The organism is Streptosporangium sp. NPDC000509 (assembly GCF_042898365.1).
Taxonomy (GTDB): domain Bacteria; phylum Actinomycetota; class Actinomycetes; order Streptosporangiales; family Streptosporangiaceae; genus Streptosporangium.
In genome coordinates, this window is sequence record NZ_JBIAYX010000002.1 from 393,761 (window position 1) to 501,437 (window position 107,677).

94 protein-coding genes and 1 tRNA gene (1 of these 95 only partly in view) are annotated in these 107,677 nt (G+C 70.0%); 46 read left to right on the forward strand and 49 right to left on the reverse strand.

Going from position 1 to position 107,677, the window contains the following annotated elements; genetic code table 11:
* Nucleotides 1-952 carry the 3' portion of an ArsA family ATPase gene (locus tag ACFY3D_RS05355; protein WP_389975194.1) on the forward strand. Its footprint begins 176 nt before the window's first position, so the window shows 952 of its 1,128 coding nt (coding positions 177-1,128); the start codon falls outside the window, past its left edge; the stop codon is at nucleotides 950-952.
* A gap of 199 nt (nucleotides 953-1,151) precedes the next feature.
* Here the strand turns inward: ACFY3D_RS05355 and ACFY3D_RS05360 are convergent, their stop codons facing one another.
* Nucleotides 1,152-1,448: a WhiB family transcriptional regulator gene (locus tag ACFY3D_RS05360; protein WP_012887233.1), complete on the reverse strand. Its 297-nt coding sequence runs from the start codon at nucleotides 1,446-1,448 to the stop codon at nucleotides 1,152-1,154.
* 266 nt (nucleotides 1,449-1,714) lie between these two features.
* Here ACFY3D_RS05360 and ACFY3D_RS05365 point away from each other — a divergent pair, with 266 nt between their 5' ends.
* Nucleotides 1,715-4,000 carry a transglycosylase domain-containing protein gene (locus tag ACFY3D_RS05365; RefSeq protein ID WP_389975197.1) on the forward strand — a complete coding sequence of 762 codons (2,286 nt, stop codon included), beginning with the start codon at nucleotides 1,715-1,717 and terminating at the stop codon, nucleotides 3,998-4,000.
* Between the two features lie 227 nt (nucleotides 4,001-4,227).
* On the opposite strand, the gene ACFY3D_RS05370 is transcribed toward ACFY3D_RS05365, so the two are convergent.
* Nucleotides 4,228-4,686: a GatB/YqeY domain-containing protein gene (locus ACFY3D_RS05370; protein WP_350942474.1), complete on the reverse strand. Its 459-nt coding sequence runs from the start codon at nucleotides 4,684-4,686 to the stop codon at nucleotides 4,228-4,230.
* Nucleotides 4,687-4,766: 80 nt separating this feature from the next.
* Here ACFY3D_RS05370 and ACFY3D_RS05375 point away from each other — a divergent pair, with 80 nt between their 5' ends.
* Nucleotides 4,767-5,690 carry a metallophosphoesterase gene (locus ACFY3D_RS05375; protein ID WP_350942472.1) on the forward strand — a complete coding sequence of 308 codons (924 nt, stop codon included), beginning with the start codon at nucleotides 4,767-4,769 and terminating at the stop codon, nucleotides 5,688-5,690.
* Nucleotides 5,691-5,725: 35 nt separating this feature from the next.
* Nucleotides 5,726-5,799 (forward strand) — tRNA-Pro (locus ACFY3D_RS05380).
* 315 nt (nucleotides 5,800-6,114) lie between these two features.
* On the opposite strand, the gene ACFY3D_RS05385 is transcribed toward ACFY3D_RS05380, so the two are convergent.
* Both ACFY3D_RS05385 and ACFY3D_RS05390 read right to left on the reverse strand, forming a co-directional pair.
* Nucleotides 6,115-6,621, reverse strand: coding sequence for a type II toxin-antitoxin system RatA family toxin (locus ACFY3D_RS05385; protein WP_389975200.1), 507 nt, complete (start codon nucleotides 6,619-6,621; stop codon nucleotides 6,115-6,117).
* A gap of 15 nt (nucleotides 6,622-6,636) precedes the next feature.
* Entirely contained in the window at nucleotides 6,637-8,208 is a 1,572-nt protein-coding gene (locus tag ACFY3D_RS05390) for an aldehyde dehydrogenase (protein ID WP_362903785.1), read from the reverse strand.
* A gap of 396 nt (nucleotides 8,209-8,604) precedes the next feature.
* On the opposite strand from ACFY3D_RS05390, the gene modA reads away from it, so the two are divergent.
* From modA to ACFY3D_RS05410, 4 genes are all read left to right on the forward strand, one after another.
* On the forward strand, nucleotides 8,605-9,396 hold the full coding sequence (gene modA / locus ACFY3D_RS05395; RefSeq protein ID WP_389975203.1) for a molybdate ABC transporter substrate-binding protein: 792 nt from the start codon (nucleotides 8,605-8,607) through the stop codon (nucleotides 9,394-9,396).
* 274 nt (nucleotides 9,397-9,670) lie between these two features.
* Nucleotides 9,671-10,141 (forward strand): hypothetical protein, encoded by a 471-nt coding sequence (locus tag ACFY3D_RS05400; RefSeq protein WP_389975206.1) that lies wholly within the window; start codon nucleotides 9,671-9,673, stop codon nucleotides 10,139-10,141.
* Nucleotides 10,142-10,277: 136 nt separating this feature from the next.
* A complete protein-coding gene (locus tag ACFY3D_RS05405) occupies nucleotides 10,278-11,585 on the forward strand; it encodes a PLP-dependent cysteine synthase family protein (protein ID WP_389975209.1) in 1,308 nt (435 codons plus the stop codon).
* On the forward strand, nucleotides 11,582-12,859 hold the full coding sequence (locus ACFY3D_RS05410) for an MFS transporter (protein WP_389975212.1): 1,278 nt from the start codon (nucleotides 11,582-11,584) through the stop codon (nucleotides 12,857-12,859). Before ACFY3D_RS05405 ends, ACFY3D_RS05410 begins: the two co-directional genes overlap by 4 nt.
* Nucleotides 12,860-13,156: 297 nt before the next feature.
* Here ACFY3D_RS05410 and ACFY3D_RS05415 read toward each other — a convergent pair whose 3' ends face one another.
* From ACFY3D_RS05415 to ACFY3D_RS05430, 4 genes are all read right to left on the reverse strand, one after another.
* Complete coding sequence (locus ACFY3D_RS05415) at nucleotides 13,157-13,438, reverse strand: metal-sensitive transcriptional regulator (protein WP_350942464.1); 282 nt, start codon at nucleotides 13,436-13,438, stop codon at nucleotides 13,157-13,159.
* 79 nt (nucleotides 13,439-13,517) lie between these two features.
* Nucleotides 13,518-14,186 (reverse strand): isochorismatase family protein, encoded by a 669-nt coding sequence (locus ACFY3D_RS05420; RefSeq protein ID WP_389975215.1) that lies wholly within the window; start codon nucleotides 14,184-14,186, stop codon nucleotides 13,518-13,520.
* Nucleotides 14,187-14,386: 200 nt separating this feature from the next.
* Nucleotides 14,387-15,568 carry an isochorismate synthase DhbC gene (gene dhbC, locus ACFY3D_RS05425; protein WP_389975218.1) on the reverse strand — a complete coding sequence of 394 codons (1,182 nt, stop codon included), beginning with the start codon at nucleotides 15,566-15,568 and terminating at the stop codon, nucleotides 14,387-14,389.
* Between the two features lie 51 nt (nucleotides 15,569-15,619).
* Nucleotides 15,620-16,384, reverse strand: coding sequence for a 2,3-dihydro-2,3-dihydroxybenzoate dehydrogenase (locus tag ACFY3D_RS05430; protein ID WP_389975221.1), 765 nt, complete (start codon nucleotides 16,382-16,384; stop codon nucleotides 15,620-15,622).
* A 418-nt stretch (nucleotides 16,385-16,802) separates the two neighbouring features.
* Here ACFY3D_RS05430 and ACFY3D_RS05435 point away from each other — a divergent pair, with 418 nt between their 5' ends.
* Entirely contained in the window at nucleotides 16,803-17,669 is an 867-nt protein-coding gene (locus ACFY3D_RS05435) for a hypothetical protein (RefSeq protein ID WP_389975224.1), read from the forward strand.
* Nucleotides 17,670-19,235: 1,566 nt separating this feature from the next.
* Nucleotides 19,236-19,577, forward strand: coding sequence for a hypothetical protein (locus ACFY3D_RS05440; protein ID WP_362903805.1), 342 nt, complete (start codon nucleotides 19,236-19,238; stop codon nucleotides 19,575-19,577).
* Nucleotides 19,578-19,754: 177 nt separating this feature from the next.
* On the opposite strand, the gene ACFY3D_RS05445 is transcribed toward ACFY3D_RS05440, so the two are convergent.
* Complete coding sequence (locus ACFY3D_RS05445; RefSeq protein ID WP_350942455.1) at nucleotides 19,755-20,159, reverse strand: hypothetical protein; 405 nt, start codon at nucleotides 20,157-20,159, stop codon at nucleotides 19,755-19,757.
* A gap of 319 nt (nucleotides 20,160-20,478) precedes the next feature.
* Between ACFY3D_RS05445 and ACFY3D_RS05450 the strand changes: the two genes are divergently transcribed.
* On the forward strand, nucleotides 20,479-21,363 hold the full coding sequence (locus tag ACFY3D_RS05450) for a DUF4429 domain-containing protein (protein WP_362903809.1): 885 nt from the start codon (nucleotides 20,479-20,481) through the stop codon (nucleotides 21,361-21,363).
* A gap of 22 nt (nucleotides 21,364-21,385) precedes the next feature.
* Here ACFY3D_RS05450 and ACFY3D_RS05455 read toward each other — a convergent pair whose 3' ends face one another.
* Nucleotides 21,386-22,111, reverse strand: a complete 726-nt coding sequence (locus tag ACFY3D_RS05455; RefSeq protein WP_389975228.1) for an HNH endonuclease family protein — start codon at nucleotides 22,109-22,111, stop codon at nucleotides 21,386-21,388.
* Nucleotides 22,112-22,220: 109 nt separating this feature from the next.
* Nucleotides 22,221-22,889, reverse strand: a complete 669-nt coding sequence (locus ACFY3D_RS05460; protein WP_350942450.1) for a response regulator — start codon at nucleotides 22,887-22,889, stop codon at nucleotides 22,221-22,223.
* A gap of 345 nt (nucleotides 22,890-23,234) precedes the next feature.
* On the opposite strand from ACFY3D_RS05460, the gene ACFY3D_RS05465 reads away from it, so the two are divergent.
* The gene (locus ACFY3D_RS05465) at nucleotides 23,235-23,747 is read left to right on the forward strand and encodes a hypothetical protein (RefSeq protein ID WP_389975232.1); all 513 of its coding nucleotides are present in this window, start codon (nucleotides 23,235-23,237) and stop codon (nucleotides 23,745-23,747) included.
* A gap of 171 nt (nucleotides 23,748-23,918) precedes the next feature.
* On the forward strand, nucleotides 23,919-25,142 hold the full coding sequence (locus ACFY3D_RS05470) for a nitrate/nitrite transporter (protein ID WP_389975235.1): 1,224 nt from the start codon (nucleotides 23,919-23,921) through the stop codon (nucleotides 25,140-25,142).
* A 100-nt stretch (nucleotides 25,143-25,242) separates the two neighbouring features.
* On the opposite strand, the gene ACFY3D_RS05475 is transcribed toward ACFY3D_RS05470, so the two are convergent.
* Nucleotides 25,243-25,989 carry an MBL fold metallo-hydrolase gene (locus ACFY3D_RS05475; protein ID WP_389975239.1) on the reverse strand — a complete coding sequence of 249 codons (747 nt, stop codon included), beginning with the start codon at nucleotides 25,987-25,989 and terminating at the stop codon, nucleotides 25,243-25,245.
* Nucleotides 25,990-26,167: 178 nt separating this feature from the next.
* Between ACFY3D_RS05475 and rho the strand changes: the two genes are divergently transcribed.
* The 3 genes from rho (at nucleotide 26,168) to ACFY3D_RS05490 (ending at nucleotide 30,228) form a co-directional block, all read left to right on the forward strand.
* The gene (gene rho, locus ACFY3D_RS05480) at nucleotides 26,168-27,391 is read left to right on the forward strand and encodes a transcription termination factor Rho (protein ID WP_389975242.1); all 1,224 of its coding nucleotides are present in this window, start codon (nucleotides 26,168-26,170) and stop codon (nucleotides 27,389-27,391) included.
* A gap of 63 nt (nucleotides 27,392-27,454) precedes the next feature.
* Nucleotides 27,455-28,285 (forward strand): putative RNA methyltransferase, encoded by an 831-nt coding sequence (locus ACFY3D_RS05485; protein ID WP_362903823.1) that lies wholly within the window; start codon nucleotides 27,455-27,457, stop codon nucleotides 28,283-28,285.
* 176 nt (nucleotides 28,286-28,461) lie between these two features.
* The gene (locus tag ACFY3D_RS05490; RefSeq protein WP_362903825.1) at nucleotides 28,462-30,228 is read left to right on the forward strand and encodes a prolyl oligopeptidase family serine peptidase; all 1,767 of its coding nucleotides are present in this window, start codon (nucleotides 28,462-28,464) and stop codon (nucleotides 30,226-30,228) included.
* A gap of 218 nt (nucleotides 30,229-30,446) precedes the next feature.
* Here the strand turns inward: ACFY3D_RS05490 and ACFY3D_RS05495 are convergent, their stop codons facing one another.
* On the reverse strand, nucleotides 30,447-31,985 hold the full coding sequence (locus tag ACFY3D_RS05495; protein WP_389975245.1) for a PP2C family protein-serine/threonine phosphatase: 1,539 nt from the start codon (nucleotides 31,983-31,985) through the stop codon (nucleotides 30,447-30,449).
* 120 nt (nucleotides 31,986-32,105) lie between these two features.
* On the opposite strand from ACFY3D_RS05495, the gene ACFY3D_RS05500 reads away from it, so the two are divergent.
* Both ACFY3D_RS05500 and ACFY3D_RS05505 read left to right on the forward strand, forming a co-directional pair.
* On the forward strand, nucleotides 32,106-36,278 hold the full coding sequence (locus ACFY3D_RS05500; RefSeq protein ID WP_389975248.1) for a HAMP domain-containing protein: 4,173 nt from the start codon (nucleotides 32,106-32,108) through the stop codon (nucleotides 36,276-36,278).
* 3 nt (nucleotides 36,279-36,281) lie between these two features.
* On the forward strand, nucleotides 36,282-36,914 hold the full coding sequence (locus ACFY3D_RS05505; RefSeq protein WP_389975251.1) for a two-component system response regulator: 633 nt from the start codon (nucleotides 36,282-36,284) through the stop codon (nucleotides 36,912-36,914).
* A gap of 257 nt (nucleotides 36,915-37,171) precedes the next feature.
* Here ACFY3D_RS05505 and ACFY3D_RS05510 read toward each other — a convergent pair whose 3' ends face one another.
* Together ACFY3D_RS05510 and ACFY3D_RS05515 are read right to left on the reverse strand one after the other, a co-directional pair.
* Nucleotides 37,172-38,422 (reverse strand): NYN domain-containing protein, encoded by a 1,251-nt coding sequence (locus ACFY3D_RS05510; protein ID WP_389975254.1) that lies wholly within the window; start codon nucleotides 38,420-38,422, stop codon nucleotides 37,172-37,174.
* 474 nt (nucleotides 38,423-38,896) lie between these two features.
* Nucleotides 38,897-41,764 (reverse strand): zf-HC2 domain-containing protein, encoded by a 2,868-nt coding sequence (locus ACFY3D_RS05515; RefSeq protein WP_389975257.1) that lies wholly within the window; start codon nucleotides 41,762-41,764, stop codon nucleotides 38,897-38,899.
* 170 nt (nucleotides 41,765-41,934) lie between these two features.
* Here ACFY3D_RS05515 and pyrE point away from each other — a divergent pair, with 170 nt between their 5' ends.
* A complete protein-coding gene (gene pyrE, locus ACFY3D_RS05520) occupies nucleotides 41,935-42,471 on the forward strand; it encodes an orotate phosphoribosyltransferase (protein WP_389975260.1) in 537 nt (178 codons plus the stop codon).
* Nucleotides 42,472-42,627: 156 nt separating this feature from the next.
* Here the strand turns inward: pyrE and ACFY3D_RS05525 are convergent, their stop codons facing one another.
* A complete protein-coding gene (locus tag ACFY3D_RS05525; protein WP_389975262.1) occupies nucleotides 42,628-43,047 on the reverse strand; it encodes a hypothetical protein in 420 nt (139 codons plus the stop codon).
* Nucleotides 43,048-43,449: 402 nt separating this feature from the next.
* Between ACFY3D_RS05525 and fbaA the strand changes: the two genes are divergently transcribed.
* The 4 genes from fbaA (at nucleotide 43,450) to ACFY3D_RS05545 (ending at nucleotide 47,496) form a co-directional block, all read left to right on the forward strand.
* Nucleotides 43,450-44,472 carry a class II fructose-bisphosphate aldolase gene (fbaA, locus tag ACFY3D_RS05530; protein ID WP_350942425.1) on the forward strand — a complete coding sequence of 341 codons (1,023 nt, stop codon included), beginning with the start codon at nucleotides 43,450-43,452 and terminating at the stop codon, nucleotides 44,470-44,472.
* A 101-nt stretch (nucleotides 44,473-44,573) separates the two neighbouring features.
* Complete coding sequence (locus ACFY3D_RS05535; RefSeq protein ID WP_362903839.1) at nucleotides 44,574-44,993, forward strand: DUF3151 domain-containing protein; 420 nt, start codon at nucleotides 44,574-44,576, stop codon at nucleotides 44,991-44,993.
* Between the two features lie 207 nt (nucleotides 44,994-45,200).
* Complete coding sequence (locus tag ACFY3D_RS05540; RefSeq protein ID WP_389770937.1) at nucleotides 45,201-46,484, forward strand: adenylosuccinate synthase; 1,284 nt, start codon at nucleotides 45,201-45,203, stop codon at nucleotides 46,482-46,484.
* An 85-nt stretch (nucleotides 46,485-46,569) separates the two neighbouring features.
* Nucleotides 46,570-47,496, forward strand: a complete 927-nt coding sequence (locus ACFY3D_RS05545) for a glycerophosphodiester phosphodiesterase family protein (RefSeq protein WP_389975264.1) — start codon at nucleotides 46,570-46,572, stop codon at nucleotides 47,494-47,496.
* A 128-nt stretch (nucleotides 47,497-47,624) separates the two neighbouring features.
* Here ACFY3D_RS05545 and corA read toward each other — a convergent pair whose 3' ends face one another.
* Entirely contained in the window at nucleotides 47,625-48,791 is a 1,167-nt protein-coding gene (corA, locus tag ACFY3D_RS05550) for a magnesium/cobalt transporter CorA (protein ID WP_389975267.1), read from the reverse strand.
* A gap of 584 nt (nucleotides 48,792-49,375) precedes the next feature.
* On the opposite strand from corA, the gene purD reads away from it, so the two are divergent.
* The 5 genes from purD to ACFY3D_RS05575 all read left to right on the forward strand — a co-directional run bounded on the left by purD (nucleotide 49,376) and on the right by ACFY3D_RS05575 (nucleotide 56,301).
* Nucleotides 49,376-50,611, forward strand: a complete 1,236-nt coding sequence (gene purD / locus ACFY3D_RS05555; protein WP_362903846.1) for a phosphoribosylamine--glycine ligase — start codon at nucleotides 49,376-49,378, stop codon at nucleotides 50,609-50,611.
* A 280-nt stretch (nucleotides 50,612-50,891) separates the two neighbouring features.
* Nucleotides 50,892-51,926, forward strand: a complete 1,035-nt coding sequence (locus tag ACFY3D_RS05560) for a hypothetical protein (RefSeq protein WP_389975270.1) — start codon at nucleotides 50,892-50,894, stop codon at nucleotides 51,924-51,926.
* A gap of 177 nt (nucleotides 51,927-52,103) precedes the next feature.
* Nucleotides 52,104-53,372 carry a UDP-N-acetylglucosamine 1-carboxyvinyltransferase gene (gene murA / locus ACFY3D_RS05565; RefSeq protein WP_350942413.1) on the forward strand — a complete coding sequence of 423 codons (1,269 nt, stop codon included), beginning with the start codon at nucleotides 52,104-52,106 and terminating at the stop codon, nucleotides 53,370-53,372.
* A 225-nt stretch (nucleotides 53,373-53,597) separates the two neighbouring features.
* Nucleotides 53,598-54,887: a GTP cyclohydrolase IIa gene (locus ACFY3D_RS05570; RefSeq protein WP_362903849.1), complete on the forward strand. Its 1,290-nt coding sequence runs from the start codon at nucleotides 53,598-53,600 to the stop codon at nucleotides 54,885-54,887.
* A 463-nt stretch (nucleotides 54,888-55,350) separates the two neighbouring features.
* Nucleotides 55,351-56,301, forward strand: a complete 951-nt coding sequence (locus tag ACFY3D_RS05575) for an EamA family transporter (protein WP_389975273.1) — start codon at nucleotides 55,351-55,353, stop codon at nucleotides 56,299-56,301.
* Between the two features lie 165 nt (nucleotides 56,302-56,466).
* Here ACFY3D_RS05575 and hisC read toward each other — a convergent pair whose 3' ends face one another.
* A complete protein-coding gene (gene hisC, locus ACFY3D_RS05580) occupies nucleotides 56,467-57,528 on the reverse strand; it encodes a histidinol-phosphate transaminase (RefSeq protein WP_389975276.1) in 1,062 nt (353 codons plus the stop codon).
* A 59-nt stretch (nucleotides 57,529-57,587) separates the two neighbouring features.
* Between hisC and ACFY3D_RS05585 the strand changes: the two genes are divergently transcribed.
* A complete protein-coding gene (locus ACFY3D_RS05585; RefSeq protein WP_389975279.1) occupies nucleotides 57,588-58,214 on the forward strand; it encodes a Uma2 family endonuclease in 627 nt (208 codons plus the stop codon).
* 117 nt (nucleotides 58,215-58,331) lie between these two features.
* On the opposite strand, the gene ACFY3D_RS05590 is transcribed toward ACFY3D_RS05585, so the two are convergent.
* The 5 genes from ACFY3D_RS05590 to ACFY3D_RS05610 all read right to left on the reverse strand — a co-directional run bounded on the left by ACFY3D_RS05590 (nucleotide 58,332) and on the right by ACFY3D_RS05610 (nucleotide 65,443).
* Nucleotides 58,332-59,000 (reverse strand): NUDIX domain-containing protein, encoded by a 669-nt coding sequence (locus ACFY3D_RS05590; RefSeq protein WP_362903857.1) that lies wholly within the window; start codon nucleotides 58,998-59,000, stop codon nucleotides 58,332-58,334.
* A 19-nt stretch (nucleotides 59,001-59,019) separates the two neighbouring features.
* Nucleotides 59,020-60,855 (reverse strand): DUF4434 domain-containing protein, encoded by a 1,836-nt coding sequence (locus tag ACFY3D_RS05595; RefSeq protein WP_389975282.1) that lies wholly within the window; start codon nucleotides 60,853-60,855, stop codon nucleotides 59,020-59,022.
* Nucleotides 60,856-60,933: 78 nt separating this feature from the next.
* On the reverse strand, nucleotides 60,934-62,022 hold the full coding sequence (locus tag ACFY3D_RS05600) for a glycosyltransferase (RefSeq protein WP_389975285.1): 1,089 nt from the start codon (nucleotides 62,020-62,022) through the stop codon (nucleotides 60,934-60,936).
* Between the two features lie 19 nt (nucleotides 62,023-62,041).
* Nucleotides 62,042-63,307: a nucleotide sugar dehydrogenase gene (locus tag ACFY3D_RS05605; RefSeq protein WP_389975288.1), complete on the reverse strand. Its 1,266-nt coding sequence runs from the start codon at nucleotides 63,305-63,307 to the stop codon at nucleotides 62,042-62,044.
* A gap of 129 nt (nucleotides 63,308-63,436) precedes the next feature.
* Nucleotides 63,437-65,443 (reverse strand): glycosyltransferase, encoded by a 2,007-nt coding sequence (locus ACFY3D_RS05610; protein ID WP_389975290.1) that lies wholly within the window; start codon nucleotides 65,441-65,443, stop codon nucleotides 63,437-63,439.
* 206 nt (nucleotides 65,444-65,649) lie between these two features.
* Here ACFY3D_RS05610 and wecB point away from each other — a divergent pair, with 206 nt between their 5' ends.
* On the forward strand, nucleotides 65,650-66,819 hold the full coding sequence (wecB, locus tag ACFY3D_RS05615; protein WP_389975293.1) for a non-hydrolyzing UDP-N-acetylglucosamine 2-epimerase: 1,170 nt from the start codon (nucleotides 65,650-65,652) through the stop codon (nucleotides 66,817-66,819).
* Nucleotides 66,820-66,882: 63 nt separating this feature from the next.
* A complete protein-coding gene (locus ACFY3D_RS05620) occupies nucleotides 66,883-68,940 on the forward strand; it encodes a glycosyltransferase (RefSeq protein ID WP_389770961.1) in 2,058 nt (685 codons plus the stop codon).
* A 547-nt stretch (nucleotides 68,941-69,487) separates the two neighbouring features.
* Here ACFY3D_RS05620 and ACFY3D_RS05625 read toward each other — a convergent pair.
* The gene (locus ACFY3D_RS05625; protein WP_389975296.1) at nucleotides 69,488-70,243 is read right to left on the reverse strand and encodes a class I SAM-dependent methyltransferase; all 756 of its coding nucleotides are present in this window, start codon (nucleotides 70,241-70,243) and stop codon (nucleotides 69,488-69,490) included.
* 72 nt (nucleotides 70,244-70,315) lie between these two features.
* Here ACFY3D_RS05625 and ACFY3D_RS05630 point away from each other — a divergent pair, with 72 nt between their 5' ends.
* The 3 genes from ACFY3D_RS05630 (at nucleotide 70,316) to ACFY3D_RS05640 (ending at nucleotide 73,011) form a co-directional block, all read left to right on the forward strand.
* Nucleotides 70,316-70,885 (forward strand): CGNR zinc finger domain-containing protein, encoded by a 570-nt coding sequence (locus tag ACFY3D_RS05630; RefSeq protein WP_389975299.1) that lies wholly within the window; start codon nucleotides 70,316-70,318, stop codon nucleotides 70,883-70,885.
* Between the two features lie 365 nt (nucleotides 70,886-71,250).
* Nucleotides 71,251-72,498 (forward strand): DUF418 domain-containing protein, encoded by a 1,248-nt coding sequence (locus ACFY3D_RS05635; RefSeq protein ID WP_389975302.1) that lies wholly within the window; start codon nucleotides 71,251-71,253, stop codon nucleotides 72,496-72,498.
* A 48-nt stretch (nucleotides 72,499-72,546) separates the two neighbouring features.
* A complete protein-coding gene (locus tag ACFY3D_RS05640) occupies nucleotides 72,547-73,011 on the forward strand; it encodes a hypothetical protein (RefSeq protein WP_362903876.1) in 465 nt (154 codons plus the stop codon).
* A gap of 159 nt (nucleotides 73,012-73,170) precedes the next feature.
* Here ACFY3D_RS05640 and ACFY3D_RS05645 read toward each other — a convergent pair whose 3' ends face one another.
* The 5 genes from ACFY3D_RS05645 to ACFY3D_RS05665 all read right to left on the reverse strand — a co-directional run bounded on the left by ACFY3D_RS05645 (nucleotide 73,171) and on the right by ACFY3D_RS05665 (nucleotide 77,520).
* The gene (locus tag ACFY3D_RS05645) at nucleotides 73,171-73,761 is read right to left on the reverse strand and encodes a dihydrofolate reductase family protein (protein ID WP_389975305.1); all 591 of its coding nucleotides are present in this window, start codon (nucleotides 73,759-73,761) and stop codon (nucleotides 73,171-73,173) included.
* A gap of 25 nt (nucleotides 73,762-73,786) precedes the next feature.
* Nucleotides 73,787-74,374, reverse strand: coding sequence for an ArsR/SmtB family transcription factor (locus ACFY3D_RS05650; protein ID WP_389975308.1), 588 nt, complete (start codon nucleotides 74,372-74,374; stop codon nucleotides 73,787-73,789).
* Between the two features lie 545 nt (nucleotides 74,375-74,919).
* A complete protein-coding gene (locus ACFY3D_RS05655; protein WP_350942387.1) occupies nucleotides 74,920-75,192 on the reverse strand; it encodes a GlsB/YeaQ/YmgE family stress response membrane protein in 273 nt (90 codons plus the stop codon).
* A 381-nt stretch (nucleotides 75,193-75,573) separates the two neighbouring features.
* The gene (locus tag ACFY3D_RS05660; RefSeq protein WP_389975311.1) at nucleotides 75,574-77,271 is read right to left on the reverse strand and encodes an SPFH domain-containing protein; all 1,698 of its coding nucleotides are present in this window, start codon (nucleotides 77,269-77,271) and stop codon (nucleotides 75,574-75,576) included.
* 48 nt (nucleotides 77,272-77,319) lie between these two features.
* On the reverse strand, nucleotides 77,320-77,520 hold the full coding sequence (locus tag ACFY3D_RS05665) for a hypothetical protein (protein ID WP_362770070.1): 201 nt from the start codon (nucleotides 77,518-77,520) through the stop codon (nucleotides 77,320-77,322).
* Between the two features lie 475 nt (nucleotides 77,521-77,995).
* Here ACFY3D_RS05665 and ACFY3D_RS05670 point away from each other — a divergent pair, with 475 nt between their 5' ends.
* Nucleotides 77,996-80,020 carry an NAD(P)-binding protein gene (locus ACFY3D_RS05670; protein WP_389975315.1) on the forward strand — a complete coding sequence of 675 codons (2,025 nt, stop codon included), beginning with the start codon at nucleotides 77,996-77,998 and terminating at the stop codon, nucleotides 80,018-80,020.
* 145 nt (nucleotides 80,021-80,165) lie between these two features.
* Here ACFY3D_RS05670 and ACFY3D_RS05675 read toward each other — a convergent pair whose 3' ends face one another.
* Nucleotides 80,166-81,194 carry an acyltransferase family protein gene (locus ACFY3D_RS05675; RefSeq protein ID WP_389975318.1) on the reverse strand — a complete coding sequence of 343 codons (1,029 nt, stop codon included), beginning with the start codon at nucleotides 81,192-81,194 and terminating at the stop codon, nucleotides 80,166-80,168.
* Nucleotides 81,195-81,472: 278 nt separating this feature from the next.
* Complete coding sequence (locus ACFY3D_RS05680; RefSeq protein WP_389975321.1) at nucleotides 81,473-82,279, reverse strand: SDR family NAD(P)-dependent oxidoreductase; 807 nt, start codon at nucleotides 82,277-82,279, stop codon at nucleotides 81,473-81,475.
* A 120-nt stretch (nucleotides 82,280-82,399) separates the two neighbouring features.
* Between ACFY3D_RS05680 and ACFY3D_RS05685 the strand changes: the two genes are divergently transcribed.
* The 4 genes from ACFY3D_RS05685 (at nucleotide 82,400) to ACFY3D_RS05700 (ending at nucleotide 86,330) form a co-directional block, all read left to right on the forward strand.
* Entirely contained in the window at nucleotides 82,400-84,937 is a 2,538-nt protein-coding gene (locus ACFY3D_RS05685) for a nitrate- and nitrite sensing domain-containing protein (RefSeq protein WP_389975324.1), read from the forward strand.
* On the forward strand, nucleotides 84,934-85,341 hold the full coding sequence (locus tag ACFY3D_RS05690) for a roadblock/LC7 domain-containing protein (RefSeq protein WP_344914882.1): 408 nt from the start codon (nucleotides 84,934-84,936) through the stop codon (nucleotides 85,339-85,341). Before ACFY3D_RS05685 ends, ACFY3D_RS05690 begins: the two co-directional genes overlap by 4 nt.
* Nucleotides 85,342-85,426: 85 nt before the next feature.
* Nucleotides 85,427-85,774 carry a DUF742 domain-containing protein gene (locus ACFY3D_RS05695; RefSeq protein ID WP_350942372.1) on the forward strand — a complete coding sequence of 116 codons (348 nt, stop codon included), beginning with the start codon at nucleotides 85,427-85,429 and terminating at the stop codon, nucleotides 85,772-85,774.
* Nucleotides 85,755-86,330 (forward strand): ATP/GTP-binding protein, encoded by a 576-nt coding sequence (locus tag ACFY3D_RS05700; protein ID WP_350942370.1) that lies wholly within the window; start codon nucleotides 85,755-85,757, stop codon nucleotides 86,328-86,330. Before ACFY3D_RS05695 ends, ACFY3D_RS05700 begins: the two co-directional genes overlap by 20 nt.
* An 81-nt stretch (nucleotides 86,331-86,411) precedes the next feature.
* Here ACFY3D_RS05700 and ACFY3D_RS05705 read toward each other — a convergent pair whose 3' ends face one another.
* The 6 genes from ACFY3D_RS05705 to xylA all read right to left on the reverse strand — a co-directional run bounded on the left by ACFY3D_RS05705 (nucleotide 86,412) and on the right by xylA (nucleotide 93,414).
* Nucleotides 86,412-86,783 carry a DUF742 domain-containing protein gene (locus ACFY3D_RS05705; protein WP_362518451.1) on the reverse strand — a complete coding sequence of 124 codons (372 nt, stop codon included), beginning with the start codon at nucleotides 86,781-86,783 and terminating at the stop codon, nucleotides 86,412-86,414.
* A complete protein-coding gene (locus tag ACFY3D_RS05710; RefSeq protein ID WP_350942366.1) occupies nucleotides 86,780-87,169 on the reverse strand; it encodes a roadblock/LC7 domain-containing protein in 390 nt (129 codons plus the stop codon). Before ACFY3D_RS05710 ends, ACFY3D_RS05705 begins: the two co-directional genes overlap by 4 nt.
* Before the next feature lie 258 nt (nucleotides 87,170-87,427).
* On the reverse strand, nucleotides 87,428-89,662 hold the full coding sequence (locus ACFY3D_RS05715) for a nitrate- and nitrite sensing domain-containing protein (RefSeq protein WP_389975327.1): 2,235 nt from the start codon (nucleotides 89,660-89,662) through the stop codon (nucleotides 87,428-87,430).
* 139 nt (nucleotides 89,663-89,801) lie between these two features.
* Entirely contained in the window at nucleotides 89,802-90,452 is a 651-nt protein-coding gene (locus tag ACFY3D_RS05720; protein ID WP_389975330.1) for a DUF998 domain-containing protein, read from the reverse strand.
* Nucleotides 90,453-90,883: 431 nt separating this feature from the next.
* Complete coding sequence (gene xylB / locus ACFY3D_RS05725) at nucleotides 90,884-92,266, reverse strand: xylulokinase (RefSeq protein WP_389975333.1); 1,383 nt, start codon at nucleotides 92,264-92,266, stop codon at nucleotides 90,884-90,886.
* Nucleotides 92,263-93,414 (reverse strand): xylose isomerase, encoded by a 1,152-nt coding sequence (gene xylA, locus ACFY3D_RS05730; protein ID WP_350942357.1) that lies wholly within the window; start codon nucleotides 93,412-93,414, stop codon nucleotides 92,263-92,265. The genes xylB and xylA overlap by 4 nt, the downstream gene beginning before the upstream one ends.
* A gap of 78 nt (nucleotides 93,415-93,492) precedes the next feature.
* Here xylA and ACFY3D_RS05735 point away from each other — a divergent pair, with 78 nt between their 5' ends.
* Nucleotides 93,493-94,686 (forward strand): ROK family transcriptional regulator, encoded by a 1,194-nt coding sequence (locus tag ACFY3D_RS05735; protein ID WP_350942355.1) that lies wholly within the window; start codon nucleotides 93,493-93,495, stop codon nucleotides 94,684-94,686.
* A 49-nt stretch (nucleotides 94,687-94,735) separates the two neighbouring features.
* Nucleotides 94,736-94,957, forward strand: a complete 222-nt coding sequence (locus ACFY3D_RS05740) for a hypothetical protein (protein WP_389975337.1) — start codon at nucleotides 94,736-94,738, stop codon at nucleotides 94,955-94,957.
* Between the two features lie 148 nt (nucleotides 94,958-95,105).
* On the opposite strand, the gene ACFY3D_RS05745 is transcribed toward ACFY3D_RS05740, so the two are convergent.
* The 10 genes from ACFY3D_RS05745 to ACFY3D_RS05790 all read right to left on the reverse strand — a co-directional run bounded on the left by ACFY3D_RS05745 (nucleotide 95,106) and on the right by ACFY3D_RS05790 (nucleotide 99,617).
* Nucleotides 95,106-95,555, reverse strand: coding sequence for a hypothetical protein (locus tag ACFY3D_RS05745; RefSeq protein ID WP_389975340.1), 450 nt, complete (start codon nucleotides 95,553-95,555; stop codon nucleotides 95,106-95,108).
* Nucleotides 95,545-96,147, reverse strand: coding sequence for a MerR family transcriptional regulator (locus ACFY3D_RS05750; protein ID WP_389975343.1), 603 nt, complete (start codon nucleotides 96,145-96,147; stop codon nucleotides 95,545-95,547). Before ACFY3D_RS05750 ends, ACFY3D_RS05745 begins: the two co-directional genes overlap by 11 nt.
* 142 nt (nucleotides 96,148-96,289) lie before the next feature.
* On the reverse strand, nucleotides 96,290-96,712 hold the full coding sequence (locus ACFY3D_RS05755; RefSeq protein ID WP_389975346.1) for a type II toxin-antitoxin system VapC family toxin: 423 nt from the start codon (nucleotides 96,710-96,712) through the stop codon (nucleotides 96,290-96,292).
* Nucleotides 96,709-96,939, reverse strand: coding sequence for a hypothetical protein (locus tag ACFY3D_RS05760; protein ID WP_386202091.1), 231 nt, complete (start codon nucleotides 96,937-96,939; stop codon nucleotides 96,709-96,711). The genes ACFY3D_RS05755 and ACFY3D_RS05760 overlap by 4 nt, the downstream gene beginning before the upstream one ends.
* 181 nt (nucleotides 96,940-97,120) lie before the next feature.
* Nucleotides 97,121-97,255, reverse strand: coding sequence for a hypothetical protein (locus ACFY3D_RS05765; RefSeq protein WP_389975349.1), 135 nt, complete (start codon nucleotides 97,253-97,255; stop codon nucleotides 97,121-97,123).
* Between the two features lie 25 nt (nucleotides 97,256-97,280).
* Nucleotides 97,281-97,637 (reverse strand): hypothetical protein, encoded by a 357-nt coding sequence (locus ACFY3D_RS05770; RefSeq protein ID WP_389975352.1) that lies wholly within the window; start codon nucleotides 97,635-97,637, stop codon nucleotides 97,281-97,283.
* Nucleotides 97,634-98,101 (reverse strand): hypothetical protein, encoded by a 468-nt coding sequence (locus ACFY3D_RS05775; RefSeq protein WP_350942330.1) that lies wholly within the window; start codon nucleotides 98,099-98,101, stop codon nucleotides 97,634-97,636. Before ACFY3D_RS05775 ends, ACFY3D_RS05770 begins: the two co-directional genes overlap by 4 nt.
* 84 nt (nucleotides 98,102-98,185) lie before the next feature.
* On the reverse strand, nucleotides 98,186-98,749 hold the full coding sequence (locus ACFY3D_RS05780) for an ATP-binding protein (RefSeq protein ID WP_362903919.1): 564 nt from the start codon (nucleotides 98,747-98,749) through the stop codon (nucleotides 98,186-98,188).
* A complete protein-coding gene (locus tag ACFY3D_RS05785) occupies nucleotides 98,733-98,927 on the reverse strand; it encodes a DUF5999 family protein (RefSeq protein WP_350942327.1) in 195 nt (64 codons plus the stop codon). The genes ACFY3D_RS05780 and ACFY3D_RS05785 overlap by 17 nt, the downstream gene beginning before the upstream one ends.
* Nucleotides 98,928-99,164: 237 nt before the next feature.
* On the reverse strand, nucleotides 99,165-99,617 hold the full coding sequence (locus ACFY3D_RS05790) for a MarR family winged helix-turn-helix transcriptional regulator (RefSeq protein ID WP_389975355.1): 453 nt from the start codon (nucleotides 99,615-99,617) through the stop codon (nucleotides 99,165-99,167).
* 72 nt (nucleotides 99,618-99,689) lie between these two features.
* Here ACFY3D_RS05790 and ACFY3D_RS05795 point away from each other — a divergent pair, with 72 nt between their 5' ends.
* Nucleotides 99,690-100,199 carry a VOC family protein gene (locus ACFY3D_RS05795; protein ID WP_389975358.1) on the forward strand — a complete coding sequence of 170 codons (510 nt, stop codon included), beginning with the start codon at nucleotides 99,690-99,692 and terminating at the stop codon, nucleotides 100,197-100,199.
* A 159-nt stretch (nucleotides 100,200-100,358) separates the two neighbouring features.
* Here ACFY3D_RS05795 and ACFY3D_RS05800 read toward each other — a convergent pair whose 3' ends face one another.
* Nucleotides 100,359-101,321: an asparaginase gene (locus ACFY3D_RS05800; protein ID WP_389975640.1), complete on the reverse strand. Its 963-nt coding sequence runs from the start codon at nucleotides 101,319-101,321 to the stop codon at nucleotides 100,359-100,361.
* Between the two features lie 390 nt (nucleotides 101,322-101,711).
* Here ACFY3D_RS05800 and ACFY3D_RS05805 point away from each other — a divergent pair, with 390 nt between their 5' ends.
* The 4 genes from ACFY3D_RS05805 (at nucleotide 101,712) to ACFY3D_RS05820 (ending at nucleotide 107,026) form a co-directional block, all read left to right on the forward strand.
* Nucleotides 101,712-102,950 carry a histidine kinase gene (locus ACFY3D_RS05805; protein ID WP_389975361.1) on the forward strand — a complete coding sequence of 413 codons (1,239 nt, stop codon included), beginning with the start codon at nucleotides 101,712-101,714 and terminating at the stop codon, nucleotides 102,948-102,950.
* Nucleotides 102,941-103,582 carry a response regulator transcription factor gene (locus ACFY3D_RS05810; protein WP_362519929.1) on the forward strand — a complete coding sequence of 214 codons (642 nt, stop codon included), beginning with the start codon at nucleotides 102,941-102,943 and terminating at the stop codon, nucleotides 103,580-103,582. Before ACFY3D_RS05805 ends, ACFY3D_RS05810 begins: the two co-directional genes overlap by 10 nt.
* 4 nt (nucleotides 103,583-103,586) lie before the next feature.
* A complete protein-coding gene (locus ACFY3D_RS05815) occupies nucleotides 103,587-104,390 on the forward strand; it encodes a hypothetical protein (RefSeq protein WP_389975364.1) in 804 nt (267 codons plus the stop codon).
* Nucleotides 104,391-104,614: 224 nt separating this feature from the next.
* A complete protein-coding gene (locus tag ACFY3D_RS05820; RefSeq protein ID WP_389975367.1) occupies nucleotides 104,615-107,026 on the forward strand; it encodes a GH1 family beta-glucosidase in 2,412 nt (803 codons plus the stop codon).
* A 171-nt stretch (nucleotides 107,027-107,197) separates the two neighbouring features.
* Here ACFY3D_RS05820 and ACFY3D_RS05825 read toward each other — a convergent pair.
* Nucleotides 107,198-107,677, reverse strand: a 480-nt coding sequence (locus tag ACFY3D_RS05825; RefSeq protein ID WP_389975370.1) for a WD40 repeat domain-containing protein, incomplete at its 5' end; no start/stop codon positions are given.

Consider the following 107,677-nt stretch of genomic DNA (forward strand, 5'->3'; position numbering starts at 1 on the left):
ACTCGCGCAGTCGATGGGGCTCACCGAGCTCGACAACACCCCCAGGCCCGTCACGGACGTCGAGGGGGAGGGCCGTCTGCACGCCATGATGCTCGACATGAAGCGGACCTTCGACGAGATCATCGAGGCGCACGCCGATCCCGAGCGAGCCCGTCAGATCCTGACGAACCCCTTCTACCAGTCCCTGTCGTCCAGCTTCTCCGGCACGCAGGAGTACATGGCGATGGAGAAGCTGGGCCAGCTCAGGCGGTCGGACGACTGGGATCTGATCATCGTCGACACCCCGCCGTCCCGCTCCGCCCTCGACTTCCTCGACGCCCCCGAGCGGCTCGGCCGCTTCCTCGACGGCAAGCTCATCCGGCTGCTCATGCTTCCCGCCAAGGCCGGAGGGCGCAGCGCGTTCAAGCTGTTCAACGCCGGTTTCGGCATCGTCGCCGGGGCGTTGACCAAGTTGCTGGGCGCGCAGGTGCTCAAGGACCTGCAGACGTTCGTGTCCGCGCTGGACGCCGTCTTCGGCGGTTTCAGGGCTCGGGCGGAGCAGACCTACCGGCTTCTGCAGGCCCCGGGGACGGCGTTCGTCGTCGTCGCCTCGCCCGAGCGCGACGCGATACGCGAGGCGTCCTACTTCGTGGAGAGGCTCGCCGAGGAGCGCATGCCCCTCGCGGGTCTCGTGGTCAACCGGGTGCACCGCTCACCCGCCTCCATGCTGTCCGGGGCGCGGAGCACCGCCGCCGCCGAGGACCTGGAATCGCGCGGCGAGCACGAGCTCACCTCGGCCGTGCTGCGGTTGCACGCCGGACGAATGCAGCTGGCCGCCCGCGAGCAGCGCGAGGAGGAGCACTTCGTCTCCGCCCATCCCACGGTGCCCGTCGCGCGGGTCCCCGCGATGGCGCAGGACGTGCACGACCTGGAAGGACTGCGCGAGGTGGGTCGGCTTCTGGCCGCCCGCTAGGGGACGCCCGGACGCCGACCGATCGGCCGGTGCGGCCCGGCGCCTCCCGGCCGCCCGTCGGGAGGCGCCTCCCTCCGGTCTCCGGGAGCAGAGAACGAGTCAGGGAGCGCACCCGGCGGCGCACTCCCTGACCTTCATGCAATCGTTATACGCATGTACGGCCGACGCCCGGCGTCGGCCGTACGGGATCGGCGCGAACTCAGCCGGCGATCAGCTCGTTAGTCCGCTCGTACTCCTCTTTGGCCAACTCCAGCAGGTCCCGCCAGGAGTCGACATCCGGTCGCCGGCGCAACAGCGCTCGGCGTTCGCGCTCGGTCATCCCGCCCCACACCCCGAACTCGATGCGATTGTCCAACGCATCGGCGAGGCACTCGGTCCGGACCGGGCATCCTCGGCAGATCAGCTTCGCTCGGTTCTGGGCAGCGCCCTGAACGAACAATGCGTCAGGATCCGCACCCTTACAGGCCGCACGGGAGGTCCAATCCGTGATCCACATTCGACCCCACTCCCCTTTAGGTGGTCAGTCGTGACTTGGGCCGACGGGCGCGGGCGTCAGGCCTCGGTATTCAATTGCTGCAGAAAGAGAACGTACGCAACCAGACGTTCGGGCCGACAGACCCCGGCGGGACCAAATTCTCACATGGTCATCCACGGCCATCTGGCCGGGAATGACTAGTCACCTGCCCGAGATACAGGACAAAGCCAAACTAAGATGGCGTTCCGTTACCGTATGGGTCATCTGCCCGACGTACTCTGGGACTCGTGCAAGCTCAAGGCAAAGACCAGCGGTCTGTGATCGGCGCGATCGGTAACGTGGTGAAGCTGCTCGGCGCGGCGACTGTCACGGGCGTGCTGGTCGCCGCCGTGGCGCTTCCGACGGTGGGTGGCGCGGGGCTGACGGTGAACGCGGCGGCGGACGAGCTACGCCTTCTCCCCGAAGAGCTCCAGGAGCCCCCACTCGCGGAGAAGACCACCCTGCTCGACGCCAACGGCAAGCAGTTCGCCCAGTTCTACTTCGAGAACCGCGAGTCGGTGAAGCTGGACGCGGTCGCCGACGTCATGAAGACGGCGATCGTGGCGATCGAGGACTTCCGGTTCTACGAGCACGGGGCGATCGACCTGGAGGGCACCTTCCGCGCGGCCGTGAAGAACGTCTCCGGCGGCGGGGTCGTCCAGGGCGGCTCCTCCATCACGCAGCAGTACGTCAAGCTCGTGCTGGTCAACGCCGCGGAGAGCAAGGAGGAGCAGGAGGCCGCGATCGCTCCCACGCTCTCCAGGAAGCTCAACGAGCTGCGCTACGCGCTGGCCATCGAGGAGAAGTACACCAAGTCGGAGATCCTTGAGCGCTACCTGAACATCTCCTACTACGGCGCGGGCGCCTACGGCATCCAGGCCGCGTCCAAGCGCTTCTTCAACAAGCCCGCCTCGAAGCTCACCCTGTGGGAGGCGGCCACCCTCGCCGGAGCCGTGCAGAACCCGAGCGTGACCGATCCCAACGCGGGCAAGGCCTCCCGCGACCGGCTGCTGGTTCGGCGCAACACCGTGCTGAACCGGATGGCCGAGCTCGGCAAGATCACGCCGCAGGAGGCGGAGGAGGCCAAGAAGAAGAAGCTCGGCTACAAGAACATCGAGGCTCCCGGCGGCTGCGAGGAGAGCCCCTACCCGTACTTCTGCCTCTACGTGCGGCATGAGATCGCCACGAACGAGGACTTCGGCAAGACCCGCAAGCAGCGCGAGAGGCTGCTGCAGCGAGGCGGCCTCGTCATCAAGACGACGCTCGACCCGAAGGCGCAGAAGGCCTCGGAGAAGGCGATCAAGCAGTACGTCAAGACCAGCGACAAGCCGGTCGCCTCGCAGGCGATGATCGTCCCCGGCACCGGCGCCGTGAAGGCGATGGCCGCCAGCCGCAAGTTCGGCAGGAACAAGAAGAAGAACGAGATCAGCTACAACCTTGTCGGCGACAGGGCGCACGGCGGCGGAGCGGGCTTCCAGGCGGGCTCCACGTTCAAGCCCTTCACCCTGCTGACCGCCCTGGACCAGGGCATGAAGCTGAACGACGGCTTCGGCACCGGTTCCGGCTACAAGGCCCCCAGCAGGAGCGCGTTCCGCGACTGCAAGGGCAACGTGGTCGGCGACACGAACCACGAGGTCAAGAACTCCAGCGAGGGCGGCGGCGGCTTCAAGACCCTGACCACCGGCACCCTGGGCTCGGTGAACACCTTCTTCATGCGCCTGTCGCAGGAGGTCGGCCTCTGCGACACGGTCAAGATGGCCAAGAGCCTGGGCATCAAGCGTGCCGACGGCGAGCCGCTGAAGGAGTTCGAGACCTTCACCCTCGGCATCAACGAGATGGACCCGGTGACGGTCTCCGCCGCCTACGCGACGATCGCCGCCCGCGGCACCTACTGCACCCCGATGGTGATCACCGAGAGCACCGACCGCGACGGCAAGAAGACCTCCTACAAGCCCAAGTGCAAGCAGGTCCTCGACGAGGAGGTCGCCGACGCGGCCACCCACATCATGTCCGGGGTCTTCACCAAGGGCACGATGACCGAGGTCGGCGGCATCGGCCGGCCGGCGGCGGGCAAGACCGGCACCACCGACGCCTACACCGCCGCCTGGTTCGCCGGGTTCACCCCCGATCTCGCCTCCGCGGTCAGCCTCGGCGACCCGCGCGGCGCCTTCAAGCACGACCTGACCGGCGTGACCATCGGCGGGCGCTACTACAGCTACGTGTACGGCGCCTCGATCTCCGGGCGGATCTGGAAGAACTCCATGCTCGGCGCGCTCAAGGGGGTCGAGGCGACCCCCTTCACCCCGGTGAACATGTCGCGCTTCGGCGGCTGTTCCGCCGGCCGGTGCGAGCCCAAGCCTCCGCCGAAGCGCGACGGTGACGGCCCCGGAGACGGCCCCGGAGACCGCCGGGGTGACAACCGAGGCGACAACGGCGACGGCCCGTTCAGGCCGGGCGGCGACGGCCGGGAGGTCAACGGAGGTGACCCGTTCGGTCCGTTCGGCGGCGCCCCGGTCGCCCCGGTCGCCCCGTAGTAACGCCCTCGAAGCCCCGCCGTCCCGGCAGGCGGCCTCAAAACCGTCGGAGCCCTGCTCGCCGGATCTCCGAAAGGTCCGGCGAGCAGGGCTCTCGCCGCGTGGGCCCCGCACCGGGGCCCACACCCCTCGATCGGGGCGAATCGGTTGTCGCCGGTGCGGCCCCGCACCCGGATCAGCCGGGCAGCCGCGGTGGCAGGGCCGCTCAGCTCCGCCGGATCGTCAGGTCAGGACGCCGCCAGGCGGGCCCGTACGGCCTGCGCGACGCGACCGCCCTCGGCGCGTCCGGCGACCTTCGGGTTCACGATCTTCATGACCTGTCCCATGGCCTGCGGCCCGGTGGCGCCGCTCTCGGCGACGGCCTCGTCCACGAGCCCGGCGAGCTCCTCGTCGGACAACTGCGCGGGCAGGTACGCCTCAAGCACGGCCTGCTCGTCGACCTCGGCCTGGGCCTGCTCCACCCGGCCGGCACCGCTGAACGCCTCGGCCGCCTCGCGGCGCTTCTTCGCCTCCTTGGCCAGCACCTTGACGATCTCGTCGTCACTGAGCTCGCGTGCCGTCTTGCCCGAGACCTCCTCGACGTTCACGGCCGCGAGGGCCATGCGAATCGTGCGGGTGCGGATCTCGTCCCTGCTCTTCATGGAGGCCGTGAGATCGGCCTTCAGCTTGTCCTTCAATGCGCTCATGATGTCCATCTTGCCGCCTCACCAGCCCCGCCGTATCCCGAGTTTCCGTTCGAGGGCTCGATCTCGGGCATGATGAGAAGGTGAGGAAAGCAGCCGCGGTGCCCCTGTCCCTGTTCGGCGTCGGCCTGGCCGGCCTCGCGTACGCCTCGGTCGTCGAGCGCAACGCGTTCCGGCTGCGCCGCTTCGACGTGCCCGTTCTGGAGCCGGGACAGCGGCCGGTGCGCATCCTCCACCTGTCCGACCTGCACCTCACCCCCGGCAGGCGGAGGCTGATCGAGTGGGTGCGCTCGCTCGGCGCCCTCAACCCCGACCTGGTGGTCAACACCGGCGACTCCATCGCGCACCCCGACGCGGTCGCGCCTCTCATGCACGCCCTGGAGCCCCTGCTGTCACGCCCGGGCCTGTTCGTCTACGGCTCCAACGACATGTACGAGCCGCGGCCGAAGAACCCGGCGCGCTACCTCTGGCGCACCTCCAAGGCCGACTACGGGCAGAAGATCCCCAACCTCCCCTGGGAGGAGCTGGGCGCCGCGATGGCCGCCGAGGGCTGGCTGGACGTGAACAACACCACCGCCCGCCTCAAGGTCGGCGATCTCGACGTGGCGGTGGGCGGCATCCACGACTCCCACATCAACCTCGACCGCTACGACCTGATCGCCGGCCCTGCCCCGGCGGCGGCCGACCTGCGCCTGGGCGTGATGCACTCGCCGGAGCCCCGCAACATGACCCGTTTCGCCGCCGACGGCTACCAGCTGCTGCTCGCCGGGCACACCCACGGCGGTCAGCTCTGCGTCCCCTTCTACGGCGCGCTGGTCACCAACTGCGGCATCGACCGGGCCCGGGTCAAGGGCATGAGCCGCCACGACTCCGCCTACCTGCACGTCTCCGCCGGTCTCGGCACCAGCCCCTACGCCCCGGCGCGTTTCTCCTGCTATCCCGAGGCGAGCCTCCTCACCCTGGTGCCCCGTCGCCGTGGCGACGCAAGCACCCACGAAGTCCGCTAGACTTTCCCAAGCACGAGCGAGTCCGGACGTGCGACCGGGGTGTGGCGCAGCTTGGTAGCGCGCTTCGTTCGGGACGAAGAGGCCGCAGGTTCAAATCCTGTCACCCCGACGTTGAATGTCCCGAAGTGAGAGCCTGGTCACCAGAAATGGTGACCAGGCTTTTTGCTTGTGAACCCCGGTCGGATCGCGAAAGCGAGTGACCATCTGGCGAAATTTCCCCTATTCGCCTATTTCATCCAGCAATGATCGCTTTGTCGATCAGTTCCCGCTGATCTCCGGGCCCGACGGGTGCCCCCGCCTTCGTCGCCCCACCGATGACGGTGCTTCGGAACACCGGCGTGGCGACGAACGCGAAGGCCGTTCGAGGCTCCGGGGATTCGGGGCTCCATGGCTCCGGGGATTCGGGGATCCGGGACTCCGGAGGTCACCGGACCGCGTCGTCCGTGATCCCTTCCGGTACGAAGCCCTCCGGCAGGTCCCGCAGGTGGTGACCGCCGGCCGTGACACGCACCGGGCCTCCGACGGCGAACATGATCTGGTGGGCACTGCGGATCAGCACCCGCCCGACGGCCGAGTCGATCGCCCCCGCGAAGTGGGGAACGCTCGTGCTGTAGTTCACGTCGAACACGACCTCGCAGCCCTCGGGCAGGTCCGTGCTCGTCCACACCCCCCTGAGGTGCTGGAAATCCCCGCTGACCTGCTCGAACTCGATGCGGTACGGCTGCGAGCCGTCTCCGGACCCCTGGCTGCGCTGCACCCACCGCGCCGTACCGCCGCGGAAGGCCAGCACCCACTCGCGGAGCCCGTCGCCGGTGTCGGAGACGGAGACGATGTCACGGGCGTACGCGGGGAATGTCGCCTCGTCGCCGAGCCGTTCGATCACCTCGGCCGCCGTCGCCGGCACCGTGGCCTTCAGAATGCGAGATGTCATGACGCATGCTCCTTCTCAGTCCGCCGGGCGGATGACGCTGACGCCCTGCAGGCGGGTGGTGCGCAGCATGGGGTGGCTCGCCTCTCCGAAGGCACCGCCGGTGAGACCGGGCCCGCCCTGGTTGGGCAGGAAGGGCAGGAAGCCACTGTGCGAATCATTGATCTTCAGGTTGCCGCCGTTGACGACCCCCTCCAGGAACCGCTCGATCGTCGAGGTCCCGGTCGACCAGACGGAGTTACGCAGGCCGTACGCGTTGGTGTTCACGAAGGCCAGCACCTCCTCCAGGAGAGCCTCGTCATCCGTCCCGGCGTCGGGGACGATGATCGGCAGAAGCGGGAAGAAGGTCTCGTCGCGGACCACCGAGAGCGATCTGGCGTTGCCGAGCCCGTCGACACGGACGATGCTCGGCTCGACGAAGAACCCCGTCTCGGACGGTGATCCGTCCACTTCGAGGCGGCGACCACCGTGGACGAGCTTCGCACCTTTGGAAAGGGCCTCCCCCAGGCAGCCGAAGAACCAGTCGACCCCCAGAACCGGGGTGAGCACCACACCGGCCTCGTCCGGGTATCCCGGCTGGATCCTCCGGGTGGCCACGACCAGCCGCTCGATGATCTCGTCCGCGATCGCCGGATGGACGACCACCTGGTTGGGCACGTTGCAGATCTGTCCGGAGTTCATGAAGAACTGGGTGAGGGTCTCCACCGTGGCGTCCAGGTCGGCGTCGTGCCACACCACGCAGCAGTCGTTGCCCGCGAGCTCCAGGATCGGCTTCTTACCCGCGGCGATGCACTCGCCCTCGAACTCGAGCCCCTTCTTGCTGCCCCCGAAATAGAGGATGTCGTCGACGTGCTCGCTCGCCATCCAGGCGTCGAGCATCGGCGGCCCGCAGAGGGCGTTGATCGTTCCCGGCGGAGCTCCCGCCTCTTCGAGCACCGGCGCCACGATCTCCCGCATCGCGTACATGCAGCTGAGAGCGACCCCCCGCGGTGCGCGTACCACCACGGTGTTGCCCGCGATGAGAGAGGTGAGGCCGTTCAGCGCGTTGACCGCCGCGGCGTTCTGGGGTGGGTTGATGCAGACGACCCCGTCCGGAACGCGACGCAGGATCATCTCACGGTCGCCGTCCCAACGGCGGAACTCCATCTGCTCGGCGCACCATTCGAGGGTCTCCCGGCTCCAGCTGGTGTACGGGAGCCCGCCGATCATGCCTTGGGCCGCGGAGCGCGGCGTGCCCTCGGCGACGAGGATCTCGACGAGGGGGTCGAGGTGCTCAAGAATTCTTTTCGCGATGCGGCGTCCGATCTCGATTCGCTCGCCGAGCGGAACGCGTCTCCATTCCGGTGCGGCGGCGGCGGCCGATTCCAGGGCGAGGGTCGTCATGCTCTCGTCGGCGACGACGCACGCCCCCACGACACGTTCCCCCGCGGTGTGCGAATCGGTGACTCCCAGATCGAGATCACGCTTGAGCCCCAGGGTGGGGAAGGTGTCCTCGATAAGGGCCCGAGCGGCGAGCGTGTGAACAAGCTGGGCGTTCTCGCCGGTGACATCTCGGCCGCAGATGTAAGCGGGATATATCCCAAATTTCACATTTCCTCCTTCGCTCGATATGACCACGGCTGATATTCACGCTATGTGTGGCAATACCAGTGGAGCAATGGGAGTGTCATAAGGGCTTCTTATGAAGCCCAAGAGCCATTTCTTATCGAGTTCGGGCCGACCAGAGGCCGGACCGCTGTGCACCGAGCAGGGCGTCGCCCCCGAAGGGGACGCCGGCCCCCTCCACTCGCCACCCCGCCGATCCGTCCGCTCCCCGTCCGTCCAGGGCCGCTCCGACGACATGGACGCCCATCGCACATGCGATGGAGAAGGGGTCAATACCGCATGACTGCCAGGCGGTTTAGCCCTCAGGACAGGAATATGCGAAGGTAGGGTGATTGTTCACGATGTTTCGGCTCAGCACGGTGAGCCGGTAAGGAGCTCCCGTTGTTCAGGCGTCTTCCCCGGTGGGCCGTCGCGGTCCCCCTCGCCCTTACGCTGGCCGCCGCCCTGTCCGGCTGCGGCTCCGACGACCCGGCCCCCACCACGGCCTCCTCCGGCGACGGGACCACGACGTTGACGGTGCTCGCCGCCGCGTCGCTGACCGGCACGTTCACCGAGCTGGGCAAGACCTTCGAGGCCGCGAACCCGGGCACCACGGTGCGCTTCAGCTTCGGCTCCAGCGCCACCCTGGCCCAGCAGATCGTCGCGGGCGCCCCGGCCGACGTCTTCGCCGCCGCCAGCCCGGCCACGATGAAGACCGTCACCGACGCCTCCCTGGCCACGACCCCGACCACCTTCGCGCGCAACGTCCTCCAGATCGCCGTCCCGGCCGACAACCCGGCCAAGGTCGACGATCTGGCCGACCTGGCCGACCCGAAGGTCAAGGTCGCCCTCTGCGCCGAGCAGGTGCCCTGCGGCGCCGCCGCGGTCACGGCCCTGGACGCGGCCGGCCTCAAGGTCACCCCCGTCACCCTGGAGCAGGACGTCAAGGCCACCCTCACCAAGGTCGAGCTCGGTGAGGTCGACGCCGCCCTCGTCTACAGGACCGACGTCATCGCCTCCGGCGGCAAGGTCCAGGGCATCGACTTCCCCGAGGCCGAAAAAGCGATCAACGACTACCCGATCGCGGCCCTGTCCGGCGCATCCGCCCCCGAGGCGGCGAAGCGCTTCGTCGACCTCGTACTGTCACAGCAGGGCAAGGACGTACTGACCAAGGCCGGATTCCAAGCCCCCTGACCGCTGCCACGACACCCTCCGTGACGCGACGCCCCCGCACCCATCCGTACACGAAACCATGCGCGGGACGCGCGTCCAGCGCCTCGCCCGCACCGTCGAGGACCTTCACCTCGATCCCGGCCATCGCGAGGCCGGCGAAGCGGATCCACCGAGATACCTCACACCGGCATCACCGGCCCCTCTGCCCCCATAACTACCCATCTAGCACCCTTTAGCGACATAAAGTAACCCCCCGGAGTCATGCGACCGCAGACGGTAATGTACGTTTGTGGTCATGATCGTGTTGATGCGGCGAGTCGCGCAGCGCGGAGGCGTCACCCTCGCGCTGGGACTGGCCGTGCTCGGCGCCGTCATATTGATGCATCTGGCACTGTGCGTCGTGGCCCCCGTGCACCGCGGGCACTTCCACGCCCCCGGCCATCGGTCACCGACCGCCGCGACCACCGCGATCACGGCCACCGCCGCGGGACCTGTCACCGCGATCGGCGCGGAGGTGCCCGCGGACCACGTACCGTGCCCGGCGCCACCACCCGCCGAGGAGGATCACCACCTGTGCGGGGCGGCGGCCGGAGCGCAGATCACCGGTACGCGCGCCCCAGTGCCGACCGGCCCGGTCATCGGTGACCCGGTGGCCGTCGACGAGGCCCCGGCACCCCCGCCGTCGCCCGCGTGGCGCCGCGCGCGACCGGTCCGCCCGCCCCCGGGCGCGGTGTTACTCCTTCTCAAATCCGTTTCCCGTATATAGCCCGCCCCGCGGGCCCGCCGGTCAACGACTCCGCACTCCTCACGAGACTCCTCGCGAGTTCCTCATGAGCGGTGGAGCCGTCGCTCAAGCGCGCCCAGAAGCGAGTTGATCACATCGCATCCAGGGGAAACGAATCATGACATACACACTTAATTCACCACAGGTAGCGGCCGAACGGCCGCAGATCGACACCGCCTCACTCGGCCGGCTGATCACCGGAGCCACCTGCCACACTCCCGAGCACGTGGTCGGCAACACCCCCGTGCTCTGGGTTCCCGAGATCGCCTCGGGGCTGGGGCACGGATTCTGGGCGAAGTTGGAGGGCGGCAATCCCGGTGGGATCAAGGACCGCTCCGCGCTCTACATCGTCGAGCGGGCGCGCGAACGCGGCCTGCTGCGACCGGGAGCGCCCATCGTGGAGTCCACCAGCGGGACCTTCGGGCTGGGCCTGGCGCTGGCCGGCATCGTGCACGGCCACCCGGTGACACTGGTGACCGACCCGGGCATGGAACCGCTGATGCACCGGTTGCTGTCGGCCTACGGGGCCCACGTCGTCGTCGTCACCGAACCGCATCCGGTGGGCGGCTGGCAGCAGGCCCGTCGGCAGCGCGTGCGGGAACTGCTCGGCGAGCACCCGGACGCCTACTGCCCCGACCAGTACACCAACCCCGACAACGTCGCCGCCTACGCGGGACTCGCCGTCGAGCTGGCCGGTCAGCTCGGGCGGATCGACGTCCTGGTGTGCAGTGTGGGCACCGGTGGCCACAGTGCCGGCGTTCATCGCGCGCTCCGGCGCTTCTATCCCGACCTGCGGCTCGTCGGCGTCGACACGATCGGCTCGACCATCTTCGGCCAGCCCGCGCGCCCGCGGCTCATGCGCGGCCTGGGCAGCAGCATCCACCCGCGCAACGTGGCGTACGAGGCCTTCGGGGAGGTCCACTGGGTCGCGCCCGCGGAGGCGGTCTGGGCCTGCCGACGCCTGGCCTCGCTGCGGTACGCCACCGGCGGCTGGAGCGTCGGCGCGGTGGCCCTGGTGGCGTCCTGGCTCGCCCGCACGCTGCCCGGATACACCCGGATAGCGGCGATCTTCCCCGACGGTCCGCATCGCTACTTCGACACGGTCTTCAACGACGACTACTGCGCGGAACGCGGCCTGCTCGGCGCGCCCCCGATGACGGACCCCGACGAGATCGCCCATCCGGCCGAACGCGAGGTGACGCGCTGGACGCGATGTGCGACCGTACCCGACCCGGTCGGCTTCCCGAGAGACGGCGATGCCTTCCGGAAAGACGGCGACGCCTCCCTGGAAAAGGGGATCGCCTTCCCCGAAGACGGTGCCGGCTTCCCGGGGGACGACGTCGTGGAAACGTCGCCGGCCGCCGCGGGAGACGGCGCCCGCGCCGAAACCGCCGGGGAGACGACCGGGAAAGGTGGCCTCCGGTGAGAGGCACCGTCGCTCTGGCCCGCTCCTTCGACCGGCCGGTGAGACTGCTACTGATCAACCAGCTCACCATCAACACCGGCTTCTACATGCTGATGCCCTATCTGGCCGGTCACCTGTCGGGAACGCTGGCGCTGCCGGCCGCACTGGTCGGCCTGGTCCTGGGCATCCGCAACCTCAGCCAGCAGGGCATGTTCCTGGTGGGCGGCACACTCGCCGACAGGCTCGGCCACAAGCCCATGATCGTCGCGGGCTGCGGGCTGCGCACGGTCGCGTTCCTGCTGCTCGCCGTGGCCGACTCCCTGCCCGCGCTGGTGGTCGCCTCGGCCCTGACCGGGTTCGCCGGCGCGCTGTTCAACCCGGCCGTACGGGCCTACCTCGCCCGCGAGGCCGGAGCGCGCAAGGTCGAGGCGTTCGCCGTGTTCAACGCCTTCTCCCAGGTCGGCATCCTGATCGGACCGCTCGTCGGCCTGCTGCTCAACGCGGTGGCCTTCAGGCTCGTCTGCCTGGTCGCGGGCGTGATGTTCGCGGTCCTGACGGTCGCACAGACGCGAGCCCTGCCCGCGGGAGCCGCTCCGGAGGGCGAGGAGGGGCGAGGCGTGCTGCCGGCCTGGCGCGAGGTGGTCGGCGACCGGCCGTTCCTGCTGTTCTCCCTGGCCATGATCGGCTCCTACGTGCTGAACTTCCAGATCTACCTGGGACTGCCGCTGGAGATCCGCCGGGCCACGGGCGGTGAGCTGGGAATCACCCTCGTGTTCGCCGTCTCGGCGGTGATGACCCTGGCGGGCCAGGCCCGTCTCACCGCGTGGGCGACCCGGCGGTGGCGACCGCCGCAGGCCATCGCGTGGGGGCTGGTCCTGATGGGACTCGCCTTCGTCCCCCTCGCCCTGGCAGCACCCTGGGCGGGCACCGCCGTCGTGCCGCCCGGCGGAACCGCCCTGATGCTCGCGCTCGTCCCCGTCCTGGGGACCACGGTGCTGCTCAGCCTGGCCACCATGATCATCTATCCGTTCGAGATGGCGACCGTCGCCACCTTCGGAGGCCGGCACATGGTGGGGACGTACTACGGGCTCTACAGCACCCTGGCCGGCGTCGGTATCGCCGTGGGCAACCTGCTCACCGGGTCGGCTCTGGATCTGGGCACGCGGGTCGGCCTGCCGAGCCTGCCGTGGCTGGTCCTGGCACTGATCGGCCTCGGCTGCGCCACGGCCGTCGCCGTTCTGGATCGATCGGGGCGCCTGGCGACCCCGCCGAGGGCCGCTCCGGCGACGGCGTGAGGCGGCAAGGGCCGGTCCGGCCCTGACGATCTGCGGGGGCGGGGGCGGAGCATCTCACCGAGACTCCGTGCCTGCCCGTCCCCGCCGGTCGTCCGGGGTTGGCGTTCGGTCGCGGCGGACAGCGTCATGGCCAGGAGGGATTGTCCGGCACGCGCGCGTCCGGCCTGTTCGGCCTTCCACCCACCGGCGCCGCTCATCACCGCGCGCGCAGGAACGGCGCCGTCCGTCGCGACTCGCCCAGGAACGCCGCCGCCCATCAGGGCATGCTCAAGAACGGCGCCGCCCATCACGGCTCGCTCAGGAACGGACGAGGCGGGCGATCGCGTCGGACGCCTCCCTCACCTTCTCCTCGGCCTCGGCTCCGCCCTTGGCGGTGGCCTCGGCCACGCAGTGCGCCAGGTGCTCCTCCAGCAGGGACAGCGCGAAGGACTGCAACGCCCGGTTGGCCGCCGACACCTGGGTGAGGATGTCGATGCAGTACTTGTCCTCCTCGACCATCCGCTGCAGGCCTCGCACCTGCCCCTCGATCCGACGTAGCCGCCGCACATGGTCCTGCTTGTTGGCGGTGTATCCGTACATCTCGCCCCCTCCGCTCGGCTTCCCCTGCGAAAGGATACCCCCCGCTAGTATTCAAGGCAGCCTCGCCGACCGTGCCCGCCTACATGCCGCCGACCATCTCGGCGGGCGGCGGCACCGGCTCCCACCCGCCCACCAGCCCACGGGTGGCGATCGTGACCGCGCAGCGTTGCGCGGCGTACGTGAGGGCCATGGCGTGATGTTCCGGGGAGAAGTCGGCGACGGCATCGGCGACGAGGAACGGCTGAAGGTCCTGCATGAAGGCGTCGCAGGCGGTCATGAGGCAGCCGATGTGCGCGTAGACACCGCAGACGATGATCTGGTCGCGTCCCATCGCGTCCATCCGGGTACGCAGGTCGGTCCGGTGGAAGGCGCTGTAGCGCCACTTGGTGAGCAGAACGTCGGACTCCGCGGGAAGGAGGCTCGCGACGATCTCGCTCTCGCGAGGACCGGGGATGCCCGCCCCCCAGAAGTCCTGGAGCAGGCCGCGCTCGTGCCTGCTCTGGCCGCCGGGCTGCACCGAGTAGACGACGGGAACCCCCAGCTCCGCGCAGGCGTCGCGCAGGAGACCGATGTTGGCGATGAGCCCGGTCAGCGGGGAGGCGTCGGCGGTGAAGGGGGCGAGGAAGTAGTTCTGCATGTCGTGGACCAGCAGGATGGCGCGGCGCGGATCAGGGCGCCAGCTCACCCGGTTCTCGGGCAGGTCGTTCTCCCTCGGCAGCGGGTAGGAGGCGATCTGGGGGAGGGCCACGGGCACTGTCTCCTTTCCTCGGTTTTCGTGGGGTTTCCTGCGGCTTTTCGGCAGTTTTTTCTGCGGTTTCTCTGCGGTGCCGGAACCTTCTCGCGGTGGCGGACCGCCTCCCGCGACGGTGAACCTCCTCCGTGACGGCGAGTCGTCTCCCCGTGGCGGATCATCGCCCGTGACGGTGGATCGTTTCCCGTGCCGGCGGGTCAGCGGTGCTGGTCCAGGCCGACGGCGCGGAGCATGGTCTGGAACTTGGCGGTCGTCTCGGCGAGCTCGGTCTCCGGTACCGACCCCGCGACGATCCCCGCGCCCGCGAACAGCCTCAGGGTCTGGTCGGCGACCTCGGCGCAGCGGATGGTCACGACCCATTCGCCGTCGCCCGTCGCGTCACCCCACCCGACCAGGCCGGTGTACAGACCGCGGTCGAACGACTCGATCTCCTCGATGGCCTCACGCGCGGCGCTCGCGGGCGTGCCGCAGACGGCGGGGGTGGGGTGCAGCACGGTGGCCAGTTCCAGCGAGGTGACCGTCGGGTCGTCCAGCACGCCGGTGATCCGGGTCGACAGGTGCCACATGGAGGCGGTGGACAACGGCGAGGGCCCGGCGGGGACGGACAACTTCCTGCAGTACGGGCGCAGTGCCTCCACGATGCTCTCGATCACCAGGGCGTGCTCGCGAAGGTCCTTGTCCGAGGCGAGCAGAGCGCGGGCCCGTTCGCGGTCGACGACGGGGTCGGGGTGGCGGGGCGCGGAGCCCGCGAGCGGGTTCGTCGTGATCCGGCGGCCCGAGCGGGAGACGAGGAGTTCGGGACTGGCTCCCAGGAGGGTACGGGCCGTGTCGTCGCTCGACGGCAGGTCGACCGCGTAACCGTAGGCCTGTGGGTCGCGCCGGACGAGGTTGCGCAGGATGCGGCCGACGTCGACGGGTGCGCCCATGGTGATGTCCAGGGTCCGGGCCAGCACGATTTTCTGGAGCTCGCCGGCGGTCAGCTTGACCAGCGCCTTCTCCACACCGCGCATGTAGTCGTCGGGATCGGAGACCGGACCGACCCCGGTGAACGTCCCCGTGACCTGCTCGGGGGCGGCGGAGAGGCCGGTCGGCGGACTCGTCCAGCAGACGGTGGCGGGTACCAGCAGGCGCGCGGGACGGTCGTCGCGGAAGGGAACCGCGCCCACCACCACGGGATTGGGGTGACCGGAATCCCGAGCGTCGCGCAGGGCCGAGGCGACGCGACCCTGCAGGCTCGTCGTCCCGGAGTCGGGGACCTCCTGGACCACCCCTCTGGCGAGCAGGGTCCTGGTCGGCGAGGTGAAGAAGAAGGTACCGGGCTCGTAATCTCCCAGAAGGTCGGGCGTTCGAGACATGGTGCTGGTGTCGTTCGACGACATGGCTAAGAGGTCTCCTGTCGGGAGAAATCCAGGAACGGGGGGTGTGCCGTGCTACGACCGGAGCGTGGCGCCCCCGTCGACGTACAGGTCCTGCATGGTGATGTGCCTGGCACGGTCGGAGGCCAGGAAGAGGACGGCGTCCGCGATGTCGGCGGGATCGGCCAGCCTGCCGAGGGGGATGCCCACCCGGAAACTGGCCGGCGAGCCGTCGATGACCGTCCTGGCGTCGTGGCCGCCGGCCCACAGGGCGCGCTGCATGGGAGTGTCGGTGGAGCCGGGCGACACCACGTTGCAGCGGATGCCGTACTGCGCCAGCTCCAGGCCGAGGCACTTGGTGAACTGCGCGGCCGCGGCCTTGGAGGCGGCGTAGGCCGACATGTCGGTCCGGGGCACGCCCGCGGCGTTGGACCCCACGGTGACGATCGCCCCGGATCTGCGGGGGATCATCCGGCGGGCGACCGCACGGGACAGGTGGAAGACTCCGCCGGTGTTGACGGCGAACGTGCGAGCCCAGTCGTCGTCGCTGATGGCGACGGCGGGTCCCGAGCAGAGCACCCCTGCGACGTTGACGAGCAGCCCGATCGGGCCGAGATCGGCCTCGACCCGCGCGACCACGTCGTCGACGGCGGCGCTGTCGGTGACCTGGCAGGGGTAGGCGACCGCGACGCCGAGGTCGGCGGCGACCCGCGCGACCCGCTCGGCGTTCACGTCGAGCGCGGCGACACGTGTGCCCGTGGCCGTCAGGGCTCGCGCCACGGCCTCGCCGATGCCCTGTGCCGCACCGGTGACCACGGCCACCGCGCCTTCCATCACCATGCCTTCACCGTCTCTCGCCGTGTCTCGTCGTTCTCTCGCGCTCCCGTCGCCCTCGCCACGGTCCGCCTGTGTCGGTAGGCAGGCTAGCTCCATCACTTTAGGTCGCGCAGCAAAAACTTATAGTTACTTTTCACAGATCAGGAGGACATCGCGGAGGTTAGTGGGACCACTCCGGACTGCGGGACACTGCGAGCGAGGGAACCCCGGGCGGGCGATTCGTCCCCCGATGACGGTTTTCCGAGGAGAGCCGGTCTCCACTGCTCCCGCCCAGGTGAAGGGCGGATTCGACGCGTTTACAGATAGTCAACGTCGCGTCAATCGCCATGACCTAACATCATCCTTCGTGACAAGCCAGGATATTTCAGAGCGACAGGCATATATCCCCCCTGCGCCTCCCGCCGAAACCTCCGCAGAGCCCGTGGAACCCGCGGAGGAGGGCAGCGGCGTGCTGGCGATGATCGAGCGCATCGGCTCGATCATCGTCCCGATCGGCGTCGCGTTCTACGCCGTCCTCTACCTCGGCGTCGAGCAGATGTACGGCGTGTTCGGCATCAGCCCGCAGCAGGCGGGAATCGACCAGTCCGTGCTGCTCGGCCGGTTGATGGGGACGCTGATCCTGCTCCTGCTCGTCATCGCGCCGCTCCTCGGCCTCGTCGTCGGGGTGGGCTGGCTCGCTGACAAAGTGACCCGCGGCGCGGTCGGAAAGGCCGTGACGGCCGTACGGCGCCGCCCCTGGGTGGCCGCCCTGCTCGCCGCGCTGTGGTGCGGCGCGACCTACTGGGGTCTGCTGAGCCTCGTGGGCGACCTCGAAATCGCCGCCATGGTCGTCGTCGCGGTGGGGCTGGGCGTGCTGACGTTCCTGGTGCCGTTCCGGTTGCTGCGCCGCAAGCCCGTCGGCCGTGCCGGCATGAAGGTGCTCACCGGCGCTCTGACGGGTATCGGCCTGGGATTCCTGCTGATCCTGCAGATGGCCCTGGGCGCGGTGGAGATGCAGGAGACGGGACGGGCCAACGACCTCCTCCCCTACGTCGGCTTCCAGGACCAGTGGGCCGTCATCAAGGACGCCGACGGCGACAAGCCCCTCTACGACGGCCGGTGGATGATGCTGCTCGGCGAGAGCCAGGGCACCTACGTCTTCTACGACTGCGACAAGCTGGAGACCTTCCGGCGCCCGATCGACGGCACGCTCCTCGGCAACCTCCAGCTGCAGCCGGAGCGAGAGGCGGGCTACAAGTGCGGCACGCTCGCAGAGCAGGGAGAGGCACAGGCGAGCGAGGGACAGTAGACACGACCGGCGGACACGACCGAGAGGGCGTCCACCGGTTCACCCACGACACCTGCCGGCGGCGGGATCCGGCACTCCCGGTCCCGCCGCCGGGGACGGCACGACGCACGTCACTGATTTTGGCCCGAATAATCATCTCAAAAATCATTACGGGCAACAAAAATGCCTCGACTCGGATACGCGAATCGAGAGAGCACCCTCTGCCGCGACCGTACGGCGAGGAATCCAGCAACCTGGACATATCCCCGCCATTGACGAATCCGTTTAAACCTTCTTAACGAGGGTCGCGCTTTGCCATGTCGATCATCGGGTAACTCCTGCTTGCCGCCATCGTCGCGGTTCAAGCAATCCGATCTCCTGAAATCACAAAAGACATGGAATGCGATGACTTTTAGCGGTAGAAGACGGGCTCAAAACATTAATTCCAGCCAACACGCTCGAAACCGGTCCGTCGCGACAACAGCAATCGGCGCCATTCTGGCACTTTCCTGCCAGGCGCCGGCCGGCGCCGTGACCGACACCACGGGAGCCGTTCTCCTCAGCACGCGAGCCGCGGGTAGCGAGACCGTCCCGGTCGGGAGGACGATCGGCGCGCCCGGGGGCGCGAGCTTCTCCCTGATCGGAACCCTCGGGCGGGAAGACTGCAAGTGCCGTGGACAGCACTGCGTGTGTGACCGCGATCGTCCCGGCAAGAATCGGGGCAGCGGAAAGGGCAGGAGCGGCCGGGACCGCGGAAAGAAATCGTCGAGTCTCGAACTGCCGTCGGAATCGGCGACCCCGGCGAATCCCGCTAAAGAAAATCCCGCCAAAACGGATCTTCCAGATGTTCCACTCGATCCGCTCGGCCTACCCGGTCCGGCCAAACCGGCGGGGCCCGCGAAACCGGCAGGACCTGCGAAACCAGCGGGACCCGCGAAACCGACGGGATCCACGGACACGGCAGGCCTGGCGAATCCGGCAGGGCCCGCAATTCTGGTGGGCCCCGCAGGCCCGGCCGGCCCGGCCGGCCCCAAGGGAGTTCCCGGTCCCGCAGGACCGACAGGAGCGACGGGTCCGAAGGGCGACACCGGTGCCCCCGGCCTTCCTGGGGCACCGGGCCCGGCGGGCGCGATGGGACCCGCGGGCGCGACGGGTGCCACCGGTCCTGTGGGACCGATGGGACCCGCGGGACCGATCGGCCCCCAGGGTCCGGACGGGCTCACCGGCCCGATCGGCCCGGAAGGACCCAAGGGTCCGGCAGGTCCCCAGGGACTCGCGGGACCGGTAGGACCGATCGGCCCGGAAGGGCCGGTGGGGCCGATCGGCCCTGAAGGACCCGCGGGGCCAATCGGCCCGGAAGGACCGGTCGGCCTCGTCGGGCCGATGGGCCCGGAGGGTCCGGTCGGCGCCCCCGGGCCCGCGGGTGCGGACGGCGCTCCGGGACCCGTCGGTCCGGCCGGCGAACCCGGCGCCACCGGACCGGTGGGACCGACCGGCGCCACCGGAGCCGCGGGCGAGCCTGGAGCACCTGGCCCGGAAGGACCCGCGGGACCGATCGGCCCCGCGGCACCGACCTCCGCCGTCTCGGTGTCGTACCTGCTTTTCGAACCGATCACCGCGTCGGTCAGGAACGACGGGACGGCACAACTCCGCGATCCGCGCACGACTCCGCTCTGGCACGATCTTTCGAAGATCCCCGGTCATCCCACCGACGTGGTGGACGTCGCGACGACGATCCTCCATGACGGCGCCCTTCCGTACCTTCACCTCACGGTCCAGAGTTCGTCCGGTCAGGTCGCCCGGACGAAGTGTCTTCTCGGGCGGCCGGTTCCCCGGACGGGAGGCTTCTTCGCTCCGGGAACACCTCATGGACCTCCCGCCTACCCCGCGAACTGCGCCAAGTTCACCGACGAGACACCGCCGCTCTGAACCTCGCCGAGTTCCGAGCCTGACAAATGAAAAAATGTCGTCAAAAGAGAATGCCGTACCCGGCACCGGCCGGGCGCGGCATTCTCCATGTCGAATCCCTCGAACGATGTCGAATCCCTCGAACGCGCACGGCCTCCTGCGCCCCACGATCACCCGGCCCTCGGGCCGTGGGGCGCGTCAGTTGCGGGCGAGGACCAGACGCGAGGGGTCTTCTCCCGGCAGCGGGACGCGGAGGCGACGCCTGGCGGCGACCATCCGGCACCCGGCGACGCACGCGTTCGTGCCCAGCGCGACGATCGTGAACAGGCCGAGGCGGAGCAGGTCCTGCCTGCCGAAGCTGAGCTCCCCGGCACCGTTGACCAGGAATCCGGTGCCGAAGAACCACGCCATGACGGCCGTCGCCAGCGCGACCCCGGCCCGGACCCCGCGGGCGGCGTAGGCGCACACGGCGATCGCCATGATCAGTACGCGGCCGGCGGTCTCCGCCGGAGCGAGGAGCAGCGAGGCGGTCGCGGCCGTGGCGACGACGGTGACGAACCCCCCGGCGAGCGAGAACCCCACCGGTTCGATCCCGGACTTCACACCTACCCCCTTCGCATAACGGACATTTGTTGCTGAACAGGCATTTACCGAGGGGCGGACTCCGCCCCTCCATGAAATCCCGGGAAATGCCCGAACGCCAATGTCAGTATCTTTTCTTCACCCTTTCCCGACGTTCCTTTACGCCGTTCTCGGCCCCGGCGGGCGCCCGCCGGAAGCCTCTTCGCGGCGACAAGGCGCACCCGGGTGGAGAGTCCGAAGACGACCGGAGCTTTCGTGCCGGGACGACGGAGAACCGGTCCGGGATGACTCAACCCACTCGATCGCGAGCCCCCCGTGACCTTTGCCATACGATCGCCGTATGGCGGAGGTCATGGTGCGCGACGGAACCTGGACGTTCGACGGCGAGATCCTGCGGATCGTGCCCGGCCACGACCGGAGCGTGAAGAAACTGCGACAGCTGCTGGGAGAGGTGCGGGTGCCGCTGGAGGCGGTGGCCGGCATCGCGTACGAACCCGGCAAGAAGGGCGGCAGGCTGCGACTGCGCCTGCGGGAGGGCGCCGACCCGTTCAGTCAGGCGACGCGCGGGCGGATCGCCGACAACGCCGACCCCTACCAGCTGGTCGTTGACACCAACCGCACCGGCGCCGCCGAGTATTTCGTCACCGAGGTACGCAACGCACTGGTGATCGAGCAGGTGCCGGACGGTCCCTCGGAGCGCTACCTCATGCCCGGCCCCGAACTCCCCGTGGTGGTCCCGGCCGGCGACGGCACGGCCACGTTCGACGGCGAGTCGATCCGTCTCGAATGGAACTGGGCCGCGGAGGGGGTCAAGAAGTCGACGGGTTCCCAGCGGTTCGCGCTGAAGGACCTGAACGGCGTGGAGTGGTTCCCGGCCACGGGCATGGAGAACGGCTGCCTGCGTTTCCATGTGAAGGGCACGGCATCCCACAATTTCGCTCCCAAGCATGACCCGAACTGCCTGGTCCTGTGGGGATTCGACAAGGAGATCCGCACCACGGCCCTGCTCGTCGCCGCCGTTCTCGCCAGGCTGCCGCACCCCTCGGGCGCCCACCCGCCCCCCGCCGAACCCCTCTCGATCGAGGCCGCCACGGCACCCGCCGCCGACGACGACCCGGACTCGCTCCTGCGCCGCCTGCGCGAGCTCGGCGACCTGCACAGGGACGGCATCCTCACCGACGAGGAGTTCACCACCGCCAAGCAGGCCCTGATCCGCCGCTTCTGACGTCGGGGCGGTCGAGCGGAGGTCACCTGCACCGGGCGAGCATGACCTTCTTGTCCGCGCGGGTGACCGGCAGGTCGTATTTCACGGCGACCTGGGCGAAGCGGACGACGTAGGCGCAGCGGACCCCGCGTACGGGAGGGAGCCAGGACGCCGGTCCCGAGCCGCCCTTCGCCTCGTTGGCGGCGCCGTACACCGGGATGAGGTTGAGCGGGTCGTTGGCGATGCGCTTGCGCTTGGACATCGGCCAGCGGGAGGCTCCCATCCGCCACCCGTAGGAGAGCGGGACCACGTGGTCGACCTGGATCTCGTCGGAGCGCTTCTTGGTCCAGCGGACGATCCGGCCGGTGTAGGGGTCGCGCAGCTTCATGGAGACGACCACGCAGTCGGACCCTCGGCGGTAGCGCACGTCCTCGCCGTCGCGGGCCAGCAGGTCGTCGCGGGTACGGCAGCCGTTGCGCGCGTACGGCACCCCTTTGGCGGTGTCGGCCCAGTTCTCGCCGAACCTGGCCCTGCTGTAGCCGGCCTTGGAGCCCATCGGCCTGACCTTGAGTCTGCCGATCAGCCTGACGGCGGCTCCCCGATCCCCGGCCGATCTGAGGGGCGCCAGGCCGGGACGCACGCCGTCCGGATTGTCCAGTGGCGCGACCCGGGCGGGCGCGGCCCTCGCACGCGTGTCCTCGCCCTGCGTCGACAGTGAGAAGAGCACCGCGGCGCCGAGCATCACGGTGACCACCCCCCGCGTGCTCAACCATGCCTCCAGAAAGGGTCTACGGACTCACGCCTGACCGATTCCCGGTCATCTCATGGTTGACACGGGGGTGTCCGCTGGTTGAGACCGGATCCGGCGAAGGGGCAGGTCAGGGCTGGAATCGGTAACCCATGCCCGGTTCGGTGAGCAGGTGGACCGGGTGGGCGGGGTCGCGCTCCAGTTTCTTGCGCATCTGGGCCATGTACTGGCGAAGGTAGTGGGTCTCCTTGCCGTAGGCGGCGCCCCAGACGTCGTTCAGCAGACGGCGCTGGGTGATCAGCTTGCCGGGGTTACGGGCCAGGATCTCCAGCAGGCGCCACTCGGTGGGGGTCAGCCGTACGCCGCCGGAGACGGTCTTGCCCGCCAGGTCCACCTCGTGCTCGCCGATCACGAACCGGGCCGGTTCCTCCTCGGTGGCGGAGACCCGGCGCGCCACCGCGCGGATCCTGGCGAGCAGTTCGTCGACGCCGAACGGCTTGATGACGTAGTCGTCCGCGCCCGCGTCCAGGGCCTCCACCTTGTCGCGGCTCTCGGCCCTGCCGGACAGCACGATGATCGGGACATTCGTCCAGCCGCGCAGCCCGTGGATGACGTCCACCCCGTCCATGTCGGGCAGGCCGAGATCGAGCACGACCAGGTCGGGGTGCCAGTCGGCGGCCTGGCGCAGGGCGGCGGCGCCGTCGTCGGCCACGGCCACCTCGTACCGGCGCGCGGCCAGGTTGATGCGCAGCGCCCGCAGGAGCTGGGGCTCGTCGTCGACGACGAGGATGCGCGTCACGGGGTCCTCCTCGGTCGAGACCAGGCTACGGTGGCGGCTCCCTGGCCGATCAGGTGCCCCGGTGAACGGAACCGCTACGTGCCGCTGGGCAGGGGAGCGGTCGAGCACCGTGAAGTCCGGCCAGGAGCGGCCCGGTGGGTACGCGGTGAAAAGCCGCGTCCTGCGCCATTAATGGTGATATCGAGGCAAATGTCGATATCGGTGGCACCTTCAGGAAGCCTGTCCGTCATATTCTCCGACGCCCATCGGGATCCGATGAATAATCCCGCTCGTCGAGGGCAGCAAGGGCTACCACAACAGCCCAAGTCTGAGGTGAGGTCACACATGATAGCGCTGGGACTTCTCTTGATCGTAGTCGCGGGTGCGGCCGTGATCGCGGTCTCCTGGGACGAGACCACGACATCGACCGCCACCGCTTCGTTCACGGTCTTCGACCGCCTGTTCCAGCTGTCCCAGCTGGAGCTCTTCTTCGCGGGTGTCGCCACGGGAGCGGTTTTCCTGCTCGGCCTGGGGATGCTGTTCGCGGGTATGCGACGCTCGGCCGCGCACCGCCGCAGGCTCCGTGCCTCGCGGATCGAGGCGCGTGACCGGGTCACCCGCCTGGAGGAGGAGAAGCGGGAGCTGGAGCGCAAGCTCGAAGAGGCTCCCAGGACTCCGGCGACCGCTGGGACCCCCGGGACTCCCGCCGCCGCCTCCGCCGCTCCCGCGACCGCCACGACCCCCGTGGTCGACCGCGACCGCGACGGCGTCGACGACCGTGTCGAGGACACCGCACCCCACCCCCGGGTCGACGTGCCCCGTCAGGCCTCCACCGACCAGCTCGTGGCCGGTCGTCACGGGCGCTCGGACCACCGCTAAGCGCCACGCCTTCCCCAGCCGGTGCGACCCCCGGGTCACACCGGCTGAGGCATGCCCGGATCCCCTTCGCCGCCCTCCGGAGCGCGGGGTGACCGGTCGGGGGAAGGCGGATCCCGGCTCTTCACGACCCCGCCCGTATTGATAAAACCCCCAAAAAGTAATATTCGCCCCATGACACCACGGCCTAGGGCGATTTTCTTCTGGGCCACCGGTGTACTCGCCTACATCGTCGCCGTCTTCCACCGGCAGTCGCTGGGTGTGGCGGGCATCGAGGCGGCGGCGAGGCTCGACGTCGGCGCGGCGGGACTCTCGATCCTGGCCATGTGCCAGTTGCTGGTCTACGCGGGCATGCAGGTGCCCGTGGGAGTGCTCGTCGATCGGCTCGGTTCCAAGCGGATGCTGATCGTGGGGGCCCTGGTGATGGCCGGCGGCGAGCTCGTCTTCGCCCTCGCGGAAGGACTGCTACCGGGGATCGCCGGGCGGACGCTGATCGGGTGCGGGGACGCGATGACGTTCATCAGCGTGATCAGGCTGGTCCGTCTCTCCTTCCCCGCCCACCGCAACCCGCTGATGGTCCAGCTCACCGGCCTGCTCGGCCAGCTGGGCGCGATCGCCTCCGCGGTGCCCCTCATCCACTCCCTGCACACCTACGGCTGGACGCCGACCTTCCTGATCGCCGCCGTCGTGGGCGTGGTCTCGGCGTTCCTGCTGATCACGGTCCTGCGCGACACCCTCCCCCAGGTCGTGGGGGAGCCACCGAGCCTGAAGGCGGCATGGGCGGAACCGGGCACCCGGCTGGGCATGTGGACCCATGCGGCCACCCAGTGCTCGGCCGCGGCCTTCCTGCTGCTGTGGGGATATCCGTTCCTGGTCCAGGGGCAGGGGCTCACCCCCTCGACGGCGGGGGTGCTGCTCACCACGCTGACCCTGTGCGGCATGGTGTGCGGGCCACTGCTCGGCTATCTCGCCGGACGGTTCCCCTTCCACCGCTCCCGGATGGTGTTCGTCGTGATCGGCACCACCGCGGGGACGTGGACCGTCGTACTGCTCTGGCCGGGACGGGCACCACTCTGGCTGCTGGTCGTGCTCATGGCGGTGCTGGCGGCCAACGGGCCGGGGTCGATGATCGGCTTCGACTACGCCAGGACCTTCAACCCGGCCACCCGGATCGGCGCGGCCACCGGCATCGTGAACGGCGGCGGTTTCGTCGCGTCCATACTGGTGATCGCCCTGATCGGGGTCACCCTCGACCTCAGGGGCGACAACGGCCTGGACGCCTTCCGCTGGGCCCTCGCCACGCAGTACCCGATCTGGGCACTGGGCGCCTTCCAGGTCATCCGCTACCGGCGCAAGGCACGCCGCAACCTGCTCGCGGCTCCCCGGACGAACCCCTGACCACCTGCCCGGTACGGCGAAGATCGCTCCCCTCGTGCTCGTCCTCCCCCGGCGCCTCCGGTGCGGACCGGCCTTCCGAAGGGCCGGGGAAGGTCTGGGTTCAGGCGATCCTGGTGAAGGGCTCGGCGAAGTGGGCGGTGCCGATCATCCCGCCCGCCGCCCTGACCTTGTCGAGCAGCTCCACCCGCGTGAGGGTGGCGAGCTCGGGATCGGCGTCGTAGAGGTAGGGCACTCGCGGGTCCTCCAGTTGCACCGGATGCAGCACCACGTCGCCGGTCAGCACCAGATCGCCGAGCTGGACGACCTGGTGGCCCGGGGTGTGCCCCGGCGTGAGCAGCACCCGGATGCCGGGCAGCACCTCCGCCCCGCCGGCCACCGCCTGTACCCGATCGCCCAGCGGCCGCACGACGCGGTCGAGGACCTCCTCGCCCGCCGCGTCGATCTCGGCACGCTGCAGAAGGTGCCGGGCGTTGGCGAAGACCGACGCCCCCGCGACCACCGCGCCGCTGGCGTGGTCGCTGTGCAGGTGCGTGATGACCACGGCGTCCACCTCCTCGGGAGCCGTCCCCACCCGGGCCAGCCCCGCGCCCAGGGAGCCCGGCACCGGCGCCCAGCCCGCCGCGAGCGAGTCACGGGGGCCGATGCCGGTGTCGACCAGCACCGTACGGCCCGCCGCGTCGCGCAGCAGATAGCAGTGGAAGTGCAGGATCCACTCGTCCGACCCGCCGTGACAGCCGCCGGGGAACATCTGCGCCATCGGGCGCCGGATCGACTCGCCCATCGCCCCCACCGCGTCGCACAGCGGGAACACCTCGACCCCGGCAACCGTTATAGACCGATGTAGCATCCGCTCTCCTGTTCGGGATGAGGCAACGGTGCTACCGTGATACCGGGCGTGACGCACCGCTGGCTAGGCCGCGTGCGATGATCCGCCCCCGTTTCTCGCTTTTCTCTCTCACCGCCCCTGTCTCAGGCGTGCGGTCCCCGTCTCATGCATCTCCCGTATCTCCCGTGAAAGGTCACTCATGACCACGGAACCCGTCTTCAAAGAACCCCGCGTCGAGAAGATCACCACCAGGAAGGTCCCGCGTCCCCGTGCGGGCGGCTCGGGGAAAACCCCCCGCGGAAACGGCACGACCGCGGGCGGCCGGTCCCCCGGGCGCGACGCTCCCGTCGAGACCGTGACCGGCCTGCTCGACATCCGCGACCGTACCGGGTACATCCGGACCCGCGGCTACCTGCCGTCACCGCACGACGTCCGCGTTCCCCCCTCCCAGATCTCCGAGTACGGCCTGCGCCTCGGCGACCACGTCGTGGCCACCGCACGTGCCCCGTACGAGAGGCTGGAGGGGGTGGAGAGCGTGAACGGCGCCGCCGCCCGGCGGCACAGGCCCGACTTCGCGGACATGACCCCGATCCACCCGCGTGACCGGCTCCGCCTGGAGACCGGATCGCTGACCGGCAGGGTCGTCGACCTGTTCGCCCCGGTCGGCAAGGGCCAGCGAGGGCTGATCGTCGCCCCGCCCAAGGCGGGCAAGACGATGGTCCTGCGGGACCTGGCCGCCGCGATCACCGCCAACCACCCGGACTGCCACCTCATCGTCGTGCTCGTCGGCGAACGCCCCGAGGAGGTCACCGAGATGCGCGAGTCCATCCAGGGCGAGGTCGCCGCGTCCACGTTCGACCGTCCCGACCGCGACCACACCGCCGTCGCCGAACTCGCCGTCGAGCGCGCCAAGCGCCTCGCGGAGGACGGGCACGACGTCGTCCTCCTCCTCGACTCCCTCACCCGGCTCGCCCGCGCGTACAACAACCTCGCCCCGGGCGGCGGGCGCACCCTCGCCGGAGGCATCGACGCCACGGCCCTGCTCCCCCCTCGCCGCTTCTTCGGTGCCGCACGCAACCTGCGCGACGGCGGTTCGCTCACCATCCTCGCGACCGCGCTGGTCGAGACCGGCTCACGGATGGACGACAGCCTCTTCGAGGAGTTCAAGGGCACCGGCAACATGGAACTGCGCCTCAGCCGCGCCCTCGCCGACAAGCGTCTCTATCCCGCCGTCGACCTCGACGCCTCGGGCACCCGTCGTGAGGAGATCCTCCTCGACCCCCGGGAGCGGCGGCTCACCTGGCGGCTGCGCCGCACGCTGGGCGGCCTGGAGAGGCAGCAGGCGCTGGAGCTTCTCACCGACAGGCTCAGCGAGACCCCGTCCAACGCCGCCTTTCTCCAGCAGATCCAGCAGACCACCTGAGCCGGTGCGGCCTCCCGCTCATCATGACAATTCCCCCTCGGCGGGGCGCGAGATGATGGGGAGATGCTGGACGATGTCGTCGAACACCTCGCCTGCCCGGTCTGTCGCGGTTCCCTGGAGCTCGAAGAGCGGGTCCTGAGGTGCGCCCTGGGGCACGGCTTCGACGTGGCCAGGCAGGGATACGTCAGCCTGCTGACCGGGTCGCGGGTGCCGGGAACGGCCGACAGCGCGGCCATGGTGGCGGCCAGGGACGCGTTCCTCGGCGCCGGGCACTACGCCCCGCTGGCGGAGGCGGTGGCCGGCGCCTGCCGTACCGGCGCGAAGGTGGTGGCGGACGCCGGGGCCGGGACGGGTCACTATCTCGCGCGGGCGCTCGACGGACTGCCCGGGGCCGCGGGGGTGGCACTGGACGTCTCCAAGCACGCGATCAGGCGGGCAGCGCGGGCACATGCCCGGGTGGGGGCGGTGGTGGCCGATGTGTGGCGGCCACTGCCGTTGCGAGATGGCACGATAGATGTGCTTCTCAATGTGTTTGCCCCTAGAAATGGGGCAGAGTTCGCACGAGTGCTCAAGGGGGACGGTGAGCTCGTAGTGGTCACGCCTACCCCGCGGCACCTCGCGCCACTGGTGGAGCGGCTGGGGCTCCTTTCGGTGGACGATTCGAAGGAGCGACGGGTGACGGAAAGCCTGAACGAGCACTTCGTCGAGACGGATCGAAGCCTTCTCGCGTTCGAGATGCGCCTGGGGCACGACGCGGTCGAGGCGGTCGTGGGAATGGGACCCAGCGCCTGGCATACGGATACGGAAGTTATGCGAGGCAGGATCGGAGGGCTTCCGGAAATGAGCCCCGTGGAGGCTTCTTTTCGTATGTCTACCTTTAAGCGTCGCCGGTGAGCAAGCCGTGTGCTTGACAGTCACCTTCGAGACACCTGTTACTGATGTGACTTTTAGTCCGAAATTCCCAGACATTCCCCAAGAAATTAGCCGGTGAAGACGACATACTGGACCGCAATTCAGCGAGCCCGCGCCCGGGCGCGAGAAGCTGACGCCTTGACGGAGGGAAGCGCCACATGAAGGCGGAGGAGCGCTGGCAGGCCAGGTTCCGCGCGCCGCGCGCGACGTTGCCCGTGTGGGCCGGCCAGGCTCCCAGCCGGTCCGTCTACCGCAGCAACGCCTCGGGGGCGTGGGAGGTCTACGCCTGGGACCGCGCGGGCGGCTCCACCCGCCAGGCGACCTCCCGGCCCAAGGGCACCTCGTACGGCGCGATCGATCCCACCGGGCAGTGGATCTGGTGGTTCGACGACACCGACGGCGACGAGTGGGGCCGGTGGATGCGCCAGCCCTTCTACGGCGGCCCCGACCAGCCGATCGACCTCGACCCCGGCTTCCCCGCCGGGCTCGGGCTCTCCGCGACGGGCGAGGCGGTCATCGGCATGGCCAGGCCCGGACAGGGCTTCACCATCCATCTCGTCCAGCCGGGCGAGCCCGCACGGACGATCTACGAGCACACCGAGGCGGCCGCCGTCGCCGCGGTCTCCCCGGACGGCTCGCTGATCGCGATCAGCCACAGCGAGCGCGGCGACGCCCGCCACCCCGGATTGCGCGTGCTCCGGCGCAACGGCGCGCTCGTCGGCGACCTGTACGACGGCCCCGGCAAGGGACTCATCGGCCTGCGCTTCGCCCCGGTGTCCGGGGACCGCCGCCTGCTCATCCTGCACGAGCGCAGGGGCCGCCGCGAGCCCCTCGTCTGGGACCCGCAGACCGGCGAGCAGCGGGAGATCTGGCTGCGCGACCCGGGCGAGATCACCGCCGACTGGTACGACGACGGCCGCTCGCTGCTCGTCGTGCGAGGCAACCGGGGCCGCACCTACCTGACCCGCTACGACCTTCCCGGCGGCGGTTTCTTCCCGATCGAGACCCAGCACGGCGTGATCGACGCCGCCGCGCCCCGCCCCGACGGCTCCGTCGAGTACTCCTGGTCCAGCGGCGCCCACCCGCCGTTGATCCGATCGACCAGCGGCCACGTGGTCATGAACCACGGCGGCCCCACCTCACCCCCGTCGGTCCCGGTCGAGGACGTGGACGTGGAAGGACCCGGCGGCCGCATCCACTCCCTGGTCTCGCGTCCCGAGCGCGGCTCCGGCCCCTTCCCCACGGTCTTCATGCTGCACGGCGGGCCCACCGCGCAGGACGACGACTCCTTCGTGCCCCAGGTGGCCGCCTGGGTGGATCACGGCTTCGCGGTCGTGCGGGTCAACTACCGGGGGTCCACCGGCTACGGTTCCGCCTGGCGCAACGCCCTCCACGGCGACGTCGGGCACATCGAGCTGGCCGACGTGGCCGCCGTCAGGGACGCCCTGGTCGACCGCGGCGTCTGCGATCCCGACCGGCTGGTGCTGTCCGGCGCCTCCTGGGGCGGCTACCTCACGCTGCTCGGCCTGGGCACCCAGCCCAAGATGTGGGCGGCGGGCATCGCCACGGTGCCGATCGCCGACCACATCGCCGCCTACGAGGAGGAGACGGAGGCGCTGCGCTCCTACCACCGCGCGCTGATCGGCGGCTCACCCGAGGAACAGCGCGAGCGGTACGTGCACAGCTCACCGATCACCTACGTCGACCAGGTCGAGGCGCCGCTCCTCATCCTCGCCGGGGAGAACGACCCGCGCTGCCCGATCAGGCAGATCGAGGCGTACGTGGCCCGGCTCGCCGAGCGCGACCACGAGCACAGGGTGTACCGCTACGACGCGGGCCACGGCTCCCTGGTCGTCTCCGAGCGCATCGCGCAGATGTCGGCACAGCTGGAGTTCGCCAGAAAACACGTGAAGACCAATATTTAGCGCACACTCCGCTGTCGGAGGGCGACGGTTTCACCTCATGAAGGGGTGACGGCCCTCCGTTGAAGGGGTGACGGTCTCCCGTGAGGTGAGGACGGTCTCCCCGTGAAAAGGTGACGGCCTGCCCCCCGAAGGGGTGACGGTCTCCCGTGAGATGACGACGGCCCTGCCCGGCCGGTGAGCGGGCCGATGGACGGGCTCCGACCGGTCGGCGGTCCCCGTCAGCGGGCCCGCAGGACCACGATCGCCATGTCGTCGGCGCTCGGTTCGGGGGCGAAGTCCTGGACCGCGCGGCGGATCCGCTCGGCGACCGCCCGTGCCGACAGCCCCACGCACTCGGCCAGCAGCTTGGCGAGCCCCGCGTCGTCGTCGAGCAGTCGCCCGTCCCTGCGGCGCTCGGTCACCCCGTCGGTCACCGCGAGAAGCACGTCACCGGGGTCGAGGTGGACGAGTTCCGCCTTGAAGGTCGCCTCGGGGAAGACCCCGAGCAGCGACTGGGAGGTCACCACGGCCTCCACGTCACCGTTGGGCCGCAGCCGCAGCGCCTCCGGGTGCCCCGCGGAGACCATCGCCACGTCCAGTCCGCTCGGCACGGGCGTGATCTCCCCGTGCAGCAGCGTCAGGAAGCGGGCACGATCCCCCTCGTCCAGGATCGCCTGGTTGAGGCGTTCGAGAACGGCCGCCACCCCGTACCCCTCCCGCGCGAGCAGGCGCAGGGTGTGGCGGGCCAGACCGGTCACTGCGGCGGCCTCGGGGCCGGTCCCGCAGACGTCGCCCACCGCGAACCGCCAGGCGCTGTCACCGGCCGCGAAAAGATCGTAGAAGTCGCCGCCGACCTCGTTGGTCTCCCCTGCGGGCTCGTAGACCACGGCGGGGTCGAGACCGGGGATCTCGCCCGGCTCGTCCGGAGGGAGCAGGCTGCGCTGCAGTGCCCGGTTCGCCGCCGCCTGGGTGGCGTACAGCAGGGCGTTGTCGAGGGCGAGCGCGGCGCGGCGGCCGATGTCCTCGGCGTACTGGAACACGTCCTCGGCGAACCGGTCGGGCCGCCCCAGGCACATCGCGCCCAGCGTGCGCCCGCGCGCCAGGAGGGGGATGACCAGCACCTGCGAGTCGGCGAGCTGCATGGACCCACCGCCCTGCGGGATCTGGGCGTCGGAGAGCTCCTCCCTGAGCTCGTCGATGCGCCGCTCGTCGGTGTGCCAGAGGTAGGCTGGACGCTGCGGACCGCCGCCGTTGCTCCACGTATAGACGGCACACCAGGTGGCGAGCCGCGGCACCACGATCTGCGAGATGATCGCGGGCACCATGTCGGGGTCGAGAGTGCCTGCCAGCAGGTCGCTCGCATCGGCGAGAAAACCCATCCATATCGGCCCACGACTGGGCTCTTCCGCGGCCCACTCCGAGGACGGACGGCCGGAGGAGCCGCCCAGGCGGATCTTGGCCCAGTGCGTGCGTTGCTGGCCGGCGAAGGTGACACCCCATTCCTCCACCGGTACGGACGGTGCGCCGGGGCTCTCGTCGGGAGCCTGCCTCTGGCGCACCTCGATCCGCAGGCCATCACCGAGATGGCTCCAGACGATCTCGAAGGGAACGTCCGTGACCTGCGACGACAGGTCGGCGGCCAGCCGTTCGGCGACCGCCAGAACGGACGCGGCGGCCCAGGCGGTCATCACCTCGATGGTGAACCGCCTGGCGGCAGGGACAGCCGTGTCTCCTGGGGCGAAGGTCGCCGCCAGAACGGCGCGGGGAGCACTGGTCACTGTTCCGTGACTACCACACTTCCCGTTGACATGGGGTGAATCGAAGGTGGGACTACACATTGCGCACCGTGACAGACTGGGGTGACTCACGGCCGCGCCCCCGGGAGTCAGGGAGGTCATATGACCACGGTCAATACCGTGTCCGACGTCGAGGAGCGACGTTACAGCGAATCGGATCTACGACCGATCCTTCAGACGCTCATCACCTGGCGCGACGGTGACTTCCGCCGCCGGGTGCCACACGCACCTCCCGGGATCCTCAGCGAGATCCGCCTGCTGCTCAACGAGGTCGCCGACCGCCGCGAGCACCTCGCGAACGAGCTGCACCGGGTCCGCCGCGAGGTGGTCAAGGAGGGCCGCTTCGGCGAGCGCCTCACCCCCGGCCCCGGCGTGGGCTCGTGGGCCGAGAGCGTCGACTCGGTCAACACGCTGATCGACGCGCTCGTGGGCCCGGTCAGCGGGGCCGCCGACGTGATCGACGCGGTGGCGAAGGGCGACCTCTCCCGCCGGATCGATCTCGACCGCGGCGCCCGGGGCGAGGTGCGCCGCCTCGGCAAGGCGATCAACGGCATGGTCGACCAGCTGTCGCTGTTCACCTCCGAGGTGACGCGGGTGGCGAGGGAGGTCGGGACCGAGGGACGCCTGGGCGGCCGGGCGAACGTGCGCGGCATGTCGGGAAGCTGGCGCGACCTCACCGAGGCCGTCAACACCATGTCCAGCCGCGTCTCCGCGCAGGTCCGCGACATCGCCGCGGTGACCACCGGGGTCGCCCGGGGCGACCTGAGCCGCAAGGTCACCGTCGACGCGGTCGGCGAGATGTTCGAGCTGAAGAACACCGTCAACACCATGGTCGACCAGCTCCTCGCGTTCGCCGAGGAGGTCACCCGCGTCGCCCGCGAGGTCGGCACCGAGGGTCAGCTGGGCGGTCAGGCGCAGGTGCGCGGCGTCTCCGGCGTCTGGAAGGACCTCACCGACAACGTCAACGTGATGGCGGGCAACCTCACCACCCAGGTCCGCGCCATCGCGGCGGTGTCCACCGCCGTCGCCCAGGGCGACCTGTCCAAGAAGATCACCGCCGATGCCCAGGGCGAGATCCTCCAGCTCAAGGACACCCTGAACACCATGGTGGACCAGCTGTCGATGTTCGCCGACGAGGTCACCCGCGTCGCCCGCGAGGTCGGCACCGAAGGCCAGCTCGGCGGCCAGGCCCGCGTACGCGGCGTCTCCGGGGTCTGGAAGGACCTCACCGACAACGTCAACTCCATGGCGAACAACCTGACCTACCAGGTCCGTAACATCGCCGAGGTCACCACCGCCGTCGCCAACGGAGACCTGACCCGCAAGATCGACGTGAACGCCCAGGGCGAGATCCTCGCGCTGAAGACCACGATCAACACCATGGTCGACCAGCTGTCGTCGTTCGCCTCCGAGGTGAGCCGCGTCGCCCGCGAGGTCGGCTCGGAGGGTCAGCTGGGCGGTCAGGCGCAGGTGCCCGGTGTCTCCGGCACCTGGAAGGACCTCACCGACAACGTCAACGTGATGGCGAACAACCTCACCACCCAGGTCCGCCAGATCGCCGCGGTGTCCACCGCCGTCGCCCAGGGCAACCTGTCCAAGAAGATCACCGCCGACGCCCAGGGCGAGATCCTCCAGCTCAAGGACACCCTGAACACCATGGTGGACCAGCTGTCGATGTTCGCCGACGAGGTCACCCGCGTCGCCCGCGAGGTCGGCACCGAAGGCCAGCTCGGCGGCCAGGCCCGCGTACGCGGCGTCTCCGGGGTCTGGAAGGACCTCACCGACAACGTCAACTCCATGGCGAACAACCTGACCTACCAGGTCCGTAACATCGCCGAGGTCACCACCGCCGTCGCGTCGGGCAACCTGAACCGCAAGATCGACGTGAACGCCCAGGGCGAGATCCTCGCGCTGAAGACCACGATCAACACCATGGTCGACCAGCTGTCGTCGTTCGCCTCCGAGGTGAGCCGCGTCGCCCGCGAGGTCGGCTCGGAGGGCAAACTGGGCGCCCAGGCCCGCGTCGAGGGTGCCGAGGGCATCTGGAAGCGCCTCACCGAGAACGTCAACGAGCTCGCCGCCCGCCTCACCACCCAGGTGCGCGCCATCGCCGAGGTCACCACCGCCGTCGCGACCGGCGACCTCACCCGCTCCATCACCGTCGACGCCGAGGGCGAGATCGGCGAGCTGAAGGACAACATCAACATGATGGTGGCGGTGCTGCGCGACACCACCACCGCCAACCAGGAGCAGGACTGGCTGAAGTCCAACCTGGCGAGGATCTCCCGCCTCATGCAGGGCCACAGCGACCAGATGGAGGTCGCCAAGCTCATCATGAGCGAGCTCACCCCGCTGGTGTCGGCACACTACGGCGCCTTCTACCTCGCGGAACCCACCGGCGACCGCGACCTGCTCCTCATCGCCGGGTACGGCGCCCGCCCCGGCAGCGGACCCCGGCAGCGGTTCGCCACCGGCGAGGGCATCGTGGGCCAGGCCGCGCTGGAGGGCAGGGGGATCATCCTCGGCAACGTGCCCGCCCGCTACCTCACCGTCGACACCGGCCTCAGCACCTCCACGCCCGCGCAGATCGTCGTGCTGCCCGTCCTGTTCGAGACACAGGTGCTCGGCGTCCTGGAGCTCGCCTCGTTCAGCGAGTTCAGCGAGGTCCACCACGACTTCCTGAACCAGCTCGTCGAGACCATCGGCGTCACGATGAACACGATCATCGCCAACTCCAGGACCGAGGACCTGCTGACCGAGTCGCAGCGCCTCACCACCGAGCTGCAGGAGCGTTCCGACGAGCTCCAGCGCCAGCAGGAGGAGCTGCGCCGCTCCAACGCCGAGTTGGAGGACAAGGCCGCGCTGCTCGCCAAGCAGAACCGGGCGATCGAGATCCAGAACTTCCAGATCGAGCAGGCCCGCCGCACGCTGGAGGAGCGCGCCGAGCAGCTCGCGGTCTCCTCCCGCTACAAGTCGGAGTTCCTCGCCAACATGTCCCACGAGCTGCGCACCCCGCTGAACAGCCTGCTCGTGCTCGCCAAGTTGCTCACCGAGAACGCCGACGGCAACCTCACCGCACAGCAGGTGGAGTTCGCCAGGACCATCCACGGCGCCGGTTCCGCCCTGCTGCAGCTGATCAACGACATCCTCGACCTGTCGAAGGTCGAGGCGGGCCGGATGGACATCCACCCCCAGCAGATCTCCCTGCCCAAGCTCGTCGACTACTTCGAGGCCACCTTCGCGCCGCTCGCCCAGGACAAGGGCCTGTCGTTCACCGTCGAGATCGACCCGTCGATCCCGCAGGAGCTCCGCACCGACGAGCAGCGCCTCCAGCAGGTGCTGCGCAACCTGCTCTCCAACGCGATCAAGTTCACCCCCAAGGGAGAGGTACGGCTGCGCGTGATCCACGCCAGGCGCGCCGTCGCCTTCGTGGACGACACCCTGCGCGGCACCGACGGCATCCTCGCCTTCGAGGTGGTCGACACCGGCATCGGGATCGCCTCCGACAAGCTGGAGGTCATCTTCGAGGCGTTCCGCCAGGCCGACGGGACCACCAGCCGCAAGTACGGGGGGACGGGTCTCGGCCTGTCCATCTGCCGCGAGATCGCCCGCCTGCTCGGCGGCGAGATCCACGTGGTCAGCGAGGTCGGCGAGGGCAGCACCTTCACCCTCTACCTGCCCCCGTCGTACGGCGGCCCGCTGTCCTCGCGCGACGGCGGGGCGAGCACTCCCTCCTCCCCCCGCAACACCACGCTCATCGGGGTGCTCGAGGAGCCCGGCGACCTGCCGGAGCTGACGTTCAACGACGACATGCCCCTGCCGCAGTTCCCGCAGGGCGAGGGCAAGCCGTGGAAGGGCGACGATCCGCTCACCGGGGCGAAGATCCTGATCGTGGACGACGACATCCGCAACGTGTTCGCGCTGACCAGCGTGCTCGAACGCTACGGCTCCACGGTGATCTACGCGGAGAACGGTCGCGAGGGCATCGAGCAGCTCGAACGCAACGAGGACGTCGCCCTCGTCCTGATGGACATCATGATGCCGGAGATGGACGGCTGGGCCACCACCTCCGCGATCCGCCGGATGCCCCAGTTCGCGGATCTGCCGATCATCGCGCTGACCGCTAAGGTCATGCGAGGCGACCGGGAGAAGAGCATCGCCTCCGGCGCCTCCGACTACGTGCCCAAGCCCGTGGACGTCGACCGCCTGCTGGAAAGGCTGCGCGGCTGGCTCACCCGGGGCAAGCCGACCGCCGACCCCGACGAAGGCGTGTGATCGATGCCGGACAAAGCCAAGATCCTTCTGGTGGACGACCGGGAGGAGAACCTCATCGCGCTTGAGGCCATTCTCAGCTCGCTCGATCTGATCCCCGTCCGGGCGAAGTCCGGGGAGGAGGCGCTGAAGGCGCTGCTCGGCACGGAGTTCGCCCTGATCCTGCTCGACGTCCGGATGCCGGGAATGGATGGGTTCGAGACGGCGGCCCACATCAAACGCCGCGAACGAACCCGCAACATCCCGATCATCTTCCTGACCGTGGTCGACAGCGCGCCCGACTACGCCTTCCGCAGCTACGCGGCGGGCGCCGTCGACTATCTCACCAAGCCCTTCGACCCCTGGGTGCTCCGGGCCAAGGTCGCGGTGTTCGTGGAGCTCTACAACATGAACCGCAGGCTCGCCGAGCAGGCCACCATGCTCCGCGAACGCCTCGCCACGGAGTTGCCGCCCGGTGAGGCGGCCGACCAGGCGGCCGTGCTGCCCGAGCTGTCCAGGCGCCTGGCCGCCGTCGAGGAGGAGGTCGGCCGGGTCGTGGAAATGGCCCGTAAAAGCGGCGACCCCGGTCTCGCGGGGCCGTTGACCGACCTGTCCAATCGTCTCGACCACCTGCGCGCGGGCTTCGACGCCCTTACCTGAGAGGCGTCTTCGAGGTCACCTGGCGGGCGCCACGCGGTCATCCGGGCGTCTTCGAGGTCACCTGGGGTGCCCCGCAGTCACCCGGCGGACCTCTCCGCACCCACCTGAGAGACGTCTCCGCGCCTCCCCGAGGGATCTCCGCCTCACTTGAGGGGCGTCTCCGCGTTCGCCTGAGGGATCTCCGCGGCGCGATCCTCTCGCGCCGCGGTTTCCTTCCGAGCCGGCCGTACGTCTCCTGTACGCCTCCTGTGCGCCTCTCAGCGGCGGGCGCGCTCCAGGGCGTCCCAGAAGCCGCGGCGCAGGGCGTGACGGACCTCGTCGTGCAGGAGGAAGTCGATCGGCAGTGAGGAGCCCTGGAGCAGGCGCGCCTCCAGGTCGGAGGGCATCCGGGGCTTGCGGGCGAGGACCGCCTCCAGCCACAGGGCGGGCGCGTCCTTGGCCACGGACTCGCCGAAGTCGTGGCCTTCCTTGTGGGCGGCCTGCACCGCGTCGGAGAGGGTCGTCGCGGCACCGGTTCCGGTGCTCTGCGTCGGCACCGGAGCCGGTTGGGGACCGGTGTAGGCGCCCATCTGCTGCTGCGGGGACTGATAGCTCGGCATGCCGCCGGTGTTGCCCAGCGAGTACTGCGGCGCGACGGGCAGCGGACCGGTCTGGGTGCTGACGGCCGCGTGCGAGGGCGGGGAGGCGGGCGAGGGCGGCGGTGGCGACGACGGTGACGGTGACGGCGGCGTGACGGGAGCGGCCGGGACGACCGGTGACTCCTGGGTGTAGCTCTGATAGGCGGAGGGCAGCGCGGGCTGGGCGTGAGCCGCGCGGGACGGCTGGACCGCGGGGATGGGGCTGGTGGCCGGGGCGGCGGTGTTCGCACCGATGCTCCCGGTGTTTCCGCCGCTGCCCCCGGTGCCGCGCGCGGAGACGGGCTGGCCGTTGGCGGCGCGCTGGTGGCCGTTGGCCACCAGGGCGGGTGTGTCGCCGCTCAGCAGGCTGACGTGGGGGCGCAGCTGACCGGCGCCGATCTCGATCAGGTCGTCGCACTCCTGGCGGAGCGTACGGGAGACGGCCCAGCTGCCGTCGGCGCCGATGTGCACCACGGTGACCCGGATGCCGAGGTCCTGGGCGTCGCAGATGACCTGCGCCAGGTCCTCGTCACCGCTGACCACGACCGCGTCGCAGACCGCGCCGTTGCGGGCCAACGTCATCAGGTCGCGGTGGACCTGGGCGTCGACACCCTCGCGACGACCGGGGCGGATGCGCGACAGGCGGAGCTTGAGGCCGGGGATCTCGGCCAGCGTGTCGTGCTCCGGGGTGCGGCGGCCCTCCACGGTCGCCTCGTACCAGTAGCAGCGCAACAACGGCAGCCCGGTGCGCTCTCTCGACAGCTTGTTGAGCAACTGGAGCAGCCCCGGGTAGTCCCAGGAGACGGACTCGCGGTGGCGGGTACCGTGCACCGCCATCGCGCCGTCGGCCAGCAGGTAGCCGGCGTCCACGAACAGCGCGCAACGATCCACACGACACCGCCCTTCCTACGTAGCCCGATCCTTCGGTTCAGACAAGCCTGAAAGAACCCCTCAGAGACCGGACAGACGGCCCTTCCTCAGGGTAATCAAGCAGCTGACCATCCGAGGGTGAATCCCGACGATTCCACCCGCGCTCGACCATACGCTGGATCGTTCACGCAGACCGTACCAGTTTGTCCCGTTCGTGAACCCGTTCGGCGAGGTGCTATCACTTCTGGTTCTCCCCCATCGCGCCCCGGCCTCCCCAGCCTTCACACCACCCCCTCACCGCACAACGAACCCACAGGCGTGGTGCGCCCTTTCGCCGGGGGATACGACTCCTCTTCCGTCGGCGATGCGCCTCGTCAGGTGTACGACCGCCTCCTCCTTTCACGGCGCCGTCCTCTCCTTTCACGGCGCCGCCGACTCCCTTCACGGCACCGCCGACGACTCACCTTCCACCGCGTCGCCGACCACCGAGGGCCGTCACGGGGCGGTCCGCACGCTCACCGCCGCCACGCCGAACAGCAGAACGTCCTCGCGCGTACTGATCTCCAGCACCGGGTCACGGCCGAGAGGCGCCCGGAAGCGGTCCACGTCCGTGCCGAAGGTCGTGCCGGTGCCCCGCGCCCCGGCGGCGGACCCGTCGAAGGGATTGCCCGGGTCCCGCTCCCCGCCGGCGGGCCGCAGGGTCCGGCCGCCGAGCCTCACCCGATCGCCCCCGACGCCCGCGTCCCCCTCCCAGGTCACCAGGGACATCCTCGCGGGCACGCCGGAGGGCGTCAGCCCTTCGAGCGGTATCCGCGCCGAGCGATTCTCCCCGTCCAGCACCTCGGTGGTGTCGACGACGACGGCCTGGCTGTACGGCCGGCGCGGGTCGGCGACGATGACCACCAGGCTCCACCCGGCGTGACGCGCCACACCTGACCGCACCGAGGCGTCGGCCACCCAGTACGTCCCGCGAACCCTGCCCAGCAAACGCGTCACATCGGCGAACGCCTGGTAACCGCGCCCCGCGGGCAGTTCTCTCTCCACCACCTGCGTGGCCCTGACCTGCCGGTACCGTTCCTCACCCGGCACCTTGAGCTTGATCCGCCCGCCTGGTGGCGCGCTCGCCGACCAGTAGAGTCCCGCCCACACCACCTTGCTCGCCGCCGGCAGGGCGAGCCGGGCGGCGCTCGAACTGCTCGTCGACGGATCCCCGTCATGATCGATGGGACGCATCTCCCAGTTGTTGTTGTCGCGTCTGCCACCCCGCCGGGAGCGGGCGGCCTCGCACGCGGACTCCGAGGACGCGCAGCTCACCAAGGTGTTGCCGATCGCGGAGACGGCGACCCGGCCATCGGTGGCGAACCTGGCCGGAGCCCCCGTCGCCCGTACCCTGCTGCGTGACCTCGCCTCCACCCGCGTCCCCGCGGTGGTGACCGTGACCGAGGGCGACGTCCCGTAGGCCGCCTCATCCGACACCAGGACCCTCAGGAAGACCGCCGTGGCCCGGCCCGCGGGGAGTGGGCCGCGGACGCACCGGGCACCCCGGTTTCGTGCCCGGCAGGACCAGCCGTCGACCGTACCCACCGGTGTGACGCCACCGACGGCGTTTCCTCGGCGGGCCCCGGACGGCAGCGTCACACCTCGCGGCAGCCCGACGTCGGCGACGACCTCCTCGCTCTGCCCCCGGCCGGCGTTGCGCAGCCGCACCACGACGATTCCGGCCTCGGACCTGACGAGGGCGCCGAGCGCGTCGATCCTGGCCACCAGGCGGGGAGCGAGCCAGGCACCCGTCCGGCCGCCCTGCCCCCCTCCGGGCCCCGCTCCGGTCGGCGCGCCCCCCTCGGACCCACCGGCCCTGTCCCCGGGGCCCGTCTCGACGGACTCTCCGTCGAGGGGCGCGCCGGCAACGGATCCGGGCACCGCTCCGGTCTCCTCGGGTCCGCGGCCGGATTCCGCCGACCGACCCGACGGTGACGGTACGGGGGCTTCGGAAATCTCCGGCACCTCCGGGTCCGGCGAGTCGGGCACCGGGGCCACGACGATCGGCTCGGAGGCCGTGCTCGGCCATCGGACGGGCTCCTCCGCCGACACCAGCATGAGGGCCGCGGCCACCACGACCGAGGTGGCCATCGCACCGGCCGCGACGGCGCGCCGTACGGATCGGGGAGCCCTCCGCCAGCGGCCGGACAGCCCGCCGCCCCCCGCCGTGGCACCCATCCTGGCGAGCGCCGTCAGGTAGGCGGGAAACGCGGGACCGGCGACGAGCGGGCCGATGACGGAGCGGACGCCGTGGCCGATGCCGGTCAGTTCCGTGAGCACCACGCGGCAGCCGGAGCAGCCCTCCAGGTGCCTTTCGATGACCCTGCTCCGTTCCCTGTCCAGGCCGCCACGCGTGTGAGGGCCCAGCCTGGTCAGCACGGGCCGGCACTCGGGAGCGGACGTCTCGGCCAGGTGGATGCGCAGGCACGCCTGGCGCATCCCCTCCCTCGCCCGGTGGGCGAGCGCGGCCGCGCCGTTCACGGTCAGCCCCAGCAGGAGCCCGACGTCCTCGATCCTGAGCCTCTCGACCTCGGCGTGCCACAGGACGAACTGCCACCGCTCGGGCAGGGAGAGGAACGCCCTCGCCACCGGCGAGCGTTCCAGGCCCCGCAGTGACGGGTCCACGAGAAACGCGCGCGGATCGAAGGGCCCTGCCTCGCCGTCCGCCCGCTCGTCGGTCTCCCCGTCCGCCCTGCCCGTCTCATCGTCGGTGGACCGCTCACCGGTCTCCTCGCCCACCTCGCCGCCGGACTCACCACTGGGCCGCTCACCGGTCTCCCCACCCATCTCGCCGGTGGGCCGCTCACCGGTCTCCCCGTCCGCTCCTTCCCCGGTCGTGGGGACCGTCCGCTCGACGGTCTCCTCTTCCGCCCCACCCTCGACCTCACCGGTCGCCCGCCCGACGGCTCCCTCATCTCCCTCGTCGGGCTCATCCGCGGCCGCACCGGTCGCTCGCTCCACGGCCCCCTCATCGGCCTCGTCCTCGCCGTCGGCCCGCTTGAGGGCTTCCCCCGGCGACCGTTCCGGTACGGCCGGTGTGCCTCCGGCCGTACCGGAACGGTCATCGGCGATACGGCGGAGGACGGTGAACAGATGGACACGGAACGCCTGTTCCGGGCCGTGTCCCTGGGCGATCACGTGGTGGATCTCGGCGAACGCCTTCCCTACGAGGTCCTCGGCCTCGCTCTCCCCCGGCAGGAGCAGGCGGGCGAGGGCACGCGTCGCGGGGGCGTGTCGCCGATGGAGCAGCCGGTAGGCGGCCATGTCGCCGTTCCTGGTGGCAGCCAGCAGCTCGGCGTCGCCTTGAGATGTTTCCGCACCCATTGTGACCTCACCATTACCCGGAGTTGCCTGCCGGATAATCCCGCAGTCCGTGCCGCGAGTAAACCCGGATCGCATTTTTGCCATCACGGGCCGAAATCGACGTTACGGCCGGCCTGCTCGTAGGCGGGGTCCCGATCGGGCGGGCTCCCCGGTCGCCCTAACCTTGTGCCATGAGCGATCGCGAGAGCCTGCTGGCGGAGATCAAGGGCAAGGCCGTGGTGCGCGGCAAGGTCGTGCTGTCCTCGGGCATGGAGGCCGACTTCTACGTGGACATGCGCAGGGTGACTCTCGACGGGCAGGCGGCGCCGCTGGTGGGGCGGGTCATGCTGGACATCACCAAGGATCTGGACTACGAGGCGGTCGGCGGTCTGACGCTGGGCGCCGACCCGGTGGCGGCCGCCATGACGCACGCGGCGGCCGCGCGAGGCGGGAGGCTCGACACGTTCGTGGTCCGCAAGGCGCAGAAGACCCACGGCATGCAGCGCAGGATCGAGGGTCCGGACGTGTCGGGGCGTCGGGTGCTGGTGGTGGAGGACACCTCCACGACCGGCGGATCCCCGCTGACGGCGGTGCAGGCGCTGCGCGAGGCGGGCGCCGAGGTCGTGGCGGTCGCCACGATCGTGGACCGGGGGGCCGCCTCGGCGATCGCCGAGGCCGGACTGCCGTACCTGACCGCCTACACCCTGGCCGACCTCGGCCTCGCCTAGCGGGAAACGGGCCAACCCCGCGCTCCGCCTCAGCGGGAAACGAGGCAGCCCTGCGCTCCGCCTCAGCGGGAAACGGGGTGGCCCCGCGTTCCGCACGCCCTCCCGGCCGCCCCGGGTCGGTACGGCTTGCCGCCTGCGACGATGCGGGAGGCGGGGCTAGCGGGAGGCCGTGAACTCCTGGCGTTCGCTCGCCTTCCCCGGGGAGCGGACGGCACCGTTCACCTCGACGCGGACGGCGGCGGAGTCGGCGAGGACGACATCGACCTTGGGGTCGAAGGACCGGAACTGCTCCCCGAGCTCCATCTCCCTGTCGAGGAGCACGTCACCTCCGGTGATCTTCACGAAGACCGTGGGGCATCGTTCCCGCAGGCACTCGACGAGAAGCGTCGGGACGCGCTCGGGGGTGGCGGACGGCGGCGGGGAGGCGACGGCGGACGAGACGGCGTCCGAGGGGGCGGGCGACGCCGTCGGCGCGCCGGAGCCCAGGCTTCCGGCCAGCGAGAGGACCCCCAGCACGATCAGGACGACGACCGCCGACACCGCGAGTCCGACGAGGACCAGACGCGCGATGCCCATGGGGTCAGACCTGTGGCGTCCCACACTGTGGAGGTTAGCGGTTCGTGAGGAGATTTCACGACCCACCTGGTCGGATCCGTCGGGGAGGGCGTATTCCGGCAGACCATCCGCGCCTCGTCCGGGTGGTGCCACGGCCGCTGAGTCCCCCGCGGGGAGAGGGGCAGAAAAGCGCCGCGCCGGGGATTGCCTGGTGGGAAGGGGGGTGAGGGGTGCCGCGGGTCCCGGCCCTCCGGCGGGAACGGGGCCGGGGATACCGTTGGGGAGACGGTCGGAGACACCTCGGTACGCGCCGAAGTGGTACCCGAGCTATCCGGCCGGGAAGAAACTCCGGAATACTGGCCTGCGGGCTATGTCTTCATAGCCGCGCCAGCTGTTCATAGCCGTCTCCAGGGAGATGACACGATGCCTATCGCTACTCCAGAGGTCTACGCCGAGATGCTCGACCGGGCAAAAGCAGGCGGTTTCGCCTACCCGGCCATCAACGTGACCTCATCACAGACCCTCAACGCGGCGCTCAGGGGGTTCGCCGAGGCGGAGAGCGACGGCATCATCCAGGTGTCGACCGGCGGCGCCGACTTCCTCTCCGGCACCACGGTCAAGAACATGGTGACCGGCTCGGTGGCGCTGGCGGAGTACGCCCGCGTCGTCGCGGCGAACTACCCCGTCACGGTCGCCCTGCACACCGACCACTGCCCCAAGGACAAGCTGGACGGTTTCGTACGCCCGCTGCTCGACATCTCCCTTGAGCGGGTGGCGAGGGGCGAGGACCCCCTCTTCCAGTCGCACATGTGGGACGGCTCCGCCGTGCCGCTGGAGGAGAACCTGGACATCGCACGGGAGCTCATCGAGAAGACGGCCCGCGCGAAGATCGTCCTTGAGGTGGAGATCGGCGTCGTCGGCGGCGAGGAGGACGGCGTCGTCGGCGAGATGAACGAGAAGCTCTACACCACCACCGAGGACGCCCTCGCGACCGCCGAGGCCCTGGGCCTGGGCGACCGTGGCCGCTACATGCTCGCCGCGACCTTCGGCAACGTGCACGGCGTCTACAAGCCGGGCCACGTCAAGCTCCGCCCGAGCGTGCTCAAGGAGATCCAGGACGCGGTCGGCGCCAAGTACGGCGCGGAGAAGCCGTTCGACCTGGTCTTCCACGGTGGCTCCGGCTCGCTGCTCGAGGAGATCCACGAGTCCATCGCCTACGGCGTGGTGAAGATGAACATCGACACCGACACGCAGTACGCCTTCACGCGTCCGATCGTCGACCACATGTTCAAGAACTACGACGGCGTTCTCAAGGTCGACGGCGACGTCGGCAACAAGAAGGCGTACGACCCCCGCTCGTACGGCAAGGCCGCCGAGGCCTCGATGGCGGCGCGTATCGTCGAGGCCGCCCAGCACCTGAAGTCCGCGGGCACCAAGCTCTCCTAAGCCCAGAAAAGGGTCACAGCAGAGACAACGAGATCGGCTTCCGGAAAGACTCCGGGGGCCGATCTTGGCCTGACGCGGGTCCACCGGGTAGGACTGTCGTCATGGAATCGCACGAGAACCTCCTCGCCGGCCCGCCGCCCACCCTGCTACCGGACCTACCGGAGGCCAGGGAGGCACTGGAAACCGGCGCCAAAGCATCCGATGTCGCCGCGCGTTTCCCCGCGTACCCGGCCGTCTGGGCCGTGCTCGCGGACGAGTCCTTCGCGGCGGGACACGCCGTGACGTCGTACGCCTTCGCCCGCACCGGTTACCACCGGGGCCTGGACCAGCTCCGCAGGGCGGGCTGGAAGGGGCACGGCCCGATCCCGTGGGGGCACCTTCCCAACCAGGGGTTCCTGCGGTGCCTGCACGCGCTCGCCCGCGCCGCCCAGAGCATCGGGGAGAAGGAGGAGGCCGAGCGGTGCTTCCAGTTTCTGAAGGATTCGAGCGCCGAGGCGTCCGAGGAGCTGAACAGCCGCTGACCTGCGGGTATTCGACCCTCGGCTCCGCCGCTGATCTGTCCCGCTGAGCCGCGGGTCAGCTTCCGATTCGTCCCTGGGATCTCCTGCCGAACCCTCTTTCCCAAGGTGGGAGATCCCCATTTCGGGCGCGGTCGGGTATTCTCTCCACGCAAGAGCCCCTGTCGCGATTGCGCCAGGGGTTTTCGTTTTTGTGGTGGGAGATTCACGATGCCGGCTGTCGTTCTCGTTGGTGCCCAGTGGGGCGATGAGGGCAAGGGTAAGGCGACCGACCTGCTTGGAGACCAGGTCGACTACGTCGTCAGATACCAGGGAGGCAACAACGCGGGCCACACGGTCGTCATCGGCGACCAGAAGTACGCGCTGCACCTGCTTCCCACGGGAGTGCTCTCCCCGAACGTCGTCCCCGTGATCGGCAACGGCGTCGTCATCGACCCGGGGGTGCTGCTGAGCGAGATCGACGGGCTTCAGGCCCGGGGAGTCTCCGCGGAGCGGCTGCTGATCTCCGCGAACGCGCACCTGATCATGCCCCACCACAAGGCCCTGGACAAGGTGACCGAGCGCTACCTCGGCAAGGCCAAGATCGGCACGACCGGGCGGGGCATCGGCCCCGCGTACGGCGACAAGATCTACCGGATGGGCGTGCGGGTCCAGGACCTGCTGGACCCGGGCATCCTGCAGAAGAAGATCGAGGTCGCGCTGGGCGAGAAGAACCAGATCCTCACCAAGATCTACAACCGCCGGGCGATCGACGCGGGCAAGGTCCTGGAGGAGTATCTCGGCTACGCCGAGCGCCTCACGCCGCACATCGCCGACACCTCGCTCGTCCTCAACAGGGCGCTGGACGAGAACAAGGTCGTGCTGCTCGAGGGCGGGCAGGGCAACCTGCTCGACATCGACCACGGCACCTACCCCTTCGTCACCTCCTCCTCCCCGACGAGCGGCGGCGCCTGCTCGGGTTCCGGCATCCCGCCGACCCGGCTCACCGGCGTGATCGGCATCCTGAAGGCGTACACCACCCGCGTCGGCGCCGGCCCGTTCCCGACCGAGCTCGACAACGAGATGGGCGAGTGGCTGCGCACCACCGGCGGCGAGTACGGGGTGACCACCGGCCGCAACCGCCGCTGCGGCTGGTTCGACGCGGTGATCGCCCGCTACTCGACCCGGATCAACGGCGTCACCGACTACTTCCTCACCAAGCTGGACGTGCTCTCCGGCCTGGACACGATCCCCGTCTGCGTCGCCTACGAGATCGACGGCGTCCGCCACGACGAGATCCCGATGACCCAGACCGACTTCCACCACGCCAAGCCGGTGTACGAGGAGTTCCCCGGCTGGAAGGAGGACATCACCGGTGCGAGGAGCTTCGAGGATCTGCCCCCCAACGCGCGGGCGTACGTGAAGGCCCTTGAGGAGATGAGCGGCTCCAGGATCTCGGCCGTCGGGGTCGGCCCCGGCCGTACCGAAACGCTCCAGATCCACTCGTTGATCTAGTTCGGACCGGTACGGCTCGCGAACGGCGTCACCGAGACGCGAGCCGTACCGGACGATCGGCGCGCGAGGTGGATAAGGTCCCTGTGTGCATGCCGAGATTCACGGTCACCGCGGCGCTCGCGGGCTCCGTCCAGAGAACACCCTGCCCGGTTTCGCCCACGCCCTCGAACTGGGTGTCGACGCGCTCGAACTCGACGTCGCGCTCACGGCCGACCGGCGGCTGGTGCTCACGCACGATCTCACCGTCTCCCCGGTGACCAGCGCCGACGTCCGTCCCGCCTTCCACGGCGACCCCGCCTTCCCGTACGTGGGCCGCCCCATCGGGGCGCTCACGCTGGCGCAGCTGCGCACGCTGGAGTGCGGGATACGGGTGCCGCGCCACCCCGAGGACCGTTTCGCCGCGACGCAGGTGCCGGTGCCGAACACCCGGATGCCGACCCTGGCCTCCGTGCTGGGCCTGATGGACGCGTACGGCGCCGACGGGGTGCGGATGCACGTGGAGCTGAAGTCCGATCCGACCAGGCCGGAGCTGAGCGCCGACCCCACCGAGTTCACCGAGATGGTCGTCGCCGAGCTCGACCGGCACCGCAGGCTGGACAGGGCGGCGATCCTCAGTTTCGACTGGCGCGTCCTGCGGATCGCCCGTTCGCTCACCCCCGCGACCCCGAGGTACGCCCTGATCGAGCGCGCCACCATGGACAGCGCGTGGCTCGACGGCCTCCGTCTGGAGGACTTCGGCGGCGACGTCCCGGCCGCCGCCGTCGAGGCGGGGGGCAGCACGCTCTCCCCCGAGCACGTGATGGTCGACCGGGAGTTCGCCCGGCGGGCCGAGAAGGCCGACCTGCCGATGGCCGTGTGGACCGTGAACGAGCCCGGACGGGCCGGTGAGCTGCTCGATCTCGGGGTGGCCGCGATCGTCACCGACTATCCCGACCGGATGATCGCCCTGTGGACCGAGCGGGGCATGCCCGTCCCCCGGCCGGTCACCCCCGCACGCCCGCTGAGCGCCTGAGGGCCGACGGGAGAGATCGGGTCATATCCAGACGTCGCATCGGAAACCGTGGTGGAGCGAAGCCGACGAGAGAGCTCCGGTCACATCGCGAGAGCCACGGTGGAGCGCGGCCGACAGGAGAACCCCGGTCACATCCAGCCGTTGCGGCGGAAGCCCCGGTAGAGCAGCGTGCAGGCGATGACCATCACGCCGATCACCACCGGGTAGCCGAAGACGGAGTCGAGCTCCGGCATGTGCTCGAAGTTCATGCCGTAGATGCCGGCGATCATCGTGGGGACGGCCATGATCGCGACCCACGAGGAGATCTTCCGCATGTCCTCGTTGGCGAGCGCGTTGGAGCGGGCGAGCGCCGCCTGCAGTATGGAGTTGCAGAGTTCGTTGGACGACTCGACCTGCTCGCAGACACGGGCCAGGTGGTCGACGACGTCGCGGAAGTACTCGCGCATCTCCGAGGGGATCATCCGGCGCTGGGCCAGCGTGGACATCGGCGACTGGAGCGGCATCACGGACCGCTTCATCTCGATCATCTCGCGCTTGAGGTTGTAGATCCGGCCGATGTCGCGGGCGCTGACGTCGGCGAAGACCATGGCCTCGACGTCCTCGAGCTCGGCCTGCATGCGGTCGGCCACGTTGAGGTACTTGTCGACCACGTGGTCGGCGATCGCGTGCAGCACGCCGGTGGGTCCGCGGTTGAGGAGCTTGGGCTTGTCCTCAAGGCGTGCGCGCACCTCCGAGAGGGGGCAGTGGCTGCCGTGGCGCACGGTCACCACGAAGTCGGGGCCGACGAAAATCATGAGCTCGCCGGTGCCGATGATCTCGCTGGTGGCGGTGAGCACCTCGTGGTCGATGTAGGCGACGGTCTTCAGGACCACGAACACCGAGTCGCCGTAGCGTTCGACCTTGGGCCGCTGGTGAGCCTTGACGGCGTCCTCGACGGCGAGTGGGTGCAGGGCGAAGACCTCCGCGAGCCACTCGACCTCGGGGGCGTCGGGCTCGTGCAGGCCGACCCAGACGAAGGCGTTCCCCTTGCCGGCACCTCCGCCGGAGCCTCCGTCGGAGGCCGCTTCGGAGCCCTGGTCGTGAGCCGCGTTGTGGGCACGGACGAGTTCCAGGGCGTCGGGGATGCCCAGGGCGTCGATCTTCTTGCCGCCGATGTACGCGGCGTACTCGACGAGCGAGTCGCTCGGCGGTACGCAGACGCCGGTCATCCGCTCACGGATCGAGACGGCGGGCGTGTGCGCGGCACGGATCGTCCGGGTGTGCTTGATGCGAGGAAAGAGAAGCGAGGAGCGCATGGCGAGCCTTTCCCGCCCAACCTGGCGGGATCCACACGCGATGCGATGTCACCCCCGGTGAGGAGGGTGATGCGTGTGGTGCCGGTCGGGCACCGAGATGGGGTGGTCGAGGGTGCGCACAGCAGGCGTGCGCGGACACGTACTGCTGGGATCGCCAGAGGACATCCCGAACCACCTCCAATCAGCAATAGACACGCAAAGCCACCCAAAAGTAACACGATTGAGGGGACGACTTTCAGCTTACTCCCAGGTTCAACTGTCGATCATGCGTAACCAGACAAAATTCACACGCCCTTTACGGCGCCTCTCCCACCCAAGCGCGCCCCGACTTGTCCACAGGCTGTGGACAAGTCCTCGAATCCGCCACGGGCACGGGTCCACCGGAAGCGCCGACGTCCCGGAGATGGGGCCTTCCAGAGCGTGAACCGCCCGAAGTGAGGACCTCCCCGAAGCGTGAACCGCCCGGAACGCGAGACTCCCGGCCCACAGGATCCCCGGGAGGGCACACAGGCCCCCCGGGAGCAGACCCCCTCCCGGGGGCACGGGCCCGAGGGCGCCCCCGCAGGGACGATAGGCTCTGACGAGTGCGCGTTCTTGTGATTGGATCCGGCGGGCGTGAGCATGCCCTGTGCCGGTCGCTGGCGGCCGACCCCCAGGTCACCGAGGTCCACTGTGCTCCCGGAAACGCGGGTATCGCGCAGGTCGCGACCCTGCACCCGGTGACGCCGACCGACCCGGCCTCGGTCACCGAGCTGGCCGGGAGCCTCGAAGCCGACCTGGTCGTGATCGGCCCCGAGGCGCCCCTGGTCGCCGGGGTCGCCGACGCCGTCAGACAGGCGGGGATCCCCTGCTTCGGGCCCTCGCGGCAGGCGGCGCTGATCGAGGGTTCCAAGGCCTTCGCCAAGGACGTCATGGTCGCGGCGGGCGTTCCCACCGGCCGGTCGCACACCTGCGTCACGCCCGAGGAGGTCGCCGCCGCGCTCGACGAGTTCGGCACGCCGTACGTGGTCAAGGACGACGGCCTGGCCGCGGGCAAGGGCGTGGTGGTGACCGACGACCGCGACGAGGCGCTCCGGCACGCCGCCGCCTGCGGGCGGGTCGTGATCGAGGAGTTCCTCGACGGCCCCGAGGTGTCGCTGTTCGCGCTCTGCGACGGCTCCACCGCCGTGCCGCTCCAGCCCGCCCAGGACCACAAGCGCGCCTACGACGGCGACCAGGGCCCCAACACCGGCGGGATGGGCGCCTACACGCCGCTGCCGTGGGCGCCCGACGACCTCTCCGAGCAGGTGATGGCCGAGACCGTCATGCCGACCGTGACCGAGCTGGCCAAACGCGGCACGCCGTACACGGGGGTGCTGTACGTGGGGCTCGCCCTCACGTCCAAGGGCCCGAAGGTGATCGAGTTCAACGCGAGGTTCGGCGACCCGGAGACCCAGGTCGTGCTGGACCGGCTGGAGACGCCCCTCGCGGGCCTGCTGCTCGCCTGCGCGACCGGGACGCTCGACCGGTTCGGGCCGCTCTCCTACCGCGAAGGCGCCGCGGTGACCGTGGTGATCGCCGCGGAGAACTACCCCGCGGAGCCGGTGAAGGGCGACGTGATCGAAGGACTGTCCGACCCGGTCGAGGACGCCTACGTGCTGCATTCCGGCACCGCCCTCGACGGCGACCGGATCGTCTCCAACGGGGGCCGGGTGCTCAGCGTGGTCGGCACGGGGCCCGACGTCCCCGCGGCGCGGGCGGCGGCCTACGAGGCCGTGGAGCGCATCCGGATGCGCGGCGCGCACCACCGCACCGACATCGCGAGCCGCGGCGACCTCTGAGCCCCGGTTCGCCGGGGGTGCGCGGGACCTGACCGGCACGTCCAAGCCCTGGTTTTCCTGAAGGTAGGCGGGACCTGGTCGGCACGTCCCGGTCCCGGTTTTCCCAAGGCGCACAGCGCGCTGATCGGCATGCCCGAGCCCTGACTTCTCCAAGGGGGCACAGCACGCCTGACCGGCATGCCCGAGCCCTGGTTTTCGGGATGTGTAGCGCCTGATCGGCATGTCGCGATAAGCCTGGGGCAGTCGGTGCCCGTCCCAGGCCGCTCCCCCCGGAGGAACGATGTCGCTCGATCCCGCGATGCCCCCCGAGCGGATCGGCGACACCGGCGTGTTGCGCTGGCCCGGCACCTGGCGGGTGTACGTCGCCACCCGGAGCGAGGAGATCAGGGCCGACACCGAGCGGGCCCTCACGATGCGCGAGGAGGCGGGGCAGCTCGCCTCGGTGGGCGAGGGCATCGGCACGCACCTAGCGCGGGCGGAGACGTACGCGCGCAGCACGCACGGCGTACGGCGCTGGCTGACCGGCCAGGCCATCGAGGGCGCCTGGTCCAACGTGAACAGCGCCACCGTGATGCTGTACGGCGTGCTGCCGGCGGCGGAGCTGTGCGGCCGGGCCCCGGAGGTGGTGGCGATCGGCCGGGCCTACCTGCCCGGCGACGACCCCCGGCTCGTCCACCTGCAGGCCAGGCTCGCGGCGGGGGACCTGTCGGAGAACGACAGGCCGCTGATGCAGTCGGTGCTGCGGGCCGCGTACACGGCGCAGGCGATGGAGACCGGGCGGGTGCGCAGCTTCCGCAACCTGCTGCTCGGCGGGGTGGTCATGCTGTCCCTGATCGTGCTGAGCGTGGTGGTCATCGGCGCGATCTGGCCGAACGTCATCCCGATGTGCGGCGACCAGTCGGTGATCCGTACCCAGGGGCTGATGCCCGCCCAGATCTGCCCGACGGGCGGTCTGCGGCCGGGGCACGGCGACGTCCCTCTCGTCGCCCTGATCGGCATGCTGGGCGCGGCGCTGGCCACCGCGGCCTCGCTCTCGACCCGCTCGGAGCTGTCCACCCGATACTCGCTCGCGGTCGTGCAGAACCTTCTCAAGGCCCCCGCGGGGGTGGCCACCTCGGTGCTCGGTCTGCTGATCCTGAACTCGGGCTTCGTGCCGGGTTTCGCCGGGCTCGGCTCGCAGCCCGCGATCCTGGTCTGGGCGATGGCGTTCGGGTACGGCCAGCAGGTCGTCACCCGCTTCGTCGACCAGCGGGCCGACAACCTCCTCTCGGCCGCCTCCCCCCTCACCACCGCGGGCGGCCCGAAGGGCAGGTAACGGGCCGACGGGTGGCGCGGACGCGGCGGGAGACCAAGGATTATCGGCCATTCGGGGGGTAGTTCCCCCGCGAAGTGGCCGGTTCAGGGGCATCCAACGACTACTGTTGGCCGGATAAACCTCGGCTGCCGCCCCGCGCCACACGAATCACCCACATCACTTCAAGGAGCATGACGCATGGTCCGTTACCGCGTGCGCGGTGGCAACCCACTTCGTGGAACCGCCTTCATCCAGGGTGCCAAGAACGCCGTGCTGCCCATGATCGGTGCCGCGCTGCTGGCGTCCCGAGGCCGGACGGTCCTGCGCAACGTGCCCATCATCGAGGACGTCCGCCGCGCGGTCGAGCTGGCGGAGAGGGTCGGCGCCACGGTCGAGCTCCACGAGGCGGAGCGCACGCTGGTGATCGACGCCTCGACGCTCAGCAGCCCGGTCCTGCCCGCCGAGATCGCCCGCCGCTTCCGCGGTTCCGTGCTGTTCGTTCCCGCGCTGCTGCACCGGCTCGGTGAGGCGGTGATCGAGGGCGTGGGGGGCTGCAACCTGGGCAGCCGCAACCTCGACTTCCACTACCTGGGCTACAAGCGCCTGGGCGCGATCGTGGACGAGGGCGACTCGGTCATCCACGTCAAGTCGTCGGGGCTCACCGGCGCCACCCTGTACCTGGACACCCCCTCGCACACCGGCACCGAGAACCTGATCATGGCCGCCGCCCTCGGGCGCGGCACCACCGTGATCGAGAACGCGGCGCTGGAGCCCGAGGTTCTCGACGTGATCGAGATGCTGACCCGGATGGGCGCGAAGATCAGCGGCGGCGGCACGGGGTTCATCACCGTGGAGGGCGTGGAGGAGCTCCAGGCCGTCGAGCACACCGTGATGCCGGACCGCCTCGACGCGGGTGTGTTCGCCATGGCCGCCGCCGTCACCGGCGGCGAGGTCAACCTGGTCGGCGCCGACCTCGACCACCTCGGCGTGGTCCGCTACAAGCTGGAGCAGATGGGGGTGGAGTTCGCCGACCACGGCGCGGTGCTCCACGTGCGCAGGGACCGCCCGCTGCGCCCGATCAACGTGATCACCGACACCTACCCCGGCTTCGCCACGGACCTGCAGTCGCCGATCATGACGGTCGCGTGCCTCGCCGACGGCGCGAGTTACATTCATGAACGCATCTTCGATGGGCGTTTCGCTCTCGCCTCAGAACTGAACAAGATGGGCGCCGACATTGAAGTGAAAGAGAACAGTGCTGTCGTTCGCGGCGCCACTCCGCTCACCGGAACAGAGGTAACCGCTCACGATCTGCGCTCGGGAATCGCGCTCGTGCTCGCCGGCCTCGCCGCCGAGGGGGAGACCGTCATCGGATCGGGTTATCTCATCGACCGCGGGCACTCTTACCTGGCCGAGCGCATGCAGTCCCTGGGGGCCGACGTGCGGCGAGAGATTTCAGCTTCATAATGAGCGGGTTTGAGACGCTCAAAAACCGCTCTGACCTGTGTAAACGATGCCAGTCATGGCTTTAACCCGGAAGTGGCTTCCGGAATTGGCCGCAAATCGGGCGTGACATTACGGCCCTCGCAAGCGATCGTTCCAAAAGAGAGCCGAAAACAAACGGACGGCATGATGGGACGAACATTGGTCGAGCGGGCCGAAGAAGCGCCACGAGTGTCACGCCCGGGTGCCATGACACCGGACCTCACTATCGGTGTGGTGGGCCCCCATGACCTCGTTGAACGGGTGATGTTGATGGGGCATGCGGCCGCCCCGTTACCCTGCCGCCTGGTGGCGGCGGCATACCGCGACGAGCAGGAGGCCGCCGACAAGGTCACCCGCCTGGGAGCAGGGGTGGACGCGTGCCTGTTCGCCAGCCCGGTCCCCTACGAGCTGGCACGACGATCGGGGGTGCTGACGATGCCCGCGACGTATGTCCAGCTCGGAGGCGCCGCGCTGATCGCCGCGCTGGCGAGGGCCGCGCTGGACGAACGGATAGACCCGCGCAGGGTCAGCGTCGACGTGCTGAGCAGGGCGGAGGTCGAGGAGGCGTACCACGATTTGAGCCTTCCCGCAGTGGATGTGCACAGCCGCGACGAACCGGGCGCCACCGGTACGATCGCGGCCTTCCATGAACGCCTCGCCCGCCAGGGCAGCACGAGCGGGGCGCTCACCTGCCTGCCCGCGGTCGCCGACCGCCTTCAGACGGCCGGGGTGCCCGTGGTCAGGATCCGCCCCACCTCCGCCGCGGTGCGCACGGCGCTGCACACGGCGGCCCTGCTGGGCGCGCACCACAGGCTGGAGGAGTCGCAGCTCACCGTGGTCCTGGTGGAGGTGCCCACGCTGCGCGAGCCGGTTCGCCGTGCCGCGCCACGCTACTGGCGCGACGAGCTCCGGCTGTCCCTGCACCGGTTGCTGGTGCAGGAGGCCAACCGGATCAACGCGTCGGTCACCGCGGTCGACGACCACAGCTACATGGTCACCGCGACCCGCGGTTCGGTGGCCGCGGCCACCGAGGGCTTCCGGGTGCTGCCGTTCGCCGCGCGGGTCCGCGACGAGCTGGGCCTCGCGGTCGAGGTGGGGGTCGGCATGGGCCGCACCACCCACGACGCCGAGTCGCACGCCAGGGCCGCGCTCGCGCGCACACAGGCGGGCAAGCAGGCCCAGGGCTTCGCGGTGGACCGTGAGGGCAGGGCGCTCATCCCGGCCCCCAGGATGCCTCCTCAGGGCGCGGGAGCGCTGAAGCCGAAGGGCGTGGAGGTCCTGGCCCGGCTCGCGGCCAAACTGGAGGGCGGGGACACGGTGGTGGACGCGGAGGGCGCGGGCAAGATGCTCGGCGTCACCCCGCGTACGGCACGGCGGTTGTTGCGCACGCTGGTAGACGAGGGACTCGCGTGGCCGCTTCCGCCGAACCGGACACCCCAGCCGGGGCGTCCCCGTCAGCTGTACCGGCTGATCGTGGAGAAGCTCGGCGCCCGCTGAGCCCTGCGCCTCCATCGGCACGGAGGGTTTCCGCCGCGCCCGGGCGGCGGAACCTCCCAGGTCACGGCACGTCGATCCCGGCGTGGCGTGACCTGGCGGGCCCGGACCGTTCGACGTGGCGCGATGTGACGTAGCGTCATCGACTCGTCGCCGTGTGTTCACGAAATCTTGTTCACCGCGGCTCGTTCACCGGGACGTGTTCACTGAGGCTTGTTCATTCCGGCCTGTTTGTTTTGGCCTGTTCACAGCATCCTGTTCATTACGGCGTTCATTACGGCCCGGGAATTACGGTCCCCCCGGCACGCCGAGGACACGGCGAGGGCCCCGGTGCCGCGATCCTCCCGGCGCGGATCCGTCGGCGCGGCGTCAAGGAAAGCCCTTTGGATCACGCCCCGCGGAAGCGCGTCTCAAGGTCCGAAACTCGCGAGCGGATTGTCGGTGTCAGCCACTATTGTCATGAGCTATGAGCAAAGACGGTGCTTACAGCCGTAAGACGCTCCTCGTCTGGGGAGCGCTGGCGATCGTGTACGTGGTGTGGGGTTCCACGTACCTGGCGATCATGATCACGATCGAGACGATCCCGCCGCTGCTCAGCGGAGCCGCCCGGTTCATCACGGCCGCGCTCGTGCTGGGCCTCGTGGTGCTCCTGGTGAAGGGGCGCGATGCCTTCCGGATGACCTGGAGGGAGGCGGGCGGGGCGACGCTGGTCGGCCTGCTGCTGCTGAACGGCGGCAACGGCATGGTCGCCGTGGCCGAGCAGCACATCTCCAGCGGCCTGGCCGCGCTGCTGGTGGCCTCGACCCCGCTCTGGCTCGTCATCTTCAGGATCATGTTCAGGGACCGGCCGCGGGTGCTGACGCTCGTGGGGGTGCTCATCGGGTTCGGCGGCGTGGCGGTGCTGTCGCTGAGCGGCGGGAGCAACGTGGCCGACGGCGTCGGAGTCGTGATCATCCTGCTCGCGTCGCTGTCGTGGGCGGTCGGCTCGTTCCTCGCCTCCCGCATCCCGATGCCCGCGAACCCCTTCGCCGCGAGCGTCGTCGAGATGGCGGCGGGCAGTGTCGGGCTCGCCCTCACCGCCGCCGCGATGGGCGAGCGCCTCGACGTCGCCGCCGTCTCCGCACGGTCGTGGGCCGCGCTGATCTATCTGATCATGGTCGGGTCGCTGGTCGGCTTCACGGCGTACGTGTGGCTGCTGGGCAACGCCCCGATCTCGCTGGTCTCCACCTACGCCTACGTCAACCCGGTCGTGGCGGTCGTGCTGGGCGCACTCGTGCTGAGCGAGCCGGTCACCGGCTCGATGATCGCGGCCGGCGTGGTGATCGTCGTCGGCGTGGCCCTGGTGGTCTCCACGGAACGGCGGAAGAAGCCGGAGCCCGCGGAGCCGAGGCCGGAGCCGGAGCCCGCGGCCGTGTAGGCCGCGGGCGCCCGGCGCGGGATCGGCCGGAATCGGTACGCCGAGCCGGTCACGCGGGCCACGTGGATCCGACAGGCCAGGGTGGTCACGCGGACCCACAGGTCATGGGGCACGCGGAGCATGACGAAGCGGGTCGGGCCGAGTGGACCGGGGAGGTCGGGCGGGTCAGGCACCTCTGAAGGCGGCCGCGGCGGCGAGGAAGGTGTCGTTGGCCTCGGGGTCGCCGATGGAGACGCGGGCGCCCTCCCCGGCGAAGGGCCGTACCGCGACCCCCTCGGTCGCGCACGCCCCGGCGAATTCGAGCGTGCGCTCCCCCAGTCGCAGCCAGACGAAGTTGGCCTCGCTCACCGGCACCTCCCAGCCCTGGCCGATCAGCGCCTCACGGACCCGGTCGCGCTCCTTGACCACCACGTCGACCCGCTCCATCAGCTCGTCCTCGGCGGCGAGCGAGGCGATCGCCGCCGCCTGGGCGAGGTGGTTCACCGCGAACGGCACGATCGTCTTGCGGACGGTGGACGCCACCGGCTCGTTCGCGATCAGGTAGCCCACCCGGAGTCCGGCCAGGCCGTACGCCTTGGAGAAGGTGCGCAGGACGGCGACGTTCGGCCGGTCGCCGTAGACGGTGAGCCCGTCGGTGACCCCGGTGTCCCTGACGTACTCGCGGTAGGCCTCGTCGAGCACGACGAGCACGTTCTCCGGCACCCGGTCGAGGAAGGCATCGAGCTCGGCCGCGTGGACGACCGTGCCCGTGGGGTTGTTCGGGTTGCAGACGAAGATCATGCGGGTGTGCGGGGTGATCGCGTCGGCCATCGCCTCCAGATGGTGCGTCTCGCCCAGCAGCGGGACCCGCACCGAGGTCGCCCCCGCCAGGTCGGCCAGCAGCGGGTACGCCTCGAAGGACCGCCACGCGTAGATCACTTCGGCGCCCGGCTCGCTCACGGTCTCGAAGAGCTGCTGGGCCACCGTCACCGAGCCGGCGCCGAGCGCGATGTGCTCGGCCGGGACGCCGTACTTCTCGGCGATCGCCGCGGTCAGCTCGGTGGCCGCGGGATCGGGATAGCGGTGCATCTGGGTCGCCGCCCTGGCGACCGCCTCGACGACCGAGGGCAGCGGCTCGTAGGGGGATTCGTTCGAGGAGAGCTTGTAGGACCGGCCGTCGGCGGACACCACGGCCTTGCCCGCCCGGTAGGCGGGCATCGTGTCCAGGATCGCGCGGAAACGAGGCATGGCCTTACCTTATGAGCAGCGGGCGGATGGGGCATCCTGTAACACTGGAGGTGAGAGGCGTGCCCGACCGGGAGGACGACATGAGCATCGCACCACCAGCCGACGTTGAGCCCATTCCCGACTGGGCAATTCCCCCTATAGAGGGCTTTACCGCCGATGACCTCGATCGGCTTCCGGGGATCCCTCCTCACACGGAACTCATCGATGGCACTCTCGTCTTCGTGAGCCCCCAGACCCGTTTTCATGCTCTTGTGCTGTTCCTGCTGCACAAAGAGCTTGATCGGACGGCACCCGCCCATCTCCGGGTGGAGCAGGAGATGACGGTGAAGCTGGGGCGACGTCAACGACCGGAGCCCGACCTGGTCCTCCTCCACGCACACGCGCCCTCCGAGCTGACGCGGACCTTCTACGAGGCGGCGGACGTGCTGCTCGCCGTCGAGGTCGTCTCCGAGGAGTCCGAGGAGCGCGATCGCAACCGCAAGCCCCAGATGTACGCCGAGGCCGGCATCCCTCACTTCTGGCGTGTCGAGAACATCGAGGGCCGCCCCAGCGTCTACGTCTACGAACTGAACCCGGCGACAAGGGCATACGCGCTCACCGGTGTCCATCAGAATCGGCTGAAGCTCAGCCTCCCCTATGACATCGACATCGATCTGACGGATATCAGCAACCCTCGCGGTCGATAGCCGACGCGGTTGACCGCGTTGGCCATGTGCCGGTGAAGACCCTGACCGATGACAGGGCCGGTGTTCCTGAACACGATGCGAGCACGGCGCGACCGCCCCCGCCATCGAGTGCCCAGGCTATTCCTTGAGGGAGCGGAGCATCGGGGGATGCAGTGCCACGGCGGGGCCGCGGCGATACAGCTTGGCGGGGCGTCCGCCGTCGCGGGTGGTGGTGCCGCCGGTGGGCACCAGGAAACCCTCGGCCTTGGTGACCTTGCGGTGGAAGTTGCGCGGGTCGAGGGCTCGGCCCCAGACGATCTCGTAGACCCGGCGCAGCTCGGCGACGGTGAACTCCGGCGGGCAGAAGGCCGCGCCCAGCGGGGTGTATTCGAGCTTGGCACGGGCCCGCTCGATCCCGTCGATCATGATGCGCCGGTGGTCGAAGGCCATCTCGCGCAGCAGCGAGGAGACCGGCTGCCAGCTCATGTGCGCCTCGGTGGAGGTCGGCAGGTGCGGAGCGAGGCCGAGATAGGCCACGCTCAGCACGCGCTGGCGCGGGTCGCGGTCGGGATAGCCGTAGGTCTGCAGCTGCTCCAGGTGCACGGGGGCGCCCGGCAGGCCCGCCCGTTCCGCGAGGACGCGGGCGGCGGCCGCGGGCAGGTCCTCGTCGAGCTGGATGAAACCGCCTGACAGGGCCCAGCGTCCCTCGTACGGCGGCTTGTCGCGCCGCCAGACGAGCGCGCTCAGCACCTGGCGGCGCACCGTGAGGACGACAAGGTCCACGCTGACGGGAATGCGCGGCACCATGGCAGGCACGTTACACCGGTCAGACCCGTACGCGGACGTGCAACGTCTCGGTGGCGGCGCGTCCGTCGGCCGCCGCGACCGAGACCCTGACCCAGGTGTCCTCGGGCACCCGGGTCCAGTCGAACGGGATCCACGCCGTTTCCATCCGTACCGGCAGGTCCGGCGGCGGCTCGGTCAGGTTCACCCCGGCCACGTCGACGACGCGGGGCTCCTCCTGGCCCTCCCAGGTGATCGTCACCTTGGAGCCCATCGGGATGTTGTAGCCGCGGATCTCCATGCCGTCCTGGATGTCGCGCTGCATGCGGACCGCGTCGGCGGCGATGGGCCGGTTGTAGTCGCGGGCGATCTCCTCGGCGAGGGAAGGGGAGCCGCAGGTGTAGAAGTCGCTCCACATGTAGGAGACGACCTTGGAGACGTAGCGTCCGACCTGCGCCACGGCCGTGTCGAGCCGCTCCTTGTCGGTGCGTCCCCGGTCGGACCCCGCGGCGCACGGCTCCTCGCCCGACGGCTCGAAGGCCTCGACGTTGGCCCAGAGCTGCACGTTGAAGCCCTGCTCGATCATCCTGGTCCTGGCGAGGGACATCTCGCGGTAGTAGTCGCGGGTCGAGCCGTGGTACGCCTCGCCGTTGGTCTTCTTCTTGACGACCGGGCTCAGCCGCTCGTCGATCTTCTCCTCGCGCTGGTCGGCCCAGAACAATCCGACCTTGCCCGTACCCCGGCTGTCCTGCGGGGCGATGATCCCGACACCGGTCCTGACGAGGGCCTCGAAGCCCTTGGCGACCTGCTTGGGAGTGGCACTGAACGGCCGTTCCTTGCGGGCGTCGAGGTAGGGGCTGACGAGCACGGGCCTGCCGGGCATCTCCTGCTCGACGATCTCGTGCTGCGAGGCGTAGACCCTGAGCGTCGGGTGGTCGGAGTCGGAGTCGCCGACGTACTTCATCTCGCGCATCTGCAGCTCGAACGGCTGGTAGAAACCGCCCAGCGAGGCCCGGTCCTGGAAGCGCGCCCCGTAGTCCTGCATGATCCGGCGGGTGAGGGTGGTGAGCGTGTCCGTGCCCTGCTTGGCGGCCTGGGTCTTCTGCGCCGGATCACGGGGAGCGAGCGGCAGCGCCGGGTAGACCTTCACGCCGAACCGGTCACCGAGGTCGAGCAGCTCGGCGAGGCTGTCCTCGTGCGCGGCCGCGACCAGGATCACGTGATAGCCGCGTCCCTTGGACCGGATGTTCTCGCAGCTCGGGTCGTCGGTGCCGTCGTCGGGGGCGACGATCCGGTAGAAGACGGTCTTGTCGGTGACGATCTTCCGCTCGAACTCGGGGCAGCGGAACAGGTCCGGGCCGAACGCCTCGTCGGTGCGGTAGACGAACGTCCAGCTCACCCGGTTGCCGGGGTTGGCGGCCTTGAGGTCGTTCTCCGCCGCCAGCGCGCACGGGACCCCGTTCTCCTCGCACGGCTCGTAGCGGGCGTCGACGTCCCCCTGGCCGTCGAGGATCCGGCCGTCGTTGTCGAGGCGGCGCGCCTGCAGGCCCCAGCCGATCCGGATCACCGTGTCGCCGCCCACCTCGTGGATGGCGCCGAACTGCCGGCGCCAGGTGCAGTGGTCGCTGGTCGGCACCAGCCAGTAGCCGGTGACCGCGTACGGCCAGCGCATCGTCGTGTCGAACGTTCCGCACGGGTCGGTGAACTCGGTCACCTCCGGCACCGGCACCGAGGGGGTGGCGGAGGGCGAGGGCGAGGGCGAAGCCGTGAGCGACGAGCCTCCCGCCGTCGGGGAGCCGTTCCCGGTGGGCATGATCACCACGAACGCCGCCACACCCGCGAGGATCGCCACGCCCAGGAAAGCGATGAGCCAGCGCACGTTCAGGACACTACCGTTCTCGTGATCAGGCAGACATAAGGAGCCGGACGGACACCGCGGGCCTCGCCGTATCGACGATCAGCTCTTGACGCCCGCCCACGCCTCCAGCTGAGCGACGAAACGGCGGGCCGAGTTGGGCCAGTGGTGGTTCGCACGAGCCGCCGCATACCCTCGGGCACCCCTGGCATACCGCTCCCTGGCGTCGTCTCGCAGGAAGAGCACCGCCTGGGCCACCGCCTTGGGATCCTGCCAGGGCACGACCATGCCGCTGTCGTAGCGCTCGACCAGCTCCACCGCGCGGGGCGAGGGAGTGGTGATCACCGGGATGCCGTGCGCCATGTACTCCACGATCTTCGTGGGCATGGAGTGCCGATAGTTGGGCTCGTCGTGCAGCAGGGAGAGCCCGGCGAGCGCGCCGTCGAGCCGCTTGAGCGCCTCGTCGTTCGGCATGAAGTCGCGCCACTCCAGCACGCCCTCCGCCACCGCCTCGTTCAGCGTCGGCCGCGACTGCGGGTCGGCGTAGCCGATCAGCTCGACCGCCACCCGGTACGGCTGCAGCAGCCGGGCCACCTCGATCGCCTCGCGCACCCCGCGCGCCCCCGACAGCCAGCCGAGGTAGACGACGCGGTCGTCGCCCGGCGGCGTCACCTCGTCGGGCACCCACGTCTCGTTGGGCACCACCAGGTGCGCCTGGCGGAACCTTCCCGCGTACGCGGTCTCGGCCAGCAGCAGGTGCAGGTGCCGCTCGGCGGTGCCTTCGAGCAGGCGGGCCAGGAACCGCACCGGCGGGCGCAGGAACGCGGGCAGCCAGGGCTTCAGCGACAGCGTCGCCGGGGTGTCCTCGTGGACGTCCCAGACCACCGGCGGCCGCTTGCGCACCCCCACCACCGCGAGCAGCAGCTCGGGGTCGTGGATGACCACAAGGTCGACCTCGCCGCGCATACGCTTGAACACCTTGCGCGCGGCGCGCACCGCGGCGAACCGCTTGCGCTCGGCCGCTCGGGGGAGGTCGACGCCGTTCACCCAGGAGCGGGCCATCACGCCCCGCGCCGTGTACGGGGCCGCGTACGTGACCTCATGACCGGCGTCCACGAGCGCGCGGATCTGCCGGTGCAGGATCCGGGCGTCCTCGGGGTGATGCACCACCGTCATGACGAGCACGTGCACTTCGCGCAGCCCTCCGTCGCTAGAGCCGCTCGACGCGTTCACCCTCGGCGAGCACGCCTCGGGTGTCGAGCACGAGCTTGCCATGGTCCTCGACCGTCGACAGGTCGAAGGCGGCGTGCTGCTGGAGCAACAGCGTCACGTCGGCTTCGGCCACCGCCTTGGCGAGGTCTTCCTCACGTGGCACGTCGACGTCGTCGACCCGCCACTCCTTGACGTACGGATCGGCGAAGACGAGCTCCGCCCCCAGCTCGAGCAGCGCCCGCGCGACCGGCAGGGCCGGGGTCTCGCGCTCGTCGGCGATGTCGGGCTTGTACGTGACACCGAGCAGCAGCACCCTGGAGCCGTTGACGGGCTTCCGCTGCCGGTTGAGCAGTCGTTGCACGCGGGCCACCACGTAGGACGGCATCCGCTCGTTGATCTCCTGCGCCAGCTCGACGAAGCGGAACGGGTAGCCCAGCTTGCGCACCGTGTAGGAGAGGTAGGACGGGTCGACCGGGATGCAGTGCCCGCCGACGCCGGGTCCTGGAAGGAACTTCTGGAACCCGAACGGCTTGGTCGCCGCGGCCTCGATCGACTCCCACAGGTCGACACCGAGCTCGTCGCAGAAGATCGCCATCTCGTTGACGAGGGCGATGTTGACGTGGCGGTAGGTGTTCTCCAGGAGCTTGGCCATCTCGGCCTCGCGGGTGCCGCTCACCGGCACGACCTGCTCGATGAACTGGGCGTAGAACCCGACCGCGCGGTCCTTGCAGGCCGGGGTGTAACCGCCGACGACCTTCGGGGTGTTGCGCAGGCCGTACTTGGGGTTGCCCGGGTCGATGCGCTCGGGCGAGAAGGCGAGGTGGAAGTCGGTGCCCGCGGCGAGGCCCGAACCCTTCTCCAGGATGGGGCGGGCGACCTCGTCGGTGGTGCCGGGCCAGGTGGTGGACTCCAGGACCACCAGCGTGCCGGCGCGCAGGTTGCGTGCGACGGTGGCGGTGGCGCCCTCGACCGACGACAGGTCGGGGCGGTGGTCCTCGTCCAGCGGGGTCGGCACGCAGATGACGACGGTCCGGCTCTCGGCAAGGACGGATTCGTCCAGCGTGGCGGTGAAGCCTCCCGCCAGCATGTGCTCGAGGTCGGCGTCGGTCAGGTCGTCGATGTAGGACGTGCCCGCGTTGAGGGCCTCGACCTTCGCCGCGTCGACCTCGAAGCCGACGACCCGCAGACCGGCCGCGGTGGCCTCCTTGGCCAGGGGCATGCCGACGTAGCCCAGACCGATGATGGCCAGGTCGTAGGCAGTCACTGGATGACCTTGGAACGCCGGAAACAACACTTCATGGTCGCAAAGGCTATCTCAAGTCCGAACGAGCTACGCCTAATGCGATTGAACGCATCGCAAACGGCTGGTCTCCTTGTTACCAACACGAGACCATCATCCAGCAATCGATCGGTAAATATCACGGTAAGTCTCCGCGATACGGCTCCACGTACGCTTCGCCGCCACCTCGGCCCGTCCCGCCTCACCCATCCCGGCCCTTCGCTCGGGATCGTCACGCAGCCCGGCGATCGCCTTGGCCAGCGCCTCGGGATCTCCCGGGGGCACCAGAAGCCCCGCCCCCTCCGAACCCACGAGCTCGGAGAGCGCCGGCAGGTCGCTCAGCACGACCGGCTTGCCGAGAGCCATCGCCTCGACGGGCTTCAACGGCGTGACGAGCCGGCAGACGCGCAGGTCCTCGCGAGGGCAGACGAAGATGTCGATCGCCGCCTGCGCCTGCAGGGCCTCGTCGGGACCGACACGTCCCGGCAGGATCGCGATGTCGCCCAGGCCCAGCTCCTCGACCTGTTCGAGCAGCGCCACCCGCTCCACGCCGTCGCCGACGAGCAGCACCTTCACCGGCGCGCCCTCGTCCCGCAGCAGCGCGGCCGCGTTGATCATGGTGGCGAAACCCTCGTAGGCCACGATGCTCGACACCGAGCCCATCACGATCTCGCCGGGCTCGATGCCGTACGCGGCGCGGAAGCCCGCGCCGTCGTACTCGGCGCTGAGCAGCGAGTCGTCCACCGCGTTCGGCGCGAGATAGATCCTCTCCCTCGGCACCCCGCGTTCGACGATCTCGGTGGCCATGGTCTCCGCGAGGGTGACCACGGCGTCGGCGGAACGCATGATGAACGCCTCGCGGTCGCGCTGGAGCACGTGTCGCTGGCTGCCGATGCGCTTGGGGTCGCGGGAGGCCCAGGTCTCCTCGAGGAAGCCCCGCACCTCGTAGACCATCGGCGTGCCGGTACGCTCGCGCACCGCGAGCGCCACCGATCCGTTGCGATGGTCGGTCGCGGCGTGCAGCACCTGCGGTCGCAGGGTCCTGACCAGCTCGGTCACCTCTCCGGCGCCGCGGATCATCCGCCCCTGGCTCTCGAACGGCACCTCGCCGCTCGGGATCAGCCGGTGGTAGGGGATGCCGTCGATCTCCTCGTACGGCGTCGCGTCGGCGTGCCCCTGCATCATCGGCCAGCCCCAGCTGGTCACGACGTGCGGGTCGAGCCCCGCGGCCTTCTGCGAGGTGACGATGCGGTGCGTGCGGACGGTGTATCCGGCCTGCGTGTACGGCAGCGCGTTCGTCACGCAGTGCAGCACCCTGCCGGGGAACCGCTCGCCCACGATCACCTTCGCCTTGGGCGGGATCGGGTTCGGCTGGATCGCGGCCAGCTCTCCCACGTAGTAGGCGTGCCGGCGCTTGATGAAGGGGTAGCGCGTGTGACCCTGCAGCACCGCGGCGGCCTCGCTCATCCGGCCGGAGTCGAAGTGCTCCTTCGCCTCGCTCCACGGGCCCTTCACCAGGCGCATGCCGAGCTTGCGTACGACGATCTTGGCGCGGCGCGCGACGGGCCAGGCGAACCGGCCGACCACGGGACGGACACTCGGCGGGAGCGTCTCGGCCGCCGCCTGCGCCACGCGTACCGGGTCGGACTTCACCTTGGTCGCGACGACGCGGGAGACGATGACCGGGTGCTGGACGAAGCCCTTGATGAGGCCGCGCAGCCCGGCCTTGGCCGACTTCGCCGAGACCGGGGAGACGGGAGAGTCCAGGGAGGCCGCGGGCGTCGGGGAGTCCGGGGAGGCGGGGAGCGACGCGGGGACCTTCTCCTCGTCCTCGTCCGAGGGCCTCGCCATGACGGTGGGCATGTCGGAGACGGAGGGCGTGTCCGGGACGGGGGGCGTGTCCGGGGCGGAAGGCTTGTCCGGGACGGAGAGGGTGTCCGAGGCGGAGGGCGTATCCGGGAGCGGAGGTGTGTCCGCTGTCTCCGCCGGTTTCTTGTCCGGTTCCGTGGTGCCGTCCGCGTCGGGTTTCCGCGTCGCGTCCACGTCGGAGACCGGGGCCGCGTCCACGGGCGAGGGCGTCTCCGCGCTCGGCGGGGGCGGCGGCTCCGTGGGCGTGTCCACTGCGGGGGTCTCAACGGCCGGGGGCGTCACCGAGGGAGAAGGTGTCGCCGAAACCGAGGGCGTCACCGGATCCGGGGACTTCACCGGATCCTTCGCCGAAACCTTCGCTGGAACCGAGGGGGAGTCTGGCCTGTTGGCATCGGATACCACGCCGTGACCGTACCATAGGCAACGTTTGCCCCACTGCCGCATGAAAGGCGAGGTCAATGAGGGACTTTGCCCGTCCGGGCGCTGCTCAGAGCCCCGATAATCCCCTCGTCCTGCACGTGCTCGGCGCGCGTCCGAACTTCGTGAAGGCCGCTCCCGTGGTGCGCGCCCTCACCGAGCTCGGGGTGCGACAGGGCATCGTTCACACCGGTCAGCACTATGACGCGCTCATGTCGGACGTCTTCTTCGCCGACCTCGGTCTTCCCGAGCCGATCGCCAACCTCGGCGTCGGTTCCGGCTCGCACGCCCGTCAGACGGCGGCCCTGCTCGTCGGCCTGGAGGACGTGGTGCTCGAACACCGTCCCACCCTGGTTGTCGTCTACGGCGACGTGAACTCGACGCTCGCCGCGATCCTCGTCTGCGCCAAGCTCCACGTGCCGACCGCGCACGTGGAGGCGGGCCTGCGTTCCTTCGACCGGGAGATGCCCGAGGAGGTGAACCGGGTCGTCACCGACGGCCTGTCCGACATCCTCTTCGCCACCTCGCCGGACGCGCTCTCCCACCTCGCCGCCGAGGGCGTCGATCCGGCCAGGGTGCACCTCGTCGGCAACCCGATGATCGACAGCCTGTTCTCCGCGCTGGACCACCTCGACCCCGCCCCGGTCCGCTCCCGGCTCGGCCTCCCCGAGCGGTACGCGGTCGCCACCCTGCACCGTCCCGGCAACGTCGACGACCCGGCCTCGGCCAAGGAGCTCGTCGACGCCGTGCTCTCGGTGAGCGAACGCCTGCCGGTCGTGGTGCCGCTGCACCCGCGCGGCCGGACCCGTCTGGCGGAGGCCGGACTGGTGAACGGCGACAACCTCCTCATCGTCGACCCGCTGGGCTACGTGGACTTCCTCTCACTGGTGCGAGGCGCGACGCTGGTCGTCACCGACTCCGGCGGCGTGCAGGAGGAGACGACCATGCTGGGTGTGCCCTGCCTCACGGTGCGGCCCAACACCGAGCGGCCGATCACCATCACACACGGCACCAACCGGCTCGTCACCCCCGCGCAGCTGCCCGCCGCCGCCGACCGGGCGCTGGCCGAGGGCTCGGGAACGCCGTCGGGCGAGCTGCCCCCGCTCTGGGACGGCAAGGCCGGTCCCCGGATCGCCCGGGTGATCGAGAGCTGGCTGCGCGGCGGCAACCTCTCACCGGCCGGTCAATCCGTATCGCCCAAATCCCTTTAAAACGGCCATTTGGCTACGACTTTGGTCGTACGCTGGCACGACCTCTGACAAAGGCGATTCCCCATGAGCGATGAGACCCCAGAAGAGCCGAAGTTCCAGCGTCTCGGACCGATCAACTGGCTGCCCGAGGAACGCAAGGTCGTCGAACGCCTTGAGGAGCGCGTCCACGACCTGGAGCGGCGGCTCGCCATCGCCGAGGCGCGGGCCGACTACGCGCAGTGGAAACTGGAGTCCACCAAGGTGCAGCGCCCCTACCGGGTGGCCGAGGCACTGACGTCCGCCAAGGGGCCGGGGGTCACCGCGCTGCCGGGCAAACTGCGCTCGGCGATGCAGGCACGCAAGGGTCCCAAGCCGCCCCGTCCGGTGGCCGAGGTGGTCGAGGAGCTCGACCGGCAGGGGCCCGTGGTCGACGTACCGCAGGTCAAGTGGCCCGCCGGTCCGATCGTCCGCCCCGACATGAAGGTCGCGGTCATCCTGGACGACTTCTCCCGGATGGCGTTCAAATACGAGTGGGACCAGATCGAGTTCGGGCTCCGCGACTGGCCGGAGATCTTCGCCGAGCGTCGTCCCGAGCTGTTGTTCGTGGAGTCGGCCTGGCACGGCAACCAGGGCCGCTGGCGCTACCAGATGACCGGGACGAAGGCCCCCAAGCCTGAGCTGATCGCCCTGATCGACTGGTGCCGCGCCGAGGGGATCCCCACGGTCTTCTGGAACAAGGAGGACCCGCCGAACTTCGACTTCTTCATCGACACGGCCAAGCTGTTCGACTACGTCTTCACCTGCGACGGCGACATGGTCCCCCGCTACCGCGAGGTGCTGGGTCACGACCGGGTCGACGTCCTGCAGTTCGCCGCGCAGCCCCGGGTGCACAATCCCATCCAGGAGAAGCAGGGGCGCGTCAACGACGTCGTCTTCGCGGGCATGTACTTCAGGGACAAGCACCCCGAGCGCCGCGAGCAGATGGAAACCGTCCTCGCCCCGATCCGCGAACTCGGGCTGCACATCTTCGCCCGCAACGGCACCGTTGACGAGAAGTACGCCTGGCCGAAGGAGTACGTCCCGCACATCGTGGGCGAGCTGCCGTACGACCGGATGCTGGCCGCGTACAAGATGTACAAGGTCTTCCTCAACGTGAACTCGGTGCTCGACTCACCGACCATGTGCGCCCGCCGCGTCTTCGAGCTCTCGGCCTGCTCGACGTCGGTGGTCTCCGGCTGGTCCCGGGCCATCGAGGAGACCTTCGGGTCGCTGATCCCGATCGCCCGCGACGAGCTGGAGTCGTACAACCAGGTCCTGCACCTGATCAACAGCCCCGAGCTGCGCGCCCGCCAGGGGCACCTCGCCATGCGCGAGGTCTTCGACAAGCACCTCTTCTCGCACCGCGTGGACCAGATCCTGGGGATCCTCGGCCGGCCGGTGCAGCCGCGGACCCGCTCGATCTCGGTGGTCCTGCCCACCAACCGCGCCTCCCAGATCGAGCACGCGATCTCCTCGGTGGCCAAGCAGATCCACCGTCCGGTTCAGCTCGTCATGGTCCTGCACGGGCTCGCCATCGACCCCGTGGTGGTGGCGGACAAGGCGCGGATGGCCGGGATCACCGATGTCGTGGTGCTGCCCGCCGACTCGTCATTGTCGCTGGGCGCCTGCCTCAACATGGGCATCGCCGCCGCCGAGGGCGAGTTGATCGCCAAAATGGACGACGACAACCTCTACGGCGAGCACTACCTGTCGGACCTGGCCCGCGCCTTCGACTACTCCGACGCCGAACTGGTCGGCAAGGGCGCGCACTACGCGTACTTCGAGGGCGGCAACACCACGATGCTCCGGCTGCCGGGGTTGGAGCACCGGTACGCCTTCCTGGTGCAGGGCGGGACGTTCCTCGGCAAGGCCGACATGTTCCGGCACTACGGGTTCGAGGACGTGACCCGGGGTGAGGACACCCGCCTGGTCCGCCGGCTCAAGGAGGACCGCGTCAAGATCTACTCCGCCGACCGGTTCAACTTCGTCTACTGGCGCAGTGGCGACAAGTCCCTGCACACCTGGCAGGCCGACGACATCAAGCTCACCCGCAACGCACAGTTCTCCTTCGCCGGGCATCCGGAAGCGCACGTCATGATCTGACTTCGGTTTCGGCGTTGGTGGGGCGGTTCCCGAAGGTTTTCCTGCGGCATGGGCACGACGGCCGGGGGCCGGCGTGTCAGGTGGGTGCGCGCTCCGGTGGGTGCGCGCTCCGGTGGGCGGCCGTCGTTGGTGACGGGGCTGGGTGTCCGGCCGGTGTGGACCAGTGTTCAAGGTGGGTACGCGCTCCGGTGGGCGGGTGCTCCGGGCGGCCGTCGTTGGTAGTCGTCTGGTGGGTCAGGCCTCCGGCCTGGCGGGCGCGCTGGTTGCGGATTTTTATAAGCCGCCCGGAACACCCGCCCACCTCCGCACACGGCCCGTCCCGCCGTAGGCGGTGCGGGCCGTAGTCGCTTCCTTACGGGCCGCCCAGTGTGCGCTGGGACGCTGAAGCAATCCGTACGGGGGCGTACAGGGTCCGTCGCCGTAGCTGAAGCGCCGGTGCGGAAAGGAGCGCAGAGGGCTCGCCGTGACTCCATCGGGCTCGGCGTGGTTCGTCCTCTTGGCTCACCACTCGTTCTTCCCCCTCGGCCGTGAGGGCGTCGGGGTCGGGTCAGTGGCGGACGGCGCAGAGGAGGCGGTTGTTGCCGCGCTGCCAGAGGGTGCCGATCTCGGCGAATCCGGCATCGCGCAGGGCGTCGACGTGCTCGGAGAGCAGGGAGGACTCCGAGCCGTGGTGGTCGGCTCCCGCAGTGGTGCGTGCGGTGTGGAGTTCGGCGAAGGCGGGGTCGGCGGCGATCGCATCCCACCACTGGCGCCAGTCCTCGGGGTGGCCGTCGGCGAACACGCGCCGGGTCTCCCGGTCCTGTACGGCGCGTTCGAGACGGGCGATGGCCGGGGTGGCGTCGTCGGTCTCCATGTGGTCGCCGTTGAGCAGGAGCCCGCCCGGGCGCAGCACGGTCGCCAGTTCGGCGTACATCTTCTGGAGGTCGGGCCCGGAGATCCAGTGCAGTGCGGTGGTGCTCACCGCGACGTCGGCCGGCCTGTCCAGGCCGAGGGATCCGGTCCATCCGGGGGTGCGCAGGTCGAGGGAGAGGAAGGTGAGGTGCGGGTATGCGGCCCGGCCGAGGCCGAGCAGCAGGGGGTCGGCGTCGACCGCGATCACCGTCGCCTGGGGCAGCCGCTCCAGGAGACGGGCGGAGAGCGAGCCCGGTCCACATCCGAGGTCGATGACGAGCGGATCGGGACGGCCCATCGCCTCGACGGCGTCGATCAGCGCGGTGAAGCGCTCTTCACGGTCGGGCAGGTAGCCCTCCTGCTGACGATCCCAGCGTGCGATCCACTCGAGTGCGGCATCGTGGGTGAGCACCATAGTCTCCTTGTGACTGCCGTCTAAGCTTATGACAGTTACAAGCTAGAACGTGAGGATGTGACTGGTCAAGTGGATTTCAACAGTCACACCGATTCGATCGTCCGCGTGGCGGTGGGGTTGGTCAACGAACTGACGCCGGGAGAGAGGCGGGGCCGCGACTTCTCGCCGCCGCACGATCTCGCTCCCGCCGCCACGGAGGGCCTGCGCACCGGCTACCCGGGCCATCGGGAGGTCACCGAGGTGGAGGCCGGCGAGCTCGCCGAGATCGCGGCCCGGCTGCGCGTGGTCTTCGACGCCGTCGCGAAAGGAGACGTCGACGCCGCTGCCCTGCGGGTCAACGATCTTCTTGAGAAGACCAGGGCCCGGCCGATGCTCGAACGACACGACGGAGAGCCGTGGCACCTGCACTTCCACGGCCCCGGCGGCACCATGACCGGCGACTGGGCGGCGAGTTGTGCCACCGGGCTCGCGATCGTGCTGGGGAGCGAGCACCACGACCGTCTCGGCGTGTGTACGGCCCCACACTGCGACCGGGTCTATGTGGACGTCTCCCGCAACGGCACCCGCCGGTTCTGTGGCACCGCCTGCCAGAACCGCGTCAAGACCACGGCCTTTCGGGCCAGGGGCAGGGTTTCGTGAAGGCGGGTCGGAGACCGGCCACCCAGCCGGCCGGCACGAAGATGCGGCTCTCTGGGAGCGGACCGGGGACCGGCCATGGTGGCCCCGGCAGCATCACCGGTCGTCGTCGACGGGCGGAACGCTTGTCGGCCGTCGTTCAGAGGTAGGGCCACTCAGAAGGCGTCCACTCTCGCGAATCACACCCTTCCTACTGTCTGTCTTTGTATCGTAACTTTATGTGATCACAGAATCGCAGACATCCTGGTGCTCGCTCGTCGAATGTGTGCGTGCTGCCGGTGGAGCAGCCCGTTCGGCACGGTTTCCGGCTCGGCGGGAGCAACGGCTCCCGCTCGGTCACGGCGGCACGGCGGGAGGTCCGCCCCCTCATGGCGACTAGGAGCGCCCCGATCCGCGGCCCGGTGCGGAGCGGCGAGCGCGCACTCGCCCCCGATCTCGCCCGTGGCTTCATGCTGTTGCTCATCGCCGTGGCGAACACTCCCTGGTATCTGTGGGACCGAGAGATCCGGGCCACCACGATCCATCCGCCTGGAGGCTCGGCGCTGGACCGGATCGTCCAGGTGGTCGCCATCGTCGGGGTGGACTTCCGGGTCTATCCGATGTTCGCGTTCCTGTTCGGCTACGGCATGGTGCAGCTCCTGTCACGCCAGCGGGCCGCCGGACACTCGGAGTCGGCCGTGTCGGCACTGCTGCGCCGTCGCAGCCTGTGGTTGTTCCTGTTCGGGTTCGTGCACGCGGCGTTGCTGTGGCAGGGGGACATCCTTGGCGCGTACGGCCTGACCGGGTTTCTCCTGTCCTGGCTGTTCCTGCGCAGGAGGGATCGCACGCTGCTCGTCTGGGCCGCGATCGGCACGGGCATCCTCATACTGGAGACCCTGCTCAGTGTGGTGGGGGCCTGCTTGGAGTCGTCCCCTGAGATCTTCGGTTATCTGTCTTCGGGAGCTGCGGGCAGTGCCGAGGGCGATCCGCTCGCCGCGGCGTCGGGACGCCTCGCCTTCTGGCCGATGGTCGTGGTCGGCCAGGGCCTGCTGGGACTCGTCGTGCCCGTCGCGATCGTCCTCGGTTTCTGGGCGGCCCGGCGGCGGATCCTGGAACAGCCGGGCGAGCACCTGCCACTGTTGCGCCGCGTCGCCGCCGTCGGCATCGCCATCGGCTGGCTGGGTGGGCTCCCGCACGCGGCGGCGGTCATGGGGGTGCTGAGGGTCCCGGAAGAGTCGATGTTCGTTTTCGAGATGTCCCAGACGGTTACCGGCCTGCCCGCCGGGCTGGGTTACGCGGCGGCGTTCGGGCTCGTCGGGCACCGGCTCGGACGTCGGCGACGCCCCGGCCTCGCGTCCACGGCGGTGGTCGCGCTGGGCAGGCGGTCGCTCTCGGCCTATCTCGCCCAATCGCTGCTCTGCGCCCCGGTGCTGGCCGCATGGGGCCTCGGGGTCGGGGCTCACCTGCACAGCGCCTCCGTGGCCGGCTACGCGCTCGGCGTCTGGCTGATCACCGTGGTCGTGGCCTATGGCCTGGAGCGTCGCGGCATGCGAGGGCCCGCCGAGGTTCTCCTGCGTCGGCTGACATACCGAACGGGTTGGAAAATCGAAGATCGTCAGGCGGCGTCGGGCGGTTAGGCTTGCACTCCACTGCCTCGCCTGTGCTCGCCTGTGAAGGAGTCACTCGTGATCACCGACCCAACGCTCACCCGGATCGGCCAGGGGGTGGAGTTACACCACCACAAAGGTCAACGTGACGCCGCTCGCGAGCTGTTCGCGCAGATCTGGGACGACATCGGCGGTGAGAAAGGCGAACCTCTGCATGTCTGCGTCCTCGCCCACTCGATGGCCGACGTGCAGGACGACGTACGCGAGGAGCTGATGTGGGATCTGCGAGCGCTCGCCGCCGCCGACCTGGTCACCGACGAGCAGGCGGCCCAGGCCGGGGTGGCGATTTCCGTGGCCGGTCTGTATCCGTCGTTGCACCTCAACCTGAGCGACTGTTATCGCAAGCTGGGCGACCTCGACCTCGCCCGCAAGCACCTCCAGCAGGCGCGGGACACGATCGGCGCGCTTGGTGACGACGAGTACGGGCAGCTCATCAAGGGTGGTCTGCAGCGACTGGCCGAACAGTTGGACGAGGCCACCTGACCGGCGCTTCCGCCTCCCGGGGTTCTCCCCTCTCGGAAACTCGTGTCGGCCACGGGTTCGTGTCGCCCACGGGGAAGGGCACGGATGCCCGGGCCCCCGCTCGCCGATCCTCACTGACGAACACCGGTCACCTTCCGGTCGCCGGGATGTCCCGGGGATTCAGCCGGCCGGGCGGTAGACGCACACGTTCGTGCCCGCCTTGCTGGTGACCGTGGAGACCAGCTCGAACGTGTGCAGGCCGCCGTCGTCGGGGAAGATCGTCTTACCTCCGCCGAGGATCACCGGCATGACGATGAGCCGGAGCTCGTCGACCAGGTCCTCGCTCAGGAGGGTGCGGGCGAGGGTGGGGCTTCCCATGAGCACCAGGTCGCCGCCCTCGGTCTCGCGCAGTTTCCTGATGTGGGCGACGGCCTCGTCACCGGGGATTCGGGTGGTGTTGTTCCACGTCAGCTCGCCGTCGCCCAGTGTCAGGGACACGACGTACTTCGGGATGGCGTTCATCCGGTCGGCGAACGGGTCGCCGGCTCGCCCCGGCCACGCGGCGGCCATGGTCTGCCACGTCCGGCGCCCGAACAGCAGCGCCTCGGCTCCGCTCAGCGCGCCGTCGAAGGCACCGCCGACCACCTCGGGGTCGAAGAACGGGTGGGACCAGCCACCGTGGGCGAAGCCGCCGTCGGTGTCCTCCTCGGGGCCACCCGGCGCCTGCACGACGCCGTCCAGGCTCATGAACTCGACGATCACGACACGCATGGATTCGCTCCTTGAAGGGGGTGGCTCAACGGGTTTCCTTCACGCTCGGGTGAAGGGCGACGACGATCCGATGGTCGCGGCCTTTCCCTGCGGACTCGTCGTGATATTTGGACACCAGGGCCGTGACGGCCCCGGCGAGCTCCCTGGCGAACTCGGCCCGGTCGGCGGCCGAGGCGAAACGCACCTCGCCGTCGATCGCGAAGGTCGCGACGCGCTTGCGTGCTTTGGCGGCGCCGGTGATGAGCGCCCCGACGTCGCGGACCAGCCTGGCCGCGACGGCCAGCAGCCAGCTCGCCGAGAGCTGGTCGGGTGAGCGCGCCGGGTCGGGCTCGACGGAGGAGAGCGCGGTCGGGGAGATCACGTACGAGGCCGCGGTCGCCCGCATGATGCGCTCGTTGACGTTGCCCTTGCGCCGCTCCTCGATCATCTCGACGAGCCCGTGCGCCTCAAGCGTCTTCAGGTGGTAGTTGACCTTCTGCCGGGGCAGGCCGACCTTGGCCGCCAGCATGGTCGCGGAGCCTGGCTCGCTCAGCTCGGCCAGCAACCGGGCCCGGATGGGGTCCAGCGAGACCTCGGCGGCGGCGGAGTCCTCGATCACGGCGATGTCCTGCATGTCCGCAGACTATCCCCGACAAATTATATTGTCAAGGAAGCCCCATTTTTCCGGGATATCGGGGTGTCGGAGGGCTCGGGTCCGCCTCGCTTCTTCGGGGCTCGGTTCTTCGGGGCTCGGATCCGCCTCGGTTCCTCGGGCCTCGCTTCTTGCCGGCGGGCCCCTTTCCCTATTCACCGGTTGCCCTCCCGCGTGCGAGCGCGGGCTCCTCGTACTCGTTCACCGGAGCCCCTCGCCCGGTCGCCCTCCCGTGTACGGGGGCGGGTCTCCTTCGGCTGCCCCTCTGGCCGCGCGCGTGCGGTCGCCCTCCTGCGTACGGTCGCGAGAGAAACCGGGGTCGCGGGCCGCGGTTTGATCTCCGTACGGGCGGCGCTGGAAGCGTATGAGCATGATGTCCCGAATTTCAGGAACCGGTGGGCTCGGGCGGACAGCAACGGCCCCGCCCCAGAAAGATCTGGGGCGGGGCCGTTGGGGGTGTCCGAGGTGGTGGTCTCCGGATCTCCTCGGGGTCTTCCCGTGGAGATCCGGCCGCCCCGGATCACGGACTACCGGACGCCTCGCCTGCCGTAGAGGCTTACCGTCAGGATGACGCCGACCGCGGCAAGGGCGACCTGGATCATCAGCTCGATCCAGTCGATACCTGAGGTGGCAGCGACCCCGAGCGCGCCGGCGATCGCGGTACCGATGAGGGCCGCGACGATACCGATGACGATGGTCAGCCAGATCGGGATGGACTGCTTGCCGGGCACGACGAGCCGACCCAGGGCACCGATGATGGCGCCGATAACAATGGCGGTGATGATGCCGGTGACTGTCATGTTCCACTCTCCCTGTCTGCTCAGCTGCCAGGCGTATGCCCTAGGAAAAAGGAACAACACATAACGGGGTGCCCCGAATTAATGGCCGCGGGTCACGAATCCGTTGCGCGGAGGTCTCAGGCAGGTCGTGCCCCCCGATTCGCCGTGGAGGAGACCCGGCTTCACCTGCCACGAAAGCCACACGGTCCCCATCCGTCTTCTACGGGGGTCCCCGGAAAAAATCTGTCATCCGTGGGGATCGGCCGGGGAAATCCGTCGAAGAAATCGTGGAGAGGGGGCGAAGCGAGGGGTTCGGAGAGGGGGTTCGGAGGGGGTGAAGTCGGCTCTTCGATGGTGAGGGGGACGCTCATCTTCGGCATCGAAGAGCCGTGACGCCGAGAGTCAGGGGGCGAGGGCGGCAGGTTTTTCCGGGGGCGTGGCTCCTCTTTCCGATCTTTCTGAGGGGGCGGCCCCATCGGTCGTCGTGGCCCCATCGGTTGCGGTGGCCCTACCGGTTGCGGTGGCCCCATCGGTTGCGGTGGCCCTATCGGTTGCGGTGGCCCTATCGGTTTCGTCGGTTTCTGTGGCTTCGCTCGCCTCGGTGGTTCCGGTGGTTCCGGTGGTTCTGGCCGTGGCGGAGGGAGGGGCGGCTTCGAGGGGGGCGGTGGGGGTGACGGTGCTCAGGAGGGAGCGGGCGAGGCCGAGGCCGGCGCCGCCGAGGGTGAGGGCCTTGGCGAGCATCTCCTCGACGCCCTGGGCGCCGTTGAGTACGACCATGTGGTCGACGTTGCCGAAGGCCTTCGCCCCCGCCTCGACGATCTGGGGCCACTTCTCGGCGAGTTGCTGGGCGATGACCGCCTCCTGGTTCTCGGCGAGCGCCTCGGCGCGGGCCCGGATCGCGTCGGCGACGGCCAGCCCTTTCGCCCTGGCGGCTTCGGCCTCCGCGAGCCCCTGCGCCTTGGAGGCGTCGGCGGCGGCCAGGCCGCGGGCCCTCGCGGACTCCGCCTCGCCGAAGCCGGTGACCTTCGTCGCCTCCGCGGTGGCGATACCGCGCAGCCGCACGGACTCGGCCTCGGCCGCGGCGGCCTGCTTGACCTGCGACGCCTGCGCGGCGGCGCGGAGCTCGGTCTCGCGCGCCTCGGCCTCGGCCTGGGCGATGCGGGCGTCGCGCTCGGCCCGGGAGACCGTCACGGTCTCGTACGCCCTGGCGTCCGCGGGTTTGCGGATCTGGGCCTGGAGCCGTTGCTCGGCCAGTGCGGCCTCAAGCTCGGCCGCCCGGGTCTCCTGGACGACGACCTCCTGCCGGGCGGACGCCTCGGAGAGCGGCCCCGCCTGGCGGGACCTGGCCTGGGCCTCGTCGATCTCGGCCTGGTAGACCGCCTGCTTGATCTTCGCGTCTCGCCAGGCCGCGGCCTTGTTGGCCGCGGCGATCTGCTCGGCCTGGGTGGCCTCCTGGTCGCGCTGCGCCTCGGCGATGCGGGCCGCGGCGGCGATGCTGGCGGCGTGCGGCTTGCCGAGGTTGGTGATGTAGCCCGTCCCGTCCTCGATCTCCTGGATCTGCAGGGAGTCGACGATCAGACCGAGCCTGATCATCTCGTCGGCGGCCGAGGCGCGGGTCTCGCCGGTCAGCCGTTCGCGGTTGAGGATGAGGTCCTCCACCGTGAGGTTGCCGATGATCGAGCGCAGGTGGCCGGTGAACAGCTCGTGGATGGCACCGTTCATCGAATCCTGCTGGTCCAGGAAGCGCCGGGCCGAGTTGGCGATCGAGTGCAGGTCGTCGCCCACCTTGTAGATGACGACGCCTCGTACGACCACCGGGATGCCCTGCTGGGTGACGCAGGAGACCTGGAGGTTGGTGGCGCGGCTGTCCAGGCGCAGGCGGCGCGCGGTCTGGAAGCCGGGGAGCACGGCGGTGCCCTTGCCGGTGACGATCTTGAATCCGAGACTGTCGGCGACCGTGGAGTTTCCCCGGGCGCCGAGACCGGAGATGATCAGCGCCTCGTTGGGCTCCGCCACCCGCCAGACGGATTTGAAGAGCAGGGTGATGACGAGAAGGGCGACGAGGGCGAGGCCCCCTATGACGAGGTACTCCGTGGGCATCTCGGCCTCCGCGGTGTGGGGGAGATCAGATTCGGGGAGCGGGGCGGATCAGGGGAGCGCGCGGGCGACGTAGATCGTGCGCGGCGGGAAGAACTCGACGACCACCACGATCGACGACGGGGCGATCTCCTCGTCCGGGACCGTCGGGTGGGCGTAGAACGCCTCGACGCCCCCGCGGACCTCCACCATCACCTCCCCGACCAGGCCGGGGCCGATCCGTCCCGTGACTCTTCCGTGCTTACCGACCACGTGATACTCCCCCGCGACATCGGTCAAAGGGAAAAGCGAATATGAAGGCACGGAGGCCGCCCCCGCGTGCCGCGCCTCGCCACCCGGCGACATGGAGGCGCCGGATCCCTCGCTTCACTTTATCCGAGTAACAAGTCGAATGGCCATATGGTTATGGATTATCCGACAATCCGGATGGCATGCCTTCCCTGCCTCGCGGAGTCGTCGGGAGGGCGTCCGGAGCGCCCTCGGAGAGCGCGGAGCAGCGAGAATGAGCGGGATCGGCCGGTGACGGCGTGGGGTGCGTATCGGGCCACTCGCGGCTTTTCCCGGATCGGATCGGCCAAGGCCCCATCTCCCCGCTTAATTCCCGGTCGCCACGACATGACTCTCATGTGGGACATGTCGCGACAGCGCGTTAATGGCCCGGGTAAAAACTTCCCGAAAACGCAGCGAGGCGGCCCCACCGATCCATTCACATCGTGATGATCGCCCCATGACAGATCCTCACGAGATCAATCCACGTAAGGCCCTGGAACTCGGCATGGACCGGATCATCTCCCGCCGGGACTTCTTCGATGGGGTGATCACGGCCACCGGGATCGCGGCGGCGTGCTCGCTGCCCGGGACCGATCGGGAAGAGACCCACTCCGCGCTTCCGGAGGATCTGGAGCTCTCCTGTCCGCCGTCCCTCACGGGGTTGCGCGGCGACACCGCGGAGGCGCTGAGCGTGCCCCACGCCCTCCGCGACCGGCGCTTCTGGCCGTACGTCGGCACCCCGGAACCCACCGGCGAGCACTACGACCTGGTCGTGGTCGGCGCGGGGATCAGCGGCCTCAGCGCGGCCCACCGATGGCTGGAGCGCGAGCCCGGCGCGCGGATCCTCATCCTCGACAACCACGACGACATCGGCGGGCACGCCCTGCGCAACGAGTTCCGCCCGGCGGCCAGGAAGGGGCCGCTGGTCGCGTACGGCGGCTCGCGGTCGATGCAGCACCCGTCGGCGTGGACTCCCGAGGGCAAGGACCTGCTCGCCAAACTGGGCGTCCACCCGGAAGGGCTCGGGGAACCCTCGGGCCGGGAGCCGTACGCGATCCTGGGGATGCACGACGGCGTCTTCTGCGACCGGGAGGCGTTCCCCGCCGGAGGCGCGGAGAGGCTCGTCGTGCTCGGGCCCGGCAGGAGCGCTCCCGAGTGGATCGCCGAGCTGCCCGTCGCCGAGCGGGCCAGACGGGACCTGCTCATGCTGTACGGCGATCCGCCCGACTGGTTTCCCGGCCTGTCCGCCGAGGAGAAACAGGCGCGGCTGGCCCGGCTGACCTACTCGGGCTTCCTCAGGGACGTCTGCGGCGTCCACCCGGACGTGCTGGCGTTCGTCAGGACCATGCCGAGCGACGAGTGGGCCTACGGCTCCGACGCCTTCGGCGCGATCGACGCCTGGGGCAGCGCCGACGAGCACCGGTACCCGGGGTTCCAGGGGCTCGGGCTCGACAGGTCCAAGCCGTCCAGGTACAACTCCCCGACCGTGATCAAGGAGTGGGACGCGGGCGCACCGCGCGCCTGGCGCTTCCCCGAGGGCAACCAGGCGATCGTCAGGATGATGGCCGCCCGCATGATTCCCGGCTTCGCGACGGCCTTCGGCGTGAAGGACATCACCACCGCGAGCTTCGACTACGGCGTGCTCGACCGGCCGGGCAACCGGGTCCGCGTACGGTTGTCCAGCCCGGTCGTCTCCGCCGCCAACGACGGCCCCGCCGGCACGGCCGGCGGCGCCACGGTCGGCTACTTCGACGGCGAGCGGGTGAGAACCGTACGGGCGGGCGGTGTGATCATGGCCTGCTGGAACTCGATGATCCCCTACCTGGTCGACGACCTCCCGCCCGAGCAGCGGACGGCCCTGGGGCGGGCGGTCAAGGTGCCCCTGCTGTACGCGACGGTCCAGCTCCGCGACTGGCGGGCCTGGCGGAGGATGGGGATCAGGCGCGCCCGGTTCACCGGCGCCCGCTGGTGCGTGGCCGAGCTCGACGACCCGGCGGACGTCGGCGCCTATAGGTGCCCGAGGAGGCCCGAGGAGCCGATCACCGCGCACCTGGTCGGCACCCCCGTCACGCCCGGTGTGTCCCCCGCGCAGGGCTCGGTGGCCGGGCGGTACGCCCTGATCGAGACGCCGTACGAGCACCTGGAGTACAGCATCCGCGACCAGCTCACCCGGTTGCTGGGGCCCGGTGGCTTCGACCCGGCCCGTGACATCGAGGCGATCACGGTCAACCGGTGGGGACACGGCTACGCGCCGGAGTACGCCACCCCGTGGGACCTCGACTTCTACCCCGACGGAACCCCTCCTGCGGCCGTCGCCCGCAGGACACACGGCCGGATCGCGATCGCCAACTCCGACTCCGTTCCGGCCGCCCGCGCCGACGCGGCCGTCACCGCCGCCTACCGCGCGGTCGCGGAGCTGCAGGACGGACCCTCGCGCCCTTCCCGCCCTTCCGGCCCTTCCTCCGGACCGCTCCTGGCCTGACTCCGGCGTCCCCGCTCCGACCTCGGGGGTCGGTCGGTCGTGGTCGGTCTCAATCGGTCGCGGTCACGGTCGGTCAGTCGCGGTCATGGTCGTGGTCGTGGTCGGTCGCGGTTCGTGCTCGGTCGGTTTCGATCGGAAGGGCCGCTCAGCCCGGCTTTCTCAGTTTGGTGAAGGCCCAGCTCATGCTGGGCTCGACCGCCCAGTGGGTGACGCGCCGCACCGGCGCCGTACACAGCAGGGCGGCGAGCCCGACCCCGAAGAGCGCCACGGCCGTCACCCCGGGTACGGTCTGCGCCCAGTCGCCGTAGAACCGCTCGGCGACCTTCACCACCAGGCCGTGGAGAAGGTAGGCGTACATGGTCGCCATGCCGAGCCCCGAATACCAGGTGCGCACGAAGGGGGTGACCGCGAGGAACGCCGCCACGAGCACCGCCCCCGCCGCCAGCATGCCCAGGCGGATCAGGCTGCCGGTGAGGTCGTCCACCCCGATCGCGTCGTTGGCGTGCCGCCAGCGGATCCACTCGGTCTTCACCATAGTGTGCGTGGCGAGCGCGAGCGCCGCGCCTGCGGCGAGGGTGACCGCGCCCGCGACCCGGACCCACCGCCTCCTGAGCCACTCGAAGTGCTCGGGCCGCAGTATGAGCCCGAGTACGTAGAACGGGAGCAGGCCGAGGGTGCGGTTCATCGACAGCTCGTCGGGGAGCCTGCTCATCCCCGACAGCAGCGACAGCCCGACCGCGACCACGAGCGGCCATCGCAGTTGCTGCCAGACCGGCGTGGACAGCCGCCACAGGAACAGCGACATCAGGAACCAGGTCAGGTAGTACGGGTCGAGGAGGCTGATGTCGAGCTTGCCGTACAGGAAGAGACGCGGCAGTGAGTAGATCAGCTCGAAGATCACGTACGGGACGGCGAGGGTGCTGATCAGCTTGCGCGCCTTGCCGGACGAGAAGGTGAAATTTCGTGACAGGTAGCCGCTGAGCACGATGAACAGCGGCATGTGGAACGTGTACACGAAGAAGTAGGCGGCATGCGCGACCGGAACGTCCCGCAGGTCCTCGATCAGGTGGCCGGACACGACCAGGGTGATCGCGAGGAACTTGGCGTTGTCGAAGAACGGGTCCCTCGCCGTGGCGGGCGGGAGGGCGGCCCGCAGCGGGGTTGCGACGCTCACAGCCCGGGACCGTAACCGGACCCGCCCAACACCCGGCGAACGCCCGGTGACGCGCGGGGAAATCCCCGCCGCGTACGCGAGGACGTGCGGCCCACCGTCTTGCCGTTCTTCCCTCGGCCACATCCCCGCCGTGCACGCGAGGACGTACATCGTGGGCACGCCCGTCGCGAGGTCAGGTCGCGAGAGCGCATCGTGGGTCCACCCGTCGCGAAGTCAGGTCGCGACGCCGTGGGGCGTGGCGCGGCCGCCCGTCGGGAGGGCCGCGTAGGGGTGGGCGGTTACGCGACGGCGGCGGCGCTGGCGTCCCAGAGGGCGCGGGCCAGTGCGGGGTCGCTCATCCTCTTCGGAACGGCGGCGGGGGCACTCTTGGCGAAGTAGCGGCCGGGGTGGGCGGCGCCGTCCGGATGGGTGGCGAGGTGGACCATGGTGCTCGCCCCCTCCTCGACGGTCTGCCCCATGCCGGGGATGTTCTTCACCATCCACATCATGAACGTCGACGGGGCGAACTCGGTCTTGATCACGCCGGGGTGGAAGCAGGTCGCGGTCACCTCGGTGCCCTGGAGGCGGCGGGCGAGTTCCACGGTGAACAGGGCTCCCGCCTGTTTGGTGTCCCCGTACTGGAGCCAGCCGCTCCAGCGCCGCCGTTCGCGGTTGAGGTCGGAGGGATCGAGTCCCCCGGTCTTGCCCGCGCGGGAACTGGTCGTGATCACCCGCCCGGTGACCCGTTCGAGCAGCAGGTTCGTCAGCAGGAAGGGGGCGAGGTGGTTGACCTGGATCATCGTCTCGTGGCCGTCGCGCGTGAACGTGCGCTCGGTCGTCATGACCCCCGCGTTGTTGACGAGGATGTCAATCCGGTCGTAGCGGGAGAGCAGTTCGGCTGCCAAACTACGCACATCATCCAAAAGGGTGTAATCGCAGGTAAACGTATCCGGGAGCACCCCGGAGACCTCCCGCACCCTTTCTGCCACCCGAGCCGTCTTGTCGGGATTACGGCCGACCAGAACTACGGTCTGCCCGCGCCTCGCGAGCTCCACCGCGGCAGCAGCACCAATTCCGGCACTAGCCCCGGTAATCACACTAATCATCGGATCCTCCACTGCGCAAAAACCCTATTCGGTGCTAGTCTCCTGTGCGATCTTCCGGAGGCGTAATCACCCCTAATGCGGCACGGGCCTCCACACGCTCAGAGGTTGGGACGAGTGGACATGGGCTCTAGAAACCGCTCGATTCGGTTCAAGATTTTCTCGCTGCTGCTCCTGCCTCTGTTGTCGTTGAGCGCGCTGTGGGGCTTCGTGCTCAATCTCACCGTCGGTGACGGCCTCGCGCTGCTGAGGTCGAACACCGTGTACCAGACGGTGGGCGTCACCTCCACGGACCTGGGCCTACAGCTCCAGGCCGAGCGGACGCTGGCGTCGGTGGCGATCAGCTCCCGGGTCCTCACGAGCGGGATGGGTGAGCAGCGCGCCCGCACCGACCGGGCGGTCGGCGCGTTCAAGGCGGCCGCGGCCGAGGATTCCGGCAGCCCGGAACTGAACAACTCACTGAGCGAGCTGGTCCGCAGGCTCGAAAGGCTCCCCAGCATCCGCTCGGGCGTCGACAGCGGACAGCACACGCGGCTGGGCGCGCTGTCGAACTACAACCAGATCCTCGACTCGGTCTTCCTGGTGTACGACCAGATGGTCGCGCTGCCCGATCTCTCGATCTTCCAGCAGGCCTCGGCCATGCAGGGGATGGGCAACGCCTACGAGATGATCGAGAGGGAGAACGCGCTGATCAGCGGGGCGCTGATCGACAAGCGGCTGTCGGAGGAGGAGCGCAGGGCCTTCGGCGAGTACGTCTCCACCCGGCGCTTCCTGCACAACCGGGGCGCGGCCGCGCTGGATCCCGAGCTGGGCACGCAGTACCGCGACACCTTCGCCTCCGCCACCTTCGAGAAGTTCACCGACCTGGAGAAGGTCATCATCTCCTCGGCCGGCGACCGGCTTCCCCCCGAGGCGAGCGCGTGGAAGGCGACCACGAACGCGCTCACGACGTGGCTCGACAAGGTCAACCTCGCCGCCGCAGAAGCCCTGGCGGACCGGGCGCAGGGGGTCGCCACCGGTGTCCTGGCCCGGATCGTGATCGCCGGTGGCGTCGGCCTGATCGCGGTGGTCGCGTCGATCATCATCTCGGTCCGCTTCGGCCGCCGTCTCGCCGCCGAGCTGGCCGGGCTCCGTTCGGCCGCCCTGGATCTGGCGGAGGTGCGGCTCCCCCACGTCGTGGACCGCCTGCGGCGCGGCGAGGAGGTCGACGTACGGGCCGAGGCGCCGCCGATCCAGGCGGGCGGCTCGACCGAGGTGCACGACGTGGCCCACGCGTTCGGCTCGGTGCAGCGCACCGCCGTGGAGGCCGCCGTCGGCCAGGCCAACCTGCGGCGCGGTGTCAGCCAGGTCTTCGTGAACCTGGCCAGGCGCAAGCAGAGCCTGCTGCACCGCCAGCTCACCCTGCTCGACAGCATGCAGCGCCGGGCGACCGACCCCGACAGCCTTCAGGACCTGTTCCGGCTGGACCACCTCACCACCCGCATGCGGCGGCACGCGGAGGGCCTGATCATCCTGTCCGGCGCCGCCCCCGGCCGGTCGTGGCGCAAGCCGGTGCCGGTGATCGACGTACTGCGGGCCGCGATCGCCGAGGTCGAGGACTACACCCGGGTCAGCGTGACGCCGGTGCCCGACATCTCGCTCGACGGGGCCGCGGTCGCCGACATCACCCACCTGGTGGCCGAACTGATCGAGAACGCCACGATCTTCTCGCCGCCGCAGACCGCGGTGACCGTGCGCGGCGACGTCGTGGCCAACGGATTCGCCGTCGAGGTCGAGGACCGTGGCCTGGGCCTGAGCATCGCGGAGTACGAGGCGATCAACGAGCGGCTCGCCAACCCGCCGGAGTTCGACCTGGCGGACAGCGACAGGCTCGGCCTGTTCGTGGTGGGCCAGCTCGCCTCGCGGCACGGCATCCAGGTCATCCTGCGCGGCTCGCCGTTCGGCGGTACCACGGCCATCGTCCTCATCCCCCGCTCGGTGATCGCCCAGCAGGACCCGCCGCTCGCCCTCACCGCGGAGCGGACGTCCCCCGCCGAGCGCGGCACCGGACGCCAGGCGGAGCCGTACGTCCCCGCCCAGCCGGGAGCGCTCGCACCTCCGGCCGGCGGCAACGGACTCCCGCGCAGGAACAGGCAGACCTCCCCGAGGCCGCCCCAGCCCGAGCAGCCCGCGGCCCCCTCTCTCAGCGTGGTGTCGGACCTGCCCGACCGCACACCGTCCCCGCCCGCGGGCCCGGAGCCCGGATGGGAGACGGGCTGGGACACCGGCTGGGACACGGCCTCACGCGAGACGCCTCCCACGGCGTCGCCCCGAGGGGCACCTCAGGAGCCCCGTGAGTCCCACGAGACGCCCCGGGAGGCCCCCGCCGGGGAAAAGGGCGGCAACGGCGGTCCGACGCGCCAGACGGCCGCACAGGCCCCCAAGGGGCCGGGCGGCCTGCCCCGCAGGATCCGGCAGGCGAACCTGGCGCCTCAGCTCCGCCAGGAGGCGGAGTCCACCGGGCCCGCCGAGCCCGAGCCGAGCGCGGAACCGAACGAGGAGCGTTCGCCGGAGGAGGCCCGCGCGTTGTTCTCCGCCTTCCAGGCGGGGTCTCGACGCGGTCGCGAGGAGCAGGACAATGACTTCGCGCACCATACGACAGGCGATAAGGGGGACAAGTGACCGGAAAATTGACCAACACCGGCGAGCTGAACTGGCTCCTCGACGACTTGACCACCAGGGTGGGTGCGGTGCGCCAGGCGGTGATCCTCTCCACCGACGGGCTCGCCGTCGGATTCTCGAAGGGGCTCCTGCGCGAGGACGCCGAGCATCTGTCCGCGGTCGCCGCCGGGTTCCAGAGCCTGGCGCGCGGGGCGGGACGTCACTTCGGCGGAGGCGATGTGCGCCAGACCATCGTGGAGATGGAGTCGGCGTTCCTGTTCGTCACCGCCGCCGGGCAGGGCACCTGCCTGGCCGTGCTGAGCAGTTCCGACGCCGACGTCGGTCACATCGCGTACGAGATGGCGATGCTGGTCAAGCGGGTCGGCCAGCACATCTCCACCAACCCACGCCAAGGTCTCTCATGAGGGGGGGAGCGGACGGCCGCGTCGGCCGCGTCGGCCGCGTCTTCAGCGGACCGCTGGATCCCCGAACCCGGTACCGGAGGCCTGGATGACCCACTGGATGGACGAGGACGCCGGGCCCATCGTCCGGCCGTACGCCCTCATCGGGGGTCGCACCCGTTCCTCCGGTGACAAGCTGGACCTGGTCGCGATGGTCACCTCGACCCGTGGCGCTCCCACCGGGGGGTTCGTCCCAAGCCCCGAACAGGAACGCATCCTCGCCATGGTCACCACTCCGACCTCGGTCGCCGACGTCGCCTCGGACCTCAACCTGCCGCTCGGCGTGGTGCGGGTCCTGCTCGGCGACCTGCAGGACCACAAGCTCATCTCGATCGGGCGCGCCTCCGCGAGCGAGCGCATTCTCAAGGAAGTGATCAATGGACTTCGGGCCCTCTGACGAACCCGTCGCCCTCAAGATACTCATCGCGGGTGGCTTCGGAGTTGGCAAGACCACGCTCGTGGGCGCCATCAGCGAGATCCGGCCGCTCCGCACCGAGGAGGTCCTCTCCGACCGCGGTATCGGCATCGACGACGTCGACGGCGTCGAGGGCAAGACCACCACCACGGTCGCGATGGACTTCGGCCGCATCACGATCAGGGAGGGGCTGGTCGTCTACCTGTTCGGCACTCCCGGCCAGGAGCGTTTCTGGTTCATGTGGGACGAGCTGTCCTACGGCGCGCTGGGTGCCGTGGTGCTCGCCGACACCCGGCGGCTGACCGACTGCTTCCCCTCGATCGACTACTTCGAACAGCGCGGCACGCCGTTCATCGTGGCCGTCAACTGCTTCGACGGCGCCGAGCGGCACGACGCGGAGGAGGTGCGCGTCGCCCTGGACCTCGACGTGGACGTGCCGGTGCTGCTCTGCGACGTGCGGCGCCGCGTCTCGGCGAAGACGGTGCTCGTGACGCTCGTGGAGCACTCGCTGAGGGTGCTGACGGCCAGCCAGAGCTGAGAAAGCCGGACGAGGTGCAACCGGCCCCCGTGGCGGGGCCGGGCGCCGGCTCGGGCGCTCAGGGCCGGAGGGCGGAGGGCGTCACAGGGCGCGCAGGCCGCTGATCAGCTCCCTCAGGAGGTTCTCCGGGGGCATGGAGGCGGCGGGAAGCGGCGACCGTACCAGGATCAGGCCCTGGTCCAGCAGGTCGCCCAGGAGAACCCTGATCACGCCGATGGGCAGGCCCGCGTCCGAGGCGATCTCCACGATCGGGCGTGCCCGTTTGACCAGGTTGAGCAGCCGCCGGTGCTCGGAGCCCAGGTTCGCCCCCGAGGCGACCGGCGCTCCCGTCGCCACCGCCACCGCGAGCATGTCGAGCGAGGAGGACGACGCCCGGGTGCGTCCGCCGGTCATCGCGTAGGGGCGGACGACGGGACCCGCCTCCTCGTCGACCCACTCGACGTCGTCCTTCACAGGCCCCCCACCCGGGGGCTTGTGGCCAGATGTTGGCCGACGCGGGTGACCAGGCGGGCCATCTCGTAGGCGACCAGACCCACGTCCGCGGCACCGGTGGTCAGGACCGAGAGGCAGCTCCCCTGGCCCGCGGAGGTGACGAACAGGAACGCGGAGTCCATCTCCACCATCGTCTGGCGCACGCTGCCCCCGCCGAACTGCAGGCTGGTGCCCTTGGCGAGGCTCTGGAAGCCGGAGGCGACCGCGGACAGGTGCTCGGCGTCCTCCTTGCTCAACGCTCGGGACGAGGCCATCATCAACCCGTCGTTGGACAGGATCAGTGCGTGCGAGACGTCCGCCACACTCGTGACGAAGTCATCCAGAAGCCAATGAAGCTCACCCGGCACGTGGTCAAACCCCTTCCCCTGCGATGGTCTCGCCTGCCGCCGGCCCCCACCGGCTCGGTAAATCCGTTCCCGCCGATCCGTTCCCACCGGCGTGACTCCGAAGCACCCGAACCGGCGCGACTTCGCTCACACCGGCGTGACTCCCAAGCATTCGAACCGGCGCGACTTCGCTCACACCGGCGTCGCCCTGACGCGCCCGAGACCTCCGGGCGGGGCTCCGCGAACCCGATCCCGCGGCTCCGCTCCCGCGCTCCCGCCTCATCGATCGGCACCGCCGTCCTCGTCGTCGGCGCGTCCGCGCTGCCAGCCGGACTGCAGGGCGCTCATCAGCGCCCTCGCCTCCTCGGGCGACCGTTCCTCGACCTCCGAGCCGGGCGCGCTCTCCGACGGGCGGGACTCCCGCACCTGGCGCGGCGGCATGTTCGCCTGCCGCACCCGGCGGGGCAGGCCGTCGGCACCGCGCCGCCCCGGCTGCCACAGGTCCGCGGGGATCGGGACCTCCCCGGAGTCACCGGTCCGGTCCACCCGCTCCACGACGATCTCCGAGCGCCGCTCCGCCGACTCGGGCCGGGCGCCGATGACGGTGAGAACCGGCGGCTCCTCGACGGGCTCGGGGTCGCCGAGCAGATTCTCGGGAATGAGGACGACCACCCCTGTGCCGCCGTACGGCGAGGCGCGCAGCGTCACCTCGACCCCGTACCTGGCGGCCAGCAGGCCGACCACCGCGAAGCCCAGCCGGTCGGTGTCGGCGGGGTCGAACTCCGGCGGGCTGGCCAGGCGCTCGTTGATCGCGGCGAGCTTCTCGTCGGTCAGCCCGAGTCCCCTGTCCTCGATCTCGACCGCGAAGCCTCGCGCGACGAGCTCGCCCCGTACCGAGACCGGGCTGGCCGGCGGGGAGAAGACGGTGGCGTTCTCCAGGATCTCGGCGAACAGGTGCATCATGTCCGCGGCGGCGTTGCCGATCAGGGTGGTGCCGCCCGTCGGGTAGATCAGCACCCGGGTGTAGTCCTCGACCTGGGCGGCCGCCCCGCGCAGCACGTCCTCCATCGGCACCGCCGAGCGCCACTTGCGGCCCGCCGCCCCGCCGGACAGGATCACCAGACCCTCGGCGTGGCGGCGCATGCGGGTGGTGAGGTGGTCGAGCCTGAAGAGGTTGTCCAGCGCGATGGGATCCTCGGCCTGCCTCTGCATGCCGTCGAGCAGCTTGAGCTGGCGCTGCAGCAGGGACTGGCTCCGGCGGGCGAGGTTGCGGAACGCCTGCGAGACGCCCTCGCGCAGCCTGGCCTGCTCCACCGCGGCGTCCAGGGCGCTGCGCTGGACGCTGTTGAAGGCGGCGGCGACGTCGTGGACCTCCGTCGTGCTGCCCGACGGCTTCAGCGCGGGTGCCTCCGCCTCCACGTCCACCCTGTCGCCGCGGCGCAGCTTCTCCATCACCCTCGGGAGCCGCACCTGCGCCAGGTCGGCGGCGGCCCGCCGCACGTCGGCGAGCTCCCTGGTGATCCCGCTGCCGATCCGGTACGAGACCAGCACCGACGCGATGACCGCGATGAGGCCGAGCACCCCGACGACGCCGGCGCGGACGAAGACGCCGACGGCCACGGGCGTGGCCTGCTCGACCAGCAGGGGGACGGCCGCCGCGAGGGAGCGCCGGTAGGAGGCGTCCACCTCGTCCCCGACGGAGCGCCAGGCGGCGGACGACACCTCGGAGACGCCGGAGAGCAGGCGGTTCTCCAGGTCGGTGAAGCGGGCGTACGCGGAGGAGGCGATCAGCTCGGAGAAGGGGGCGCGCAGCTCGGGGGAGAGGTCGGGGAGCGCCTGCTCCATGAGGAAGGCCCGGTTTCCGGCGAGCTTGGCGAACAGCCTCGTCTCGCTCGCCGTCATCGGGGTTCCGAGCGCGAGCGGGCCCGCGACGAGCGCCCGCTCGCGGTTGAGCACGTCCACGGCCTGGTTGATCATCGTGATGCCGCGCGACTGGCGGTAGAGCGGGAGGTCGTTGCTGAGGCTCAGGGTGTTGAAGAGCCGGCGCAGGGCGTCGGGCACCCGGCCGAACTCCTCGGTGAGGCCCACCGGGCCGATCCGCCCGGTGTCGATCCTGGCGCGGATCGCGTCGAGCCCGTCCACCTGGCGCATCAGCTCGGCGTGGCGTGCCTTCATCTCGTCGGACATCGCCGTCTGCGCCACCCCGACGGTCGTCTGCCGACGCAGGCGGTCACGGGCCTGGTCGGTGACGAGGCGCTGGCTCGCGAGGGTGTCGCGGTCCGCGGCGGAGCGGGTGGCCAGGTAGTCGGCCGACAGGAGGTGCTCACGCTGGACCGCCGCGCCGAGCTCTCCGGCGGGCTTGCCCACGGAGTCGTACAGCGTGCTGAGGGAGAGCAGGCTCATCGAGTCGCCGACCGTCACGGCCGCCGCGAAGCCCCACACCCCGACCAGTGAGACGAGGGGGATGACCAACAGCACCGAGACCTTGAACCGGATGGACCTGCTCGCTGCCATGTCACCTCAACGGCTTGCTCTCGGAGCGCCCGGGGAGACCGGGCAATCTCTAGATCGCCGACGACAATAGCACTGGCGGCTCCCCCTATTTGTAGCCTATTCGTGACATGTGATGAAAGAGTTTCCAGAAGTGAATGAGTCAGCCGAGGGCGGCGCGTGAGGCGTGAGCGGCGCCCCGCGCCCACGTCAGCCGCGCGAGCCGGACGGCGAGCACTCCGACCAGCGCGACCTCGGCGCCGAGCAGCGACCACTCGACGAGACCGACGAACATCCCCTGCCCGGGAAGCATCACGTAGACGAGCGCCAGCAGCCCGAAACCCCCGGCCAGCGTGAGCCACTCCACCGGCCTGGCCGTCGGCCGCCACCGCTCGTCCTCGGCGAACCGCGCCACCGTCAGGCCACCCGCCGCGGGCACCGCCGCCAGCACGGCGACCGACAGGTAGCGGTACGTCTGGGCGATCAGGTCCGTCCCCGTGGCGGGAAGCGCGGCGGGCAGCACCGCGAGGACGACGAGCCCCGCACCCCAGGCCAGCATCAGCCGCTCGGCCAAGGCGTCCACCGGCGCCCCCACGGCCCGCAGCCCGGCGACCACCGCGAAGGCCGCGATCCCCAGCGCCGCCATCGCGAGTCCGGCGGCTCCGGTGCGGTCCAGGGCGGCGTACTCACCGATCGTCAGATCGAGCGGGTTCGGGGAGAGGACCGGTTCGGTCAGTCCCGTGACGGCGGCCACGACGGCGACGACGATCGCGGCACATGCGATCAGGGGGGAGAGCCTCTTCGACGCGAGCATGCGCTAAGACTGTCCACCGGTGGACGTTTCAGACATCCGGCGGCATCCCTGATCCGACCCTGAGGCGCCCCTGAGAGCCCTCGCCCCGAAACGGTCCCGGTACGCGGTCCCGGTACGCGGTCCCGGTACGCGGTCCCGGTACGCGGTCCCGGTACGCGGTCCCGGTACGCGGTTCGCCGCCTCCTGTTCGAAGGCGGCGAACCGTCCCGGGCGAACCGCGGTGGTGCGCCCGCATCCGGCCGCACTGTCGCGGATCCTCGCGGTGTGAACCACGGCCGCGTGCCCCGTGTCCGGCTACGCGGCCGTGGATCCTCGCGGTACGCGGCGCGAACCGCGTACCCGTATCGGCTGCTCCACCGCGGATCCGCGCGGTGGGAGCAGTCACGGTCGTGTGGTGGGGGCCACGACCGTGTGGTCGCCGTGTCCGTGTCTCAGCCGAGGCCGCGGACCTCGGCGTAGCGTGCCCTGACCTCGGGCGCGGGATCGGCCTCGTAGTGCTCGACCTTGCCCGCCTCCCAGGCCGGCGGCTCGTCGCCGCCGAGCAGCCAGGCGGCCTGCCTCGCCGCACCGTCGGCGACGTACTCCCCCGGCTCGGGGACGACCACCGGCCGCCCGAAGACCGCGGGGGCGATCCGCCGTACGGCCTCGGACTTCGCGCCTCCGCCGATGAGCAGCACCCTGGCCGGGTCGAGCCCGAGGGCGTCGAAGGCGTCGGCGAGATGGCAGAGCATGCCCTCCACCGCCGCCCTGGCGAGGTGCGCCGGGGTGGAGGTGGCCAGCGTCAGCCCGTGCAGCGAGCCCGTGGCGGTGGGCAGGTTCGGGGTGCGCTCGCCCTCCAGGTAGGGGACGTGGACAAGTCCTCCGGCCCCCGAGGGCGCCTCGAGCGCCAGCCTGCCGAGCTCGTCCAGACCGACCCCGAGCACCCGCGCGGCGGCGTCGAGCACCCTGGCGGCGTTGAGTGTGGCCACCAGCGGGAGGAACCGCCCCGTGGCGTCGGCGAACCCGGCCACGGAACCGGTCGGGTCGGCGATCGGGCTCTCGGCGACCGCGAAGGCCGTCCCGGACGTCCCGATCGACACCACCACGTCCCCGGGCAGGGCGCCGACCCCGAGGGCCGCCGCCATGTTGTCGCCCGTACCCGGCGCGAGCCGCACCGCGTTCGCACCGGGGACACCGGCCGCGGGCCGTACCTCGCCCGCGGAGTCGCGGGGACCCAGCACCTCGGGCAGGCCCGGTAGGGTGCCGAAGGCCCCCTGGAGGAGGTCGGTCCGGTAGGCGCCGGTCGCGGGCGACCAGTAGCCGGTGCCCGACGCGTCACCTCTGTCGGTGACGAACTCCCCGCCCAGCCGCCAGGTGAGCCAGTCGTGCGGCAGGCACACCCTCGCCGTACGGCGGGCGGACTCCGGCTCGTGCTCGGCCAGCCAGCGGAGCTTGGTCACCGTGAACGACGCGACCGGCACACTGCCGACCGCCTCGGCCCAGACCTCGGGGCCGCCCAGCTCCTTCACCAGGTCGGCGGCGGCTCCGGCGGAACGGGTGTCGTTCCACAGCAGCGCCTTCCTGACGACCTCGCCGGACTCGTCCAGGCAGACCATGCCGTGCTGCTGCGCGCCGATGCTCATCGCCTCGACGCCGTCCAGCCCGCCCGCCTGTGCCAGCGCCTCCTGGAGCGCCTGCCACCACGCCTCGGGGTCGACCTCGGTGCCCTCGGGGTGGGTCGCGCGTCCCTGGCGGACCAGGGCGCCCGTACGGGCGTCCCTGATCACCACCTTGCAGCTCTGGGTCGACGAGTCGACCCCGGCCACCAGTGTCATCCCCGGACTCCGAGGAGGTAGTCCATCGCGAGCTGGTTGAGGCGCGTGAAGTGGAAGCCGCGCGCCGCCACCGCGTCGAGGTCGAACTCGTCGCGGTTCAGGTCGGCGATCGTCTCGCCGGGGGCGAGCGTCGGCTCGGAGAGCTCGGCGACCCTGCTCGCGGCGAGCGCCTCGGCGACCTCGGGGTCGGCGCGGAACGCCGCCACCTTCTCCTTCAGGATCAGGTACGTGCGCATGTTGGCCGCGGCGGAGACCCAGACGTCCTCGGAGTCCTCGGTGCGCAGCGGCTTGTAGTCGAAGTGCCTGGGGCCGTCGTAGCCGCCGTTCTCCAGCAGGTCGACCAGGAAGAAGGCGTTCTTCACGTCGCCGTGGCCGAAGATCAGGTCCTGGTCGTAGCGGGGACCGTGCTGGCCGTTCAGGTCGATGTGGAAGAGCTTGCCGTGCCAGAGCGCCTGCGCGATGCCGTGCGCGAAGTTGAGCCCGGCCATCTCCTCGTGGCCCACCTCGGGGTTGAGGCCGACGCGCTCGGAGTGCTCCAGCTCGTTGATGAACGCGAGGGCGTGGCCGATGGTCGGGAGCAGGATGTCGCCCCGGGGCTCGTTCGGCTTGGGCTCGATGGCGAACCTGATGTCGTAGCCCTGCTCGATCACGTACGAGGTGAGCAGGTCCATGCCCTCCTTGTAGCGGCTGAGCGCGGCCTTGATGTCCTTGGCGGCCCCGGACTCGGCGCCCTCGCGCCCGCCCCAGCAGACGTAGGTGGTCGCGCCGAGCTCGGCGGCGAGGTCGACGTTGCGGATGACCTTGCGCAGCGCGTAGCGGCGGACGTCGCGGTCGTTGCTGGTGAATCCACCGTCCTTGAAGACGGGGTGGGTGAACAGGTTCGTGGTGGCCATCGGAACCTTGAGCCCGGTCTCGGCCAGCGCCTTCTTGAAGTTCGCGATGGCCCTGTCACGGTCGGGCTCGACGGCGAGCAGGTCGTCGTCGTGGAAGGTGACGCCGTACGCGCCGAGCTCGGCGAGCCGGTGGACGCTCTCCACCGGGTCCAACGGGGCCCTGGACGCGTCCCCGAAGGGGTCGCGGGCCTGCCAGCCGACGGTCCAGAGCCCGAAAGTGAAGCGGTCTTCGGGCTTGGGGGTGTAGGCGCTCATCTGCGTTCCTCCGATTTAATCCACTTTATGGACTTAATATGGATCGAGGTGGTGGGATCGTCAAGAGGTGGATGCTCCATGACACAGGCTGTACGCCACAATTCGATGCGCGCCCGCAACCTGGGTGTGGTCCTCAGCGAGGTACGCAGGAGCGGTCCGATCAGCCGGGCCGCACTGGCCGAGATCACCGGGCTGACCAAGACCACGGTGTCGAAGATGGTCGGCGACCTGATCGAGGCGGGCATGGTCGCCGAGTCCGGCGCGCTCAGGGACGGCGAGCGGGGACGGCCCGGCACGGCCGTCGCGCTCAGCGGGCAGCGGGTCGCCGCGCTCGGCCTGGAGATCAACGTCGACTATCTGTCCGCCTGTGTGGTCGATCTCACCCTCGCGGTGCGGCTCAGGTATACACAGGCTGTGGACAACCGCAGTGTCTCGCCTGTGGAAACCCTGTCCCACCTGGAACAACTTGCCCACAGGGCTGTGGACGAAGCTCGCGCGGAGGGCCTCACCATCGCCGGATCGACCCTCGCGGTCCCCGGCCCTGTGGAGGACGGGCTCGTCCACACGGCCCCCAACCTCGGCTGGCACGACGTCCGCGTCTCCGAGCTGCTGAACTTCCCCGTCACGCTGGACAACGAGGCCAACCTCGCCGCCCTTGGCGAGCGCTGGTTCGGCTCCGTCCCCGGCGACTTCCTGCACGTGTCGGGGGAGATCGGCATCGGCGCGGGCCTGGTGGTCGGTGGGACCCTGTTCCGCGGCGCCAGCGGCCTCGCCGGAGAACTCGGCCACGTGGTCGTCTCCCCCGAAGGCCCCGCCTGCCGCTGCGGCGGCCGGGGCTGCCTGGAGCAGTACGCCGGACAGGACGCGCTGCTGAGGGCCGCCGGACTCGCCGGGGTCCCCGACGGGGTGACCACCCTGCTGGGGCGCCTCCAAGCGGGCGAGCCCGCCTCGCTGGAGGCCTGCGAACGCGCCGGCCAGGCGCTCGGCGTCGCCCTCACCTCCGCCGTGCACCTGATGGACCCGGGAACCATCGTGCTGGGCGGGGTGTTCGCCCCGCTGTTCCCGTGGATCCGAGGCACCACGCACGAGACGATGACCTCGCGACTGGGCGTGATGCGCCGCGCCGTCCCCGAGCTGACCGTCTCCCGCCTCGGCGGCGACGCCGCCACCCTGGGCGCCGCGGGCCAGGTCATCCACCGGGTCATCGCCGACCCCTGGATCCACCTCGCCACCCCCGCCCCCGACCTCGACTCCCGCGCACCTCGCGGTTGAGCACTTTTCCCCCTGCCCCCCTTCCCCGCGTTTCCCTCGTCTCCCCTCGTTGAGAAAGACCATCCGCGCCCTGATGAGCCGCCTGGTCGTGTCCGACCCTGCGGGCGACCCCTGGTTGTGCGCCACCGCCCGCAGGAGGTGGGGAGCGCGACGGCACGGGAGGCTGGTCGCCGTGCCGCCGCGCCGTTCATGGAGCCGTGGTCGGCTCGGTCCGGTCACCTCGGGGCCGGGTACGCCACAGGTCGAGGTCTATCTGTTGCATCCGGTCTGAGCTTCCCCCAGTAGTCCGGACATCGGCGGTGTGTCATCAGTGTCCGGCGGCCGGTGAAATCCGGGCCAGACCTCGCCGGAGGTCAGTCCGACGGGGCAGCTCACGCCGGTGCCGCTCGGCGTGCAATGGCCGTTAAGTCCGGAGTTTGTCAGCTTGGGCGCTTACGCCGACGAGGCGGCTTGGCGAGATCACGGCAACGAGTTACCAGATCATCTATTTCCGGCAGGTTCGGGTCCGTGCCGCCGTCGTCACAACAGGCGGGCTTGGTACGCTCACCCACCGGCGGCGCGTCCAGCCCGCATACCTCCCACAGCGAGGTATAGACATCGTGCGTCCGGTTGCGCTCATCATGAGGTCCCAGCATTAGAACCCATGCGTGACCCGGCTCTTTGAAGGCGACCACGACGCGCATGGCGCCTCTCAGATGCTTGACGCACAGCCGACTCACCGGGAGTTCCCCCGTGAGCCGATATCCAAGGGCCGCGCAACCGCGCACTTCCAAATCACTGACAAAAGCGACAAATGACCTGAGATCTGCTCCGCGCAAGGTCTCAGCGTGCTTCTCCGCGAGAACCGAGAGATAGACCTCAGTCTTCACCGGCGGTCAGCTCCGAATTCTTGGAACTCCACTCTGCCCTGATCTCCCGCCACGGACGGCCCTCGCCCTGTTCCATCTGCCGAAGACCGTCGGTCAGCTGATCGTTTTCCAGAAGCTCCCGGTCCTGCAGGCGCTGCCAGACCGCCTCGACCAGATTCCGGGCACGGCCGGCCTGGCGTAGATCCTGGACGAGCGTTGCCACGGTGTACAAACGCTCGGCTTCAAGCATCAGGCGGGGCCTTCCCCTGACCGGGACGAGTAGCCCTTCCTTGGCCCACGCGCGAACCGTCTTCTCGTCAACACCGAGAATCTTCGACGCGATCGTCGCCCGCACCGGCTCGGCGTGAGCGAGCAGATCCTGGACGACCTCCCGGACCGTGTTACGGGTGCCGGTCTCACGAGTACTGGCGGCCACCTCGTCCAGCCGTTGTGCCTGCTCGAACAAGAGCAGCGCAGCCCGCTCCTCGATCTCTTTTCTGCGAGGAGCCTGCACTGTGGCACCCGTCTCACAATCACTCTGCGGCGGGAGCGTCCGATGCTTTCGCTTCTTGGCCGTTCCGGCTGAAGCCTTCCGAGGCCTGACATCGGTCATGAGGATGGTTCTCCTTCCCTCTTCAGGGTACTCCCTGTTTCAGGCCCAAAACCGGGAGTCAGGCTTTGATCTTTCGGCAAGACGGGTCACCTGGCTTGACGTTGGTGCCTACCAACGCGATGTAGCCGGTGACATGGAGCGGTCAGCCAGGCAGCAGGGTGAAGGCGGTGACATGCGCGGGCCGCACCACGGAGAAGTCCCTGGTGTCCAGGGTGAACACCTCGGCGATGCGAAGACGCTCGGCGATGGCGACCACCGAGGCGTCCGCCGATCCGAGAGGAAGGTCTGAATAGCGCTCCACCAGGTCGGCGATACGGTTGAGGTCATCGTCTGTGAGATCGACCAGGGCGAAGATTCCGGATCTCAGCGAGCGCAGGAATCCGGCCTCCACCTTGGCTCCGCCGATCTTGCCGAGCATGTAGGAGACCTCACCTGCCACGAAAGCCGGAACGAGGAGTTCGCGTCGTTCTCTGCGAAACTGGTTGAACACCTCTACACAGACATCGTGCCTGCGGTCATTTCGGATGGCAGCGGCGACGATGGGGCCGGTGTCAACAACGATCACACTTCGTGACCATACCCCTGGCGCAGGAGATCCTCAGTGCGTTCGGCGATGTCGTCCCGCTCGGTGGTCACCGATCCGAACCAGGAAGGAGGCCACTCCTGACCCGACTCACCCTCACCGGAGTGGACGAGACGCAGGGTATGCGCGCGCACCTCATGGAGCTGGTCCGGCGTCAGTCGATCGACCAGCCGATGCATGTCCTCGTACTCTTCAGGAGCAGCGGTCATAGCCGGAGTCTACGCCAATCCGACTGGAAAGCACCGATCTACCAGCGCACTTGCCTCGAAGCAATGCGTTCAGGTCCTGTCGCCTGAAGCGATCGGCTTCGTCGACTCTCCGGATCGACGAAGGGACAACAGCGAGCCCGCGCTCGAAAACCGGGCGCGAGCCGTGCCGGTGAAGTCGGCGCTACCCCTCGGTCGGGGCCAGGCCCGTCTGGCAGGCGGCCCGCTCGGACGGGTCACCCAGCTTGACATTGGTGCCGCCGATGCCGCAGCGGCCACCAGGGTTCGGGAGGCTGCCGCGGTCCGGACAAGAGATCACCTGATCGGCTCCCCACCCTCGGGCTTCAGGCGTCGGTGTCCTTCGGGTGCCGGGGGGAGGCGTAGACGATCCAGACGGTGCGAGTGGCGTCATCGATGACATAGCGGACGCGCCCGCCACTGGTGACCTCGAACTCCCACTGCTCCAGGTCCCTACCGTTGTGACGATGAGTCGCGAGGTCGCCGCGTAGGCGATGTTGCCGCTCGTGATCCGCCCGTGAGCGCGGGTCGGCACGCAGTGCCTCGAAACATCGGCGTGTGTTGCCCAGGGCGTGGCGGCACAGCTCCTCCCACCCCCTGACCGCGTCACCGGTACCGAACCGGATGTCCCATTCGTCATCCGGAGGGGGGACCGTGACCCGGTCACCCCGCTTTGGGCTCACGCTGAGACCTCTACCGCCCCATAGTCGCCGCTTGTGGCCTTGCGAGCCTGGGCGTAATGGGCGGGGTCGGCCTTGATCCGAGCGGTCGCCCGCCAGCCCGCGATGACTTCCTGCGTGGTGACATCGACATCGAGTTCCGCGGCGTCGGAGAGCGCCTCCACCAGTTCGAGGGTGAAGGCGCGCAATTCGGTGGAGGTGAGGTGGCGCACCCAGGGGAAGACCTCGGGCATGGCGATGACCAGCGTGCGGGCGGTCGGATCGTGCTTGATGAGGGCGAGAAACAGGCGGGATGCCGTAGCCAGGGTCTGCTCGCGTCGATCCTCACGATCAACAGCGGTCAGGTAGAAGTCTGGGGCGTCGCGGTGAGTGACGCGTACTCGTCCGAGGCGCGCGGCGCGTTCGGCGACGGCTCGGGGGTTTCTCGACAGGTCTGAGAAGGTGACGGCGTCGGCGTTACTGCTCACCCTGCCATCGTAAGTCAGAACACATTCTGAAGTCGGTGAACCGGAGAAGGAGCTTCACACGATCGTCTCGTCGCGGATGGACGGTCAGGAAGCCTGGCGCGCCTGGTGGGCGGGCAGCTCGAACCAGACGGCCTTTCCGTACTTTCTCGTGCGCGTGCGACCGGTGCCCCAGGACCGGGACAGGGTGTCGACGAGGAACAGCCCGCGACCGTTCTCACCCTCGTCGGATTCCTCGCGCACCTGGGGGAGGGATGGATCTTCGTCCTCGACCTCGCAGCGCAGCGTGCCCTCCCGGCAGGAGAGGGTGACGACCGGTGCTCCCCGCCCGTGGAGCACGGCGTTGGTGACCAGCTCGCTGACGAGCAGTTCCGCGATGTCGCTCTCCCCCGTGCATCCCCAGTCGTCGAGCTGGGTTCGCACGAGACGCCGCGCCAGGGGCGTCGAGGAGATGGCGGGCGACAGCGTCCAGGAGACCCGCCGGACGCGCGCCGCGCGGGCGGCCCGGATCACCGGCTCGCCGAGTCCGCGCAGGAGGCGTCGCCATCCCGGCGGACGGACGTTTCCCGGTCGGGCCGGAGAGACCGGCCGGCCGGGTGCCGTCTGCTTGGTCGCGGAGCCCTGGCGCATGAGCTCAGGCCGCCTGGGCATAGGAACCCCGGTGAGCCGGGATGCTGCGTCCGTCGGGCAGAAGCTCGCCGTTGTCCTCGAACAGCACCACACCGTTGCAGAGGAGTCCCCACCCCTGCTCAGGGTGGAAGGCCACCAGGCGGGCCGCGTCGTGGTCAGGAGCGTTCGCGGATGGGCACTGAGGCTGGTGCTGACACATGGCCGTTACCTCGATCCTTGACTCTCGCGGGAGAGTCTTCGGGAGCCACCGCTTCCGGATTGACGTTCATCGTCGGCTTTTCCGGTCCGGTGAGCTGCTTTCACCCCCTACGATGCCGCGCCCGCCGCCCGCTGTCTGCGCTGGCAGCACCCGTTCCCGCCCCATGCCAACGACCCCCCTGGCATACCTGCTAACCGCAATGCCCAAGCAAAGCCCCGCCCCTGCCGACGTATTCGGCTACGAGGGGTCCTGGGCGGGGAGGATCGCGGTGCAGATCTCTCGTAGTTGGCGGAGCTGGTCGGGGGTCAGGCGGTCGAAGAGGGTCTGCCGTACGACCTCGACGTGCCCCGGGGCGGCGGCGGTGAGGGCGGCGAGGCCCTCGTCGGTGAGGATCGCCCAGCTCACGCGCTTGTCGGCGGCGCACGGCTCGCGTCGCACCCAGCCGCGTTCCTCCAGCCGTTTCACCGCGTGGGACAGGCGGCTCTGGGAGGAGTTGACCTCCGCCGCCAGCTCGCTCATCCGCATCATGCGCTCGGGCGCCTCGGAGAGCTTCACCAGCACGGCGTAGTAGGCGTGTGGCATGCCCGAGTCTCGCTGCAGCTGCCGGTCCAGCTCCTCCAGGACGAGCTGCGAGGCGGCCATGTAGGCGCGCCAGGTGCGCTGCTCGTCGTCGTCCAGCCATCGCGTCACGGGGCCATCTTACTTGAGCTCTCAATGAAACGGAGGTAATGTACTTGAGAGTTCAAGTTTTTGGGAGGAACAATGCCGGTCCAGCGACTCAACCACGCCGTTCTCTTCGTCCGCGACGTGGAGCGCAGCGTCGCCTTCTACCAGGAGGCGCTCGGCTTCAGGACGGTCATGGGCATGCCGGGCGCCGCGTTCCTTCAGGCCTCGGGATCCAGCAACGACCACGACCTCGGCCTCTTCGAGGTCGGCGCGCAGGCGGGCCCCACGGGGGCCGGGCGATCGACGGTCGGCCTCTATCACCTCGCCTGGGAGGTCGACACCCTCGCCGAACTGGAGCGGATCGCCCTCAAACTCGGCGAGCTCAACGCCCTCGTCGGCGCCTCCGACCACTCCACCACCAAGGCCCTGTACGCCAAGGACCCCGACGGGCTGGAGTTCGAGGTCTCCTGGCTCGTTCCCGCCGATCTTCTCACCGAGGAGACGCTGAACGGGCGCTCCCGCATCAAGCCCCTCGACATCGCGAGGGAGAAGGAGCGGTACGGCGCCGAGACGCGTGGCGGCCTCGGGATCTCGATCCCCGCCTGAGCACTCCTGGTGGCGCGGGGAAGAGAAGGGTGATCCGGTGAAGGCCTCCCCAGCCCTTCACCGGATCACGGACTTCGCATCCACCGACGTGCCCGCAAAGTCGGGCGATACTCCCCTTTTTCGTATTTTTTACCTATCCGTATATCCCCTCACCGGGGGTCACAGCCTGCCGAACCAGTCGCGTACGGCGTCGACCCCGCCGGTCCCGAGCGCGACCATCAGCGCGTACCGCGCCTTCGAGGGCGCCAGACCGCGGGCACCGATCGCCCCGACGCGAGCGGCGAGCCCCGCACCCAGGCGCAGTTCGTCGAACGGGGTCGCGTGGGTACGGCACCTCGACGCGACGACCACCGGGATCCCCCACTCCGTCAGCTCGGCGATCGTCGTGAAGAGCTCGACCGGCACGTTGCCCAGCCCGGTCCCCTCCAGCACGACGCCCTGTGCCCCCGCGTCCACGACGGCGGTGAGCGACGCGGGACCGATCCCCGGATAGGTCTTGATCAGGGCCACATCCGACGCGGGGTCCCCCACGAACGCGGGCGGCCGGGGCGGCGGGGCCGACAGCGGCTCGACCCGGCCGCCGACCACCCGGCCCAGCACGGGAAAGGGGCCCGACGAGAACGCCGCGACGCTCGTGGCGTCGACCTTGGTGACCCAGCGGGCCGCGTGGATCTCGTCGTTCACGCACACGACGGCCCCGGCACCGCGCAGGGCGCCATCGGCGGCGGCCGTGATGGAGGAGGCGAGGTTGCGCGGCCCGTCCGGGGACAGCTCGTCCAGGGAGCGCGTGGCCCCGGTCAGCACGATGGTTCCGCGCTCCGCCGCCCGGCCCGCGAGCAGGTCCACGAGATAGGCGGTCTCCTCCAGCGTGTCGGTGCCGTGCGTGATCACGACGCCGTCGAACCCGCGCTCCAGGATGGCCGAGCGTGCCCTGCGGGCCAGGTCCAGCATGGTCGAGGTCGACATGTCCCAGCTGGGCTCCGCCATCACGTCCTCGACCACGACGTCCGCGGTGATCGCGCCGGGCGGGAGTGCCCGCAGGAGCTCGGCCCCGGACGAGAACCCCGGGCGGCCGGGCGCGTAGGAGTAGGCGATGAGATCGCCGGTCGCCAGCAGCAGCACACGCTTCAAGGCGCGGTCCCTTCGATGGGCCGTGTTCGGGTCGCCTCCATTTATAACCCAGGACTACCCCCATTGGGGTTATCTTCGGATCATGCAATGTCGGGAGAGGTCGTCGGGGGCGGATGCCTTCGGGGCGGCTGGACGCGGAGGCGTACGAGGGCAGCCCGAAAGACCGGTGCGGGAAACCGTCAAGGGGGCCGCACCGGAAGGAACCGCTGAAGAAGCGGCACCGGAAGGGACCGCCGAGGGGACCGCACCGGAAGGGACCGCCAAGAGAACCGCTGAGGGAGCCGCACCGGAAGGAGCCGCGCCGAAGGTGGGGTTTGCCCTACCTTTTTCTGGGATACCTCGCCCCTGTGTCCCGGCCGTCCCGATCTCTACCGTGGTCGTATGACCGCCATCGAGATGACCACCCCCTGGGAGAGGATCAGCGCCCACTGGTCCACACGGACCTGGCTCCGCACCGCGCACCTGGTGGTGGGGGCACCGGTCGCCCTGCTGGGCGCGTGGACGATCCTGGCGCTGGTGGCGGCGGCGGTGCTGCTGGTGTGGACCGTGGTGGTCCCCGTGGTCGCGCTGCTGCTGTCCTTCGTGGTCGTCCGGCTGCTCACCCTGGTGCAGCGATCCCGGTTCGCCGCCTTCCTCGACGTCGACATCCTCCCGGTCGCGCGCCGCCCCCTGAGCATGAACCCGTTCAGGCGGCTGGTTCAGGAGGCGAGGACGCTGAGCACCTGGCGCCGGCTCGGATACCACCTGCTCGCCCCGCTGATCAGCGGCATCGGCGCCTTCTCCGTCGTCGGGGCGTGGGCGGGCGGCCTGGTCACCGCCGCGCTCGCCGTGCGGTACTGGGCACTGGAGGAGAGCTGGCGGAGCGTGGCGTTCGTCCTCGTCTCGGGGACCCTGTTCGTCGCGGCGCCGTGGGTGGCCCGCGGGTTCGCGCTGCTGGACGTGATCGCCGCCGAGGCCCTGCTCGGCCCCAGCCTGAGCGACCAGCTCGTCCAGCGGGTCGAGACGTTGCAGGAGAGCCGGGCCGAGGTGGTCGACGCCGCGGACGCCGAGCGCCGCCGCATCGAGCGGGATCTGCACGACGGCACCCAGCAGCGGCTGGTCTCGCTCGCGATGAACCTGGGCATGGCCCGCGCCACCCTCACCGACCTGCCGGAACCCGCACGCGAGGTGATCGTGCAGGCGCACGAGGAGGCGAAGCAGGCCCTCAAGGAGCTGCGCGACTTCGTCCGGGGGCTGCACCCGGCCGTGCTCAACGACCAGGGCCTGGACGCGGCGCTGTCCGGCCTCGCGGTGCGGGCGCCGTTCCCCGTACGGCTGAGTGTCGACATCGCCGAACGGGTCTCTCCCACGGTCGAGGCGGTGGCGTTCTTCGTCGTGTCCGAGTCGCTCACCAACATCGCGAAGCACGCGGGGGCGTCCTGCGCCGAGGTCGTCGTCGAACGCGTCGGTGACCGCCTCCACGTCTCCGTCGGCGACGACGGCCACGGCGGCGCGGACCCCGACGCCGGGACCGGCCTGCGCGGCCTGGCCCGCCGGGTCGGCTCGGTGGACGGCATCCTGTACGTCGACAGCCCGCTCGGCGGGCCGACGACGATCAGAGTGGAGCTGCCGTGCGCGTAGTGCTCGCCGAGGACTCGGTGCTGCTGAGGGAGGGGCTCGTCCGCCTGCTCGGCTCGGCGGGCATCGAGGTCGTGGCCGCGGTGTCCGACGCCGAAGGGCTGCTGCGCGCCGTGGACGAGCACGTCCCCGACCTCGTCGTCACCGACGTGCGGATGCCGCCCTCGCACACCGACGAGGGCCTGCGCGCGGCGCTCGTGCTGCGCCGCCAGCGGCCGACGCTCGCGATCCTCGTGCTCTCCCAGTACGTCGAGGAGCGCTACGCCACCCAGCTGCTGTCCACCGCGACCAGCGGGGTCGGCTATCTGCTCAAGGACCGGGTGGCCGACGTCGAGGAGTTCCTCGACGCGCTGCGCCGGGTCGCCGCCGGAGGCACCGCCCTCGATCCCGAGGTGGTCGCCCAGCTGCTGCTGCGCAGGCACAGCGACCCGCTGGACCGGCTCACCCGCAGGGAGCACGAGGTGCTCTCGCTGATCGCGGAGGGCCGCTCCAACACCGGGATCGCCGAGGCCCTGGTGGTGTCGGAGAGCGCGGTCGGCAAGCACATCAACAACATCTTCACCAAGCTCGATCTCTCCGGCGCCGACAAGGACCACCGCCGGGTACTCGCCGTCCTGCGATTCCTGAGGGTTTGAAAGCATGCCGACAAGAAACAACGTGCGGATCGCCTGGCTGGTCGCGGGCGGCGCGCTCACCGCGCTCGCCGTCGCCTTCACCGCCATAGGGGCGTGGGCCGAGATCACGGCGCCCCGCCGGACCACCGAGACCACGATGCGCTCCTGGGCGCTCACCGCGCCGGGGATCGTCGTGGAGAGCGCGAGTCACGTCAACATCTCGGTCGTACCGGGGGCGGTGAAGCGGCTGGACCTGGAGCGGATGCTCTTCTGGACCCGGGATCGGCCCGTGGTCACCGAGGAGTGGGACGGGCGGACGCTCAGGCTCGACGTCCGCTGCCCCGGCGGCGACCGTCCCGGTGACCCCGTCTGCCAGGCCGACTACACCCTGCGCGTACCCGCCGCCACCGACGTCGAGGTGAAGTCCCGCCGCTTCGGGACCCTCATGGCGAGCGACATCGACGGTGACCTGCGCCTCTCCACCACCGTGGGCGACGTGATCGTGGAGGGCACGAAGGGCGATCTGTGGGCACGGACGCGGACGGGGGACGTGATCGGCATCGACCTCGGGTCCACGAAGGCCGACGTCGAGACCGTTACGGGAGACGTCGACCTGGGGTTCACGGTCCCGCCCGGCGACGTCGGCGCCGTGGCGAGGACGACCGGCGACGTGAGGGTGAGGGTGCCGGACGGAGAGGAGTACCGGGAGGGCTACGACGTGCGGACCGGCCCGGGGCACGCGGTCGTCGAGGTGCGGCGCGACCCGGCCGCACCTCGTCGGATCACCGCTCTGACCGGGAGCGGCGCGCTGCACATCTTCCCGTTCTGACCTATCCCCCTGGCCGGAAAAGGACGAACCGTACACCCTTCCCGTCCTGGTTTCCCCTCTCCCCTTAGAGTGGGAGCGTTCCCACGCATTGGGGGAACCCTCTCGACGCCGGGCCGCGACCGTGCTCATGATGGCGGTGGAACGCTTCCACCGACCGGGACGACGGCGACCCGCCACCCCGCGCGTTCCGGCAGTCGCGAGAACCGACGGGGGGTTTTCGAAGCATGACCGTAACGACCATCTCGGCCCGGGGCGAGACCCTGGCCTTTCCCCAGGGCTTCGTCTGGGGGGCGGCGACCGCCGCCTACCAGATCGAGGGCGCCGTGCGAGAGGGCGGGCGCGGCCCGTCGATCTGGGACACGTTCTCCCGCACGCCCGGAAGGATCGCCGACGGCCACACCGGCGACGTGGCCTGCGACCACTACCACCGTTACGCCGACGACGTCCGGATGATGGCGGAGCTGGGCCTCGGCGCCTACCGGTTCTCGGTCGCGTGGCCCAGGATCCAGCCGTCGGGCTCCGGGCCCGCCGTCGCCGACGGGCTCGACTTCTACGACCGGCTGGTGGACGAGCTGCTCGCGGCCGACATCGCGCCGTACGTGACGCTCTACCACTGGGACCTCCCCCAGGCGCTGGAGGATCGGGGCGGGTGGACCAACCGCGACACCGCCTACCGCTTCGCCGACTTCGCGCGCATCATGCACGACCGGCTCGGCGACCGCGTCGGGACGTGGATGACGGTGAACGAGCCGTGGGTGTCGGCGGTGCTGGGGTACGGCATCGGCATCCACGCGCCGGGCCGCGCGTCGGCGGCGGAGGCGTTCCGCGCCTCCCACCACCTCCTGCTCGCCCACGGGCTGGGCGCCCAGGTGCTGCGCGAGGCGGGCGCCCGCGAGATCGCCCTCACCCTGAACCTCACGCCGGTGATGACGCCCGGCCAGGTGAACGACCCCGACCTCGTCCCCTCCGCCGAGGACGCCGAGGCGGTGGAGCGGATCGACTGCCTCATCAACCGGCAGTTCCTCGACCCCGCCCTGCGCGGGAAGTATCCCGACCCGGCGCTCGCCATCATGGAACGCATGGGCGGGATCGACCACATCCGCGACGGCGACCTCGAAACGATCAACCAGCCCGTCGACCTGCTCGGGATCAACTACTACACCCCCTGCGTCGTACGGTCCCGGCCGGGCGAGCCCGCCAACGCCGCCTACCCCGGCAGCGAGGACATCCTGTTCAGCGGCACCCACGCCCCGACGACGGCGATGGGCTGGGCGATCGTGCCGACCGGGCTCTCCCAGCTGCTCACCCGGCTCTCGCGCGACTACCCCGAGGTCGGCCTGCTCGTCACCGAGAACGGTGCCGCCTTCGACGACGTGGTGGAGGACGACCGCGTGCACGACGCCGACAGGACCGGCTTCTTCGAGGGCCACCTGAGGGCGGCGCACGCCGCGATCGAGGCCGGCGCCGACCTGCGCGGTTTCCTGGTCTGGTCGCTGATGGACAACTTCGAGTGGGCCGAGGGCTACCACAAGCGCTTCGGGATCGTGCACGTCGACTTCGAGACGCAGCGTCGGCTGCCCAAGGACAGCGCGCTGTGGTACCGCGAGGTGATCCGGCACAACGGGCTGCACCGCGAGCGCGCCAAGCGTCCCACCCTGGAGGCGGTCGCGGCCCGCGCGGGCGTGTCGAGGTCGACCGTCTCCCGGGTGATCAACGGTGAGGGCACGGTCAGCGACGAGTTCCGCGCCATCGTGATGAACGCCGTGAACGAGCTGGGCTACGTCCCCAACTCGGCGGCCCGCAGCCTGGTGACCCGGCGCACCGACTCGATCGCGCTCGTCGTCGTCGGCTCCCCCGCCTCGGTCAGGGCCGACGACCCGCTGTTCTCCGCGACCGTCCGCTCGGTCACCGGGGAGCTGGAGGAGTCGGGCAAGCGCGTCACCCTCATGCTCGCCGACTCGGCGGCCGGTCGGCTCCGGGTGGAGCGGTACGCCGCCTCGGGGCACGTCGACGGGGTGGTGCTCGTGTCCACCCGGGGCAGCGACCCGCTGCCCGCCGCGCTGGCTCGCACGGGCGTCCCCGTCGTGTCACTGGGCAGGTCCGCGATGGAGACGCGGATCTCGTACGCCGACATCGACAACGTGGGCGGTGCCGCCTCGGCGGTGAGGCACCTCCTCGACCGGGGACGGCGGCGGATCGCCGCGATCTCCGGGCCCCCGGACGCGATCGGCGCGGGGGAGCGGCTTGAGGGATACCGCAAGGCGCTGCGCGACACCGGGCACCGGTCGATCATCGCCGTCGGCGACCTCACCCTCGCCTCGGGCGCGGAGGCCATGCGCCAGCTCCTGCGCGACGATCCGGCGCTCGACGCGGTCTTCGCGGTGGGCGACCTGATGGCGATCGGCGCCCTGCGGGTGCTGAGCGAGTCGGGACGGCGGGTGCCGCACGACGTCGCGATCGTGGGGTTCGACGACATCGAGGCCGCCTCCTACACCGTGCCCGCGCTCACCACGGTGCGCGTGCCCACGAAGGACCAGACACGGGTGGCGGTGCGCCTGCTTCTCCGCCAGATCGACGGCGGGCCCATGTCGTCGACGATCCTGCCCACGGAGCTGGTCGTCCGGGAGTCCACCTGAGCTGTTCGAGACGCCAGACGTACCCGACGCGCTGACCGCGAGCCGCGTCCGGCGGCCCGCGCTCCGGACGCGCCTCGCGGACCGGCCGCGGCTCGCGGACCGGGGGCGGCTCGCGGACCGGGGGCGGCTCGCGGACCGGGGGCGCGGGGACGCGGGCGGGAGGCCCGACGGTCAGCCGGGGGTCTGGAGGAGGACCTTGCGCTCGTCCGCGGTGAGCTCGCGGACGGTGCGGTCGCGGGCGAGCTCCAGAACCTCCTCCATCGGGCCGCACACGTCGCACCGCCAGACCCGGACGGTGGCGTCGCCGTGCGTGGTGACCAGGTGGCGGCCGTCGCGCCCGAACCCCACGCTCTCGACAGAGGCGCCGTACCCCTGGAAGACCACGGGCTCGCCTCGGCCCGCGGCCGTCCAGATCCTGACGGTGTTGTCGTTGCCACTGCTCGCCACGTGCAGCCCGTCGGGACTGAAGGACACGCTCCACACCAGACCCTGATGCCCGCGCAACACCACCGGCTCGCCGCGTCCCGAGACGTCCCACACCCGGACCGTGCCGTCGTTGCCACTGCTCGCCACGTGCAGCCCGTCGGGACTGAAGGACACGCTCCACACCAGACCCTGATGCCCGCGCAACACCACCGGCTCGCCGCGTCC

What these genes read in the sequence shown, in the direction of transcription:
- ACFY3D_RS05780 (WP_362903919.1), bottom strand. Translation starts at nt 98,749, where the DNA reads ATGCCCAGGCGGCCTGAGCTCATGCGCCAGGGCTCCGCGACCAAGCAG.
- ACFY3D_RS05805 (WP_389975361.1), top strand. Translation starts at nt 101,712, where the DNA reads ATGACCGCCATCGAGATGACCACCCCCTGGGAGAGGATCAGCGCCCAC.
- ACFY3D_RS05540 (WP_389770937.1), top strand. Translation starts at nt 45,201, where the DNA reads ATGCCGGCTGTCGTTCTCGTTGGTGCCCAGTGGGGCGATGAGGGCAAG.
- ACFY3D_RS05370 (WP_350942474.1), bottom strand. Translation starts at nt 4,686, where the DNA reads ATGAGCGCATTGAAGGACAAGCTGAAGGCCGATCTCACGGCCTCCATG.
- xylB (WP_389975333.1), bottom strand. Translation starts at nt 92,266, where the DNA reads ATGACACTGGTGGCCGGGGTCGACTCGTCGACCCAGAGCTGCAAGGTG.
- ACFY3D_RS05535 (WP_362903839.1), top strand. Translation starts at nt 44,574, where the DNA reads ATGGAATCGCACGAGAACCTCCTCGCCGGCCCGCCGCCCACCCTGCTA.
- ACFY3D_RS05660 (WP_389975311.1), bottom strand. Translation starts at nt 77,271, where the DNA reads ATGCCCACGGAGTACCTCGTCATAGGGGGCCTCGCCCTCGTCGCCCTT.
- ACFY3D_RS05560 (WP_389975270.1), top strand. Translation starts at nt 50,892, where the DNA reads ATGTCGCTCGATCCCGCGATGCCCCCCGAGCGGATCGGCGACACCGGC.
- ACFY3D_RS05695 (WP_350942372.1), top strand. Translation starts at nt 85,427, where the DNA reads ATGACCCACTGGATGGACGAGGACGCCGGGCCCATCGTCCGGCCGTAC.
- fbaA (WP_350942425.1), top strand. Translation starts at nt 43,450, where the DNA reads ATGCCTATCGCTACTCCAGAGGTCTACGCCGAGATGCTCGACCGGGCA.
- ACFY3D_RS05450 (WP_362903809.1), top strand. Translation starts at nt 20,479, where the DNA reads ATGGCGGAGGTCATGGTGCGCGACGGAACCTGGACGTTCGACGGCGAG.
- ACFY3D_RS05655 (WP_350942387.1), bottom strand. Translation starts at nt 75,192, where the DNA reads ATGACAGTCACCGGCATCATCACCGCCATTGTTATCGGCGCCATCATC.
- ACFY3D_RS05620 (WP_389770961.1), top strand. Translation starts at nt 66,883, where the DNA reads ATGAGCGATGAGACCCCAGAAGAGCCGAAGTTCCAGCGTCTCGGACCG.
- ACFY3D_RS05795 (WP_389975358.1), top strand. Translation starts at nt 99,690, where the DNA reads ATGCCGGTCCAGCGACTCAACCACGCCGTTCTCTTCGTCCGCGACGTG.
- ACFY3D_RS05685 (WP_389975324.1), top strand. Translation starts at nt 82,400, where the DNA reads ATGGGCTCTAGAAACCGCTCGATTCGGTTCAAGATTTTCTCGCTGCTG.
- rho (WP_389975242.1), top strand. Translation starts at nt 26,168, where the DNA reads ATGACCACGGAACCCGTCTTCAAAGAACCCCGCGTCGAGAAGATCACC.
- ACFY3D_RS05360 (WP_012887233.1), bottom strand. Translation starts at nt 1,448, where the DNA reads ATGTGGATCACGGATTGGACCTCCCGTGCGGCCTGTAAGGGTGCGGAT.
- hisC (WP_389975276.1), bottom strand. Translation starts at nt 57,528, where the DNA reads ATGCCTCGTTTCCGCGCGATCCTGGACACGATGCCCGCCTACCGGGCG.
- ACFY3D_RS05400 (WP_389975206.1), top strand. Translation starts at nt 9,671, where the DNA reads ATGATCGTGTTGATGCGGCGAGTCGCGCAGCGCGGAGGCGTCACCCTC.
- ACFY3D_RS05645 (WP_389975305.1), bottom strand. Translation starts at nt 73,761, where the DNA reads ATGCGTGTCGTGATCGTCGAGTTCATGAGCCTGGACGGCGTCGTGCAG.
- xylA (WP_350942357.1), bottom strand. Translation starts at nt 93,414, where the DNA reads ATGAGCGCCTACACCCCCAAGCCCGAAGACCGCTTCACTTTCGGGCTC.
- ACFY3D_RS05570 (WP_362903849.1), top strand. Translation starts at nt 53,598, where the DNA reads ATGACACCGGACCTCACTATCGGTGTGGTGGGCCCCCATGACCTCGTT.
- ACFY3D_RS05525 (WP_389975262.1), bottom strand. Translation starts at nt 43,047, where the DNA reads ATGGGCATCGCGCGTCTGGTCCTCGTCGGACTCGCGGTGTCGGCGGTC.
- ACFY3D_RS05415 (WP_350942464.1), bottom strand. Translation starts at nt 13,438, where the DNA reads ATGTACGGATACACCGCCAACAAGCAGGACCATGTGCGGCGGCTACGT.
- ACFY3D_RS05700 (WP_350942370.1), top strand. Translation starts at nt 85,755, where the DNA reads ATGGACTTCGGGCCCTCTGACGAACCCGTCGCCCTCAAGATACTCATC.
- ACFY3D_RS05515 (WP_389975257.1), bottom strand. Translation starts at nt 41,764, where the DNA reads ATGGGTGCGGAAACATCTCAAGGCGACGCCGAGCTGCTGGCTGCCACC.
- murA (WP_350942413.1), top strand. Translation starts at nt 52,104, where the DNA reads ATGGTCCGTTACCGCGTGCGCGGTGGCAACCCACTTCGTGGAACCGCC.
- pyrE (WP_389975260.1), top strand. Translation starts at nt 41,935, where the DNA reads ATGAGCGATCGCGAGAGCCTGCTGGCGGAGATCAAGGGCAAGGCCGTG.
- ACFY3D_RS05735 (WP_350942355.1), top strand. Translation starts at nt 93,493, where the DNA reads ATGACACAGGCTGTACGCCACAATTCGATGCGCGCCCGCAACCTGGGT.
- ACFY3D_RS05485 (WP_362903823.1), top strand. Translation starts at nt 27,455, where the DNA reads ATGCTGGACGATGTCGTCGAACACCTCGCCTGCCCGGTCTGTCGCGGT.
- ACFY3D_RS05750 (WP_389975343.1), bottom strand. Translation starts at nt 96,147, where the DNA reads ATGACCGATGTCAGGCCTCGGAAGGCTTCAGCCGGAACGGCCAAGAAG.
- dhbC (WP_389975218.1), bottom strand. Translation starts at nt 15,568, where the DNA reads ATGTCGTCGAACGACACCAGCACCATGTCTCGAACGCCCGACCTTCTG.
- ACFY3D_RS05650 (WP_389975308.1), bottom strand. Translation starts at nt 74,374, where the DNA reads ATGCAGGACATCGCCGTGATCGAGGACTCCGCCGCCGCCGAGGTCTCG.
- wecB (WP_389975293.1), top strand. Translation starts at nt 65,650, where the DNA reads ATGAGGGACTTTGCCCGTCCGGGCGCTGCTCAGAGCCCCGATAATCCC.
- ACFY3D_RS05760 (WP_386202091.1), bottom strand. Translation starts at nt 96,939, where the DNA reads ATGACCGCTGCTCCTGAAGAGTACGAGGACATGCATCGGCTGGTCGAT.
- ACFY3D_RS05635 (WP_389975302.1), top strand. Translation starts at nt 71,251, where the DNA reads ATGGCGACTAGGAGCGCCCCGATCCGCGGCCCGGTGCGGAGCGGCGAG.
- ACFY3D_RS05490 (WP_362903825.1), top strand. Translation starts at nt 28,462, where the DNA reads ATGAAGGCGGAGGAGCGCTGGCAGGCCAGGTTCCGCGCGCCGCGCGCG.
- ACFY3D_RS05785 (WP_350942327.1), bottom strand. Translation starts at nt 98,927, where the DNA reads ATGTGTCAGCACCAGCCTCAGTGCCCATCCGCGAACGCTCCTGACCAC.
- ACFY3D_RS05505 (WP_389975251.1), top strand. Translation starts at nt 36,282, where the DNA reads ATGCCGGACAAAGCCAAGATCCTTCTGGTGGACGACCGGGAGGAGAAC.
- ACFY3D_RS05670 (WP_389975315.1), top strand. Translation starts at nt 77,996, where the DNA reads ATGACAGATCCTCACGAGATCAATCCACGTAAGGCCCTGGAACTCGGC.
- ACFY3D_RS05815 (WP_389975364.1), top strand. Translation starts at nt 103,587, where the DNA reads ATGCCGACAAGAAACAACGTGCGGATCGCCTGGCTGGTCGCGGGCGGC.
- ACFY3D_RS05430 (WP_389975221.1), bottom strand. Translation starts at nt 16,384, where the DNA reads ATGGTGATGGAAGGCGCGGTGGCCGTGGTCACCGGTGCGGCACAGGGC.
- ACFY3D_RS05720 (WP_389975330.1), bottom strand. Translation starts at nt 90,452, where the DNA reads ATGCTCGCGTCGAAGAGGCTCTCCCCCCTGATCGCATGTGCCGCGATC.
- corA (WP_389975267.1), bottom strand. Translation starts at nt 48,791, where the DNA reads ATGCGCTCCTCGCTTCTCTTTCCTCGCATCAAGCACACCCGGACGATC.
- ACFY3D_RS05405 (WP_389975209.1), top strand. Translation starts at nt 10,278, where the DNA reads ATGACATACACACTTAATTCACCACAGGTAGCGGCCGAACGGCCGCAG.
- ACFY3D_RS05500 (WP_389975248.1), top strand. Translation starts at nt 32,106, where the DNA reads ATGACCACGGTCAATACCGTGTCCGACGTCGAGGAGCGACGTTACAGC.
- ACFY3D_RS05385 (WP_389975200.1), bottom strand. Translation starts at nt 6,621, where the DNA reads ATGACATCTCGCATTCTGAAGGCCACGGTGCCGGCGACGGCGGCCGAG.
- ACFY3D_RS05575 (WP_389975273.1), top strand. Translation starts at nt 55,351, where the DNA reads ATGAGCAAAGACGGTGCTTACAGCCGTAAGACGCTCCTCGTCTGGGGA.
- ACFY3D_RS05475 (WP_389975239.1), bottom strand. Translation starts at nt 25,989, where the DNA reads ATGCTACATCGGTCTATAACGGTTGCCGGGGTCGAGGTGTTCCCGCTG.
- ACFY3D_RS05680 (WP_389975321.1), bottom strand. Translation starts at nt 82,279, where the DNA reads ATGATTAGTGTGATTACCGGGGCTAGTGCCGGAATTGGTGCTGCTGCC.
- ACFY3D_RS05715 (WP_389975327.1), bottom strand. Translation starts at nt 89,662, where the DNA reads ATGGCAGCGAGCAGGTCCATCCGGTTCAAGGTCTCGGTGCTGTTGGTC.
- ACFY3D_RS05590 (WP_362903857.1), bottom strand. Translation starts at nt 59,000, where the DNA reads ATGGTGCCGCGCATTCCCGTCAGCGTGGACCTTGTCGTCCTCACGGTG.
- ACFY3D_RS05820 (WP_389975367.1), top strand. Translation starts at nt 104,615, where the DNA reads ATGACCGTAACGACCATCTCGGCCCGGGGCGAGACCCTGGCCTTTCCC.
- ACFY3D_RS05470 (WP_389975235.1), top strand. Translation starts at nt 23,919, where the DNA reads ATGACACCACGGCCTAGGGCGATTTTCTTCTGGGCCACCGGTGTACTC.